At 39.4% G+C, this 115,343-nt stretch carries 103 protein-coding genes, 1 tRNA gene, 1 pseudogene and 1 riboswitch (2 of these 106 only partly in view); of the genes and pseudogenes, 64 read left to right on the top strand and 41 right to left on the bottom strand.

The window, feature by feature from the left end; all coding sequences use genetic code 11:
* The 3 genes in view from F928_RS18200 to F928_RS18190 are tightly spaced (at most 10 nt apart) and all read left to right on the top strand, a layout consistent with a single transcriptional unit that may run on beyond the window.
* Window positions 1–435 carry the 3' portion of a hypothetical protein gene (locus F928_RS18200; RefSeq protein ID WP_005078702.1) on the top strand. The gene continues 102 nt to the left of window position 1, outside the view, so the window shows 435 of its 537 coding nt (coding positions 103–537); its start codon lies beyond the left edge, outside the window; it ends in the stop codon at window positions 433–435.
* Window positions 432–2,822, top strand: a complete 2,391-nt coding sequence (locus tag F928_RS18195; protein WP_002121990.1) for a M23 family metallopeptidase — start codon at window positions 432–434, stop codon at window positions 2,820–2,822. Before F928_RS18200 ends, F928_RS18195 begins: the two co-directional genes overlap by 4 nt.
* Before the next feature lie 10 nt (window positions 2,823–2,832).
* Window positions 2,833–3,297: a hypothetical protein gene (locus F928_RS18190; protein ID WP_002122002.1), complete on the top strand. Its 465-nt coding sequence runs from the start codon at window positions 2,833–2,835 to the stop codon at window positions 3,295–3,297.
* 294 nt (window positions 3,298–3,591) lie between these two features.
* Here F928_RS18190 and F928_RS18185 read toward each other — a convergent pair whose 3' ends face one another.
* Complete coding sequence (locus F928_RS18185; protein ID WP_005078698.1) at window positions 3,592–4,230, bottom strand: haloacid dehalogenase-like hydrolase; 639 nt, start codon at window positions 4,228–4,230, stop codon at window positions 3,592–3,594.
* A gap of 138 nt (window positions 4,231–4,368) precedes the next feature.
* Here F928_RS18185 and F928_RS18180 point away from each other — a divergent pair, with 138 nt between their 5' ends.
* A complete protein-coding gene (locus F928_RS18180) occupies window positions 4,369–4,725 on the top strand; it encodes a DUF5991 domain-containing protein (RefSeq protein WP_002121962.1) in 357 nt (118 codons plus the stop codon).
* A 64-nt stretch (window positions 4,726–4,789) separates the two neighbouring features.
* Here F928_RS18180 and F928_RS18175 read toward each other — a convergent pair whose 3' ends face one another.
* The gene (locus F928_RS18175) at window positions 4,790–6,133 is read right to left on the bottom strand and encodes a PGAP1-like alpha/beta domain-containing protein (protein ID WP_002121854.1); all 1,344 of its coding nucleotides are present in this window, start codon (window positions 6,131–6,133) and stop codon (window positions 4,790–4,792) included.
* A 211-nt stretch (window positions 6,134–6,344) separates the two neighbouring features.
* Here F928_RS18175 and F928_RS18170 point away from each other — a divergent pair, with 211 nt between their 5' ends.
* Both F928_RS18170 and parE read left to right on the top strand, forming a co-directional pair.
* Window positions 6,345–6,926, top strand: a complete 582-nt coding sequence (locus F928_RS18170; RefSeq protein WP_002121960.1) for a YqiA/YcfP family alpha/beta fold hydrolase — start codon at window positions 6,345–6,347, stop codon at window positions 6,924–6,926.
* A 14-nt stretch (window positions 6,927–6,940) separates the two neighbouring features.
* Window positions 6,941–8,824, top strand: a complete 1,884-nt coding sequence (gene parE / locus F928_RS18165; protein ID WP_005078695.1) for a DNA topoisomerase IV subunit B — start codon at window positions 6,941–6,943, stop codon at window positions 8,822–8,824.
* Window positions 8,825–8,944: 120 nt separating this feature from the next.
* Here the strand turns inward: parE and allA are convergent, their stop codons facing one another.
* Window positions 8,945–9,448, bottom strand: coding sequence for an ureidoglycolate lyase (gene allA, locus F928_RS18160; RefSeq protein WP_005078693.1), 504 nt, complete (start codon window positions 9,446–9,448; stop codon window positions 8,945–8,947).
* Window positions 9,445–10,455 (bottom strand): allantoicase, encoded by a 1,011-nt coding sequence (gene alc / locus F928_RS18155; RefSeq protein WP_005078691.1) that lies wholly within the window; start codon window positions 10,453–10,455, stop codon window positions 9,445–9,447. Before alc ends, allA begins: the two co-directional genes overlap by 4 nt.
* Before the next feature lie 199 nt (window positions 10,456–10,654).
* On the opposite strand from alc, the gene hpxO reads away from it, so the two are divergent.
* Entirely contained in the window at window positions 10,655–11,812 is a 1,158-nt protein-coding gene (gene hpxO / locus F928_RS18150) for an FAD-dependent urate hydroxylase HpxO (protein WP_005078689.1), read from the top strand.
* A gap of 53 nt (window positions 11,813–11,865) precedes the next feature.
* On the opposite strand, the gene tsx is transcribed toward hpxO, so the two are convergent.
* From tsx to puuE, 5 genes are all read right to left on the bottom strand, one after another.
* Entirely contained in the window at window positions 11,866–12,591 is a 726-nt protein-coding gene (gene tsx / locus F928_RS18145) for an outer membrane protein OmpK (protein ID WP_005078688.1), read from the bottom strand.
* Window positions 12,592–12,712: 121 nt separating this feature from the next.
* On the bottom strand, window positions 12,713–14,080 hold the full coding sequence (locus F928_RS18140) for a nucleobase:cation symporter-2 family protein (protein WP_005078686.1): 1,368 nt from the start codon (window positions 14,078–14,080) through the stop codon (window positions 12,713–12,715).
* A gap of 24 nt (window positions 14,081–14,104) precedes the next feature.
* The gene (gene uraH / locus F928_RS18135; protein ID WP_005078684.1) at window positions 14,105–14,428 is read right to left on the bottom strand and encodes a hydroxyisourate hydrolase; all 324 of its coding nucleotides are present in this window, start codon (window positions 14,426–14,428) and stop codon (window positions 14,105–14,107) included.
* The gene (gene uraD, locus F928_RS18130) at window positions 14,425–14,928 is read right to left on the bottom strand and encodes a 2-oxo-4-hydroxy-4-carboxy-5-ureidoimidazoline decarboxylase (RefSeq protein ID WP_005078680.1); all 504 of its coding nucleotides are present in this window, start codon (window positions 14,926–14,928) and stop codon (window positions 14,425–14,427) included. The genes uraH and uraD overlap by 4 nt, the downstream gene beginning before the upstream one ends.
* A 99-nt stretch (window positions 14,929–15,027) precedes the next feature.
* Complete coding sequence (gene puuE, locus F928_RS18125; RefSeq protein WP_005078679.1) at window positions 15,028–15,993, bottom strand: allantoinase PuuE; 966 nt, start codon at window positions 15,991–15,993, stop codon at window positions 15,028–15,030.
* Between the two features lie 252 nt (window positions 15,994–16,245).
* On the opposite strand from puuE, the gene F928_RS18120 reads away from it, so the two are divergent.
* From F928_RS18120 to dsbD, 4 genes are all read left to right on the top strand, one after another.
* Window positions 16,246–16,596, top strand: coding sequence for an HPF/RaiA family ribosome-associated protein (locus F928_RS18120; protein ID WP_001019316.1), 351 nt, complete (start codon window positions 16,246–16,248; stop codon window positions 16,594–16,596).
* A gap of 154 nt (window positions 16,597–16,750) precedes the next feature.
* Window positions 16,751–17,296 carry an ankyrin repeat domain-containing protein gene (locus tag F928_RS18115; protein ID WP_005066773.1) on the top strand — a complete coding sequence of 182 codons (546 nt, stop codon included), beginning with the start codon at window positions 16,751–16,753 and terminating at the stop codon, window positions 17,294–17,296.
* 12 nt (window positions 17,297–17,308) lie between these two features.
* The gene (locus F928_RS18110) at window positions 17,309–18,076 is read left to right on the top strand and encodes a transporter (protein ID WP_002122018.1); all 768 of its coding nucleotides are present in this window, start codon (window positions 17,309–17,311) and stop codon (window positions 18,074–18,076) included.
* An 18-nt stretch (window positions 18,077–18,094) separates the two neighbouring features.
* Window positions 18,095–19,921 (top strand): protein-disulfide reductase DsbD, encoded by a 1,827-nt coding sequence (gene dsbD, locus F928_RS18105; RefSeq protein ID WP_002121902.1) that lies wholly within the window; start codon window positions 18,095–18,097, stop codon window positions 19,919–19,921.
* On the opposite strand, the gene F928_RS18100 is transcribed toward dsbD, so the two are convergent.
* Both F928_RS18100 and est read right to left on the bottom strand, forming a co-directional pair.
* Window positions 19,916–21,109, bottom strand: a complete 1,194-nt coding sequence (locus F928_RS18100; RefSeq protein WP_005078676.1) for a GGDEF domain-containing protein — start codon at window positions 21,107–21,109, stop codon at window positions 19,916–19,918. The genes dsbD and F928_RS18100 overlap by 6 nt on opposite strands.
* 174 nt (window positions 21,110–21,283) lie before the next feature.
* On the bottom strand, window positions 21,284–22,195 hold the full coding sequence (est, locus tag F928_RS18095; protein WP_002122035.1) for an alpha/beta hydrolase: 912 nt from the start codon (window positions 22,193–22,195) through the stop codon (window positions 21,284–21,286).
* 152 nt (window positions 22,196–22,347) lie between these two features.
* On the opposite strand from est, the gene F928_RS18090 reads away from it, so the two are divergent.
* Window positions 22,348–22,785, top strand: coding sequence for a DUF2147 domain-containing protein (locus F928_RS18090; RefSeq protein WP_002121971.1), 438 nt, complete (start codon window positions 22,348–22,350; stop codon window positions 22,783–22,785).
* A gap of 38 nt (window positions 22,786–22,823) precedes the next feature.
* Here the strand turns inward: F928_RS18090 and yffB are convergent, their stop codons facing one another.
* Together yffB and crc are read right to left on the bottom strand one after the other, a co-directional pair.
* The gene (yffB, locus tag F928_RS18085; protein WP_002121996.1) at window positions 22,824–23,174 is read right to left on the bottom strand and encodes an arsenate reductase; all 351 of its coding nucleotides are present in this window, start codon (window positions 23,172–23,174) and stop codon (window positions 22,824–22,826) included.
* A gap of 452 nt (window positions 23,175–23,626) precedes the next feature.
* Window positions 23,627–24,451: an exodeoxyribonuclease III gene (gene crc, locus F928_RS18080; RefSeq protein WP_002122009.1), complete on the bottom strand. Its 825-nt coding sequence runs from the start codon at window positions 24,449–24,451 to the stop codon at window positions 23,627–23,629.
* 38 nt (window positions 24,452–24,489) lie between these two features.
* Here crc and pyrE point away from each other — a divergent pair, with 38 nt between their 5' ends.
* Window positions 24,490–25,140: an orotate phosphoribosyltransferase gene (pyrE, locus tag F928_RS18075; protein WP_002121863.1), complete on the top strand. Its 651-nt coding sequence runs from the start codon at window positions 24,490–24,492 to the stop codon at window positions 25,138–25,140.
* Window positions 25,141–25,189: 49 nt separating this feature from the next.
* Here pyrE and F928_RS0103965 read toward each other — a convergent pair.
* Window positions 25,190–27,379: pseudogene (locus F928_RS0103965) on the bottom strand (TonB-dependent receptor).
* A 230-nt stretch (window positions 27,380–27,609) separates the two neighbouring features.
* The gene (locus F928_RS18070; protein WP_002122004.1) at window positions 27,610–27,822 is read right to left on the bottom strand and encodes a DUF1737 domain-containing protein; all 213 of its coding nucleotides are present in this window, start codon (window positions 27,820–27,822) and stop codon (window positions 27,610–27,612) included.
* A gap of 160 nt (window positions 27,823–27,982) precedes the next feature.
* On the opposite strand from F928_RS18070, the gene gshB reads away from it, so the two are divergent.
* The 8 genes from gshB to lpxC all read left to right on the top strand — a co-directional run bounded on the left by gshB (window position 27,983) and on the right by lpxC (window position 37,219).
* Window positions 27,983–28,927, top strand: a complete 945-nt coding sequence (gshB, locus tag F928_RS18065; RefSeq protein WP_002121985.1) for a glutathione synthase — start codon at window positions 27,983–27,985, stop codon at window positions 28,925–28,927.
* A gap of 237 nt (window positions 28,928–29,164) precedes the next feature.
* Window positions 29,165–30,262, top strand: coding sequence for an undecaprenyldiphospho-muramoylpentapeptide beta-N-acetylglucosaminyltransferase (gene murG / locus F928_RS18060; RefSeq protein ID WP_005078668.1), 1,098 nt, complete (start codon window positions 29,165–29,167; stop codon window positions 30,260–30,262).
* Window positions 30,263–30,273: 11 nt separating this feature from the next.
* Entirely contained in the window at window positions 30,274–31,722 is a 1,449-nt protein-coding gene (gene murC, locus F928_RS18055; RefSeq protein WP_002122011.1) for a UDP-N-acetylmuramate--L-alanine ligase, read from the top strand.
* 37 nt (window positions 31,723–31,759) lie between these two features.
* Window positions 31,760–32,686: a D-alanine--D-alanine ligase gene (gene ddlB / locus F928_RS18050; RefSeq protein ID WP_002121862.1), complete on the top strand. Its 927-nt coding sequence runs from the start codon at window positions 31,760–31,762 to the stop codon at window positions 32,684–32,686.
* Window positions 32,687–32,688: 2 nt separating this feature from the next.
* Window positions 32,689–33,543 (top strand): cell division protein FtsQ/DivIB, encoded by an 855-nt coding sequence (gene ftsQ, locus F928_RS18045; protein WP_002122049.1) that lies wholly within the window; start codon window positions 32,689–32,691, stop codon window positions 33,541–33,543.
* A gap of 60 nt (window positions 33,544–33,603) precedes the next feature.
* Window positions 33,604–34,866 carry a cell division protein FtsA gene (gene ftsA, locus F928_RS18040; RefSeq protein WP_002122057.1) on the top strand — a complete coding sequence of 421 codons (1,263 nt, stop codon included), beginning with the start codon at window positions 33,604–33,606 and terminating at the stop codon, window positions 34,864–34,866.
* A gap of 164 nt (window positions 34,867–35,030) precedes the next feature.
* A complete protein-coding gene (ftsZ, locus tag F928_RS18035; protein ID WP_002121912.1) occupies window positions 35,031–36,206 on the top strand; it encodes a cell division protein FtsZ in 1,176 nt (391 codons plus the stop codon).
* A 110-nt stretch (window positions 36,207–36,316) separates the two neighbouring features.
* Window positions 36,317–37,219 (top strand): UDP-3-O-acyl-N-acetylglucosamine deacetylase, encoded by a 903-nt coding sequence (gene lpxC / locus F928_RS18030; protein ID WP_002121967.1) that lies wholly within the window; start codon window positions 36,317–36,319, stop codon window positions 37,217–37,219.
* 97 nt (window positions 37,220–37,316) lie between these two features.
* Here lpxC and F928_RS18025 read toward each other — a convergent pair whose 3' ends face one another.
* Window positions 37,317–37,763, bottom strand: coding sequence for a DciA family protein (locus F928_RS18025; RefSeq protein WP_002121887.1), 447 nt, complete (start codon window positions 37,761–37,763; stop codon window positions 37,317–37,319).
* A 100-nt stretch (window positions 37,764–37,863) separates the two neighbouring features.
* Here F928_RS18025 and F928_RS18020 point away from each other — a divergent pair, with 100 nt between their 5' ends.
* The 5 genes from F928_RS18020 to F928_RS18000 all read left to right on the top strand — a co-directional run bounded on the left by F928_RS18020 (window position 37,864) and on the right by F928_RS18000 (window position 44,752).
* Window positions 37,864–38,556, top strand: a complete 693-nt coding sequence (locus tag F928_RS18020; protein ID WP_002121983.1) for a M23 family metallopeptidase — start codon at window positions 37,864–37,866, stop codon at window positions 38,554–38,556.
* 249 nt (window positions 38,557–38,805) lie between these two features.
* Entirely contained in the window at window positions 38,806–41,523 is a 2,718-nt protein-coding gene (gene aceE / locus F928_RS18015) for a pyruvate dehydrogenase (acetyl-transferring), homodimeric type (RefSeq protein ID WP_002121885.1), read from the top strand.
* Between the two features lie 2 nt (window positions 41,524–41,525).
* Window positions 41,526–43,514 carry a 2-oxo acid dehydrogenase subunit E2 gene (aceF, locus tag F928_RS18010; RefSeq protein ID WP_002121957.1) on the top strand — a complete coding sequence of 663 codons (1,989 nt, stop codon included), beginning with the start codon at window positions 41,526–41,528 and terminating at the stop codon, window positions 43,512–43,514.
* 146 nt (window positions 43,515–43,660) lie between these two features.
* Entirely contained in the window at window positions 43,661–43,939 is a 279-nt protein-coding gene (locus F928_RS18005; RefSeq protein WP_005078662.1) for a hypothetical protein, read from the top strand.
* 36 nt (window positions 43,940–43,975) lie between these two features.
* Window positions 43,976–44,161, top strand: a riboswitch (yybP-ykoY riboswitch).
* A 15-nt stretch (window positions 44,162–44,176) separates the two neighbouring features.
* A complete protein-coding gene (locus F928_RS18000) occupies window positions 44,177–44,752 on the top strand; it encodes a TMEM165/GDT1 family protein (protein WP_005804434.1) in 576 nt (191 codons plus the stop codon).
* A 59-nt stretch (window positions 44,753–44,811) separates the two neighbouring features.
* Here the strand turns inward: F928_RS18000 and foxA are convergent, their stop codons facing one another.
* Window positions 44,812–46,974, bottom strand: a complete 2,163-nt coding sequence (gene foxA, locus F928_RS17995) for a TonB-dependent siderophore receptor (RefSeq protein WP_002121880.1) — start codon at window positions 46,972–46,974, stop codon at window positions 44,812–44,814.
* Between the two features lie 227 nt (window positions 46,975–47,201).
* On the opposite strand from foxA, the gene F928_RS17990 reads away from it, so the two are divergent.
* From F928_RS17990 to recJ, 5 genes are all read left to right on the top strand, one after another.
* Window positions 47,202–47,999: an oxygen-binding di-iron domain-containing protein gene (locus F928_RS17990; protein ID WP_002121869.1), complete on the top strand. Its 798-nt coding sequence runs from the start codon at window positions 47,202–47,204 to the stop codon at window positions 47,997–47,999.
* 194 nt (window positions 48,000–48,193) lie between these two features.
* Window positions 48,194–49,660, top strand: a complete 1,467-nt coding sequence (gene guaB / locus F928_RS17985; protein WP_002121951.1) for an IMP dehydrogenase — start codon at window positions 48,194–48,196, stop codon at window positions 49,658–49,660.
* A 149-nt stretch (window positions 49,661–49,809) separates the two neighbouring features.
* The gene (gene glmM, locus F928_RS17980; RefSeq protein WP_002121981.1) at window positions 49,810–51,147 is read left to right on the top strand and encodes a phosphoglucosamine mutase; all 1,338 of its coding nucleotides are present in this window, start codon (window positions 49,810–49,812) and stop codon (window positions 51,145–51,147) included.
* A 10-nt stretch (window positions 51,148–51,157) separates the two neighbouring features.
* Entirely contained in the window at window positions 51,158–51,814 is a 657-nt protein-coding gene (gene pdxH, locus F928_RS17975; protein WP_005078657.1) for a pyridoxamine 5'-phosphate oxidase, read from the top strand.
* A complete protein-coding gene (recJ, locus tag F928_RS17970) occupies window positions 51,815–53,515 on the top strand; it encodes a single-stranded-DNA-specific exonuclease RecJ (protein WP_005078654.1) in 1,701 nt (566 codons plus the stop codon).
* Between the two features lie 45 nt (window positions 53,516–53,560).
* On the opposite strand, the gene F928_RS17965 is transcribed toward recJ, so the two are convergent.
* Window positions 53,561–54,328 carry a putative porin gene (locus tag F928_RS17965; RefSeq protein ID WP_005078653.1) on the bottom strand — a complete coding sequence of 256 codons (768 nt, stop codon included), beginning with the start codon at window positions 54,326–54,328 and terminating at the stop codon, window positions 53,561–53,563.
* A gap of 392 nt (window positions 54,329–54,720) precedes the next feature.
* Between F928_RS17965 and prfB the strand changes: the two genes are divergently transcribed.
* The 5 genes from prfB to F928_RS17940 all read left to right on the top strand — a co-directional run bounded on the left by prfB (window position 54,721) and on the right by F928_RS17940 (window position 59,580).
* Window positions 54,721–55,816, top strand: a protein-coding gene (gene prfB, locus F928_RS17960; RefSeq protein ID WP_099475557.1) for a peptide chain release factor 2 whose coding sequence is annotated in 2 segments (ribosomal slippage) — window positions 54,721–54,792 and window positions 54,794–55,816 — 1,095 coding nt in all. Because the reading frame shifts where the segments join, the coding sequence is not laid out codon by codon here.
* Between the two features lie 221 nt (window positions 55,817–56,037).
* A complete protein-coding gene (locus tag F928_RS17955; protein ID WP_002121891.1) occupies window positions 56,038–56,340 on the top strand; it encodes an ArsR/SmtB family transcription factor in 303 nt (100 codons plus the stop codon).
* A 28-nt stretch (window positions 56,341–56,368) separates the two neighbouring features.
* Window positions 56,369–57,427 carry an alkene reductase gene (gene nemA, locus F928_RS17950; RefSeq protein WP_005078650.1) on the top strand — a complete coding sequence of 353 codons (1,059 nt, stop codon included), beginning with the start codon at window positions 56,369–56,371 and terminating at the stop codon, window positions 57,425–57,427.
* 156 nt (window positions 57,428–57,583) lie between these two features.
* Entirely contained in the window at window positions 57,584–58,876 is a 1,293-nt protein-coding gene (gene kdtA / locus F928_RS17945) for a 3-deoxy-D-manno-octulosonic acid transferase (protein ID WP_005078648.1), read from the top strand.
* Window positions 58,873–59,580, top strand: a complete 708-nt coding sequence (locus tag F928_RS17940; protein ID WP_005078645.1) for a 16S rRNA (uracil(1498)-N(3))-methyltransferase — start codon at window positions 58,873–58,875, stop codon at window positions 59,578–59,580. The genes kdtA and F928_RS17940 overlap by 4 nt, the downstream gene beginning before the upstream one ends.
* Here F928_RS17940 and F928_RS17935 read toward each other — a convergent pair.
* Together F928_RS17935 and F928_RS17930 are read right to left on the bottom strand one after the other, a co-directional pair.
* Window positions 59,560–60,540, bottom strand: a complete 981-nt coding sequence (locus F928_RS17935) for a mechanosensitive ion channel family protein (RefSeq protein ID WP_005078641.1) — start codon at window positions 60,538–60,540, stop codon at window positions 59,560–59,562. The two genes, F928_RS17940 and F928_RS17935, sit on opposite strands and share 21 nt — an antisense overlap.
* 113 nt (window positions 60,541–60,653) lie before the next feature.
* On the bottom strand, window positions 60,654–61,229 hold the full coding sequence (locus F928_RS17930; protein WP_005078639.1) for a DUF805 domain-containing protein: 576 nt from the start codon (window positions 61,227–61,229) through the stop codon (window positions 60,654–60,656).
* Window positions 61,230–61,523: 294 nt separating this feature from the next.
* On the opposite strand from F928_RS17930, the gene acs reads away from it, so the two are divergent.
* Entirely contained in the window at window positions 61,524–63,473 is a 1,950-nt protein-coding gene (acs, locus tag F928_RS17925; RefSeq protein ID WP_005078636.1) for an acetate--CoA ligase, read from the top strand.
* Between the two features lie 41 nt (window positions 63,474–63,514).
* On the opposite strand, the gene ywoC is transcribed toward acs, so the two are convergent.
* On the bottom strand, window positions 63,515–64,057 hold the full coding sequence (gene ywoC, locus F928_RS17920) for a cysteine hydrolase family protein (RefSeq protein ID WP_005078635.1): 543 nt from the start codon (window positions 64,055–64,057) through the stop codon (window positions 63,515–63,517).
* Window positions 64,058–64,162: 105 nt separating this feature from the next.
* Here ywoC and lrpB point away from each other — a divergent pair, with 105 nt between their 5' ends.
* A complete protein-coding gene (gene lrpB / locus F928_RS17915; RefSeq protein WP_005066843.1) occupies window positions 64,163–64,576 on the top strand; it encodes an Lrp/AsnC family transcriptional regulator in 414 nt (137 codons plus the stop codon).
* Between the two features lie 94 nt (window positions 64,577–64,670).
* Here the strand turns inward: lrpB and sfnG are convergent, their stop codons facing one another.
* Window positions 64,671–65,783, bottom strand: a complete 1,113-nt coding sequence (gene sfnG / locus F928_RS17910) for a dimethylsulfone monooxygenase SfnG (RefSeq protein ID WP_005078632.1) — start codon at window positions 65,781–65,783, stop codon at window positions 64,671–64,673.
* Window positions 65,784–65,827: 44 nt separating this feature from the next.
* Window positions 65,828–66,565, bottom strand: a complete 738-nt coding sequence (gene msuE / locus F928_RS17905; RefSeq protein ID WP_005066848.1) for an FMN reductase — start codon at window positions 66,563–66,565, stop codon at window positions 65,828–65,830.
* Window positions 66,566–66,941: 376 nt separating this feature from the next.
* Here msuE and agmR point away from each other — a divergent pair, with 376 nt between their 5' ends.
* Window positions 66,942–67,592, top strand: a complete 651-nt coding sequence (gene agmR, locus F928_RS17900) for a response regulator (protein WP_002122041.1) — start codon at window positions 66,942–66,944, stop codon at window positions 67,590–67,592.
* Between the two features lie 43 nt (window positions 67,593–67,635).
* Here the strand turns inward: agmR and F928_RS17895 are convergent, their stop codons facing one another.
* Together F928_RS17895 and F928_RS17890 are read right to left on the bottom strand one after the other, a co-directional pair.
* Complete coding sequence (locus F928_RS17895; RefSeq protein ID WP_005066850.1) at window positions 67,636–68,403, bottom strand: hypothetical protein; 768 nt, start codon at window positions 68,401–68,403, stop codon at window positions 67,636–67,638.
* A gap of 387 nt (window positions 68,404–68,790) precedes the next feature.
* Window positions 68,791–72,288: a hybrid sensor histidine kinase/response regulator gene (locus tag F928_RS17890; protein ID WP_005078630.1), complete on the bottom strand. Its 3,498-nt coding sequence runs from the start codon at window positions 72,286–72,288 to the stop codon at window positions 68,791–68,793.
* A gap of 181 nt (window positions 72,289–72,469) precedes the next feature.
* Here F928_RS17890 and F928_RS17885 point away from each other — a divergent pair, with 181 nt between their 5' ends.
* From F928_RS17885 to F928_RS17870, 4 genes are all read left to right on the top strand, one after another.
* A complete protein-coding gene (locus tag F928_RS17885) occupies window positions 72,470–72,802 on the top strand; it encodes a DUF485 domain-containing protein (RefSeq protein WP_000372818.1) in 333 nt (110 codons plus the stop codon).
* 1 nt (window position 72,803) lies between these two features.
* Window positions 72,804–74,519 (top strand): cation acetate symporter, encoded by a 1,716-nt coding sequence (locus F928_RS17880; RefSeq protein ID WP_005078627.1) that lies wholly within the window; start codon window positions 72,804–72,806, stop codon window positions 74,517–74,519.
* Window positions 74,520–74,691: 172 nt separating this feature from the next.
* Complete coding sequence (locus tag F928_RS17875; protein WP_005078625.1) at window positions 74,692–75,384, top strand: ion channel; 693 nt, start codon at window positions 74,692–74,694, stop codon at window positions 75,382–75,384.
* Window positions 75,385–75,550: 166 nt separating this feature from the next.
* The gene (locus F928_RS17870; RefSeq protein ID WP_005078623.1) at window positions 75,551–77,518 is read left to right on the top strand and encodes a BCCT family transporter; all 1,968 of its coding nucleotides are present in this window, start codon (window positions 75,551–75,553) and stop codon (window positions 77,516–77,518) included.
* Between the two features lie 60 nt (window positions 77,519–77,578).
* On the opposite strand, the gene omp33-36 is transcribed toward F928_RS17870, so the two are convergent.
* The gene (gene omp33-36, locus F928_RS17865) at window positions 77,579–78,478 is read right to left on the bottom strand and encodes a porin Omp33-36 (RefSeq protein WP_005078620.1); all 900 of its coding nucleotides are present in this window, start codon (window positions 78,476–78,478) and stop codon (window positions 77,579–77,581) included.
* 1,009 nt (window positions 78,479–79,487) lie between these two features.
* On the opposite strand from omp33-36, the gene F928_RS17860 reads away from it, so the two are divergent.
* Window positions 79,488–81,197, top strand: a complete 1,710-nt coding sequence (locus F928_RS17860; RefSeq protein WP_005078618.1) for a GGDEF domain-containing protein — start codon at window positions 79,488–79,490, stop codon at window positions 81,195–81,197.
* Window positions 81,198–81,280: 83 nt separating this feature from the next.
* Window positions 81,281–82,954 (top strand): P-loop NTPase fold protein, encoded by a 1,674-nt coding sequence (locus F928_RS17855; protein ID WP_002121918.1) that lies wholly within the window; start codon window positions 81,281–81,283, stop codon window positions 82,952–82,954.
* A 71-nt stretch (window positions 82,955–83,025) separates the two neighbouring features.
* Here the strand turns inward: F928_RS17855 and uvrA are convergent, their stop codons facing one another.
* Complete coding sequence (gene uvrA / locus F928_RS17850) at window positions 83,026–85,857, bottom strand: excinuclease ABC subunit UvrA (RefSeq protein ID WP_005078614.1); 2,832 nt, start codon at window positions 85,855–85,857, stop codon at window positions 83,026–83,028.
* A 296-nt stretch (window positions 85,858–86,153) separates the two neighbouring features.
* On the opposite strand from uvrA, the gene ydhM reads away from it, so the two are divergent.
* From ydhM to glpM, 4 genes are all read left to right on the top strand, one after another.
* Window positions 86,154–86,756 (top strand): TetR/AcrR family transcriptional regulator, encoded by a 603-nt coding sequence (ydhM, locus tag F928_RS17845; protein ID WP_002121948.1) that lies wholly within the window; start codon window positions 86,154–86,156, stop codon window positions 86,754–86,756.
* Between the two features lie 3 nt (window positions 86,757–86,759).
* Window positions 86,760–87,737 (top strand): zinc-binding dehydrogenase, encoded by a 978-nt coding sequence (mecR, locus tag F928_RS17840; protein ID WP_002122034.1) that lies wholly within the window; start codon window positions 86,760–86,762, stop codon window positions 87,735–87,737.
* A 65-nt stretch (window positions 87,738–87,802) separates the two neighbouring features.
* Entirely contained in the window at window positions 87,803–88,156 is a 354-nt protein-coding gene (locus F928_RS17835; protein ID WP_002122000.1) for a DUF1304 domain-containing protein, read from the top strand.
* 52 nt (window positions 88,157–88,208) lie between these two features.
* Window positions 88,209–88,550, top strand: coding sequence for a GlpM family protein (gene glpM, locus F928_RS17830; RefSeq protein ID WP_002121974.1), 342 nt, complete (start codon window positions 88,209–88,211; stop codon window positions 88,548–88,550).
* 42 nt (window positions 88,551–88,592) lie between these two features.
* Here the strand turns inward: glpM and F928_RS17825 are convergent, their stop codons facing one another.
* The 3 genes from F928_RS17825 to tenA form a co-directional block, all read right to left on the bottom strand.
* Window positions 88,593–89,399, bottom strand: a complete 807-nt coding sequence (locus F928_RS17825) for an SDR family NAD(P)-dependent oxidoreductase (protein ID WP_005078609.1) — start codon at window positions 89,397–89,399, stop codon at window positions 88,593–88,595.
* Between the two features lie 103 nt (window positions 89,400–89,502).
* Entirely contained in the window at window positions 89,503–89,874 is a 372-nt protein-coding gene (locus F928_RS17820; RefSeq protein ID WP_005078608.1) for a MerR family transcriptional regulator, read from the bottom strand.
* A gap of 66 nt (window positions 89,875–89,940) precedes the next feature.
* Window positions 89,941–90,615, bottom strand: a complete 675-nt coding sequence (tenA, locus tag F928_RS17815; protein ID WP_005078605.1) for a thiaminase II — start codon at window positions 90,613–90,615, stop codon at window positions 89,941–89,943.
* Window positions 90,616–90,878: 263 nt separating this feature from the next.
* Between tenA and F928_RS17810 the strand changes: the two genes are divergently transcribed.
* The 3 genes from F928_RS17810 (at window position 90,879) to ssb (ending at window position 94,111) form a co-directional block, all read left to right on the top strand.
* Window positions 90,879–91,961 (top strand): DUF475 domain-containing protein, encoded by a 1,083-nt coding sequence (locus F928_RS17810; protein ID WP_005066886.1) that lies wholly within the window; start codon window positions 90,879–90,881, stop codon window positions 91,959–91,961.
* 146 nt (window positions 91,962–92,107) lie between these two features.
* Window positions 92,108–93,472 carry an MFS transporter gene (gene yajR / locus F928_RS17805; protein WP_005078603.1) on the top strand — a complete coding sequence of 455 codons (1,365 nt, stop codon included), beginning with the start codon at window positions 92,108–92,110 and terminating at the stop codon, window positions 93,470–93,472.
* A 51-nt stretch (window positions 93,473–93,523) separates the two neighbouring features.
* A complete protein-coding gene (ssb, locus tag F928_RS17800; protein WP_005066890.1) occupies window positions 93,524–94,111 on the top strand; it encodes a single-stranded DNA-binding protein in 588 nt (195 codons plus the stop codon).
* A 40-nt stretch (window positions 94,112–94,151) separates the two neighbouring features.
* Here the strand turns inward: ssb and F928_RS17795 are convergent, their stop codons facing one another.
* Window positions 94,152–94,475, bottom strand: a complete 324-nt coding sequence (locus F928_RS17795) for an AzlD domain-containing protein (RefSeq protein WP_002117414.1) — start codon at window positions 94,473–94,475, stop codon at window positions 94,152–94,154.
* Window positions 94,472–95,167 (bottom strand): AzlC family ABC transporter permease, encoded by a 696-nt coding sequence (locus F928_RS17790; RefSeq protein WP_005078600.1) that lies wholly within the window; start codon window positions 95,165–95,167, stop codon window positions 94,472–94,474. The genes F928_RS17795 and F928_RS17790 overlap by 4 nt, the downstream gene beginning before the upstream one ends.
* Before the next feature lie 68 nt (window positions 95,168–95,235).
* On the opposite strand from F928_RS17790, the gene ydcN reads away from it, so the two are divergent.
* Together ydcN and F928_RS17780 are read left to right on the top strand one after the other, a co-directional pair.
* Window positions 95,236–95,784 (top strand): helix-turn-helix domain-containing protein, encoded by a 549-nt coding sequence (gene ydcN / locus F928_RS17785; RefSeq protein WP_002117406.1) that lies wholly within the window; start codon window positions 95,236–95,238, stop codon window positions 95,782–95,784.
* Window positions 95,785–96,089: 305 nt separating this feature from the next.
* Window positions 96,090–97,532: an amino acid permease gene (locus F928_RS17780; protein WP_002117418.1), complete on the top strand. Its 1,443-nt coding sequence runs from the start codon at window positions 96,090–96,092 to the stop codon at window positions 97,530–97,532.
* A 64-nt stretch (window positions 97,533–97,596) separates the two neighbouring features.
* Here F928_RS17780 and F928_RS17775 read toward each other — a convergent pair whose 3' ends face one another.
* Window positions 97,597–99,096, bottom strand: a complete 1,500-nt coding sequence (locus F928_RS17775; RefSeq protein WP_016805962.1) for a MocR-like pyridoxine biosynthesis transcription factor PdxR — start codon at window positions 99,094–99,096, stop codon at window positions 97,597–97,599.
* Window positions 99,097–99,252: 156 nt separating this feature from the next.
* On the opposite strand from F928_RS17775, the gene gabT reads away from it, so the two are divergent.
* Complete coding sequence (gene gabT, locus F928_RS17770; protein ID WP_005078595.1) at window positions 99,253–100,545, top strand: 4-aminobutyrate--2-oxoglutarate transaminase; 1,293 nt, start codon at window positions 99,253–99,255, stop codon at window positions 100,543–100,545.
* The gene (locus F928_RS17765; RefSeq protein ID WP_000615686.1) at window positions 100,542–101,990 is read left to right on the top strand and encodes an NAD-dependent succinate-semialdehyde dehydrogenase; all 1,449 of its coding nucleotides are present in this window, start codon (window positions 100,542–100,544) and stop codon (window positions 101,988–101,990) included. Before gabT ends, F928_RS17765 begins: the two co-directional genes overlap by 4 nt.
* A 104-nt stretch (window positions 101,991–102,094) precedes the next feature.
* On the opposite strand, the gene F928_RS17760 is transcribed toward F928_RS17765, so the two are convergent.
* Together F928_RS17760 and ycaC are read right to left on the bottom strand one after the other, a co-directional pair.
* The gene (locus F928_RS17760) at window positions 102,095–103,069 is read right to left on the bottom strand and encodes a LysR substrate-binding domain-containing protein (RefSeq protein ID WP_005078594.1); all 975 of its coding nucleotides are present in this window, start codon (window positions 103,067–103,069) and stop codon (window positions 102,095–102,097) included.
* A gap of 20 nt (window positions 103,070–103,089) precedes the next feature.
* Entirely contained in the window at window positions 103,090–103,716 is a 627-nt protein-coding gene (gene ycaC / locus F928_RS17755) for an isochorismate family cysteine hydrolase YcaC (protein ID WP_005078592.1), read from the bottom strand.
* A gap of 277 nt (window positions 103,717–103,993) precedes the next feature.
* On the opposite strand from ycaC, the gene F928_RS17750 reads away from it, so the two are divergent.
* From F928_RS17750 to F928_RS17735, 4 genes are all read left to right on the top strand, one after another.
* On the top strand, window positions 103,994–104,866 hold the full coding sequence (locus F928_RS17750; RefSeq protein WP_005078590.1) for a pirin family protein: 873 nt from the start codon (window positions 103,994–103,996) through the stop codon (window positions 104,864–104,866).
* A gap of 440 nt (window positions 104,867–105,306) precedes the next feature.
* The gene (locus F928_RS17745) at window positions 105,307–106,605 is read left to right on the top strand and encodes an FAD-dependent oxidoreductase (protein WP_005078588.1); all 1,299 of its coding nucleotides are present in this window, start codon (window positions 105,307–105,309) and stop codon (window positions 106,603–106,605) included.
* Between the two features lie 4 nt (window positions 106,606–106,609).
* On the top strand, window positions 106,610–107,437 hold the full coding sequence (chiG, locus tag F928_RS17740; RefSeq protein WP_016805960.1) for an SAM-dependent methyltransferase: 828 nt from the start codon (window positions 106,610–106,612) through the stop codon (window positions 107,435–107,437).
* Window positions 107,438–107,445: 8 nt separating this feature from the next.
* Window positions 107,446–107,868 (top strand): GFA family protein, encoded by a 423-nt coding sequence (locus F928_RS17735; RefSeq protein ID WP_005066916.1) that lies wholly within the window; start codon window positions 107,446–107,448, stop codon window positions 107,866–107,868.
* A gap of 536 nt (window positions 107,869–108,404) precedes the next feature.
* Here the strand turns inward: F928_RS17735 and F928_RS17730 are convergent.
* Entirely contained in the window at window positions 108,405–108,788 is a 384-nt protein-coding gene (locus F928_RS17730; RefSeq protein ID WP_005078582.1) for a hypothetical protein, read from the bottom strand.
* Between the two features lie 178 nt (window positions 108,789–108,966).
* Between F928_RS17730 and F928_RS22420 the strand changes: the two genes are divergently transcribed.
* The gene (locus F928_RS22420; RefSeq protein ID WP_119029979.1) at window positions 108,967–109,095 is read left to right on the top strand and encodes a hypothetical protein; all 129 of its coding nucleotides are present in this window, start codon (window positions 108,967–108,969) and stop codon (window positions 109,093–109,095) included.
* Between the two features lie 3 nt (window positions 109,096–109,098).
* Here F928_RS22420 and F928_RS17725 read toward each other — a convergent pair.
* A tRNA-Thr gene (locus F928_RS17725) sits at window positions 109,099–109,174 on the bottom strand.
* 124 nt (window positions 109,175–109,298) lie between these two features.
* Window positions 109,299–110,543, bottom strand: a complete 1,245-nt coding sequence (gene sxtP, locus F928_RS17720) for a multidrug efflux MFS transporter SxtP (protein WP_005078580.1) — start codon at window positions 110,541–110,543, stop codon at window positions 109,299–109,301.
* Window positions 110,544–110,682: 139 nt separating this feature from the next.
* Between sxtP and sxtR the strand changes: the two genes are divergently transcribed.
* The gene (gene sxtR / locus F928_RS17715) at window positions 110,683–111,603 is read left to right on the top strand and encodes a multidrug efflux pump transcriptional activator SxtR (protein ID WP_005078578.1); all 921 of its coding nucleotides are present in this window, start codon (window positions 110,683–110,685) and stop codon (window positions 111,601–111,603) included.
* Here sxtR and F928_RS17710 read toward each other — a convergent pair.
* Window positions 111,600–112,487: a DMT family transporter gene (locus tag F928_RS17710; RefSeq protein ID WP_005078576.1), complete on the bottom strand. Its 888-nt coding sequence runs from the start codon at window positions 112,485–112,487 to the stop codon at window positions 111,600–111,602. The two genes, sxtR and F928_RS17710, sit on opposite strands and share 4 nt — an antisense overlap.
* 229 nt (window positions 112,488–112,716) lie before the next feature.
* On the opposite strand from F928_RS17710, the gene F928_RS17705 reads away from it, so the two are divergent.
* A complete protein-coding gene (locus F928_RS17705; RefSeq protein ID WP_005078574.1) occupies window positions 112,717–113,460 on the top strand; it encodes a hypothetical protein in 744 nt (247 codons plus the stop codon).
* A gap of 19 nt (window positions 113,461–113,479) precedes the next feature.
* On the top strand, window positions 113,480–113,872 hold the full coding sequence (locus F928_RS17700; RefSeq protein WP_005078572.1) for a hypothetical protein: 393 nt from the start codon (window positions 113,480–113,482) through the stop codon (window positions 113,870–113,872).
* A 46-nt stretch (window positions 113,873–113,918) separates the two neighbouring features.
* Here F928_RS17700 and F928_RS17695 read toward each other — a convergent pair whose 3' ends face one another.
* Window positions 113,919–114,920 (bottom strand): aldo/keto reductase, encoded by a 1,002-nt coding sequence (locus tag F928_RS17695; RefSeq protein ID WP_005078570.1) that lies wholly within the window; start codon window positions 114,918–114,920, stop codon window positions 113,919–113,921.
* Window positions 114,921–115,031: 111 nt separating this feature from the next.
* On the bottom strand, window positions 115,032–115,343 hold the final stretch of the coding sequence (locus tag F928_RS17690; RefSeq protein ID WP_000447715.1) for a helix-turn-helix domain-containing protein. Its footprint extends 591 nt past the window's final position; only the last 312 of its 903 coding nucleotides appear in the window; its start codon lies off the right edge, out of view; the stop codon is at window positions 115,032–115,034.

The raw sequence follows: 115,343 nt of genomic DNA, 5'->3' as shown, positions 1-115,343 counted from the left end.
AATGAAAGTATCAAAATTGATAAAGTTAATGTCCCATGTAAACAAATTTGGGAAGATAACAATAAAGCAAAGCTTGTAAAGACTATTGGCTTAAACCCAAAAGATCCTCAATGGATGTCAACAGGGGAATGTCAAGTTATTGAAGTGAATAAAAATAAATACCAAGTTTATTATGCTTATCTAAAAAATGATCATAGTGATATAAATATCATTAGTGATACTAATGGTAATTATTTCTCATATTTTAGAAATTTAGGTCGCTATGATATATTTGAAGATAAGTTTTTTCCAACAAAAAAAGCGAATAAAAATGGTGTTGAGTTAAGTTGCCCTGGATTGGGAAATTTTGAGAAAATGAAACCTATTTTAAGTTCATATATCAATAATAAAAAAATTGATATTAAACGATTTAGTTTTGAGGACTTAAATAAATGAAAAATGGTAAATCTATAAATCAAAAGTCATATCCATTAACGCGATATGGATTTATTTGTGCCGTTTCAAGAATGGAATCTTCATCAGATTTAAGTTTACCCTTAACGGCACCAGTAAACATTAGATCAAGCCAAAATAAAAATTCTCTGGGTTATATTGGTTTTTTCCAGTTTGGGGAAGCTGCACTTATCGATCTTGGTTATTATAAGCATTGGAAAGATAATTCTGATAAAACTGAAGAAAACGATTGGACAGGGAGTTGGACTGGACATAATGGTGTTAATTCTTTATCAGATTTTTTGAAATCTCCTGCGAAGCAGGTTCAAATCATTGGAGAATGGATAGATCTTCTTTGCAAACGATTAAGAAATAGAAGTTTTAATGAATACTATGGGAAAATAATAAATGGAATTGAAATTACTGAATCGGGTGCTATTGCAGGGGCCCATTTAGTTGGTGACGGAGGCTTAGGTTCTTTTTTAGGTATATCAGGTTTTAAAGGAAATTATAAAGAAGTAGATGGAAATAATGTTCATATTAGTAAATATATTGAGATGTTTAACCATTATGACTTAGAAAGCTGTTGTAGTAGAAAAATATATATAAAATTAAAGAACCAAATTGGACAAATAGCAAAAAATAAAAAAGTAACTATTGAGTCTGAATATAGTGGTAAGTTTAAACAATCAAAGTTTATTGTAAATGCAGAGTCAGATGAGCAAGGACTATTACCTGTTATTATTAGACATCCAGGCAGTAAAATTATAATTAAGGCAGATGGAAAACAATCAGCTGTTATTACACAAGCCTCTGATAAAAAACAATCTATTGAATTAAGTGTAAGTGAAGATATTAAAATTCAATCTGTTTTACAAAAACCTGCTGAACCAGAGCCAAAACAAGAAAAAGTTGTTGTTGAACAGAAAACTGTTGATTCGAAGAAAGGTGAGGTGAAAACAAATACTTCTAAAGATATAAAATTTGATATAGCCATAATAGAAAGTGACACAAATAGAAAAATAACGAATATGAGGTTTTTTGTAAGATATAAAGGTAAGATCAAAGAGCATACTTCTGATAGTTCAGGAATAAAAACTGGTATAATTGCAGAAGAAGGTGAAAATTTAGACATATTGGTAAATGGAAGTAAAGGTTACCAAAAAATAAAAACAATATCCGTAACTAAAGGAATGGAAAATAGCTGTATATCAGTCCCATTAGGGCTAGTCAGTGTGAAATTGAAGGTACATGATAGTAAAGGTAAAATTTTAAAAAGTACTAAGTTTTTTGTTTCATATAGAGGTAGAGAAATAGAGAAAACAACGGATAATAATGGCTTTATTCAATTAAAAATGTTGAATGCATTTGTTTATAAATTGCTACTTTCAAATAAGAAACCTGTTTTGACATTAAGAAATGATCCAAGTATTTCCGTAATTAATGTCAACTTAAATTCTGCGGCTACAACAATACAGATGCCTCGAGTAGCTCCAAATCCTCCTAGTAAGACAGTACCAGCAAAAGCAACCCCAGCGAAAGAAACGTCATCTAAGAAAGAAGAGAGCTTTGTTAATTACTTAATTGATTTTATTCCTTCATTAGGAAAAACAGAGAATGTTCATACAGAGAAAAATGGTAATCCTTTAACTAAACAATATGGTAGTGATGTCGCTTTTACTATTAAAACAATAAATAAAGAGACAGGTAAGGAAGAAAATCTAGCTTATTCAATTAAATATAATGGTGCAAAAAGAACACATTATACTGGACAGGATGGGATTGGATTAAAAAAACATCGGGGCGAAGAAGGGAAGAAAATTGAAATTGTTGTAGATGTTGAGAGTAAAGAACAAGTACTTTATACCGCTGTATTGAAGAATCCTATGCCAGTTATTGAGTTAAGAATAGATAAGCCAAAAGATGATGGCTCATATTTATTCCCTTTAAAGGCACGGACAAATTCATATAAAAATGGATTTGCTCGATTTGGTTCTAATCGTAGTGGTGGAAAACGTAAACATGCAGGTTGTGATCTGTATGCACCAGCAGGAACTGAAATTAGAGCGATGGCTGATGGTGTAGTAAGAAATGTTTATTATTTTTATGATAATACAGATGCTATTGAAATTGTTCATCCAAAACATATCATTCGTTATGGGGAAGTTAGAAAGGGTAAAGCTTTAGTAAAAGCTGGAGATAAAGTTGTAAAGGGTCAAGTAATAGCTTATGTAGGTAGCTTAACAACTAAAGGTATTCCAAGTATGATGTTGCATTTGGAAATGTACTCAAATCCAAATAATAAAGGCACTTTAAACGGTACAAGTGTTTATAAGCGGCGGTCGGATTTAATTGATCCTACACCATTTTTAGATAGCGCATCATTATGAGCATTAAATCATGAAGAATATTTATATCTTAATTTTTATAGGTGCTTTATTTGCATGTAGTAATAAAGACCAAGAGAAAACACCAACTAGCTTAAATAACGAATCGAAAGTAATACATACAGAAGTGTATGAGCAACAATCTCCAGCTATAAGTGAGGCTTTACCAGTAAGTGAACCAAAAGTAATTGCAGATAAGGTGGTCGATACAAAAAATGATGTTCAAGAAAATCAAATTTCATGTTTAAATAAAAATATTACAGATTGGTATGGTTTTGATGAAGCTAATGCTGAACCTAAATGTGAAAATTTAAGCAATTTTAGATTGACTTCTTATAAGTGTGATATCTCTAAAAATGCTTTTGGTGCAAATAAAGATGCTCTTTTATTAGAAAATCAAGACAAACGAATTTTCGCTTATTCTAATGCTAAAGATTGCAATGAGATTCTAGAAATACGAAATTCTAATGCACCATAAAGTTATCTTTTTTAATTTTATTATTTGCAAATAATTTAGTTTCAAATAAAAATGTATTATTAATATATTTTAAACTTAGTATCCGTACTAAGTTTTTATTTATATTTATAAGACAAATTAATAGATACCCTTGTTATAGATGAGATGGTAATTAAGAGTAAGACTGTACTAAGTTAACAAAGATTTTAAATATATTATCATGGATACAATTAAAAATTCGATAATATAGAATTTTTCAAAAATCATTAAAGCTAATAAGGATTTAAAAAAGTTGATTTTTAAAGAATCTTTTTATTAAATTAAAACCGATTTAATATTTTTAATTTTGTTGTTATCCCCGTTAATTAAATAGGGCAGTTTAGCACTAATCAAAATAGGTAAGTCATCTTCAATATCATCACTGTATGTTGCAAACCAAGGTTGTTTGATATCAAGCTTATTCAATCTTCTTACTTTTTCTTCAGACCTGCAATGTATCCCACTTATCCATCCTCCCAGCTTGTTTTGTAGAGGAGTACCAATAATTCGTACATCTAGATTGATAGAATCGAGTAAAACATTCGCTAACTTTTCTGGTGCAGCCGTAGCAATAAACACAATTCTTCTATTGGCTAAATGATCTTTAACTTCGTTTATACCTTGCTCAAACCAATATAATGAATTGAAAGAATTGTTTTTGATATTCTTAGAGAAATTCTTAAAGCTGTATTCTAATTTTTCTTCGTTCAAGCCATACGTTGCAATCCATAAATACAATGAAGCACCTTTAGATTTATATTTCTTAAATTTCATAATAGGCAAAGCGATGGGCATAACAATAAGTGCAGCGATAAATCTAAAAATATTGGATTTTAATTTATCTGTTAGCCATGCCTTTGTAGAGTCACCCGATAGTAATGTCCCATCCAAGTCAAAAACAACAATTTCTTTCATATATTTCTCTATATTTGGTAATAGTGATAAGAATTAATTTTCAAAAAATTATTTTTAAGGGTTGATTTATAAAATAATAAAATATTTTATTATCATATGGTTATAATAGTTTAACTTAATTGTTTATAAATTGATTAAATGAAAAAATTTTGTTTATTATTGCTGGCTTTTTCGGTTAACACATTTGCAAATATAGATAAGTGGAATGGTACTTATCATTATTATAGTTCAGAAGAACTACCAGGTGGAAATGTTGCGACGATAGAATTTATTTTAACACTAACACCCAAAAAGTGTGAGTATTCTATTGCTGGCTTTCAGGTTGATAAATCTTATATATGCAAAGTGAAAGAGAAAAATAACGAGCTATATTTCTTTAAAGTTCAAAGTGGTGAAAAGTTAGGAAAAGTGATCTTTAAGAAAGGAAAATACTATCTTTATTCTGATGAAGTTCTAGATAGTAAAGACAACTTATTTTTTAAAGATAAACAATAGTTATAGAGCTCTTTTTAAAATATTTTAGATTCTATAAAAAACCCAACATAAGTTGGGCTTTTTTTTACGTCTCTACAATTCCTTCTAAATCTTCGAGCTTATAGTTCGGCATATCAATAATATGAGTTTGAATACCCTCTTGAACATAATCATTCACATGAGGATATAACCAGCGAGTGATCTGTTCGGCAACACTCGAGTGATACTGAATTTCAAAATGATTTAAACCATAAAACACGGCTTTATGTGAGTCTGGAACCTTAAGCTGAAAACGTGGGTTAGGGTGTTCGCCTAGCGCGCTTTTTACACTCACTAAGTAGTCGCCAATTACGGTCAACGCTTTATTGCGCACCTTTTCAAATTCTAAGGTCCCTGCCACTAAAAAGGTGTTGATATGGGAAGGTAGCGGAGCAGGGGCGCGGTTATCATCCATCATACCAATACGGGCATCCATATGTTCCCAATCATCATCACGAACGCTACCGTGGCGTAAGTCTAAAATACCATTACTCCGAATATTAACCAGTTGACCGAGTAAGCCGACAAAAGGGAAAGCCCCAAGTTTATCTTGTATGGTAAAGCCAAAGCGCTCTAAAACTGCCCCATGATGTGGAGAGCCAATACAGACTAGATTCTCGACCATATGGATCCATTGATACATATTTTGTTTGCCATAAAACAAGGCACTACGGGAAACCAGTCCGCCCATACTATGGCCAATGATATCGATGCTGGTAATTCTTGGATTACGTTGGACCAAGTCTTCTAATAAGTTTGAAAAACTGCGTCCATTAGCTGAAATGCGTCGACCTGTATTGTAATTTAAATACAACATGGTGTTATGGTCACGCTGTGCTAACAGACGCTCACCAATGCCACCATAGTGTGCATTTGACCAAGTCAGATGGTTCATACACAAACCATGAGCCAAAATCACAATACGGCCTGCGAGTTCCCCTTGTTGTATTGCACCGTAGTGATCGTATAGCACCATGGGTAAGGCGAGGGGGCTATGCTGTTTCAGTAGATAATCCCCAAAAATCCCATTCAAAATGCCAACTAAAAAATGTAGGCTTGGGGTGAGTGGTTTTTCGTGAAGTGTAGGATATTTTTCAATAATATGACGTAAGCTTGGCGCTAAAAAACAACTACCATATTTTTGTAAAGCACCATAAGAAAATTGATATGCCTTTTGCACAAATGGTCGTTTTTGAAAGTTTTTAGCATTTTGTGTACTCACACCAAAAGCATTTTTTAATACTTCAATATTAATAACTTGAATTAATTCATGTACACCATTTAAGCTGGTACTGAACAGTTGAGCTAAACCTTCTAATACGTCTGCCTGACTAGGTGGCGTACGATCCCATTTACAATAAGTTTCATGTAGTGGTGTTAAGCTCGGCATATCTTTTCCCCATATACGTTATAACCGACGTTTTAAGCTGTACTTTTTATCAACGGCAGTAAACGTTTCCATCTTAGTAGTTTAAATAACACATGTTTTTAAAATACTGATGAATGGTTAGTTGAGTGGTTTTTCTTGTCTGACAATAGTGTTTTTATATACAAACTGAGAACAAAAATGTGAGTTTATTCTCAATTTAGAGGGAAAATATATGAATATTATCTACCTCCATGGCTTTAATAGTAGCTCTCTTTCAATTAAAGGGCTGAGCCTTAAGCAGTATTGTAGCGAATTGGGCATAAATGTGCATTTGCCAGACTTAAATAGATCTCCTGATCTAGTGGTTGAGCAAGTTTCAGAGCTGATAGAGTCTTTACAAGATGTAGCCTTAGTCGGTAGTAGCCTTGGCGGTTTTTTTGCGACATATTTTGTCGCGAAATATAATGTTCCAGCTGTACTGATTAACCCTGCTATGCAACCATGGAAGCTGTTTGATGAGTTATTTCAAGTTCAAAGCATGCCCTATGTGGTGAATGATCAATGGTCAATTGACCATATTCAGTTACGTCAGTTACAACAACTGGAACTGAATCAACCTGAAAATGCCGACAAAATACTCGTCTTATTGCAACAAGGCGACGAAATTTTGGATTATCGTCAAGCACAACGCTATTATAGTGCTGCAACGCCATCCTCATTGATTTTGACGGATGCTCATGGCAATCATGCTATGGAAGATTTTGAAGAAAAATTACCGTTAGTGATCGAATTCTTTGCGCACACCATCAAATAAGGAAAACGTACAACGTGACACAATATACGGCTCAATCGCTTGAAGTTCTTTCTGGTTTAGACCCTGTTCGTCGTCGTCCAGGGATGTATACCGATACGACTCGACCTAACCATTTAGCCCAAGAAGTTATTGATAATGCTGTTGATGAAGCATTAGCTGGTCATGCCGACAAAATCTGTGTCACGGTTTATAAAGATGGTTCGTTGTCGGTTGAAGATAATGGCCGTGGTATGCCGGTCGATATTCATCCTGAATATGGCCAAAGTGGTATCGAAATTATTCTGACCAAGCTCCATGCCGGTGGTAAATTCAGTACCGATAATTATCAGTTTTCAGGTGGTTTGCATGGTGTGGGGATTTCCGTTGTAAACGCTTTATCAACACGTGTTGAGGTCGAAGTTCAACGTCAGGGTAACCTATACCAAATGGCCTTTGAGCAAGGGGAACCAGTAGCACCTTTAGCTGTTCTTGAGGGTAAAGCACCGAAACGTGCGACAGGTACAACGGTACATTTTTGGCCAGAAGCTAAATATTTCGATAGTCCAAAATTTGCGTTAAAAGCACTCAAACACAATTTAAAAGCCAAAGCTGTTTTAGCGGCTGGTTTAAAAATTATCTATATCGATCAAATTAATGATGAAAAAATCGAATGGCAATTTGAAAATGGCCTCGTCGATTATTTGATGGATGAATTGCAAGACCGCGAAATTTTGCCAAACCCTGCATTTGTAAGCAGCGGTCAGGCAGACCGTGCGGCATGTGAATTTGCGATTTGTTGGAATGTGGAAGGCGGTGAACAGGTTCAAGAAAGTTACGTCAACTTAATTCCAACTGCACAAGGCGGTACTCATGTGAACGGTTTACGTTCAGGTGTTACCGAGGCATTGCGCGAGTTCTGTGAGTTACGTAATTTGCTACCACGAAACCTCAAACTTTCGGCAGAAGATGTTTGGGATGGCGTGAACTATATCTTGTCACTCAAGTTCCAAGAGCCACAATTTTCAGGTCAAACCAAAGAGCGTCTTTCGAGTCGAGAAGCATCAAATATTGTTTTAAATATTGCTAAAGATGCTTTCGCACTCTGGCTCAACCAACATGCTGAAATTGCCATGCAACTTGCTGAAATAGCAATTTCTAAAGCAGGGCGCCGTTTAAAAGCTGCGAAAAAAGTTGAGCGTAAAAAGATTGTTTCTGGCCCGGCTTTACCGGGTAAGCTGGCGGACTGCGTGGGCCAAACTCGTGAAGACAGTGAGTTATTCATTGTCGAGGGTGACTCAGCAGGTGGTAGTGCTAAGCAAGCGCGTGATAAAAACTTTCAAGCTATCATGCCAATTCGTGGAAAAATCTTAAACACATGGGAAGTTTCTTCTGATGAGGTTTTGGCTTCTCAAGAGGTTCACGATATTGCGATTGCGATTGGTGTAGACCCTGGCAGTGATGATTTATCTGAACTGCGTTATGGCAAAATCTGTATTTTGGCCGATGCCGACTCGGACGGTTTACACATTGCGACTTTGCTTTGTGCTTTATTCGTTAAACATTTTCCAGCATTGGTTGAAGAAGGACATTTGTATGTGGCAATGCCACCATTGTTCCGTATCGACATTGGTAAAGATGTTCATTACGCGCTTGATGATGATGAACTTGAAACTATTTTGAAAAATATTAAAGGTAATCGTAATCCGCAAATTACCCGATTCAAGGGATTGGGTGAGATGAACGCGATTCAATTACGTGAAACCACGATGGATCCTAATACACGCCGCTTGGTTCAATTAGATCTTGATGATGTCCATCTAACGGCAGGTTTACTCGACAAGTTACTTGCGAAAAAACGTTCGGCAGATCGTAAGCAGTGGCTTGAGCAGAAGGGTAACTTAGCTGATATCACTGTCTAAAAAGGCGTAAAAAATCCCCGCTCAATTGGCGGGGATTTTTTTATGTAAATCTAAATTGTTGGAAATCACCACAACGATTTCTACCATTAAATTAAAATAGACAGACCTGTATATTTTAATTTAGGTCGTAATTTTTATAACCTGTGGAAATTGAAAAACATCACAATTTGCTCCACCTCCAATTCGGTCCACCACTGCAAAATCACTTGGTGCCTCGAAGGTAAGCAAAGGATGATGCCATGTGCCTGCCCGATAATTAATACTTTGCTTTCCATTCGAGACGAAAGCACATAACTTTGAAATATCAGGAGTATTTTCGTCCAAAGCGGGTGCCACGATAATTAAAAACTTTTGTTGCTGTAGTGGAATAAATGCTTGAGAGCCTTTTGGATGGCGCTCTAACATTGAAATCTCTAAAGGCAGCACACTGGCTTTAATATTACGGAAAATACTAATTCCTGCCTTTGCTTCCCCTTCAATTTCAGTTTCAACGAGCGCATGATAGCGCTCAGTGTGGGCATCGTTAATATGAAAAAAGTCATGCCCGTCGCAACAAATGACTTCTCCAAAGGACTGAAAGTTCTCAATAGTTAAGGGCTGAATTTGAACATTCTTTATGATCATGACTTGGCAATTTTTCCCCATAAACGGACACGGCTAATACCACCATCTGGAATCATGTTAATACGAATATGAGAGATTTTTTCATGTTGTAAAATTTCATTCACATATTCATGAATATGGTCCATTTGCATCGGTTGAGCCTCAAGTAAATAAGACCAGAACATACTTTGTGGAATCAGTTGTGCATCGGTTGCATTTTCAAGGTAAACCGCTTGTATGGATACTTGGGCAGGGAAGTTTCCTTTAAAGTGAGCCGTATCAATTTCAAGCTTCTCAATTTTCCCGCTGTTACCCAACGCAAGAATACACCAGTCATAACCTGGAGCTCGGCGGCGTTTAGTTTCCCATCCATCGCCCATGTTGATGCCACGACCAGGGTTAATCAAATTACGCGGATGTCCAAAATGCGCATCGCTATAGGCAACTACGCGGCCACCATTTTCAAGGGCCAATAAATCAAGAGTTTGCTCGCTATCAGTCACCTGAATATGAACATCACCATAGACACGTAAACGGGCAATACCGCCATCTGGGAAAATATTAAGGCGTATATGAGTGAAAAGTGCATCATTATTGATCATAAAAATATGATGCTGGCTCGGGCCTAGTTCAGTATTTCCTAAAACATTCTCCCATTTTGCCCCTGTCAGGTCCCCATTTGGTGCATAACATGCTTCTAATGATGCAGATGCAGGATAATTTCCTGTAAAAAAGCTGGTATCAATATCAAGAGCAGTGATTTTTCCGCTTACACCAAGCTTCACGATACACCAATCATAACCTGCGTGACGCTTACGGCGTGTCTCCCATCCATCCATCCATTTGCCGTTGTCATCAAATTTATCTTCAACAAAAATAGGTGCATCAAATTGCAGCATACGTTTTGCTTCAGCAAAGAAATCATCTGAACACTCAATGACTTGTGCACCAATTCGAGCATCTGCCAAATTGGTTTTAGTATTCAAAATCTCAGGAAGTTCAAAAGCTGGAGCGTGCAATGTTGCCATAATGGAGTATCCGTATTTCTTGTTAAAAACATGATTTTTCATTTAAAACTGCGCCAACACAGAGTGTGCTGAGACGAGTTTTATACATAAATATATAAGCATGGTGCATGCCAGTTTTGTGGAAAAGCTAAATAAATTTTGAACGATGGCATGTTTTTAGCATAAGCACCCTATAGGTGAATATCTATAGGAGCGTGTTATGAATGTGGTGATTATTGGTGCAGGAATGGGAGGTCTAACCACAGGCATTGCATTAAAGAAATTTGGTCACCAAGTTCGCATTTTTGAGCAAACTGAAAAAATTCTTCCTGTCGGCGCGGCAATTTCGCTCTGGTCGAATGGTGTGAAATGTCTGAACTATCTAGGATTAACTGACAAAATCGCCAAACTTGGTGGACAAATGGATGATTTGGCCTATGTGGATGGTTTAACTGGAGATGTGATGACACAATTCAGTTTATTGCCATTAATTGAAGAAGTGGGCCAACGACCTTATCCGGTTGCACGTGCTGATCTACAAAATATGTTGATGGATGAATTTGGTCGTGATCAGATTTATTTAGGCAAAAAAATGGTCAGTCTTGAAGACAAAGCTGATTATGTAGAAGTTCATTTTGCAGATGGTAGCTCAACGCAGGCCGATCTATTAATTGGGGCGGACGGCACTCATTCACTTACACGGACCTATGTGTTGGGGCAGCAAGTACAGCGTCGTTACGCGGGATATGTAAATTGGAATGGTTTGGTTGAGATCTCTGAAGATTTGGCTCCAGCCCAGCAATGGACGACTTATGTGGGCGAAGGCAAGCGAGCTTCTTTAATGCCAGTTGCAGATGGAAAGTTCTATTTCTTTTTAGATGTGCCTTTACCAGCAGGGTTAGATAATAATCGAGATGAATATAAAAAACTTTTAAAACAATATTTTGTTGATTGGTGTCAACCCGTACAGCAGCTTATTGAACGCTTAGACCCGCAAAAGACTAACCGGGTAGAAATACATGATATTGAACCGTTCACTCAATTTTATAAAGGTCGCGTGGTGATTTTGGGTGATGCTGCACACAGCACGACACCTGATATTGGGCAAGGCGGTTGCCAGGCCATGGAAGACGCGATTTATTTAGCGCGTTCTCTGCAAATTAACACTTTAGGGCTAGAAGATGCTTTGCGACGTTATCAAAACAAGCGCAATGAACGTGCTAATGAATTGGTACTTCGTGCACGCAAACGTTGTGATGTGACGCATATGAAAGATGAAGCCGTTACACAAGCATGGTATGAAGAATTACGCCGTGAACAAGGTGGACATATTATGCAGGGAATTATTAGCAATATTGTGGGTAATCCACTTGATTAAAAACAAAAACAGCAAGGAATTTTCCTTGCTGTTTTATCTTCTAAATTCGGATTTTAGAAGTGGTATTTAACCAGTGCACTAACGTTATTTTCATCTCGACCTTGAAGGCCAAATTTATTATTCCACACTGAGTGCTCGATACCGAGGTATAGGCGTGTATCAGGAGAAATGTGTTTACCTACATTCCATTTCCACTGAGTTGTCCAGTTCAACTCGCTCGCATGGTCGCCTTCAGCAGTTGACCAGTCAAGGAAACCATCTACCAAGAAATCTTCAGATCCTAATTTTAATGGAATACCATAAACGAATGTCATTTGATAATCGTCGTCGATGTTCTCATTATTTGCACGGTAGAAGTTTAAATTTGCATATTGGAAATATGGGATATCTAAATCAACTGCAAAACCATAAAGGAAGTTGTCGAAGTTGTTGCCGTCTTCACTGTTACCTTCCCAAGTAGTACTAATGAGTACATCTTTGATTGGGCCATACGACAGTTTTTTACCAGAAACTTCGCCTAAACTTAGACGTGGTGATAACTCAAAGTAAGTACTCTTGTGGTCATTTTCACCACGCATGCGGTCCATAAAGAAAAACACATCAGCGTATTTAACTTTCGCAGCATATTCCAAAGTAATCGTAGTTTCTTTGTCATCTACAACTTCATAGTTTTCACCATAAAGTCCAGTCACACTAAAATCTTGCCAGATTGGTTTCGCCTGAACCATGGCAGTTGCAGATAACAAGGCACAAGTCGCCGCAAGTTGCTTTAATTGCATTTAAATGATCTCCCCCCAAATAAAGCACGCTAAGGATACAGGGTCTTAAGCAAAAATGAAGCCAAATTTGATCAACGGTTAAAAAAAAGCCCACCGAGGTGGGGCGCTAAAAAGTAAATCTTTAATGAGTATTTCTTGTGTTTATTGTTTGGCTCAAATGCGGGGTACGCGAGCTACGAAATGAAGGTAAATGATTAAATAATAAATTCAATAAGATAGCAAAGATACAAGTTGAACTAATGCCCGAATGGAACAAAGTTTGTACCCAAACTGGGAAATGAGCATAAAACTCATGGTTAATAATTGGGATCATCCCAGCTGATAAAGCGGTCGCGACAATAATTAAATTTTTCTGATTGTTATAATCTATTTTTGCCAAAGTGCGAATTCCACTCGCTGCAACCGACCCAAACAAGACCAAACCTGCACCACCAAGTACGGGCATTGGAATCGCTGCAATCAAACGACCCATAATAGGTAGTAGACCTAAAATAATCAGAATGACACCACCTGCTGCGACTACAAATCGGCTTTTGATGCCCGTAATTGCAACTAACCCAACATTTTGGGCAAAAGCGCTTTGCATGAACGAACCAAAGATAGGCGCAAAAGCACTTGAGAACATATCTGCACGAACACCATTGGCGATACGTTTTGAATCGACTTCAGTTCCTACAATGTCTCCTACAGCAATAATATCGGCTGTGGTTTCCGTCATAATCACTAAGGTAACGATTAGCATCGATAAAATTGCACTTAGCTCGAAAGTCGGTAAACCGAATGCAAATAGGTGGGGAAATTGCAGCCATGCGCCTGAACTCACCTGTCTAAAATCACCAAAACCCATGAAGTAGGCGAGGATAGTACCAGCCACAATAGCCAACAAAATTGATAAACGTCGAATGCTTGCTTGCGGCAGCATATTTAGAACAATCACAATGCCTAAGGTCAGCAGTGCCAAAGAGATATTTTCTACGCTACCCCAGTCAGGCGCTTTGTTGTTGCCGCCCATCATCCAGCGAATCGCAACGGGTAACAAAGATAGACCAATAATCGTGATAACGCATCCAGTCACAACAGGTGGGAAAAAACGAATAATTTTTGAAAAGTAAGGCGCAAGGCATAGTCCAATTAGAGAGGCAGCAATGACCGCGCCGTAGACAGCAGGTAAACCACCGCCTGTAGTGATAATGGCGACCATGGTGGCCACACCCGCAAAAGATACACCCTGTACGAGAGGTAATTTTGCGCCTAAATATTTGGTTCCGATTGTTTGGATCAGGGTTGCCAATCCACCTACAAATAGGGCCGCTGCAATTAACATTCCGATTTGTGCTGAGCTTAAGCCAGCTGCCGTTCCAATAATCAAAGGCGGGGCTACAATGCCACCATACATGGTCAGCACATGCTGTAAGCCGTAAGCAAAACTTTTGGAAATTCCTAAATATTCATGCTCTGGAGAAATTGCATTTTTTTGCTGATGATTCATATTTTTCTCCTATTTATAATTGAGTTAGCTACCGCGATAAGTGGAGTAAGCAAACGGGCTGATCAGTAAAGGAATGTGATAATGCTGATTGACGTCTTCTACAAAAAATTGGATACAAACACGTGGAAAAAAAGTTTTGACTTGCTGCGATGAAAAATAAGGAGCAATTTCAAATTCAAGCTGATAAGCACCTTCTGCAAAGTCTGTTATTCCAAAATCACTCACTCGACCATCTTGATTAGTGGTTGCTGTCGCTATCAGCTCATGGGTTGCTGCATGAAACAACTTCACTTCTACATCTGCAGCCGGTTTGCCTAAATTCGTATCTAAAATATGAGTGCTGATCATGCTTGTATTTCCTGAGATAGACGTAATAGAGCAATCGCTGCGAGTTGCTCATGTACAATTGTTTTTTCGATAGCCAAGTCGTTTTGTAGTCGTTCATGTAGCTTTTTTAAAATTTCATCGCTACTGAGGCCTGCTGCTTTAATTAAAAAAATAAAGCCAAACTTTTGTTCATAATCAAGATTACCTTGAAGCAGAGCTTGTTGTGTTTGTTCATCTAAAGAAATGCCAGCTTGTTCTTTAGATGAAAAATTCTGCTCTTTTGCATTGAGTTGTTTTTTAGCTTGGCGTTCACCAATTTTTGGATGGGTGGCTAATGCTGCCAGAATCTCTTGCCATGACCACATTTGACTTAATTGTTCTGCATATTCCAAAAGAGATGCTTTTGTTGAATAGGAGCGATTTGAGATGATTTTTTCAGCCCATGCTTGAATGTGGACACAGTTTTTTAACAAAGTCTTGAGTTGTTCTGGTGGGGCTTGATTAAACTCGGCTAAAAACACTGTTATTCCTAAACTCGTTGTCTTGATATAGAGTTTTAGCAATAACAGTGCCAATAGCGAGTTTTGGTTCGCTTAAGAATTTTGAAAATTAAAAATCAATTATTTAGTTATGTGATTTTTATACCAATGTTCAGCAATATCTTGACGACGACATATCCAGACCCGATCGTGCATTTGGATATAGTCGAGAAATTTCTGTAGTGCTTTAAAACGGCCCGGACGCCCTAAAATGCGGCAATGCATTCCAATCGACATCATTTTTGGTGCAGTTTCTCCCTCTGCATACAACACATCGAAACTATCTTTCAAATATTGAAAAAACTGTTCTGAACTATTAAAGCCGCCTGGTGAACAGAACTTCATGTCGTTACATTCCAAAGTATAAGGAATAATCAGATGAGCGCGTGATGTGCCATCAGCATTGGTAAGCGTTGTCCAAAAAGGCAGGTCATCACCATAATAATCTGAGTCATATTGTAATTGTGGAAACTCTGCGAGTAACTGACGTGTATTGGGGCTGTCACGTCCGGTGTACCAACCTATCACTTTATTTTCAAACAGGTTCTCTAAGACAGTTAAAGCCTGTTCTATATGCTGTTTTTCGACTTCAATATCGGTATCTTGATAGTGAAGCCAGCGGTAACCATGAGAAACTACATCGTAATCAGCTTGCTTAATCGCTTCTACAATATAAGGGTTGCGGGCAAGTGCCATTGCAACCCCAAAAATGGTCATTGGAAGTTTGCGCTTTTGGAACTCATTATGAATGCGCCAAAAACCAGCACGTGAACCATATTCGTACATAGAGTCCATCGACATATGTTTAGCTGGGTAACTTGCGGCACCAATAATCTCTGATAAAAACTGTTCTGAGCCATCATCGCCATGCTCTATATGTTTTTCGCCACCTTCTTCATAATTAAGAACAAATTGCACAGCAACCTTGGCATTATTAGGCCATTTAACTTGTGGCGGTTGTCCGTGATATCCGATTAAATCACGTGAATAAGGAGACTTCTGGATTTGCTCAATAAGCTCTGCTCCAGATAGATAAGATTTGGACACGATTGCTCTCCTTTTGTTCAATTTTTCATAAAAATTTAAAAAATCAGCTTGCATATTTTTATAGATGGACTGATATTGAAGGTATGAAGATCTTCAAAATAAATTAAAAGCAGTACGTTTAAGTCAGGAGATAACAAACCATTACACCATCAAAATGTACAATTGAAGTCAGTTCATGCATGCTTAAAACATGCCAACATAAAAAAGTTTTGCATAGAAAAGATCCACAGTAAGAAAGAGAGGATGGTATTTATGAATATTGAAATCCGCACAGATAAAAACATCCATAACAGCGAACGTTTAATTACTTATGTACGTGCAGAACTTACTCAAGAATTCCAACGTCATAGCGAACGTATTACGCATTTTTCGGTTCATTTTAGTGATGAAAATGGGGACAAAGGTGGTGACAAAGATATCCACTGTATGATTGAAGCGCGTCCTTCAGGTTTGAAACCAGTTGCAGTACATCATAAAGCAGGAAATATTGACGCCTCGATTCATGGCGCGATTGAAAAATTAAAACGTAGCCTTGAACATACTTTTGAGAAAAAAGAACACCCGAGAGGTGGTCAACCAGAATTCATTGATGATGAAGTTTAATTTAAAATGCTAAAAAGCCCTTCGGGGCTTTTTTTTATATTTGATGAAAATAAAACTATTCACAACATTAGGTTTGCAATGCGATGCAATCAACCTCTAAAATCTTCAGAAGAGATTAGGCATAATAGTCCTAATATATTTTTGAGAGATGGTCATGTTAACCACCCAGCAGCAAGCTTTAATTAAAGCCATAGAAGAATTAGAACTCGCGCAAGTGCAAAAATTACTTGCTGAAGGACTTGATCCGAACTTTATTGATCCGGAACAAGGGCCACCTGTATCAATCATTTGTGATGGAATTTTTAAATGGTGGGAAGATGTATCAGAAGCTTATGAAGCGGGTACACCACTATCAAAAGAAGAAAAGCAACAATCATTACAAGTTTATCTCGATATTCTCGAAGCTTTGATTCAAGCCAAAGCGAATGTACACCTTTGGGATGCAGAAGAGTTTTATGGTCCTTTATGGGATGCGGCAAGCTCGGCATGTGCGCCAGCTGTTCAACGTTTATTAAATGAAAAAGTTGATCCAAACACACGCGATGAAGAGGGACTCACTATTTTATCTTCAATCAGTCAGTTGTTCTTTGATTGTGACTTTGATGAAATAGACTGGTCAGAAGCGCTTCAAGAAGAGCGTGAAACATTAGAATTATTGCGCCAACATGGGGCAAAAATGTCAAAAGAACTAACTACTTGATTGGATAATAGAATGAGAACGTTTCAAATTTTAACTTTTGCTTTGACCACTGTTGCCGCAGGAAGTACTTTTGCTGCAGAGTTCTCTTTTGACCGCCCCGGTGCTGGTATTGGAACAGGGATTACTCCGGTTGGTAAATTGGCTTGGGAACAAGGTTTGCCAAGTGCAACTTATACAGAGTCAACGGTTGATGGCGTCAAAGAAAAAACCGTAACTGTAAATGAAGATATGTTATTCCGTACCGGTTTAGCTGATGGTTTGGAATTACAATTAGGTTGGCAAGGTCCAGCATGGACTCAAACTAAACGTGCTGGTAAAAAACATGACACTTCAGGCTTTGGTGATGTCAGCATTGGTTTGAAAAAAGCAATTGATCTAAAAGATGAAAACTTATCAATGGCTGTGCTAGCTGAAGCGATCATTGCCACTGGAAATGATGAATTTACTGCACATGACGATATTTATAGCTTAAGTTCAGCAGTCGCTTATAAATATAATGACTTAGTCGGCACATCAATTACCATGCGCTACGAAGTACAAAATAGTAACTGGGCAGTAACTGCAATTCCAACGATTGATTATAAAATCGCAGGTAAGCTGTCAGGTTATTCTGAGTTTATTTACCGTAAAGCTGAAAGCCAAGACTACGAATATGGTTTAGGGACAGGTTTAGTCTACGCCGTAAATGATCGTACTCAGCTCGATGCAAGTATCGGGGTTGATTTAGAGGGCCAAGACAAAAGCTACAATGGTGGCTTAGGCGTGGCATTCTTGTTCTAATCGAAGCAATTTAAATTTATGTTAATGAAAAAGCTTATTCATCAGGGAATTCTTTATTTTCTAGCAGTTGCTGTTTGTGTGTTTAGCCAGTTGGTTTCTGCGCAAGATAAGCTACTCTCACCCGAACAAGCTTTTTCATTTTCGGTTGAATCTTCTGAGCCGCATACTGCGAGTTTGTCTTGGCAGATTCAGCCAAATTACTATCTTTATCAGCATAAATTTTCCGTACAACAAGGTACTCAACCTTTAACTTTAAAGTTACCTAAAGCGGTTGCCCAATATGATGAAAATTATGGGCAAAGTCAGGTTTACTACCATCAAGTTAATTTCCAAATTAAGACTAAGCCGTCAGAGCACTATAGTGTGACTTGGCAGGGCTGTGCCAAAGACCGTATTTGTTATCCACCTCAAACCATTGAGTTTCAAACCGATGCAGATGGCTTGGTGGGTGTGCAAAACCAAGCAGGAACAGCGCCAAAAAGATTACTAGATTTAGCGAATACACAATCCGACACTTCCTCGGGTTCAGAATCTTTAGAAAAAGAGCAGAGTACAGAGACAGCAGCTGATACGACTACACCTCAAATTGCACAAGATCAGATCTGGTCAGCCAAGTTAATTGAACACTCGCTTTGGTATGGAGTTTTATTATTTTTAGGTTTAGGTATGTTGCTCGCATTTACGCCATGTTCTTTACCGATGCTTCCTATTTTAACTTCGCTGATTATTCGAGAACATAAAGGTTTAAAGGCTTGGACCATTGCGCTTACTTTTGTGTGTAGCATGGCATTGGTTTATGCAGGCTTAGGTTTAATTGCTTCTTCGGCAGGCTTAAATTTCCAACGCTGGTTACAACAGCCAGCAACTTTAATTGCTTTTAGTTTGCTGTTTATTGTTTTTGCTCTGAACTTATTTGGTTTGTTTGAGCTTCGTTTACCTCAGACATGGTTAAACCGACTTGACCGTATTCAGTCAATGCAACAAGGCGGTACTTTGGTCGGTGCTGGGGTTATGGGTGTCGTTTCTGCGCTTTTGGTGGGGCCTTGTATGACCGCACCTCTCGCTGGAACTTTATTATTTATTTCTCAAACGCAAAATCAGTGGCAAGGTGCTTTGCTTTTATTCTGCCTAGGCTTTGGAATGGGAATTCCGCTATTGCTGGCAAGTATTTTAGGGGCAAAATTCTTGCCTAAAGCGGGCGACTGGATGCATCAGATTAAAGTAATTTTTGCTTTTCTGATGTTGGGATTAAGTCTTTATTTTATTCGTCCTTTGCTGCCAGATTTGGGCATGCAAGTGCTTAGCCTCGTATTAGGCCTTGCTTTTATAACCTATGCTGTTTATCAGTTTTTCTGGAAAAAAGGGCAACTACAATGGCTCTACGCGATTTTATTGTTAATCGTTACCCCTTTTGTAGCCTATAACCAATATCAACATATTCAAAATCGAACCTTGCAAAGTTCTAATCATATGGCCGAGTGGCATATTGCGACTAGTGCAGCAGACTTTGAGAAAATTTTAGCGGCAGCACCTACTGACCGAGCTATTGTGGTTGATATCTACGCAGATTGGTGTGTTGCCTGCCAACCGATTGAGCACCGTATTTTAAAAGCACCAGAGGTTCAATCTGCTCTTGCACCTTATTATTTAATTAAGCTTGATTTGAGCCATTATGACCAGTCGCATGAAGCGCTACTCAAGCAGTGGAATATTTTAGGACCACCGACCTATTTATTTTTAAGCCCAGAGCAAAAAGAGATTCGTGCTTTACGTTTAACGGGCGCTTTTAGTCAACAAGAGCTTTTGCAGCAACTCGCGAGTTTGGCAAAATTCAAAGAATCATAAAGTATCAATAGTTTCGGTCTGATGAAATGTACGTACCTGATTACGTCCCGAAGCTTTTACCGCATAAAGTGCTTGGTCAGCCTGCCGAATAACCAGATAAGGATCTTGTGCAAAAGCTGAACTGCTTATTCCAAAACTCGCACTAATGTGAATAGGATTATTTTGAGCGGTAAAAACAGGTAATTCTTGCAAGGCTTGGCGACAACGCTCAGCAATTTTCTCTGCTTGAATAATATCTGTATGGGGGAGTAGTAAAATAAATTCTTCTCCACCAAATCGACCAATAATGTCCTCGCTACGTAAATTCTCAGAAAGACATTGAGCAATTTCAATTAAGACTTGATCACCTTGATGGTGGCCGTATATATCATTAATTTTTTTAAAATGATCGATATCAAGAAGTACCACAGCATAATCAAATTGTTGTTGGTGTAGGGACTCCAAATGCATGTTTAAACTACGTCTATTTAATACATTAGTTAATGGGTCGATTTGGCTTAAACGTTGAATATAAGTTTCTCGCTGACGCCATTGGGTGAGTAATATTTCAAATAAAACAAAACAGGCCAATAAAATAGGCATAATAAAAAAAGCCATACTTCCTAACCAGAAAGAATTGGTTTGGACATGATCCATGGCTCTAAAATTAAATAAAGGTGCATACGCTAAAGCACCTGTCATACTTAAATATGTACATACAGTTAAAATAATTGTGGCAGGTACAAGAGCGCTATAAACAATTTTACGGTCAAATAACACCAGACCCACCCCAATCGTACCCACATAACCGACCATAGTGGCAGGGCTGATACTGCCAATTAAATATCCATCATGACATAGCATAAGTGCAAAGAACTGCACGCTAATGAAAGGAATAATTCGTTGAGCCCATTCATCATTTTTGTAGCGGTAACATGGAATAATCAAAAGGACTAATAAAAATAAGGTAAATAAATTGAGCCAGATTTGTGATTCAACTAAAGGTAAATTTGCCCATTGCCAGACACTTGGTGTAATTAAAATATAGCCTTTCCATAAAATCCAACTGAAATTCATTGCGCAAGCAAGTGTGAGCATCAGTGCGCTTTTTTGTAATGGCGTCCAGTTGATGATGTGATTATTGTGGATGAAATCGATTATCACCTGTTTTATTCTATTTACGGGATAAGTGATTAAACGATTTTTCATAATAAATAAGGGCTCCTAAATATAGATGCCTCTTTGTTAGACCATCCTAAAATTGGATTGTTTCAATAATTTATATTTTAAACATAACATGATTTTCAATTTATATATGATGACTTTTTATAAAGAAAATGATGTGAAAAGTTTTGAGGCCTATTCACATCATTTATAAATAAATTAAGTTTTATCGAGTTCGTGGGCAAATTCAGCAATATCTGCCAATGCTTGTTTAGCTTCATCAAACCATGCATTAAACATCTGGAAGTTATGCCACATGCCCGTATAAAGTTTGAATTGAACTTTAACGCCAGCATCTTCAGCTTTTTCTCTAAAACGCTTGGCATCGTCTAATAAGATTTCTTTAGAACCCACTTGAACCAAAGTTGGTGGTAGGCCATGCAAGTCATCGAAGATAGGTGAAACACGTGGGTCATCAGCTGCGATATGATTGCCTATATAGTACTGAGTACCTGTTTGTAGGGCTTCAATAGATAATAAGGCGTCGTGCTTTTTGTTAAACCGAAGAGACTCACTCGTGAGTGTTAAATCCAAAAATGGAGACAACAAGATCAGGCCACTCGGCATGAGTTCAGGTTGTTCTTTCAAACGCAAGCAAAGTGCTAACGCTAAATTTGCCCCGCATGAATCACCCGATAAAATAATATCTTTCGGCTGAATACCTTGTACCACCAAAGACTGATAGATGTCATATAAAGCTTCGGTTGCCTCAGGATAGGGATGTTCAGGTGCAAGTGGATAGTCCACATGAATAATCTGCATTTGAGTACGGGCAGCTAAATCAGTCATAAAAGCATGATGTGTTTTGACACTACCAAGGAAAAAAGCGCCGCCGTGAATGTGAAAAATCAGTTGAGTCGCAGAATCTTGCGGTTTGATTTCTTCACCTTTAATACCTGCTAGTCGAATCGGGCGCACGGATACATTTTTTTGTCGTGGGAAAACGCGACACATCTGATCTAGCACAGGGCGCAAGGTAGTAGCCGGCAAATTTAGCTGGCTTGGCTTACGAATTGTTGTCTTAAGAAAAGTTTCTGTAAAATAATATTTCCAAACATTTGATATATTCATATAGCATCCATTTTTATGCTAGTTTCTTGTTTTCTTGTAAATTTTATTTTGCAAGATTACAAGGTTACACGAAACAGTCACATTCAAAAATTGCAATATCTTTGCGACTTCTGAATACTGAAAATCTTGAAAGACCCAAGGATATTACAAAAATGAAAAAGATTGCTTTAGCTTTAGGACTCATTGGTATGGCTGCATTTGCCAATGCGGCTGATTCACTCAATGGAACGGTATGGAAAACGATTGATGATCAGACCAACAAGCCAAAAGCCGTAGTGAAATTTACGGAACAGAAGGACGGAACCTTAACTGCAACCATTCAGAACATTTTGACACCGGGTGAAGAAAACGCTTGTACAAAATGTGAAGGTCCGTACAAAAACAAACCGCTTAAAGGTGTCACCATTGTACATAATTTAAAAAATGTAGGTGGTAACAGTTATGAAAACGGTACGATTTTAGACCCAAAATCAGGTAAAACTTACAAACTGAAAGGTGAGTTAACCGATGGCGGCAAAAAGCTTAAATTACGTGGTTATATTGGCGTTTCTGCACTTGGTCGTAACCAAACGTGGATTCGCGCGAACTAAAAGTTTTAATAAAAAAACGAGCCAAATGGCTCGTTTTTTTAGGCTTGAATATTTTGATAGGCGGTTTCATCAAAACCCACAATAAAACCCTGTGAAGTTTTTAAAACAGGTCTTTTAATCAAACTTGGTTGAGCAATGAGTGCTTCAATCAGGTGATCTTCACTGCTTAGAGCACGATTTTGTTCTTCTTCTGAAAGCTTGCGCCAAGTCGTTCCTTTTTTGTTGAGAACGGTATCTTTTCCAATTTCTTTTAACCAGATTTTTAAAGTATCTGCATCAATGCCTTGTTTTTTATAATCATGAAAATCATAGTTAAGCCCTTTAGCCTGTAAGGCATCAAATGCTTTTTTCATTGAGTTACAGTTTTTAATTCCATAAATTTTTAACATTTTATCGGACCATGTCAAAAAGAGAGAGCACACAGCCTAACCCAAAATGCTTTTAAGCACTACTTTATACCGATACTTTTAAAACAAATGAAAATTAATGATTAATCGAAAGAGAAATGTCATGTTATTGTCATAAGACAAGGTAATAATGAGCTTAATAAGAAGAAGTTAAAACTAAAAGAACTTAGCGCAAAATAAGAGACAGAAAAGAGAAAACCCGCATTTAATCATCCTGATCATGCGGGTCTCATTTCAACGTCCAATGTCACATCCTTGCAAATAAACTTATCATAAGTTTATTTTATCTTCCTACGGCGTCCTATCCTTTTGCGTCATCCTGACTGCTTCCCTGTGCCGTGGGGCTATAATGCCGTTAAAGCTGTGTAAGAAAAATACTCAAAAACGACATATGCTGTAAGCGAAAACGACAATGTAAGTGAACGAGTGTTCACTTATTCTTGAATTTTATAGTCGATAATAACAGGTGCATGGTCGCTAAACCATTGATCCTTATAGACCCAGGCATTAATTGTACGTGCTTTCCAGTCTGGCGAGCATGCATGGTAGTCAATACGCCACCCTACATTTTTTGCACGCGCTTGACCGCGATTTGACCACCATGAATAAAGTTCTGCTTCTGTACGAACTACACGGAAAGTATCGACATAGCCCAGTTCATCATAAATATGGTCAAGCCATGCACGTTCATGTGGTAAGCAACCCGATGATTTTTGGTTACCTGACCAGTTTTTGATATCAATACGTTTATGAACAATGTTGTAGTCACCACAAATGATGACTGACTTGTTTTCATCACGCCATTGTTTCAGAATTTTTGCGTATTCACCTAAAAATAAATCTTTACGTGCTTGCGCTTCTTCACCACTTGAGCCCGAAGGTAAGTATAATGATGCAATATGTACCGGATGTGACAAACCTAAATCGAATTCCGCGGAAATAAAGCGGCCTTGACTGTCAGCCAGCTCAAACCCTAAACCATCTTTAACTGAGACGAAGGGTAGGCGGCTATATATTGCAGTCCCCGCATAACCTGCACGCTCTGCTGGAAAGAGATGGGTATGCCATCCTTCGGGTCTAAATTTTTCAGTCCATTGTTCATGGGTAATGCGGCTTTCTTGCATGCATACGACATCGGCATCTGATTGTTCTAACCATTCAAGTAAGCCTTTCGTTACTGAAGAACGTAAGCCATTTACGTTAATGGAAACGACTCGAAGAATTTTTACATCACTTGGATACTGATCCTTTGGTATCATGCGAAAATTTAACCTCAATTGTGAATTTGGAGCACCTCATGACAACGCCTGTGTCATTTCACCCGCAAGCATTTATCGAACTCGCATTATCACGCGGTGTGCTTAAATTTGGTGAGTTTACTTTAAAATCTGGACGCGTGAGTCCTTATTTTTTTAATGCAGGCCTACTCAACGATGGTGAAGCTTTATCTCTTTTAGCACAAGGCTATGCTGATAAATTAACACAATGTGAAAATGTTGATGTGATTTTTGGACCAGCTTACAAAGGTATTCCATTTGTAGCAGCGACTGCTGTGGCTTTATCGCAAGTCCATAATAAAAGTGTGCCATGGGGCTTTAACCGTAAAGAAGCGAAAGATCATGGTGAGGGTGGTGTTTTAGTTGGTGCTGCGGTTGAAGGTAAAAAAGTCTGGATTATTGATGACGTAATTACCGCAGGTACAGCGATTCGTGAAGTGGTAACGATTTTGAAAAATGCTGGTGCAACTATTGCGGGTGTTTTGGTGGCATTAGATCGTCAAGAACGTGGTCAAGGTGAACTTTCTGCAATTCAAGAAGTTCAAAAAGAATTAGAAATTCCTGTACATGCACTGATTACCATGAAAGATTTAATGGATTATTTAGAAGCGAAAGGTGAAACAGAAGCCCTAGCAAATATGCAAGCGTATCGCGAGAAATATGGTATCTAAAAAGAAAAAGGCATACTTCTAAAGAGGGTATGCCTTTTTAATATTTTACTTAGAACTGATAATTTAAACGCAATAACACATTACGTGGTGTGCCTGGCATGCTGTCTGAGCGCCAGTATTCTTTATTAGTTAAATTGTTCACTGCAAGTGTGACATTCCATGGGGCTGCACTATAGCCAATCGCTGCATCGACACGGTTAAAGCCTTCCATTTTTACTTGATTATTAATATTTGGATAATAAGAGCCCACATAGGTCACACCCACTTCGGTATACCACTGTTCAGTTGGTAAATAGCGAATAAATAAATTACCCGTGTTTTTAGATGTGTTGGCTAAATAGTTGCCTTCTTGTTCTGGTTTTTGTTTATCTTCTTTTACTTTTGCATCTGTGTAGCCATAACCACCGCGGACAAAGACATTATCAAGTACACGGCCAATAAAACTAAATTCAAGACCACGGGATTGATGCTGACCAGCAGTTGCCCATACTTCTGGTTGCTCATTAGGATTTGGTTTATAGCGGATATTATTCTTACGAATATCAAAGACAGAAAATTGTGTATTTAAACGATTATCTAACCATTCGCTTTTTACCCCAACTTCGTATTGCTCGTTATATTGAGGCTCTTTATCCATTTTTGTAACATCGGTGCTTCCAGTGACTTGGTTAACACCCATTTGTCCCCCAAATGGTGCAAAGCTCTTAGAGTAAGACGTATAAAAGCTATGTTCAGGAAGCGGTTGCCATACCAAACCAACATTCGGGCTAAAGCTGCTATCTTTTACATTACGGTGTTCTTTAGTCAGCTTGTTGGTGGTTGAAAAGTCAAAGTAATCGTAGCGGACGCCCAGCATGAGTTTAAGTTGGTCATTTAGACCAATTAAATCCTGCATAAATACGCCATAAGTTGTGCCTTAATTATAGTTGTGCTGTTTCATCACTAATGGGCCACTGCCACGACTGTACTCGCGTTCTCCTGTGATCGGATTAACGTAGCCGTAAATAGATCCATCTTTGGTAGCGTTCGCTAGACGTGGCTCTCGTTGTTCATAAGTCCAGTCTGTACCCACCATAATTTGGTGTTCAAGTTGGCCTGTTTTAAACTTGCCTTTAATATCAAATGTATTTGTCGTTGTTTTATTGTTGGTTTGTTGCCAGTAGTAAATTTGATTGATGTAGCCTTTTTTAGTGTTGCATTCTTTACCTTTTAGGTCGTTTCCATCTAACCCACAATAAGTTCCAAAGTAAAAGTGATCAAAGTTTTGTTCTGCTTGTCGGTAACTTGCTGCCCAGTGAAAGTTCCAATCAGGCGCATATTGATAATTCACATCAGTGCGAACCACTTGCAAAATATCATCAACATAATCGCCGTCTTGGGCAAATCCCATTTTAATTGAGGTTCCCGCAGGCAAGTTTTCATATGCTGGACCACGATCAGGCACACGACCTAATTTGTCATAGGTATATTGTGTGGTCCAAGTCAGAGTACCATCATCATTTTTATAAGTGAAACTTGGTGAAAACATTTCAATTTTATTTTCAATGCCAGAGCGGAAGCTGCCTGACTCACCATATTCTCCAGTCAAACGTACTGCTAAATTGTCATTAAGTACTTGATTGATGTCGGCAGTTGTTCCGTAGTTATCATAAGAACCTGCGTAAGCACCAACTGAACTTTTAGAGTCAAAATTGGCGAACTTGCTCACCATATTCACAACCCCACCGCCAGCGCTACGACCATATAAAACAGAAGCGGGGCCTTTTAAAATTTCAATACGTTCAATATTGGCTGTACTACGACGTACTTGTCCGCTTTCACGTATGCCATCACGGTAAATATCACCTGTATCGGCACCAAAGCCACGAATCGTGATGCCATCACCACGCATATCGTAACTGGTTGATACGCCTGGAGTGCCTTGTAGCATAACGCTTAAATCATTTGATCCATAAATTTTATATTTCTGAACATCAATCGTATCAACGGTTTGAGGAATATCTTTTTTGTCTAAACCGTTACGTGTGACATTGGCCTTGTCATAGTCGATATAACTTTTAATTGGGTCGAGCTCACTCATTGCCTCAATTTTTATGGTGGGCATGGTGGCTGCCACTTTTGCGGCTGAATCAGTCGGTTCCTCTGCGTAGGCACCTTGAATATTCAAGATCATTAAACTGAGTAAGCTCAGCGGGAAAAGACGCTTCATTTGGGGAGATGGTATAGAAATTCTTAACATAAAAATAAAATCAATTAACAAAAATAAAAGCATAAATGATAATTATAATCATTTAATTGTTTAGGATAAAAGAACTATTACCTTAAAAAATGACATATTTATTTTTTAATAACTGATTTTTAGTAAGTTAATTAGCAAATTAAACGAATTGTGCGAGTTGACTCATTAGTTTTTCTTGTTAATTGGGTTTTAAAGGGGGCTTTTCATCGATTAAAAGCACCCTTCTGGAATTACGCGTTATTTTTGAGAACATCTAAAATATCCATTTCTGGATCATAATTTTCATCAATTGTTTTGCAAATTGCTTGTCCCACAATGACATGCGTGCCGTTAAAGGTCATAGTGGGTGCTTCATATAACTCCCAACCATGATTCAGAGCTTTAGTCACTCGTGCACAAAAAGCAGAGTCATCGGGGCCAGTTAAATAGCGATAAAGTTTCATGTTTAGCCTTTAAAAATAATATTTTATGATCATAGTTTAACTGAATTTACCTTAATTCAAGATAAAGAAATAACCGATAAGGTTTTACTGAAATTAAGAAAAACCAGTGAAAAATCTCAGTTATACTCATGCTAATTTAAATTTTAAGAAGAGCTTGAGCATGCGTGTACTTGTCGTCATGGATCCGATTGAAACCGTAAACCTTAAAAAGGATTCAACCATGGCAATGTTGTGGGCGGCGAGCCGTCGTGGACATGAATTAGGTTATGCATTACAACAAGATTTATATATCGATCAAGGCAAAGCTTACGGCCTCATTTCACCGTTAAAGGTGTTCGAAGATTACAACCATTACTATGAGCTAGGCGAAAAGAAAAAAGAATCTATTGCGGCTTACGATGTTGTGCTCATGCGTAAAGATCCGCCGTTTGACATGAATTTTGTCTACACGACTTATGTGCTTGAGCAAGCTGAGCGCGAAGGTTCATGGATTATTAACAAGCCTCAGTCACTGCGTGATTGTAATGAAAAACTCTTTGCAACGCAGTTTCCAGAACTACAAGTGCCTACACTTGTGACATCGCAACAAAGTTTAATTCGTGAATTTATTAAAGAACATGGCGATGTAATCGTTAAGCCACTTGATGGTATGGGTGGTATGGGAATTTTTCGTTTATACCAAGATGGTGTAAATATTGGTTCTACCTTAGAAATGCTTACAGAGTTAGGTACTCGTCCAATTATGGCTCAGCGCTACATTCCTGAAATTGTAGAAGGGGATAAGCGTATTTTAATGGTAAATGGCGAACCTATTCCTTACTGCCTAGCTCGTATTCCACAAAATGGTGAAGTGCGTGGTAACTTGGCGGCAGGCGGTTTAGGCCAAGCGCGTCCGCTTACTGAAAATGATAAGCAGATTGCAGCGAAAATCGGGCCTTTCTTACGTGAAAAAGGATTGGTTTTTGTAGGCTTAGATGTGATTGGTAATTATGTCACTGAAATTAATGTCACTAGTCCAACCTGTATCCGTGAAATTGATGCTCAATTTGGTACATCAATTGCCGATGATCTATTTGATGTATTAGAAGGTGGTCGCACAGCTTAATTATTTATTTCGGGTGATTTTCAGCGGTATTTATTGGAAATCACCTGAAAATATATGAATTAATAAAATAACAATACTAAATACACCACAGCTTTGTAGGCATATTTTCAAAAAAGCACATCTTTCTGTTATAAACGAGTGAAATTAGCTTTTCGTTAATGAAGCTTTAGGATTAAAATAAACGGCTACAAAAATAGATGACAATTTCCATTGTTTTTTGAGTTGAAGAATTAGACCGTGACCGATTCACAGCAAAGCAAACCTAAACATGTCATGATGATGGCTGCCGGTACAGGTGGACATGTTTTTCCAGCCCTCGCCGTAGCCAAACAACTTCAACAACAAGGTTGTCAGGTTTCATGGTTAGCCACGCCAACAGGTATGGAAAATCGGTTATTAAAAGATCAAAATATTCCAATATATCAAATTGATATCCAAGGTGTTCGTGGCAATGGATTAGTCCGTAAAGTTGCTGCACCTTTTAAAATTTTAAAAGCCACTTTTAGTGCAATGCGCTATATGAAACAACTTAAAGTTGATGCGGTTGCAGGCTTTGGTGGTTATGTAGCTGGTCCAGGTGGTTTAGCCGCACGTTTGTTAGGCATTCCTGTACTGATTCACGAGCAAAATGCAGTTGCAGGTTTTACCAATGCACAGTTATCTCGTGTTGCTAAAGTGGTGTGTGAAGCATTTCCAAATACCTTTCCTGCTGGTGGAAAAGTTGTAACCACAGGAAACCCTGTGCGTCGTGAAATCACGGATATTTTAAGCCCAAAGTGGCGCTATGATGAGCGTGAACAAGCGGGCAAGCCTTTAAATATTTTAATTGTGGGCGGGTCTTTAGGTGCTAAAGCACTCAATGAACGCTTACCTCCAGCATTAAAACAATTACAAGTTCCACTCAATATTTTTCACCAGTGTGGTCAGCAACAAGTTGAGGCAACTCAAGCACTTTATGCAGATGCACCAGCTAATTTAACTGTACACGTTTTGCCGTTTATTGAAGATATGGCAAAAGCTTATAGTGAGGCAGATTTAATTATTTGCCGAGCTGGAGCACTCACGGTAACAGAAGTTGCAACAGCAGGTGTGGCCGCAGTTTTTGTACCACTCCCTATAGCAGTTGATGACCATCAAACTGCAAATGCCAAATTTCTGGCGGATGTCGGTGCTGCGAAAATTTGCCAGCAATCGACCATGACACCAGATGTTTTAAATGAATTGTTCACTTCGCTGATGAACCGCCAATTACTTACTGAAATGGCAGTGAAAGCGCGTCAACATGCCCAACCAAATGCGACTCAGCATGTGGTTGATCTTATCCAAAAAATGTAATCGGATTTACTATGTCTCCATCAACAGCTGCGAACCAAGCAAAAAAACTGATTAAAGTGCCTGAAATGCGCCGTATCAAACACATTCATTTTGTGGGGATCGGTGGTGCTGGGATGTGTGGCATTGCAGAGGTTTTGGGCAACCAAGGCTATAAAATTTCCGGTTCAGATATTAAAGCGTCTAAAACTACAGAACAATTAGAGAAAAATGGCATCAAAGTTTATATTGGCCATCAACCGGAAAATATTAAAAATGCCAATGTGCTTGTAGTTTCTACAGCAATTGATCCGGAAAATCCGGAAATTAAAGCTGCGATTGAGCAGCGTGTTCCAATTGTACGTCGTGCAGAAATGCTAGGCGAGCTTATGCGTTACCGTCACGGTATTGCTGTGGCTGGTACACATGGTAAAACCACAACTACAAGTCTTTTAACGACGATGTTGGCTGAAGAAAACCTTGATCCAACTTATGTTATTGGTGGCTTACTTAACAGTACAGGCGTAAATGCGGCGTTAGGTGAAAGCCGTTTCATCGTGGCTGAAGCTGATGAATCAGATGCATCTTTCCTTTATTTGCAACCAATGGCAGCGATTGTAACCAATATCGATGCTGACCATATGGATACCTATGAAGGTAGCTTTGATAAATTAAAAGATACTTTTGTACAGTTCCTTCATAACTTACCATTTTATGGCTTGGCTGTAGTTTGTGGTGATGATGCGAACATTCGTGAAATTTTGCCGCGTGTAGGCCGTCCGGTCATTACTTATGGTTTTAATGAAGATAATGATATTCGTGCAGTTGATATTGAACAAGATGGTATGCAATCGCACTTCACTGTATTGCGTAAAGGCCGTGAACCATTGCGTTTAACAATTAATCAACCAGGCTTACATAATGTTTTAAATGCCTTGGCAGCAATTGGTGTTGCAACAGATGAAGGTGTTTCTGATGATGCAATTAGCCGTGCATTAGAAGGATTTAGTGGTGTTGGCCGCCGCTTCCAAGTGCAAGGTGAATTTGAACTTGCTGATGGCAACGTTAAGTTAGTTGATGACTATGGACACCATCCGAAAGAAGTAGAAGCAACTATTAAAGCTGCACGTCAAAGCCATCCGGATCGTCGTTTGGTTATGTTGTTCCAGCCACATCGTTATTCTCGTACTCGCGATTGTTTTGATGACTTCATTGAAGTGCTCTCTCAAGTCGATCAATTATTATTGTTGGAAGTTTACCCTGCCGGTGAAAAACCTATTGTGGGTGCAGACAGCCGCACTTTAGCGCGTAGTATTCGTTTACGCGGACAAGTAGAACCAATTTTGGTCGATCCAGTTGAAGGTAATTTGCAAAACATCATGCAAAATGTGTTACAACCAAATGACTTGTTATTAACACAAGGTGCGGGTAACGTGGGAGCAATTTCAGTAGAACTTGCACAACACCATTTGTATGTGAAATAAACAAAAAGTATTGAATAATCGGGTTAAGGATTTAAACGTGTCAAATGCTACAAAATTCGGCAAAGTTGCCGTGTTGTTTGGTGGGAAATCGGCTGAGCGTGCTGTGTCTTTGGATAGTGGTCAGGCAGTTTTGGACGCTTTGTTACGTTCAGGTGTTCAGGCTGAAGCATTTGATCCACAAGACCGCAGTGTGACTGAACTTGTAAATTATGATCGTGCATTTATTGTATTGCATGGTCGCGGCGGTGAAGATGGCCAAATTCAAGGTGTGCTTGAATGGTTAAATCTGCCTTATACAGGAACAGGCGTGCAAGGTTCTGCTATTGGCATGGATAAAGTTAAAACCAAGCAAATCTGGCAAGGTAGCGATTTACCTACAGCGCCATATCGCATTATTACTAAAGAAACAGATTTAGATGCGGTGATTGCTGAGTTAGGCTTACCTGTCATTATCAAACCTGTACATGAAGGCTCGAGTGTCGGCATGAGTAAGGTTGAGAAAGCAGAAGACTTTGCTGCTGCAATTGAAAAGGCGACTCAGCACGATGCTGTGGTGATGGCAGAAAAATGGATCACTGGTCGTGAATTCACAATTTCATTCCTCAATGGACAGCCTTTGCCGGTTATTCGTTTGCAACCACCAGCAGATGTTGCTTTCTACGACTATGAAGCGAAATATCAACGTAATGATGTAGAGTATGGTATTCCTTGCGGTCTGAGTGAGACTGAAGAGAAAAACCTACAGGCATTGTGTTTACGTGCTTTTCAGGCGGTGGGTGCAGAAGGCTGGGGCCGTATTGATGCGATGCAGGATGAGCAAGGCAATTTTTGGCTTTTAGAAGTAAACACTGTTCCAGGTATGACCAGTCACTCTTTAGTTCCAAAAGCTGCTAAAGCTGTTGGCTATAGCTTTGATGAATTGTGTGTTGCGATTCTTGAGCAAACATTGGAAGGTACGGCTTAAATATGGCACAACTTCCGGCTTCCATGCGCCGTAAACGTGCGGCCATCACCTCTATTCATGATAAACCGCCTACGCGTAAGCAGAAGCTTGCGAATGCTGGTGGATGGGTGCTGTTGGTTATTGCTTTTGTAGTGCTGGCAGTCGGAATTTATGGGCTATATAAAGTTATTACAGATGCAACAGTTGCAAAACTAGAAGTTGTAGGTTCAGCATCTTCTGTTGAAACACAACAAGTGATGCAACATGTTGCTCCAATTATAAAAGCAAATTATTTCACATCTGATTTAGAACAGATTCGTGACAAAACATTAGAAATTTCATGGGTAGACCGAGTTGTCGTATCTCGTGCTTGGCCCAATGGTATTCGTGTTCGTGTCATGCCTCGACATGCTATCGCCCGTTGGGGAACAGGTCGCTTGTTAAGCGATGGAGGCGATGTATTTAGTGAGGCGGAGCCGACGAATCATCCTGAGCTTCCGTTGCTTCATGGGCCGGTAAGTCAGTCAAAAATGATGATGCGACGCTATAATGAAATTAATCAATTATTCCATCCTGTTAATTTACGCTTAAAAGAGTTATATCTGACTGAGCGAATGACTTGGTTTATGCAATTTGATTCTGGTTTACGTATTATTGTTGACCAAGATCAAACAATGAATAAGTTGCAACGTTTAAGTCATCTGGCACAATCTGACTTAAAACCGGTGTGGTCGAAAATCTCAGCCATTGATTTGCGATATCGTAATGGATTATCTATTCAATGGAAGAACGCAACACCACCTAAAATTGTGAATGGTCAGTTTGTTGTAACGAGTGATGACACAAGCATTGCAGGTGGAACAAAAGCAAAGCCATAATACGTGGCTTTAAAATAGGCAATTTGCCTGGTATTAAACAACAAAGAAATGGTATGAGTGATGAGTGAAGCTGTTCCCTCAGTTGTTGCGATTGACATTGGGACGCATAAAGTTTCAGTTTTGATTGGAAAAATTCATGCGCCGGATAACATTCAAGTTATCGGTATGGCAACTGCTCGCAATCGAGGCATGAATAAAGGAAAAATTGTAAGCCTCGATAAAGTCATTGCTGCGATTAAAAATGCTGTTGCTGAAGCGGAAAATATGGCCGAATGTCGCATTCATAGCGCATGGGTATCTATTCCGAGTACCGAGTTGCAAAGTTTTTATGCCTCTGGTCGCACACCAGTATCTAATCCAGCACATGTGATTACAACAAATGAAGTCGTGCGCGCGTTAGAATTGGCAAAAGCAAGTCATGTGACTTCTGATTACTATTTAGCAAGTGCAGTGCCGTTAGGCTTTGAGTTGGGTGATTCTGCTGAATGGGTGCAGAATCCAATTAATATGACTGCCCATAGTATGACTGGACATTATCAGTTAATGATGATGCCTATAGCGACTATGCAAAACCTTGATCGTGCCATGAAAGGTGCAAATATCGGGGTTGAAAAAATGGTGGTGTCTTGTCTGGCAACCGCTGAGGCAAGCTTACTGAAAGATGAAAAAGAGTATGGTGTTTGTTTAGTTGATATTGGTGCAGGCATTACCAATCTTGCTGTTTATCTAGATGGCCGTTTGGCTCTAGCGCGTACGTTGCAGCGTGGTGGTGAACACGTTACACGTGATATTGCTGCTGTATTGCAAACGACGACAGAAGAAGCCGAAAGAATTAAAATTCTGCATGGTTGTGTCGATTTAAGTGCTGTTAAGCCAGATCACATGATTCAGGTAGAAGGAATTGATGGCCCTCAAACAATTAGCCGAATTGAGTTGTCAGAAATTATTATTGCCCGTTATGAAGAGATCTTTAGCCAGATCCGCGATGAACTCGAACAAAGCGGTGCAATTCATGGTTTATACCATGGTGTAGTATTGACAGGGGATGCTTGTCAAATAGAGGGTATGGTGAGTTTAGCTCGTCGTATGTTGGGTGTATCTGCACATTTGGGTAATCCGCCGTTACAGGTTTATGCTGATGATCAACATCAAGCAGCCTTACGTCGTTCTATGTATGCAACAGCAGCTGGTTTGCTCATGTTTAGCCAAAGTGAGTTGCAAGATGCTGTTGAAGAGCCTGAAGAGGCAAATGACCGTTCGGTATGGGAACGAATGGTAAATGGCTGGAATGCGTTTAATAGCAAATTAAAAGCCATTTTTTAGGATGTATGTATTTATTGGTAGAATTGTTAGGAAGTTGTAAGAGAAAACCGCTGTACTTGACAAGGTTGGTATTGCACAGCATTCTTAAAATTAGTTATTTTTGAAAATCAAGGCAGTATACGGGCTGAAGTGACTGCCATAATGTATTAGGAACCCTAAAGGTCATGGCCTCATTTGAATTTATAGAAGATGAACTAAACGATGGCAACGGTCAAGCCCGTTTCACTGTATTTGGTGTAGGTGGTGGTGGCGGTAATGCCGTTCAACATATGGTGCAGTCTGATATTCAAGGCGTTAAATTCGTTTGTGCCAATACAGACAAACAAGCACTGGACTGTATGAATGCACCTTTCAAAATTCAGTTAGGCGAGCAAAGTACACGTGGTCTAGGTGCAGGTGCTAACCCAGAAGTAGGGCAAGTTGCAGCAGAAGAAAGCCGTGAAATCATTCGTCACCACCTTGAAGGTACGGATATGGTTTTCGTTACCGCTGGTATGGGTGGTGGTACGGGTACTGGTGCAGCGCCTGTTGTGGCTGAAGTTGCCAAAGAAATGGGCATTTTGACTGTTGGTGTAGTTACAACGCCATTTAACTTTGAAGGCCGCCGCCGTTTAAAGTCTGCTGAACGTGGTATTGAAGCACTTGAAGCACATGTCGACTCATTGATTATTATCCCTAACCAACGCTTATTGAGCGTATATGGCGATATTTCAATGAAAGATGCTTATAAAAAAGCTGATGATGTATTGTTAAATGCCGTACGTAGTATCTTTGACTTGGTTGTTAACCGTGGTCACATTAACCTTGACTTCGCCGATTTGAAAACTGCAATGAGTACTCGCGGTTACGCAATGATGGGTGCTGGTTTAGGTCGTGGTGAAGATCGTGCGCGTCAAGCTGCTGAACAAGCGATCCGTAGTCCATTACTTGATAACGTAAATATTATTAATGCCAAAGGCGTATTAATTAACATTACGGGTGGTGATGATATTACGCTACGTGAGACTGAAATCATTACTGACGTTGTGAACCAGATTGTTGACCTTGATGAAGGTGAAATCTTCTACGGTACAGTATTTGATCCAGATGCACGTGATGAATTACGCGTAACAGTGATTGCAACTGGTTTAACTCGTAATGCAGCAGATGCTGAACCAAGAAAACGTAATACGGTAAGCCATGCTTCGTCTCAATCAGCTCAATCTGTTGATGAAGATGACGTTCCTGCAATTAATAAGCGTCAAAACGCCGATAATGAAGTCAGTAGCACAGCAAGTTCTACTCCGCGTTCTTCTCCAATGAGTATTCAAGATTACTTGAAAAATCAGCAACGTAAGTAAAGTATCGTTAGATTTAATGAAGGGCAGTGTTTAAACACTGCCTTTTTTTATTTTTGATCAATGACTAAATATGCTAACGTATAGCGGTTTTAAAAAAGAAGTTACAAAGCATGGTGAAACAGCGTACTCTCAATCGTGTGGTAAAAGCGAGTGGAATAGGTCTTCATAGCGGTCAAAAAGTGATGATCAATTTCATTCCACATACCGTGGATGGGGGTATTGTATTTCGCCGTATCGATTTGGATCCGCCAGTCGATATCCCTGCTAATGCATTGCTCATCCAAGAAGCTTTTATGTGCTCCAACTTGGTAACCGGAGATATAAAAGTAGGCACAATTGAGCATGTAATGAGTGCGATTGCAGGTTTAGGAATTGATAACCTGATTGTTGAGGTATCTGCTTCTGAAGTTCCAATTATGGATGGTAGTGCTGGTCCATTTATTTACCTTTTAATGCAAGGTGGATTACGAGAACTGGATGCACCGAAAAAATTCATAAGAATATTAAAACCAGTTGAAGCACTCATCGATGATAAGAAAGCAATTTTTAGCCCTCACAATGGTTTTCAATTAAATTTCACGATTGATTTTGACCATCCGGCATTTGCTAAAGAATATCAATCTGCGACTATCGATTTTTCGACTGAAACGTTTGTTTATGAAGTCAGTGAAGCACGTACTTTTGGTTTCATGAAAGATTTGGACTACCTGAAGGCAAACAATTTAGCACTAGGTGCAAGTTTAGATAATGCAATTGGTGTAGATGATACAGGGGTCGTCAACGAAGAAGGTTTACGTTTCGCTGATGAATTTGTTAGACATAAGATTTTGGATGCAGTTGGTGATTTGTATTTGCTTGGTCATCAAATTATTGCCAAGTTTGATGGCTATAAATCAGGACATGCTTTAAATAATCAGTTGTTACGCAATGTTCAAAGTGATCCGAGTAATTATGAAATTGTAACATTTGATGACGAGAGTCAATGTCCAATTCCATATGTGAGCGTGACATAAGTCCTTGTCTTTACTTGGCTACGTTATAATGTAACATTAAAAAGTGTGATTATAATCACATAATAATAATGATTCTAATTAAGAAATAGAAAGCTCGTCATTTTTTATTGCTTGCCAAACGTAGTAAAGCTTGGCTAAGCTTAGGGTCGCTCACGAAGTCGGCTGCACTACGTAACATTTCTTGTGTTTCCGGGGGAATGGGTTTAGATGGCTCAGATGAGGGTGTATTTGGAATGTTTTTATTTCTCAATCGGACCTGAATTCTTTGTAAGTCTTTTAACCCTTCAAGCTGAGATAATTTAGATACATATTGGTTCTGTAAATAACTGAGTTGACTAATCATCGCTTGATTTTCACCAGTAATGATTAAAGAGCCATTTTGATAACACACGACCTGCCATTGTTCCGGTTGGGGCAATAAGGGTTGGATAATTTTCGTAAGTCTTTGCCATTGCGCGACTTGCGTTGTTAGAAACGTAAGGTTTCCTGTTTTTATGTGTTTTCCGGTTTGTTGAAAAACGTTATCGGGTTTAGACATGGTCATTCTCGGATGGATTCTTGTCTTAATCTTAAGCGTTCATTTCAATCGATATCAAGGAAGAGATCATAAGGAACTTGAGTAAGAACAGTTTCAAGAGGTTTTTATGCACACGCGTCGTATTTTATTAGCGTTTTCACTTGCCGCTTCGGCAGCATCAGTTGCTTTTGCAGATTATCAAACAATTAACCAATCTACTGACTCAGATCGATTGGAACAGCTATCAAAAACATTATCTCAAGGTTCATATACTCATCCTGACGATTTAGATCTTCCGGCGAGTGCGAAAGTTTCAGTGACCTTACGCCAAAAAACAGTTGAACTCAACAATGAGTCGCTCGCAAAGAAGTACGGTAACACAACCGCAAAAAATTCTTTTAATGCCTCTTCTTCAAATTCTTACTCTTGGTTAGTTTCTCACCCTCTTCCTGATACTGTACGAGTTTCTTCAAACTTTGGTGGCCGCACTATGGGCGGTCGTGCAGAACATCATGGCGGATTAGATATGGCTGCTCCGAGTGGCACACCAATCTATGCTACAGGCCCAGGTATTGTAACTAAATCTGGCTGGGGCACTGGCTATGGTCAATATGTTGAAATTAACCACGGCAATGGTTATTTAACGCGTTATGCTCATGCTTCACGTTTAATGGTGCGTGTAGGCGACCAAGTCTCTGCCGGTGAACATATTGCTAATGTAGGGTGTACAGGTCGCTGTACAGGTCCACATTTGCACTATGAAGTAGTAAAAGATGGTCAACGTAAGAACCCAACTACTTACTTGGCGATGCTTCCATAAAAGCATAGTTAAAAAGGTAAGGTTATTAAATTTATGAATCTAAAACTAAGCTAAACCTTTTTTAACGCAAAGATTGTATAAAAAAACGCCATTATTGGCGTTTTTTTGTTATTTTGTTTACTGCTCGGTCAATGACTATTCATTCAGAAAATAATAGGGCCCCCTCACATTCACCCGAGGCAATAACTTGAAAGGGGTAAAACGTGGTAAAAATACAAAGTAGATTAGAGAACAAGGAACAGGTGAATTATGGCGTTTTACGGTGACTCCGACGCACAAGAAACCCAAGAATGGCAAGATGCATTCGATTCAGTTTTACAACATATGGGAACTGAACGAGCGGCATTCTTGTTGGAAAAACTTTACCAACAAGCAATTGCTAAGCATGTTCCAATTCAACGTCTCAATACACCTTACTTAAATACAATTTCTGTTGAAGAACAACCTGCAATGCCAGGCGACCAAGATATGGAACGCCGTATTCGTGCATTGATTCGTTGGAATGCCTTAGCAATGGTACTTCGCGCGAATAAAACAGGTGATGATTTAGGTGGACACTTAGCGAGCTTCGCATCAAGTGCAACATTATATGACGTAGGTTTTAACCATTTCTTCCGCGCAAACAGCAATAGCTTTGGCGGAGATATGATTTATTACCAAGGGCACTGTGCTCCTGGTATTTATGCACGTTCATTCCTTGAAGGACGTTTAACTGAAGAACAGTTAAGTAATTTCCGTCGTGAAGTTGGCGGTAACGGTTTACCAAGCTATCCACATCCATATTTAATGCCTGACTATTGGCAATTCCCAACCGTATCAATGGGTCTTGGTCCAATCATGTCGATTTATCAAGCACATATTCAAAAATATTTGATGAACCGTGGCTTGATCAAAGAAGAAGATCGTAAAGTTTGGGCTTATCTTGGCGATGGCGAGATGGATGAGCCAGAAAGTACTGGTGCTATTTCACTTGCTGGTCGCGAAAAGCTTGATAACCTTATCTGGGTTGTTAACTGTAACTTACAGCGTTTAGATGGTCCTGTACGTGGTAACGGTAAAATCATTCAAGAACTAGAATCTTTATTCCGTGGTGCGGGCTGGCGTGTCATTAAAGTGGTATGGGGCCGTCATTGGGACCCACTACTTGCAAAAGACAGCACAGGCGCTTTAAAAGCGGTAATGGAAGAGACAGTTGATGGTGAATACCAACGCTATCAAGTGAAAGGTGGTGCATACACACGTGAGAAATTCTTTGGCAAGTACCCAGAAGCTGCGGAACTTGTAAAAGATTTAAGCGATGAAGATATCGATAATCTTAACCGTGGTGGTCACGACCCTTACAAAGTGTTTGCTGCCTATGCAGAAGCAATGAAAGCTAAAGGTCAACCAACAGTTATTCTTGCGAAAACTGTTAAAGGTTACGGTTTGTCTGAAGAAATTGAAGCGGTGAACAAAACTCACCAAATCAAAAAAATGCAGATCGACTCTTTGAAATATGTACGTGACCGTTTCAATCTTCCATTTACAGACGATAAGTTAGAAGAGCTTCCATTCTATCGCCCAAGTGAAAACTCTCCAGAAATGAAGTACATGAAGGCGCGTCGTGAAGCGTTAGGTGGTTACCTACCTGCACGTCGTAAAGAGAGTGAAATTTTAGCGATTCCTGAATTATCTGTATTTGATGCTGTATTAAATGGTTCAGGTGGTAAAGAACAATCTACCACTATGGTGATGGTTCGTTTAATTGCTTCTTTACTCAAAGAAAAAGCGATTAAAGACCGCGTAGTACCAATCGTTCCAGATGAAGCACGTACTTTTGGTCTGGAAGGTATGTTCCGTCAGCTCGGTATCTATGCCGCTCACGGCCAAAAATATACCCCAGAAGACCAAGAACAATTAATGCATTACCGTGAAGCAAGTGACGGTCACATGCTTCAAGAAGGGATTAACGAAGCTGGTGCAATGAGTGCATGGGCTGCGTTGGCAACAAGTTATTCAACGAATAACTTGCCAATGATTCCAATGTATATGTACTACTCAATGTTTGGTTTCCAACGTATTGGTGACATTGCGTGGGCAGCTGGTGATGCGCAAGCTCAAGGTTTCTTATTAGGTGCAACTGCTGGTCGTACAACGTTGAACGGTGAAGGTCTACAGCACCAAGATGGTCATTCACATATCTTGGCGAACACAATTCCAAACTGTGTATCTTATGATCCATGTTTTGGTTATGAATTAGCTGTAATCGTACATGACGGTTTACAACGTATGTATGTGAACCAAGAGCGTGTGTTCTACTACTTAACTGTAATGAACGAAAACTACGAGCATCCTGCAATGCCAGAAGGCGCTGAGGAAGGCATTAAACGTGGTATGTACTTGTTCGAAAAAGATGAAAAAGCAACTGTTCAATTGCTTGGTTCAGGTGTAATTCTTCGTGAAGTAATCAAAGCTGCGAAAATCTTACGTGATGAATATCAAATCCACTCAAACGTTTGGAGCGTAACAAGCTTCAATGAGTTGTCACGTGATGGTATGGCATGTGAAGAATACAACCGTTTACACCCACTTTCTGAAGAAGTGAAAGAATCTTGGGTATCTAAACAGTTACGTGGTACAGAAGGTATCGTTGTTTCAGCAACAGACCATATGCGTGCTTACAGCGAACAAATCCGTGCTTATCTTCCAGATGGTCGCCCATTTGTTGCATTAGGTACAGATGGATACGGTCGTTCAGATACACGTGCTAACTTACGTAGTTTCTTTGGTGTTGATGCTGCACATATCGTTGTTGCTACTTTGAAAAAATTAGCTGACGAAGGTGAAGTGGACGCACGTTTAGTTAAAGACGCAATTTCTAACTTTGAGTTAGATACTGACCGTCCAGTGGCATGGGCTCCTCAAGCGCATCCAGAAGTTCAGGCAGTTGCTGAATATAATGAAACGCAAACAGGTGAGGGGAACTAAGCATGCAAATTAAGACCCCTGATATTGGTGTAGATAAAGCAGTTGTTGCTGAAATTTTAGTAAAAGTTGGCGACAGCATTGCAGAAAATGACAGCCTTGTTTTGCTTGAGTCAGATAAAGCCTCTGTTGAAGTGCCTAGCACTTCAGCAGGTGTGGTAAAAAGCATCTTAATCAAAGAAGGTGATAGCGTAACTGAAGGTACGGTATTGCTTGAACTTGAAGCTGAGGGTGCTGCACCAGTAGCTCAAGCAGAAGAAGCTCCAAAAGCTGCACCAGCAGCTGAACAAACAGCAGCACCGGCAGCGGCTCAACAGCCTTCAACTGCTGCTCAACCAGCAACGGCAACCACTAGCCAAGTGGTTGAAGTTCAAGTTCCCGATATTGGTGTTGAAAAAGCACTAGTTGGTGAAATTTTAGTAAAAGTTGGCGAACAGATTGATGTTGAACAAAGCATCGTTGTGGTTGAGTCTGACAAAGCAACTGTAGAAGTACCAAGCAGTGTTGCAGGTACTGTAGAAAGCATTCAAGTTAAAGAAGGCGATACAGTTAAAGAAGGTGTTGTGCTCATTAAAGTAAAAACAACATCTGCATCTAGTGCGCCAGCTGAGGCGCCTGCTTCTACAACAGCAGCTCCGGCGGCAGCACCTGCACCAACTCAGCAAGAAACTGTAGCATCGACTGCTACTCAATCTGGACCGGTTGACATTAACGTTCCTGATTTGGGTGTAGATAAAGCAGTTGTTGCTGAAATCTTGGTTCAGGTTGGTGACAAAGTTGATGTAGACCAAAGCCTTGTTGTTGTTGAGTCAGATAAAGCAACTGTGGAAGTTCCAAGTACTGTTGCTGGTGTTGTGAAAGCAATTCACTTGCAAGCAGGCCAACAAGTTTCACAAGGTGTATTGCTGGCAACAATTGAAGCTGAAGGCCAAGCACCTGCTGCTGCACCAGCGGCGAAAGCAGAATCAGCTCCAGCTCCGCAGGCAGCAGCGCCTAAAGCAGCAGCTCCTGCTGCGACTCAGTCTGCGCCTGTAGCGTCAACATCTGGTGCTGATAAGTTAACGAAAGAGCAAGAAGCTGAAAATGCTAAAGTATATGCAGGCCCTGCTGTTCGTAAGCTTGCTCGTGAACTTGGTGTAGTTTTATCTCAAGTTAAAACTTCTGGTGAACATGGCCGTGTTGTTAAAGAAGATATCTTTGCTTATGTGAAGAGTCGTTTAACTGCACCGCAAGCGGCGCCAGTTGCTGCGGCTGCACCAGCGGTTTCGGGTTTGCCAAAGCTTCCTGACTTTACTGCGTTTGGTGGTGTGGAAGAAAAAGTATTGACACGTTTGCAGCAAGTTTCAATTCCGCAATTGTCGTTGAACAACTTTATTCCGCAAGTCACTCAATTTGATTTGGCTGACATTACTGAGTTGGAAGATTGGCGTAATGAGTTAAAAGGCAACTTCAAAAAAGAAGGTATCAGCCTGACGATTATGGCATTCATTATCAAAGCGGTTGCATATTTGTTGAAAGAAGAGCGTGAATTCGCAGGTCATCTATCTGATGACGGTAAATCAGTGCTCTTGCGCAATGAAATTCATATGGGTATTGCGGTAGCAACACCTGATGGTTTGACAGTACCAGTACTACGTAATCCTGACCAAAAATCAATTAAGCAAATTGCAGTTGAATTGGGTATGTTAGGTCAAAAAGCACGTGATAAGAAATTAACACCGAAAGATTTGCAAGGTGCGAATTTCACCATTTCAAGTTTAGGCGCAATTGGTGGTACAGCATTTACACCTCTTGTGAACTGGCCACAAGTTGCAATTTTAGGTATTTCACCCGCAACAATGCAGCCAGTATGGAATGGTAAAGACTTTGATCCACGCTTAATGTTGCCGTTGTCGTTGTCTTATGACCACCGTGTAATTAATGGTGCAGATGCTGCTCGCTTTACTAATAAGCTTACGAAACTTCTTAAAGATATTCGTACTTTATTAATCTAATATTTTTAAATGAATCATTAAAACCTCGCTTCGGCGGGGTTTTATTTTGATATTTAATTTAATTGGTTTTAAGTTAATCTAAGGACGAAAAATGAAGTGTCGAGAGAGGAGAAATTTCTCGTTAGTCGGTAAAGGAGAAAGAATAAATGGTAGGATTTTTAAAAATCATGGTGCCGATTCTATTAATTGTATTTTTATTAATGGGGGTATGGGTGAGTGTTTTACACTTTCCCTGGGAATGGATGACTTACGTTGCAATGGGCTTGGAAGTATTTCTAGCAATGCTTATTTTGCCATTTGAATTTCAATCTCAGCACGTAACTGGCATTAATCATTTTGGATTTATTAACTTAAGTATTGGTTTAGCTTTATTATTGGGTCTAGGGCGATTGTTAGTTTGGGCGTGGATAAAATTTTTTGCCTGAATGTTTGAAAAATAGAACTACTCGAATATAATAAACGCATACTTCATTGGGGAGTAGCCGCTATTCATTTCTAAATGAATAGGTGATGATCAACATAATTGTTCAACAGAACATGGTCATCATAGCTTAAACGTCTCATCGTTTCTGAGTTGGCAAGACCTTTGATTTACCACTCTGCAGATATTTGGCTAGCAGGAGGGGTAGGTCATGGGCATTTATGCTAGCCAGAGAAACGACATGCAAGAATTTCTGATTTCTACTTCGATTGTTGCCCTTGCTGAAATGGGCGATAAAACCCAATTATTGGCCCTTTTACTGTCTGCACGTTTCCGTAAGCCAATCCCTATTCTTATTGCGATTCTTTTAGCTACTCTAATTAATCATGGTATTTCTGCTGTACTTGGACAGTGGATTACGACCGTGTTGAGCCCCGAAATTTTAGTCTGGGTTCTTGCAGCTGGCTTCATTGGTATGGCGTTCTGGATGCTTATTCCAGATAAGCTCGATGATGAAACGGATAGTATTAACAGATGGCAAAAATTTGGTGTTTTTGGTGCTACCTTCATCTTATTTTTCTTAGCTGAAATTGGTGACAAAACCCAAATTGCAACAGTCGCTTTAGCTGCACGTTATGACAGCATTTTTTGGGTGATGTTAGGTACAACCTTAGGGATGATGATTGCCAATGCGCCAGCTGTATTTATTGGTAATAAATTGGCTGAACGTTTATCTATCTCGCTCATTCATAAAATTGGTGCTGCTATTTTCTTAATTGTAGGTATCTCTACTTTAGTACAGCATTATTTTTTCTAACGCATTTTAAGCTGCGAAAAAAACGCACTCGAATCGAGTGCGTTTTTTTATAGGTAATTTTAATAGTTAAATTTCACAGTAAAGTTAATTTGACGTGGATTACCTAAAGTCACCAAATTTTCATTTAAGGCACCTGCATAGTAATCTTTATCGAATAGATTACGGATTGCTAGTTGAGCACCCCAATATCCTGCATCATAGCCAGCTTCTGTATCAAATACGGTATAGCCTGGAATATGGACATCTAGCTTATCCATAGTTTTATAAGTTTCACCACGGAATCCACCGCCGATATACCAACCAAGTTTTGAGGCAGGGTCAAATTTATAACGAGCCGACAGACTGTAAGCATGTTCAGGAATATTATCGAGTGCTTTTCCTACATTGCTCACATTTGCATCTTTACTAATTTCAGCATCAATTGTGTAGGTATAGGCAGCCGTTAATTTTAAACCTTCTAAAATTTCTGCGCTTAGCTCAGTCTCGATACCACGAGTTAATTGTTCGCCACGCTGAACTTTCTCACTCGTATTAATTGGATCATTAACTACAACATTCTGACGTTTTAGGTCATACCAAGCGATAGCACCTTGAACTCGTTGATCTGGGCTTTGTAATTTCATTCCGACTTCAACCTGTTTTCCTTCTTCAGGTTTGAACGGATTGTTATTTACATCAGTACCGCTATTTGGGGTAAACGAGGTGGCATAGCTGACATAAGGAGCCACAATGTCATTAAGGGTATACATGACAGAGGCGCTGCCCGTAAATGCTTCATCAGACTGTTTACTCGTGTTGCTGTTAACCAGACTTGTAGTTTGAGTTTGCGCCCAGTCTTGACGACCAGATAAGCTTAAAAGTAATTGGTCATTAAGCTGAATACGGTCACGAATATATAATCCTGTGTATTTTAAGCGGTTAATATCGTGGTTGCTGATAGGATTGGAACAGGTAACAGTTTGCCCATATACAGGAGCATATATGTTTAAATCCCCGACATTACAACGGTTGTTGGTGTAATCACTTTTTTCCTGAAAAGCATCTACCCCAATATTAAGGTCGTGCTGCATGCCATATAAATCAAACTGTTTATTGAAACGGTTATCGATGGCAAAGCTTAAATTATCAATAATTTGGTGGCGGCTATTATTTTTACGGCTAATGGTTGTGTAGTCGATTTCACCTTGTTTGTTTTTTGCCCAAAAGTTGTTGCCCGTGCGAGCAAAGACAGCGGTACCATCCATTTCAGTTTTTTGTACGGCAAAGTTCTGATTAAAGTTCCAACCGTTATCAAAAGCGTATTTAAAGGTATAACCTGTACGGTAAACATCGGCCTCATATTTACCAAAATTAGGATCGCCAATATATAAACTTCGGTCTATAGCGCCGTTAGGGTTATCTTTTAATGTACCAATGACAGGTAACCCTTGTTGACGGATGTATTCGCGATGCTGATAGCTTGCGATGACAGATAGATCAGTGTTATCCCCTAATTCAAAGTTATAAGAGGGAGAGATGTAGTAATTTTTAAAATACACATAATCTGTTGGGTCATCTTGGTCAGAGATACGACCATTTAAACGGAAAGCACCTTTTTCACTATTATTAGGACTATAGTTTAAATCGAACGTTCCTTCTTTAAGGTTGTAGCTGCCATAAGTCATAGTGGCCCGAGCAAAGCTTTCAGCTTGAGGGCGTTTAGTCACTAAGTTGACCATACCTCCTGGAGCAACCAAACCAAAATTAATAGAGGCAGGCCCTTTTAAAACTTGTACCTGATCCATGCCTGATAACTCAGTAGCAACATACGTATTTTGGCCTACTCTTAAACCATCTACATAAACTGAATCAGAAGAAGTTTGTCCTCGAATAACAAAATCATCCCAACCACGACGACCAAGTTTCCCAGCTTCTACGCCTGCGACACCTTCAAGGGCATCTGCTAAAGTTCTTGCTTGTTTCTGGTCGAGCTGTTCGCGGGTTACTACCGAAACCGACTGAGCAGTTTTAAATAAGGGTGCATCTGATTTTAAGGCAGAGTTTGCTTTCGTTGCGACATAAGGTGAAGTGCTTTCTTTTTGCGCTTTAACAGAAATCGTGGGGAGAACACTGGTCGAATTTTGTTGTTCTGTTATTTCTTCAGCATGACTTGCTGTCATCGAAGTAAAAATAGCAACTGCTAACAATGTTTTTGATGTTGAAAAACGGAAGGGTTGATTCATGGGAGGCCTAAGCAGCACAAAAAATAAATTTGATAATGAGAATTATTTTAATTTATTGTGGTTTAATTTTAAATAACATTATGATTCATTTATAAAATAAGAAAAGCAAAATCAATTTTAAAATATTATTAGAAAAATAAAGTAGTTTATTGCAAGAGTTACTGAATCCCTTTATTTTAGTATGGATATAAAAATATCTAATATTTAAAGTTTTTTTGGGGAATTGTATGGGGTTTGAAAAAACAACATCGCAGATATTATTTGATAATGGCGTACATAAATGTATTAGTTTTACCAGCTTGGTTAAAGGGGAAGGCATCCAAGCCAATCAATTTTTAATTATTGACCATGAACGTGCTGCTGTAATTGATCCGGGTGGCGATTTGACCTACGTTCCATTAACGATGGAATTAAATAAATATACACGTTTGAAAAATCTAGACTATGTGATGGCCTCGCATCAAGATCCGGACATTATTACTTCAATGCCACGCTGGCTGGTTTATACCGATGCTAAAGTCGTTGCATCAAAATTATGGGCACGTTTTTTACCACACCTAAATTCCTCATTTATGAGTGAGCGAATGAAAGGGAATTGGGAAGACCGTCTTATTGAGCTGCCAGATCGTGGTCAAGTGATTCAATTAGGTGAATCAAAGCTTGTGGTAGTTCCCGCTCACTTCTTACATTCGGTGGGTAATTTTCAGTTTTATGATCCAGTTGCTAAGATTCTGTTTTCTGGCGATATGGGTGCCTCGATTGTTGAAGATGCTAATCAGCCTTTAAAAGATTTCGATACGCACGTCATGAAAATGAAGGCTTTTCACCAACGCTATATGTGTTCCAATAAAGTTATCCGTTTGTGGGTAAACATGGTGCGCCAGATGGATATTGAAATGATTGTGCCTCAGCATGGTAGTCCATTTATGGGTAAAGAAATGGTCAATCAGTTTTTAGACTGGATTGAGACCTTGCCATGCGGCGTAGATTTAATGAATGAGCAAATTTTTAGTTGTCCTACCTAAATATTATGTCTAATGATCAACCCAGATAAAATTCTGGGTTGCAAAAACCTCGATTAAAAAATAACGTTAAAACTATAATAAGTGGGAATTATTTGGAGAAGCTCTATATCTATTGCTGAAAAAGGCAAAGATAATATGAAAATTGCATTGAAATTTGTTTATAATAGCTCACGGAATTTACCAGTGAGATTGTTATGCTGACCATCGTTCAAGAAGCGCTAACCTTCGATGATGTCTTATTACTTCCTGCCTACTCTACTGTTCTCCCAAAAGATGTCTCTTTAAAGACACGTTTAACTCGCGGCATTCATTTAAATATTCCATTAGTTTCAGCTGCAATGGATACAGTGACTGAGTCACGTATGGCGATTGCTATGTCACAAAATGGTGGTATCGGGATTTTGCACAAAAACATGGATATTGCTGCTCAAGCTGCAGAAGTACGCCGTGTGAAAAAATTCGAAGCGGGTATGGTGAAAGATCCAATCACTGTAACGCCTGAAACTACAGTACGTGAACTGATTGCAATTACCAGCGCTAATAACATTAGCGGTGTACCTGTTGTTAAAGACGGCAAGGTTGTTGGTATTGTGACAGGCCGTGATACGCGTTTTGAAACCAATTTAGAACAACCTGTTAGCAACATCATGACAGGCCAAGATCGTTTAGTAACTGTACGTGAAGGCGAGTCTAAAGAAAATATTCAAGCATTATTGCAAAAACACCGTATTGAAAAAGTCTTGGTCGTTGGTGAGAGCAACGAACTTAAAGGCTTAATTACAGTAACGGACTTCCGCAAAGCTGAGAGCTATCCAAACAGTTGTAAAGATGATCTTGGTCGTTTACGTGTGGGTGCTGCGGTAGGTACAGGTGCTGATACACCAAGTCGTGTGGAAGCATTGGTTGAAGCCGGTGTTGACGTAATTGTTGTTGATACAGCACATGGTCACTCTGCTGGTGTAATTGAACGTGTACGTTGGGTGAAACAAAACTTCCCTCAAGTACAAGTGATTGGTGGCAACATTGCAACTGGTGATGCTGCATTAGCATTATTAGATGCAGGTGCAGATGCTGTAAAAGTAGGTATTGGCCCTGGTTCTATCTGTACAACACGTATTGTGGCAGGTATTGGTATGCCACAAATTTCTGCGATTGACAGCGTTGCTAGCGCACTAAAAGATCAAATTCCTTTAATTGCAGATGGTGGTATCCGCTTCTCTGGTGATATGGCAAAAGCGATCGGTGCGGGTGCAAGTACGATCATGGTTGGTTCATTACTTGCAGGTACTGAAGAAGCACCGGGCGAAGTTGAGTTTTTCCAAGGTCGTTACTACAAAGCATATCGTGGTATGGGTTCATTAGGTGCAATGGCGGGAGCAACTGGTTCTGCTGATCGTTATTTCCAAGATTCAAAAGCGGGTGCTGAGAAGTTAGTACCAGAAGGAATCGAAGGCCGTGTTCCTTATAAAGGCCCAATGGGTAACATCGTTCATCAAATGATGGGTGGTTTACGTTCTTCGATGGGTTATACAGGTTCAGCTGTGATTGAAGATCTTCGCCAAAATGCGAAATTTGTGAAAATTACTTCAGCAGGCATGTCTGAGTCACATGTTCATGATGTAACGATTACTAAAGAAGCTCCGAACTATCGTGTTGGTTAGATTTTAGTAACCAAAACAATGAAGAAAGCCGTCATTACACTGACGGCTTTTTGTTTTTGGTGTAAAGTGAATCTGACGAAAAGAGATATGGCGGAATTGCCATATATGCAGTAAGCCACGGCTGAAGTGGCGTAAAAATGAGATAAGCTATGAGTTATTTTGGAACGGATGGTATTCGTGGAAAATTTGGGCAAATGCCTATTACTCCAGAGTTTGCTTTAAAACTCGGTTTTGCTGCAGGGAAGGTATTAAAACGAACGAGTCCAAAAAATAAGCCACTTGTTGTATTAGGAAAAGACACTCGTTTATCTGGTTATATTTTAGAGTCTGCTTTGCAGGCGGGGTTAAACGCTGCTGGCGTATATGTTCATTTGCTTGGCCCATTACCAACCCCAGCAATTGCGCACCTTACTCGTGCTTTACATGCGCATGCAGGTATCGTGATTTCTGCATCACATAACCCATATTTTGATAATGGTATTAAATTTTTCTCAAGCGAAGGTAAAAAACTACCAGATGCGCTACAAGAAGAAATTAACCTCGAATTAGAAAAAGATTTATATATTGATGACACAGCAAACTTAGGTAAAAGTGTTCGTGTAAAAGATGCAAATGGTCGTTACATTGAATTCTGTAAATCTACTTTTCCTTACCATTTTGATTTAAGTAATTTAACAATTGTGGTGGATTGTGCTCATGGTGCAGCGTATAGCGTTGGTCCTTCGGTTTTCCGTGAGTTAGGTGCAAAAGTTGTTGCTTTATATAATGAGCCGGATGGTTTAAATATTAATGAAGGTTGTGGTTCAACACATCCTGAGAACCTACAAAAAGCTGTAGTTGAGCACGAAGCAGATTTAGGGATTGCCTTTGATGGTGATGCTGACCGTGTCGTGATGGTCGATAAGTTTGGTAACTTGATTGATGGCGATCATATTTTATATATCTTGGCGACTCAGGCTCAGAAAAAACCAGCAGGCGTTGTTGGTACTGTCATGAGTAACATGGCACTCGAAATTGCACTTGAAAAAGCGAATGTTGGTTTTGTTCGTGCTAAGGTTGGCGACCGATATGTATTACAAGCTTTAGAAGAAAATGGTTGGGTTACTGGTGGGGAACCATCTGGTCATATTCTAACTTTAGACAAGAGTACGACAGGTGATGCGATTATTGCAGCACTTCAAGTTTTAACCGTGATGGTCGAGCAAAATAAAGCTCTTCATGAGTTGGTTCAAGACTTTAAATTATTCCCGCAAATTCTTGTGAATGTACGTTTAGAACAAATGCTTGATCCGTATTCTATTCCTACATTGGTTGCCGAGTTTGATAAAGCAGAAGCACAGCTCAAAGGACATGGACGAATCTTAATTCGTAAGTCAGGAACAGAGCCTGTAATTCGTGTTATGGTCGAAGGTGATGATGAGCAAGAAGTGAATGCTTTAGCTCAGCATTTAGCAGATTCAGTTCGTTCACAAGCACAAGTCGCATAAGGTGCATGACATGAGTGATGTCATTAAAGATTTAAGTGAATTACGCTTAAGCTACGAGCAAGGAGAATTGCATGAGGGGCAAGTTGAATCTAATCCTCATCAGCAGTTTCTTGGTTGGTTTAACCATGCTCTAGCAGCCAATTTGCATGAACCCTATGCAATGTCATTAGCGACAGCAAGCGCGAATGGCAGACCTCATGTTCGAACAGTTTTGTTACGTGGGGCTACAGAAGCTGGGTATGATTTTTATACTAATTACGACAGTCAAAAAGGTATCGATTTGGCAGAAAATCCATATGCCGAATTATTATTTTACTGGCCAAGTCTAGAGCGTCAGGTGCGAGTTGGTGGTCGTGTAGTCAAAATTGCTGAGCAAGAGTCTACAGATTACTATCGTAAACGACCACGTGATAGCCAGATTGCAGCGCATATCAGTACTCCGCAAAGTGGTAAGATTGAAAGCCGAGAGCTGTTACAGCAACGTTTTCAAGACTTACAACAGCAAGTTACAAGTCGTGAAGTGCTTGATAAGCCAGAGTTCTGGGGAGGTTATCGTCTGCAGCCAGATTACTATGAATTCTGGCAAGGGCGACCAAATCGTTTACATGACCGCTTGAGTTATGAAAAAATCGACGGTCAATGGACGATGCACCGACTGATGCCTTAAATGACAAAAATACAAATCAAACAAAGACCTTTATTGACACGCCCTGAACAGTTTCAGGGCGTGCCTCCGTTTATTGCCGAAATTTTGGCAAGGCGTGGAGTACAATCTGAACAGGAATTAGAGTTAAAGCTTAAGAATTTATTAGCTCCGCAGCTCAAGGGATTAGAAACTGCTGTGGCATTAATAGACCAAGCTATTGATGAGCAGAAAAAAATTGTTATTGTCGGTGATTATGATGCCGATGGTGCAACTAGCACAGCTTTAATGGTATTGGTGCTTCGCGATATGGGGGCACAAGTCGACTATTTGGTTCCAGACCGATTTAAATACGGTTATGGGCTTACCCCCGCAATTGCAGAGCTTGCACATCAAACTTATCAACCCGATTTATTAATTACAGTCGATAATGGAATTTCCAGCCATGCTGGAGTTGATGCAGCACACGCGCTGGGCATGCAAGTGGTTATTACAGATCACCATTTAACCACTAAAGAAACACCGCTTGCAGAAGCAGTTGTAAACCCAAATCAGTTAGGTTGTGAGTTCCCAAGTAAGGCGCTTGCAGGTGTTGGAGTTGCATTTTATGTGCTGGCCAATTTAGCAAGTTTACGTAACAAGCAAAACAAAAGTACAAGTAAAGTCACTCAATATCTAGACTTGGTTGCTTTGGGAACGTATGCGGATGTTGCTGTTCTAGATTATAACAACCGTATTTTGGTTGATGCAGGTGTAAAACGTATTCAACATCATCAATGCCGAGTCGGAATATTGGCGTTGCTAGATATTGCTGGCCGTGAGGCTTCATCTTTGCGTGCACAAGATTTAGGTTTTGTTTTAGGTCCGCGTATTAACGCTGCTGGACGCATGGAGAGCATGCGTATAGGCATTGAATGTTTATTAGCTGACACTATGGAATCTGCCTATCCAATCGCGAGACAGTTAAATCAATTAAATATAGAGCGCCGTCAAATCGAAGGGGAGATGAAGCAACAAGCCTTGTCTGCTTTAGATAGCTTGCAGCTCTCAAAGGAAGACATTCCTCCAGCTCTTGTACTCTTTGAAGAAAACTGGCATCAAGGTGTGATTGGAATTGTAGCGGGGCGTTTAAAAGAGCAGTTTCATCGTCCCACTATTGTATTTGCACCTGATGAAGATGATATTCATATAAAAGGATCTGCACGTTCAATTGATGGCGTGCATATTCGAGATACAATTGAACAGGTTGCTGAACAACATCCAGAATTGGTGAGCCATTTTGGTGGGCATGCAGCAGCAGCAGGTTTAACCATACGTAAAGAAAACTTCGAAGCTTTTAAAACTGCATTTACCAATTGCATTGCAGCAATGGAAGAATCTTTGTTTCAAGCAACGCTATGGACGGATGGAGAACTCCCTGCTTCGGCTTTGCAACTAAATACATTAGATTGGATAGAACAGTTGGGGCCTTGGGGACAAAAATTCCCTTTTCCTCAGTTTGAGGGGCATTTTAAAGTTATTGATTATCGCTGGCTTAAAGAAACGCATTTGAAGCTTAAATTAGCACTCGACCAATACAGTTTTGATGCAATTGCTTTTAATGCAGCAGGCCGTTTTGAATTTGACCCAATGCGGGATTATGTACATTTAGTCTATGAAATAGATCGTAATGCATTTAATGGCAATGTGAATTTACAATTACGCATCGTACATTTAAACCAATAAAAAAATCCGCTCAATTGAGCGGATTTTTTATGACTTTAGGCTTGATTAGAAGCGGTATGCTGCACGAACACCATAAGTGTTGTCGTTATCACCAAATCCAACACGGCCTTCAACACTTACTTGCTGATTTAAGAATTTTTTAGCATTGATACCAAATTCATCTTTATCAGTTAAGTCGTTGTTGTAGTAATCAGCACCAACACTTAAAGTTTTGTCGATGTAGTAGTCACCACGAACTTTATATTCGTCTAGGTCACCAAACGCACCGAACGCTTCAAGGTTTACGTCATGTTGGCCTACTTGAGTTACGTATTTAGCACGAACTGTTGGATCAGCGCCGTCTTTACCGTCTTTTTCGTCGTAGCCTTTAACACCTAAAGCAAGTAATAAACCTGGAGCTGGTAAATAACCTACTTCAGCTGCATAAGTCGTTACTTTGCTATCAATATTGGTGTTGTCGACTTCACGCTCATTTCGACCTACATCACCGCTAAGGTAGAAATCTGAGTTAGGAACGTAATATTCAACACCTACGCCATATTGAGTATCTTTTGTACCGCTGTTATCGCCATAGTTGATAAGGGCGTTAACGTTACTTGCACGGCTTAAGAAAGCTGCTTCAGCAAGTGGAGCGTTACGAGTTTGAACAGGATTAAAGTAATAAGTCCCGTCAACACCGAATTTACTTACGCTGCTACCGTTGTCTGGATCAAGATAATTGTAAGAACCACCAACTTCAGCTTGGTAAGCGTTTGCTGCGCCACTCACTGCGAGTGCAGATAAAAGAGCTGATGCAATTGCTAGTTTTTTCATGGAATCTCTCCCCTCTAAAAAGCGATTTTATAAATGTTTTGTTACAACTTTTAGTCTAGACGAAAAAGCTTTGTCGTCAATCTTGCGCAAGTAACCGTACTGTAACCGTGTGATATTTATGTAAAGTAATTTAATTTAAGATATTGATTTTAAAATATAAAAACATAATGTTTTATTTTATTAAAATTGAGGAGATTTTGTGTAGATCATAAAAAATGCTGTAAAAGTACCCAATTTTGTATGAGGATGTTACCAATTAATCTTAAATTGAACTGAAGAAAATTTATAAATCAAATTGATGAAATATGATGAGAAATACAAAGCGGGTTCGTAGATAACCGCAGCTATGCTAAAATAATTGACTGTTTATCTGCTCTTATGGGAACACTCGCGTGGAAATTAATCCTTATCTAAACCAATTGAAAGACTTAACTGATCGTAGCCAAACACTACGGGGGTATCTTTGACTACGATCTGAAAAAAGAACGTTTAGAAGAAGTTTTACGTGAGTTAGAAGACCCTGCGATTTGGAATGATCAAAGCCGTGCTCAGGCGATGGCGAAAGAAAAGGGCGAACTAGAAAACGTTATTAATGTATTGGATGGCTTATCTACACAGCTTGAAGATGCAAAAGCGATGTTAGATTTGGCTGTAGAAGCCGACGATGAAAGCCTGCTTGAAGATGTTCAATCTGAGCTTGGTGCTGCCGAAGATGAACTGGCTAAACTTGAATTCCGTCGTATGTTTAGCAACCCGATGGACCCGAATCCTTGCTATGTCGAGATTCAATCAGGTTCAGGTGGTACAGAAGCACAAGATTGGGCGTCTATGCTTTTACGTATGTATATGCGCTGGATTGAACGTCATGGTTTTAAAGCAGAACTTATGGAAGTGTCTGACGGTGACGTAGCTGGTATTAAATCAGCTACGATACGTGTTGAAGGTGAATATGCCTACGGTTGGTTACGCACAGAGTCAGGTGTACACCGTTTAGTTCGTAAATCACCATTTGACAGTGGCAACCGTCGTCACACTTCATTCTCTGCGGTATTTATTTCACCAGAGGTTGATGACAATATTGAAATTGATATTAACCCTTCTGATGTTCGTACTGATACTTATCGTGCGTCTGGTGCAGGTGGTCAGCATATTAACAAAACCGACTCGGCTGTACGTTTGACTCACATCCCAACAGGTATTGTGGTGGCATGTCAGAACCAGCGTTCGCAACATGCTAACCGTGACCATGCATGGAAACAGTTACGTGCGCGTTTATATGAATTAGAAATGCAAAAACGTAATGAAGCAGCGCAAGCTCTAGAAGACTCGAAGTCTGATATTGGTTGGGGAAGCCAAATTCGTTCATATGTATTAGATGATTCTCGTATTAAAGATTTACGTACGGGTGTTGAAAACTCTAATACAGGTGCTGTTCTTGATGGTGACCTTGATCGTTTTATCGAAGCGAGTTTAAAACAAGGTTTATAAGAGTCTGCTGAACTTTTAGTTTAAATACAGTTCATCTATGAATATTTAGAACTCTTGGATTTTTAGCGATTAAAACGGCAAAGCAGTTCAGACTTCGAATGTTAATCGAAAAAATGCGATATGAGTATCGAAAAAAATAGATATTAATATCGAAAAAATGCGATATTATGTTTTCGAAATGCTGAACAAAGCTTTGTTCGTTTAAAAGACGTGTTGAGCCTATGGATATTGATGCAATTAGCAAAGCCCTTTCCAACCCTCTACGTCGGCAAATTTTGCAATGGTTAAAAGAACCTGCACATTATTTACCGGTGGAAGAATGTGGTGGTAGTTTTGAGAAGGGTGTTTGTGCAGGTCATATTGAACGTTTGGGTAAAGTAGCTCAGTCTACAATGTCCAATCATTTGTCTGTGTTACAACAGGCGGGGCTTATTCAGGTCCAAAAATATGGTCAATGGTCTTATTTTTCACGTAACGAAGCTTTGATTCAGCAATATATCGAACATTTAAAACAAACACTTTAAATTATTAAAAGTGTAAGTCGAGGCGATTATGGCTGAACTCAATACTCCTTTAACGGTTGGTGATTTTGAAATCAAAAATCGATTGGTAATGGCTCCATTAACGCGTGCGCGTAGTGGTGAAAGCCGAGTGCCTAATGATTTAATGGTTGAATACTATCAACAACGTGCAAATGCTGGTCTAATTTTGACCGAAGCAACAGTAATTGGTTCAAAAACTGTGGGTTACGCAGATACCCCAGGATTATGGTCACAAGAGCAGGCACAAGCTTGGAATAAAATTATTGAGGCAGTTCATGCTCAAGGTTCAAAAATTGTAGCTCAACTTTGGCATGTAGGCCGTATTTCGCATCCTGAACTTTTAGATGGTGAGATTCCTGTTGCACCAAGTGCAATTCAACCTGCGGGTGAAGTGAGTTTATTACGTCCTAAACGTCCGTATGTAACACCGCGTGCACTTTCAATTGAAGAGATTCAAGAAGTTATTGCTCAGTACAAACATTCAGCAGAACTGGCTAAAGCAGCAGGTTTTGATGGTGTTGAATTACACGCAGCAAATGGTTATTTAATTGACCAGTTCCTTCAAAGTAATACCAACCAACGTGATGATGAATACGGTGGTCCTGTTGAGAACCGTGCACGTTTATTATTAGAAGTCGTTGATGCATTTATTGAAGTGTGGGGCGCTGGGCGAGTAGGTGTTCATATTGCACCGCGTGGTGATTCACACGATATGGGTGATGAAAACCCATTAGCAACTTTTGGTTATGTAGTGGAACAACTTAACCAACGTAATGTTGCTTTCATTTTCTCTCGTGAATATGAAGCTGCTGATAGTATTAGTCCTAAACTTCGCGAAAAATTTAATGGTGTATGGATTGCCAATGAGAATCTAACACCAGAATCAGCAAAACGTATCTTGCGTGAAGGTCAGGCAGATGCTGTATCTTTTGGTAAAGCATATATTGCTAACCCAGATCTTTTACAGCGTTTAGAAAAAGACTTGCCATTAAATGAACTTCAACCAACAACTTTATATGCTAAAGGTGCTGAAGGTTATACAGACTATCCAGCACTAGAAGCTTCGTAATTTTTTGAACAGATGATTTACTGACCTCTTTAATTTATGGGCTCAGTAAATCGCTTTTCTTGTAATGGTAGAGTTTAGGTATCGAAACTCTGCCATTTTTTCTATCTATGTTATATTTTCCCCAGTTTTAAACTTTGACTATTTGAGGCAAACCGCTTGGCGACCCCTTTTTGGTACAACACCGCACTCCATTTATTAAAACCTTTTTACCAATGGCGGATAAAAAGACGTGCAGAAAGCCAGGAATTATATAATCAGGAATGTCTTGAAAGATTTGGGCCGTTTGAGTCTCCGAAAAATGTAAGAGCAATTTGGTTCCACGCTGTTTCGGTTGGAGAAACCAATGCTGCGCAGCCTTTAATCGAGCATTATCTTAAACTCGGTCAACCTGTATTAGTTACTAATACAACAAAGACGGGGCAGGCGCGTGCCAAATCATTATTTTTAAAAGCACCTTATTTAGATCTATTTCAAGCAGTTTATTTGCCTGTTGATCAAAAGCATCTTTTAAAACAATTTTTTGAGTTATATCAGCCAAAGCTTTTAGCATTGGTTGAGACTGAGCTTTGGCCAAATTTAATTGATCAAGCCAAGCTAGAACAGGTTCCTTGTTTATTATTAAATGCGCGATTATCAGAAAAATCAGCAAAAGGTTATAGCCGCGTTTCAGGGCTAACTGCTGGAATGCTGAAACAAATTGACTGGGTGCTGGCACAAGATAATGCGACTCGACAACGTTATGTAGAACTTGGTTTAGATCAACAAAAAAGTCAGGTAGTTGGAAATATTAAGTTTGATATCCATGCGCCAGAGACTTTTATAAATCAGGCTGAGCAATTACAACAACAATGGTATTTGGGACAGCGTAAAGTCCTATCAATTGCCAGTACGCATGCGCCAGAAGAACAACAAATTTTGCAGGCACTTGCACCTTATCTAAAATCAGATCCAGATTTAGTTTGTATTGTCGTGCCTCGACATCCTGAACGTTTTGATGAAGTATTTGAAATTTGCCAAAACCTAGATTTAATTACTCATCGTAGAAGCTTGAACCAAAGTATTCATACGAGTACACAGGTTTATCTAGCCGATAGTATGGGGGAGCTTTGGTTATGGTACGCCCTAAGTCAGGTGTGTTTTGTGGGTGGATCACTTAATGAACCGGGCGGTGGGCATAATATTTTGGAGCCTATGGTTTTAAATGTACCGACCGTAATTGGACCTCGTTACTTTAATTTCCAAACCATTGTTGATGAATTTATTGATGAAAATGGGGTGCTCATTGCTCAAGACGCTGAGCAAGTTGTAGCAATCTGGATGGCATGTTTAGCCGAGCCTGAAGAAGCAAAGCAGGTGGTAGAGCAGGCGCATAAAGTCTTACAACGTAACCAAGGTTCATTACAAAAGCATATTGGTGTAATTAACCGGTATTTGGCCGAAAAACCATGAATATCGTTTTACTAGAACCTGACGATGTTCAGTCAGATTTATGGTTAATCCGTTCAAAACGCCAATTGCAGCATTTACGTGAACATCTTGATATTACGGTGGGCCAAAATCTAAAAGTTGGTGTTCGTAATGGTGCACGCTATACCACTGAAATTGTTTCGATGAATGAGCAAGAAGTTTGTATACGGCCTATCACTGAAGAAGTTGTACCTGCAAAACTTCCAGTACATTTAATCGTAGCGTTACCAAGGCCCAAAGTTTTACGCCGTTTAATTATGGATAGTGTGACTCTAGGTGTTGAAAGAATTAGTTTGATTCATAGTTCTCGTGTAGATAAAAGCTATTGGCAAACTCCATTTTTGCAACAACTTGATAACTATGTGACTTTAGGGCTTGAGCAAGCAGGCGACACCATTGTTCCTGAAATTCAATTATATAAACGCTTTAAACCTTTTGTTGAAGATGTTTTACCAAACTTAATTTCAAAGGAAAGTCCCGCCTATGTGGCTCATCCGTATGCCGAGCAGAGCATGCCAGTTAATATTCCGCATGCGTGCAGTGTAGTCGTTGGACCCGAAGGCGGCTTTATTCCCTATGAAGTTGATTTGCTCACAAAAAACGGCTGCCAAGCTGTGAGCTTAGGCAACCGTATTTTAAGAACTGAAACGTCTATTTCTTATATTTTAGGTCGTCTCTTTAGTTGATGTTTCTGGGTTTAAAAGTGGCTGATTTGAAGCCATTTTTAATTCCTGAATTGGGTAAGGAATATTAATACCGTTCTCATTGAAAGCTTGTTTTACTTGAGCTTGAATTGTACTTGTAGATGAGGACATATCAGTTTCAGTAGTATCAACCCACCAACGTACAGTCAGGTTAACCGAGAAATCTGCTAAAGCTGTAACGTTAACCGAGAAAGCTGGTTGACTGAGTACATTTCGGTCATTATTAAGAATATCTAAAATAATCTGTTTAGCTTTTTGTTCATCGTCGTCATATCCAATGCCGACTACAAACTCACAACGTCGCTGCTGATAAGCCGTATTTACAGTTAAAGCGCTCGTATAAACTGTGGCATTTGGAATAACAATACGACGGCCATCTGGTGAACGTAAGAATGTTGCACGAATTTGGATATCTTCAACAGTTCCTTCAAGCGAATTCACCACAATTGAGTCGCCAATACGGAACGGTTCGCTCAATAAAATCAAAATACCTGAAAGCAAGTTTTGGAAAATATCTTTAAATGCGAAACCAATTGCGACCGAACCGATTCCTAACGCGCTCATAAGTTGTCCTGGGGTAAAACCTGGGATCATGATGACAAGTGCAATTAAGAATCCAAAAAATAAAATTGTCGTACTTCCTACACGGTTTAGAACCAACACTAGGTTTTGGCGCGTATAAGAACGATTTTCTAAGGTTTTACGAACAAAGAACTTAAATAATTTGGTGAGTAGCCAAAAAATAATAAAAACGATAATCGCAATACAAATATAAGGCACACGTTCCCAGAAGCTATCCACGATTTTATCAATAGTGGTATAGGCATCATGATACTTTTCGGTATGGGCTAAAACCGTTTGAGTGGTTTTAGTACCTGCTTCTTGCAAAAGTTCGCCTGTATTTTTTGCAACATCCGTTAAGGATTTTTGTTCATCAGCCACAACAAGTCTCTATTTAAAAAAATTATGAAAGCGATGATCGGCCTTCATTATAGTAGGAGATAAAATGTGCGCCTACTATAATGAGTTCATCTAAATAATAAAGTGTTTTTTAATTAAAAGTATTCCGTTCCTTTTTGTAAGATTTGTGACGGAGTTTCTATAGTATCGGTACCAGAGAAGTAGTAAAAAAAGCCTGCGGTAGAAATAAGGCTAATTAAAATAGCCAATAAAATAAACCAAGCCATGAGTTTTTCTATGAACGTTGATGGTCGAGCTGGACCATATTGATTTGGACCTGCTGTACCTGAGGCAAGCAGTAAATAAATCATAAAAAAGAATTGAACAACTGGAATGAATAACAGCAATCCCATCCAACCACTTTTATTTAGATCATGCAAACGTCGCACGACGAGAACAATATTTAAGTAAATCAGGAATAGCCAAAAAGCCCATACCACCAAAGCACTGAGGCCAGAAAGAGAGCTATAAAACTCAAAATTAAATAAATTACTTGAAAGCTGAAAACTTCCAAGAAAGGAGGCCAGAATAAAATAACCCACGATTGTGACTAAATAAATCAGTCCATATCCACCTAAATAACTCATACGGTTAAAGCGCCCATGAATTGAAAAAGGGCTATCTTTTAAAGGCAGCTGTGGTGGGCGTGAGGAAGTTGTTTGGGCAAACATATTATTTTATTCCTAGGTTGCATATGAGAGACAAAATAATCTTTGTTGATGATCAAAACCATCAAATATTGAAAAAATTATAAAAGTAAAAGCTATAGACAAATGTTTTAAATCAACTTAATTTTATAAAAATGTTCATAATTTCGTATGCTTGAGTAGGTGGTTGATATATGACCAAAGTCGCATTGTCTAGGCTTTGAAAGAGTCATCATACTGCAAAGGCATACAAATAAGATCCAGTAAAATAATAGCCACAGTCTCGAGATGGGATGCACAAGATCAAGGAAGTTGCGTATGAATGAGATCTATCCAGTACCAGAGGAATTTAAAAAAACAGCTCGTACTGTTGAAGCAGACTACTTTAAACGTTATCAACACTCTATCGAGAACCCAGATGAATTCTGGGCAGAGCAAGCTAAAATTGTCGATTGGATAAAGCCATTTACCCAAGTTAAAAATACCAGTTTTGACAAAGACAATTTCAAAATTGAATGGTTTGCTGATGGTGAGTTGAACGTGTCAGCAAACTGCCTAGACAGGCATCTTAAAGAACATCCACATAAACCTGCAATTATTTGGGAAGGGGACCATCCTTCTCGTCATAAAATCGTTTCTTATAAAGAATTACACGATGAAGTCTGCCGTTTTGCCAACGTTTTAAAGAAATATGGCATTGGTAAAGGTGACCGCGTTGTACTGTATATGCCAATGGTGACAGAAGCTGCAATTGCCATGTTAGCTTGTGCCCGTATTGGTGCTGTTCACTGTGTGGTATTTGGTGGGTTCTCGCCAGATTCTTTAGCAAGTCGTATTGAAGACAGCCAAGCTAAACTGGTGATTACCGCAGACTCAAGTCTACGTGCCGGAAAACTATTACCGCTCAAAGAAAATGTTGATTTGGCTTTAGCATTGCCGGGTACCGAGTGTGTTGAAAATGTGATTGTGGTTTACCGTAATGCAAACCCGATTGAAATGAAGCCTGGTCGTGATTTGTGGTATCACCTCATTATTATGGAGGTTGATGCAAACTGTCCTCCAGAGCCGATGAAGGCAGAAGACCCTTTATTTATTCTTTATACATCGGGCTCGACAGGTAAACCGAAAGGTGTGTTGCATACGACAGGCGGTTACTTAGTTTATGTAACCAGTACCTTTAAAGAGGTATTTGATTTAAAACAAGATGATGTGTACTGGTGTACAGCCGATATCGGTTGGATTACAGGGCATAGTTATTTGATTTATGGGCCGCTGGCAAATGGTACGACGACTTTAATGTTTGAAGGTGTGCCTCAATACCCAACATGGGCTCGTCTTGGTCATGTGGTCGATAAACATAAAGTTTCTATTTTATATACAGCACCAACTGCGATTCGCGCCATGATGCGAGAGGGTGATTCGTTTGTACGCGAAAGTAACCGTAGCAGCTTGCGTTTACTCGGTTCGGTCGGTGAACCTATTAACCCTGAGGCTTGGAATTGGTACTACAATGTTGTTGGTGAAGGTCGCTGCCCGATTGTTGATACATGGTGGCAAACTGAAACAGGCGGTATTTTGATTGCTCCATTGCCGGGTGCAACAGCTTTAAAACCAGGTTCGGCAACACGTCCGTTATTTGGGGTCCAACCTGCCATTGTAGACGGTGAAGGTAATGAACTTGAAGGTGCGGTTGAGGGTAACCTTGTGATTAAAGATTCATGGCCGGGCCAGATGCGTACTATTTGGGGTGATCCGGACCGTTTTATTGAAGCTTATTTCTCGACTTTCAAAAATACTTATTTCACGGGTGACGGTGCTCGTCGTGATGAAGATGGCTATTACTGGATCACAGGTCGTGTTGACGATGTCTTAAACGTTTCAGGTCATCGTCTGGGCACAGCTGAAATTGAAAGTGCTCTTGTTTCGCATGAGTCAGTAGCAGAAGCTGCTGTAGTGGGCATGCCGCATGATATTAAAGGGCAGGGTATTTGTACTTTCGTGACCTTGCAAGCGGGCGTTCCAGAGTCGGAAGAACTGCGTAAAGAGTTAATCAACTGGGTACGTAAAGTACTAGGGCCAGTAGCTTCGCCAGATGCGCTGCATTGGGCTCCATCATTACCGAAAACCCGTTCCGGTAAAATCATGCGCCGTATTTTAAGAAAAATTGCAGCGAATGAGTTAGATAGTTTAGGTGATACTTCAACCTTGGCTGAACCTGCAGTGGTAGATCAGTTAATTACAACGGTTTATCCTGATAAGCAGAACTAATTTTAAAAAAGCCCCATCTGGGGCTTTTTTATTGCTTTCTACTAAGAGCTTGCTAAAAAGTCAGCAGTATTTTGTACATTTGCAAACGTACTTAGCGCAGTTAAAAAAGCAGTTTGTACGTCTTCAGCTTTTACAGTTTTTCCGTCATGGCTTAAATCGCGAGTTGCGGTTGCATCTGCAATTAAGGTGGGTTGATAGCCAAGTTCTTTGGCTGCACGTGTACCTGAATCAATACACATATGCGTCATCATGCCTGTAATCACGAGTTGCTCAATTTGATGTGCTTTTAAGAGTTCTTCTAAATTGGTCTCTAAAAAACTGTTTGGATAATGCTTTGTCACGATTAATGAATCACTATCAGCACTAAGTTCAGGATGAAGTAAAACCCCATCTGTATTTTCTTGAAAGAAACTCGCTTGTGGTGGGTTAATATGTTGTACATAAATAATCGGTAAGTTTTTCTCGTTAAAATATTTTTCAAGCTGCTTTATTTTATCGAGCGCTTGATCTGGCCCAACCAATTCCATTTTGCCATTTTTAAAATAATCATTTTGTACATCGATAACTAATAGAGCTTGTTTCATGAGGTCACTCTTGTTGATATGAGATAAAACAAGATTATTCTCTGCTTGAAAAATCGGCTATAGTCCTATGAAAGCATTAACGCTAGTTTTCTTTCGCCATGAAAAATGAATATTGAATTAGACCCGATCGATCTAAAAATTATTGCATTGCTTAAACAAGATTCTCGTCTGACAAATAAAGAAATTGGGCAGCGTGTCCATCGAACAGGGCAGGCGGTGGGCGCTCGAATTGCTCAGTTAATGGATGCAGGTGTTATCAAAAACTACACCATTGCCGTTCAATATTCGCATAAACAATTTATTCATTTGCATTTAAATGAACAACGCGCATTTGAAGAAATTGAAAATTTGGTTAAGCAATACGAACAAATCGATGAATGCTTTAAAGTCATGGGCAATGCTTGCTATATGATTGTCAGCCATTTTGAACCCGCTGCCTTAAATGAATTTATCGAGAAACTTTCAAAATGGTGCCGTTACTCAGTTGAAACTGTGATTCGAGAAGTCGAGAAATCCTAAAAAATAAAGGCTCCAAGCCGAGTCTTGGAGCCAATAAATTCTTTATTTTTAATTTATTGTTTTTATTATCTTGCGCTGTTTTAACTGGGGTTTTTTAGGCTGATTTAGCTTGGATTTCTACCTCCTTCTCCTGTTGAAGTTCTAGCTGGCGAACGAGTGGTAGAACCTTTTCTCCGAAATATTCCACCTCTTCAATAAAATGTAAAAATCCGGAAAGAATCAAATCAACCCCTACATTTTTAAGTGCCACAATACGCTCAGCAATTTGTTGTGGTGTACCAATTAAATTGGTTTTAAAGCCATCGTTGTATTGCACTAAGTCTTCAAAACTTGATTTTGCCCAGTTACCTTGTTGCTCTGGTGAAGCAGCACCTGCTTCACGTGTAGCATCTCCAAATGCATTTACCGCTTCAGTATTGGCTTTATGAATAATTTCTTGAAGTACTGCTTTTGCTTCTTCTTCGGTATCTCTGGCAATAATGAACGCATTTACCCCAATTTTGACATGGTGATTATTGGCTTTTGCTTTAGTACGAATATCTTCGACTTGTTTTTGAATTTCTTCTACCGTATTACCGTTAGTGAAATACCAGTCAGATACACGAGACGCCATGTCACGCGCAGCACGTGAACTGCCACCTTGGAAAACTTCGATATAAGGCTTTTGCAAAGGTTTTGGTTTAAGCGTGTAGTTTTGGAACCGGTAGTATTTACCATTGAAACTATAGTTGTCGGTGGTCCAGATTCCTTTTAGCGTGCGAATAAATTCTTCGGAGCGAACATAACGTTCATCATGCTCAGGCCACTCTTCACCAATGGCATCAAACTCGCCTCTGAACCAACCACTCACTACGTTTATCGCAATACGGCCTTGAGTTAAATAATCAATCGTTGCAAGTTGTTTAGCGGCAAGTGCCGGTTTCCAAGGGCCAGGCAGAATAGCCGCAATGACTTTAAGTTTCTCAGTTTTTGCTAGTAATGCATGACTGAAACTTACCGATTCATGTTGGTTTTCTGCCCCGTACCCAGCCGTAAAACGAATTTGGGTGAGCGCATATTCAAAACCATTGTTTTCGGCAGCTTGTGCAAGTCGGACATTGTAGTCGTAACTCCAGTCTGTACGCTGTTCAATGTTACTCACAACAAGGCCACCGCTTACGTTTGGTACCCAATAAGCAAATTTAATAGGTTGTTGTAATTGCGTCATGGTGCGTTCTCCCCATCCGTTATTTTTATTTAGGCATATTGCACTTAGGCAACATGCGTTAATGATTTGCCAGACTTGTGATGCAAACGAGATTCTGCCGCATCAAGGTCTGGTACAGCCGCTGAAGGTAATACTTCTTCTTGTTCAATTTGCTTGTTAATACCAAGCTCTTGATTTGCTTGCTGTGATTTAGATTTAACCACTTCAGCGCGTTTACCTTTCGCTGGCGCCCATTCTAAAATTGGTAATGCACGTGCTACTGCTAACGTAATACGATCTGATAATTGCTCGCTTTTTACCGTATATTCAGGAGTAAAGTCACGATCGGTCGCATATACGCCAATTGGTAAAGTTTGTGCTTGGAAGAAACTGAATAATGGACGTAGTTGATGTTCAAGTACGAGTGCATGACGATCACTACCGCCCGATGCTGCTAAAAGTACAGGCACATCGACTAAAGCAGTCTGTTCAACAAAATCGAAGAAATGTTTAAAAAGACCTGTAAAAGAAGCACGGTAAACGGGTGTACCTACAATTAAAGCATCTGCTGCTTCAACTGCTGCAAGATCATCTTGCACGCGCTGTGGAAGTTGGTTGCGATAAAATGCGCCGCCTAATAGAGGCCCGATTTCGCTTAATTTAATAAAGTGAACTTTAATATCGATTGCTTCTGATAATTCATCAAGAATGGCTTGAACCAGACTTTCCGTTTTAGATGGGGTATTTAAGCCACCAGAAACAGCAACGATATTTAAAGGTTTTGGTGATGTGATACCAGTCATAATTTGGTTCCTAAGCCTAAAACAAGAGATTGGACTTATTAATCAACAACGACGGTAAACTGTAAAATAACGAAATTGGTCAACCTTATCAGTTTTAAATATAAAAGATAAATAGTGGATTTTTATACTTTGTTTTTTTATTAAGTTGCTGTTTTTATTTTATATAATTATAGGTGATATATTTTTTATAATAAAAAGGAAGCTTATATAAAAAACAGATTAATTTTGATTAAAAGTTAAAAAACATCTGAAAATCTTGGCTAAGTTCTGCATTTATCAACATTTTGCATAAAAATGGATAAGATGAGCGTATCTTTCATCTAAATAGTAGGGTTACAATAGGCCATACTTATGCTCAAGATTACTTTAATCGCTTATGAATATTTTAATCGTTGATGATCATCCTTTGTTTCGTCATGCTTTAATTCAAGCAGTACGTTATAGCCTGCCACAGGCACAAATTCATGAAACAGCCTCGGTTGATGAGTTTTATGAGCGTTTGGAAAATGGGGCAGAACCTGATCTAGTATTACTCGATTTAAATTTACCGGGTGCTTCAGGCTTTTCGGCTCTGGTTTATGTAAGAGCACAGTATCCATCTATTCCGATTATTGTGGTTTCTGCACATGAAGAAACTTCAATCATTCAGCGTGCAATCGCTCATGGTGCGATGGGTTATATTCCTAAGTCGGCTCATCCAAGCCATATTGGCGAAGCGATTCGTCAAGTCTTAGAAGGTGATATCTGGTTGCCACCGAACTTGCCATCTAATCTAAACCTTGACCCAAGAGCAGCAGATGAAACTGCTTTAGCTGAACGTATTCAATCATTAACACCTCAGCAATTCCGTGTGTTGATGATGGTTGCGGAAGGTTTGTTAAATAAACAAATCGCATATGAGCTCGATGTTTCAGAAGCAACGATTAAAGCTCACGTAACGGCTATCTTTAGAAAATTAGGTGTGCAAAACCGTACACAAGCCGTATTGGCCATTAGCGCATTAAATATTGAAGATAAGAAAATCTAAAAAGAAAAAAGACCTCGATTGAGGTCTTTTTTATGTGTGCCACTTAAGCAAGGCAATCTTGCTTTGGTGTTAGGCTGTCGCAGTACAATGGATTAAGCGCGCATTGCAAATCATCAATTTGTTCTTGAGTCACATAGCCTTTCATTTTTAAATATTCAGCCACGCGGTCATCGCGTAGGCTTAAGAAGGCTGCATCATAAACGCCTAAATCAACAAACAAAGCAGCTGTTTCTAGACTGTTGAAGCGATCAAGAAAAATATCATTGCCATACATCAAGAAGATATGGTCGAGTTTTGCTTTTTCATCAACATGGAGTCGTTCAGCAAGTTGATCTGGATGTGTTTTAATAAAGAGTAAATCCGATAATTCATCAAACTGAGTCATATCTAACTGATTCTCGCCGAGTTTGACATGACCAAGCCAAGCTTTGAAAACGAGTACAGCACCGCCACGGAGTAGCATGCTCCAGATTTGATGACGTGTGTCATGGTCAAGATTTTCACTTTCAGCGCTAAGAACTTTTAAGAAATTTTCTTCTTGTTGTGCCAATTTATCGAATAAACCTAAACCTTGCGGATGATAAGCCGCAGGTGCAAATACATCAAAATTTAGATCATGAAATACATTAAGTGCCAGCGGGACGGCACATTGATAAATTGTATTTAACGCTTTGATATGTGCTTCATTGAGTTTGCTGTGGGGGAAAATACTTTGCCAATCTAGTTCAGGAAGTAAAGCATTGGCACTGTATTGACGATAAAACTGTTGAGACGAAAGTTGGCCTTGTGGGCTGTTATCAGAAATATTCATGGCAATTGTCCTTTGCATTAATTCGTGAGCAGGGGTGCTTAATATGGAAATGGGTTATAAAAATAGCTGTACATAGAATAAATTGGTTTTGAATATTTATGTGTCATGAAGAATGCAAGTAGAATACGACTAAAGTCGTATATGGTTGTTTTTATCTAATTATAATTTTAAAAAACAGAAGCTTATGAAATTGTAACTAAGTATACAAGTGTTCACTTACAAAAAAGGTGAGCTTTGCCATAGAAAAAGGGCTATTGGAAAGTTTGGCCAATTATTTAATCAACAAAAGTAGACTTTTTGAGCAGTTCTGCCTATTGGCTTAAATTAGACCAATAATTTTTGCCAAAAATCTCTCCCAAACTTATTAAAAGGTTTGGGAGAAAAAAATTAATCTGTCTCACTGGCAATTTTAAGACCCGATAGCCATGCTCTTAGAGAAGCTGGTTTAAGCGGTTTTTTGAGTAAAACAATATTCAGTTCTTTCAATTGTTGAGGTAACTCAGGATGAGAGTCGGCTGTAATCAGAGCAACCGGAACATCATATTGACGATTTTGCAAAATAAAATCGACACCGAGTTGGTTGTTGTTTAAATGCTGATCGATAAGCCAGACTTGAATATTTTCTTTTTGAATAATTTCAAGTGCTTGTTCCGGTTCAGTGGCTTTAAAAACCTCATACCCCCATCGACCTAATAAGCTACTCATACCCTCAAGAATGGTTTCATCATTGTCTAAACATAAAATCCGATAGGCTTTGGTTTTTAAAGGTACTGCCTGTACGGTTGGGGTTATCATTTTTGGAGCCTCTACCACCGGAACCTCAATCATAAAGCAGGAGCCTTTATCGAGTTGTGAATAGACATGGACTGGATAATTCAACAAACCAGTCATGCGTTGCACAATAGCAAGACCCAAACCTAAACCTTGCTCACCCCACGGTGATAAATGCCCACAGCGTTCGAATTCTTGAAATAGTTTAATACGTTGCTCTTCGGCAATTCCGGGACCTGTATCCCAGACACCAATTCGAATGTGTCCAGGTTTTTGTGCTGAACGTAATACACCAACAATCACTCGGCCTTTGGCTGTATATCGTAAAGCATTACTTACAAAGTTTTGAATAATGCGTCGTATCCACTGTGGATCTGTGTCAATCCAGAATGATACATCGTGAACTTTTAATGAAATATTTCGCTGTGCAGCAATCGACTTAAACTGTAGTTCAAGGTCGCTTAATAAATCGTGCAGAGGATAAGGCTGTCTTTTTGGCTGTATGGTACCGCCTTCCAAACGTGCAATATCGAGCAGGGCAGAGAGCATACTTTCTGCACCATATAGAGCACGGTCAAGTTGTTGCAAAGTTTGACGATCTTCTTCGGTCGCAATGCTTTGTTCAAGAACCGTACTAAACAGACGAGCAGCGTGCATAGGTTGTAATAAGTCATGACTTGCCGCAGCAATAAAGCGGCTTTTTGACATATTGGCCATATCGGCTTGTTCGCGCGCGAGCTGTTGCTCGGTTAAGGCATCGGCAAGTTGTTGGGTTCGGTCTTTTACACGGGCTTCCAGTATTGCCTCATTCGCACGGAAAGCCGTAATGTCGGCGAAGGTAGTCACAAAGCCACCACCTGAAATAGGATTACCGCGCATTTGAATAACGCGTCCGTCTTTACGGATTCGTTCAAATTCATGCGCACTTCCGACTTTCATCCAGTGTAAGCGTTTACGAACATGTTCTTCGACTGAACCGGGGCCACATTCGCCGCGTTCAGCGTTATAACGAATCAGATCGGCAATTGGACAACCCACATAAACTAAATCTTTAGGGTAGCCAAATAGTTTTAAATATTGGTTATTCCAAGCCACCAAACACATGTTTTTATCAACCACACTTACCCCTTGGGTCATGTGGTCAATCATGGTCATCAGCAAATTTTGATTGAAACGTTGCCATTGCGAGGCTTGGTCTAAAATATTGGCGACTTGGCCTAATGCCAGACCATTATTGATCATTGCTGTAGTGAGTAAAGTACGGGCAGAGGCTGCGCCGATAATGCCAGCTAGATATTGTTCGGTGAATCGCCACCACATGCCATTGGCGATACTATTCGGGTTGAGCGTGAGATGATTTTGTTCACAAAAGTTCTCGAACGCTTGTGTTGTGGGTTGCTCACCCGTAATTCTTTTAGCAAGCGCAAATAAATCGCCTACTTTTAAACGTGCAGCATCGTGCGGTAAATAAGTTAAATCGGTAGAGGTATGCGGTGATGGCAGGGGCTTAGTTTCATAATAAAAAAAGCTTTCTGCCTGAATTTGTTCTGCCACACTTGGGCGGTAAAGTTTAGAAATCCAAATATATAAAACAATATTTAAACCAAGCGACCAAATAACGCCGTGGGTTAAAGGTGCAAATGACTCAAAGCCAAAAAGTGATTCTGGACGTAATGCATTAATTCCCAAAGGACCAAAAAGCAAAATACTTTGGGCTGTTTCTTGATAGGCTTCCGGCAAACTACGTAAGATGGTTGGAAATAGTAATGTGTAACTCCACATTAAGAATCCAACAATAAGACCTGCATAAACGCCTTGGCGACTTCCACCTCGCCAATACAATCCACCAATTAGTGCAGGAGCGAATTGAGCAACCGCACTAAATGCCAATAAACCAAATACTGAAAGCTGGTTAATATCATTAAAGAAATGGAAGAATAAAAAGCCAAGTAACATCACCGCGACAATACTAATACGACGGCTGAATTTAAGAACTTTAGGTAAATGTTTATCGTGACGTGATAGCAGCTTAAAACGCCATAGTGCGGGCATAATCAAGTCGTTACTGAGCATGATAGATAATGCAACTGATGACACCAGTAACATGCCTGTTGAGGCAGAGAACCCACCTAAAAAGGCCAGTAGGGCTAACCATTCTTGGTTATAACTCAATGGTAATGAGAGTACTGCCACATCAGGCACAGTTAGGAATTTTGGCGCTGCATGCAAAGCCCAGCTTGCAATCGGGATAATAGCTAAAATCGTTAAAATGAGATAAGCCGCAAACCATTTACGTGCACCGCGAATGTGCTTTTCATCGCGTAATTCGACAACAGCCACATGAAATTGACGGGGTAAACAGATAATTGCGAGACCTGCCAATAATGTCTGAATCCAGAACGTTTCAGGTACCCCAAATAACTGAACTTCTTGGAAGGTTTGGTTTACGTCGGCCGAAACTTGTACTAAGTTCGCGGGTGCTTCAAAAATAAAAAATAAAGCGACACAGATTAGGGCGAATAATTTTACAAAAGATTCAAATGCAACGGCTAACATGAGGCCGCCATGCTGTTCGGTGTTTGCAATTTGCCTTGTACCGAAGATCATGGCTAAGATCGCAAGGACACTGGTTAAAAGCAAAACGCTATTGGTAGTCGTATGAATATGAGCATTTTGCTCTAATATGACTGATGTACTTAAGGCAATTGCACGTAACTGTAGGGCCAGGTAGGGAATAATCGCAATGACTGCCAAGATCGTAACCAGCGATGCCAATACACCGCTTTTGCCATAACGTGCAGCAACAAAATCGGCAATTGAAGAAATTGCATGATGCTGACGTACTCGGCCTAAACGTCGCCAGATATCGTAACCAAACCAAACAAATAACAGCGGACCTAAATAAATAGGTAAGAAAATGACGCCTTCTCGGACGGCAGCTCCGGTTGCGCCGTAAAATGTCCAAGATGAACAGTAAACACCTAAGGTCAAACTAAACAAGAACATCCGGCCACGTGTACTCAGGCGACTAGCATGCTTCTCGCCAAAAAAAGCACAAATGAATAAGAGTGCTATATAAAGAGTGAGTACCCCAATAATCAGCCAGCTGTTCATATGACCTACATGATTAAAACCTTACGCCTATCATACCGCAAGCAGAAACAAAGCTATAAATTGATTAAATTTTAACGACCAAAGTCTAAGTTACGAATTACACGTTATTTTGCTAATTTTAATAATGAGAAACTACTATTAAAAAAGTGACCAAGGTTGGGCACAGGCAAGGAGTTTGGTTATGGATCAGAGCCAAGTAGAACAGATTCTACGCAATCCAAAGTTTCAAAAGATGGTCAAGAAAAAAAGTGCATTAAGCTGGACGCTCACAATCATTATGTTAGTGCTTTATGTGGGCTTTATGCTACTTGTTGGCTACAACAAAGAATTTTTAATGAGTTCATTTAGTGGTGGTGTAACGACATGGGGTATTCCACTAGGCTTAGGAATTATTGTTTTATCTTTCCTACTGTGTGGCGTGTATTCCTATATCGCAAACAATACCCTTGACCAGTTGAGTGAAGAAGCGTTGAAGGAAGTTGAAGCCATCACGCATGAGAAAGGATTACACTAATATGAAATGGAATTCATTAAAAGCGAAAGCCTTATTGGCAGCAGCATCGCTATATTCAACTGTTGCTATGGCAAGCCCAGACTTAGGTGAAGCAGAGCAACAAGCCACTAACTGGCACGCTATCATCATGTTTGTCATCTTTGTTGGTTTCACTTTGTTTATTACTAAGTGGGCTGCAAAACAAACTCAATCAGCACAAGATTTCTATACCGCAGGGGGCGGAATCAGCGGTTTCCAAAACGGATTGGCAATTGCCGGTGACTATATGTCAGCAGCATCTTTCCTTGGTATTTCCGCGATGGTGTTTAGTTCGGGTTTTGATGGCTTACTTTATTCTCTTGGGTTTATGGTAGGTTGGCCAATCGTTTTATTCTTGGTTGCAGAGCGTTTACGTAACCTTGGTAAATATAACCTTTCAGATGTAGTGTCATTCCGTCTTGAAGAAAAACCAGTCCGTACCTTAGCTGCCTTGAGCTCGCTTGTGGTTGTCGCATTCTACTTGATCGCTCAAATGGTAGGAGCGGGCCAGCTCATCAAATTACTATTTGGTTTGAACTATAACATCGCTGTTGTCATCGTTGGTCTATTAATGATGGCATACGTAATTTTTGGTGGCATGTTGGCAACTACATGGGTACAGATCATTAAAGCGGTCATGTTACTCAGTGGTGCGACTTTCATGGCATTCATGGTGATGAAAGCGGTTGGTTTCAGCTTCAGCAACATGTTCACTCAATCAATTGAAGTATTCAGTAAAGTTCACAGCGTAAGCTTTGAAGAAGCTGCAAAAATTATGGGTCCGGGTAAACTTGCCGCAAACCCGATTGATGCATTGTCTCTTGGCTTGGCACTCATGTTTGGTACAGCGGGTCTTCCACATATTCTTATGCGTTTCTTCACTGTAAAAGATGCAAAAGAAGCGCGTAAATCGGTTGTGGTTGCGACAGGTTTCATTGGTTACTTCTATCTTTTAACTTTCATTATTGGTTTCGGTGCGATCCTTTTCGTATCAAACAACCCACAGTTCCTTGATGTTGCGAAAATGGCAGTATCAGGCAAGCTTGAACTTGTTGGTGGTAACAACATGGCAGCCGTGCATTTAAGTGATGCTTTAGGCGGTGACTTATTCATGGGCTTCATTTCAGCAGTAGCGTTCGCAACGATTCTTGCTGTTGTTGCTGGTTTAACACTTTCAGGTGCATCTGCAATCTCACATGACTTATACGCTAACGTATTCAAGAAAGGTCAAACGACTCCAGCTTCAGAACTTCGTATGTCAAAAATTGCGACACTTGGTTTAGCAATCTTTGCCATGATTTTGGGTATCTTGTTTGAAAAGCAAAACGTAGCATTCATGGTGGGCTTAGCGTTCTCTGTGGCATGTTGTGCAAACTTCCCAATTCTTGTTCTTTCAATGTTTTGGAAAGGTTTAACTACTCGTGGAGCAGTTATCGGTGGTGTGGTTGGTCTTGTAACAGCGGTAGTACTTATTGTTCTGTCTAAAGCGGTTTGGGTAGATACTTTAAAAATCTCTGATACACCAGTTAACCCATTCAATGGTCCTGCATTATTTGCGATGCCATTGTCATTCCTTTGCTGTTGGTTCTTCTCGGTGACTGACAACTCTGCACGTGCTAAAAAAGAGCGTGCTGCATTCGATGCCCAATATGTTCGTTCAATGACAGGTATTGGTGCTTCTGGTGCATCAGATCACTAAAATCAAAATGGATTAAATATCTATCTCATTAAAAGCCTTGCGGGGCTTTTTTTGTTGATCTCATACATTAAAGTGAAAGAAGCTCTTTAATAAAGAACAACTTGTTTGTCCTATTTTTTGTACAGTATGATTTCCTATAATTCAAAACATAATGAAAAAGGAAAATAATTAAATGCGATCTATTATGGACTTCTGGGCGAGCTTTCGACTGCTACCTTCTGCATGGTTGCTGCTTGTGCAATTTATCCTACTCATTTTGGCCATGCTCACTTTTCATGATGTATTTTACCGGACCCTAACGTGGGCTTTAGGAGTGCTTGCCCTACTTATTATTGCTAAGGTCATTCGTCAAACCCCAATGTTTACTTTTCTGGGATTAACTTTTGTCAGTGGAGCGATTATATCCTCCGTCTTTATTTTATTAGGCTATAACAATTTAACGATTCAGATTTTTGCCCATAGTTGTGAAGCGCTGGCTTACTTTTCGGCTGCTTACGGTTTATTTCGTTATATGTTTGCTGATCGATATTTAACAAGAGATGAATTATTTGCTGCTGCCGCGGTTTTTACTTTGCTAGCTTGGGGCTTTGCATTCCTCTACAACATTTGTCAGCTATTGATTCCTGCTAGCTTCCAAAATCCAAACAATGCTCATCATTTCCAGACGTGGTTAGATCTACTGTTCCTGAGCTTTAGCTTACAGTCAGCAACAGGCTTATCTGATTTAATGCCGCTTAGTCCACCAGCACGCGTTTTAGCCATGCTACAAATGTTTTGTGGCGTGATGTATCTCGCTTTGATTGTCACACGTTTAATTGCTCTACAGTACATTGCCCATCCAACAAAGAAGGATTCTGACAAATAAAGGAGAAGGTGTTTTAATTTTTTACACCTTTGTAACTGCAATATTATTTAAGTTTATTTAAAGTATTATCGGCTTTCTCTATTGAAAGATTTAACTTTGTTCATTCTGTGAATGTCTTTATTGGCTTTATGCCTATCACTTTTCATTAAAATAACATGGAGGAGTTATGCCTTCCAAACAACCAGGTTGGTTCGCAAACGTTAATCCTAACGTATTTTTTGGTACGGTCATTATTATTGCTTTGTTCTTGGCAGTTGTTGTGATCGCCCCGAGTTCTTTTGAACTTCTAACGCAGCAATTAAAACAATGGATCACCGATTCATTTAGCTGGTTTTATGTTTTATCTGTAGCCTTCTTTCTTATTTTATTGATTTATATCGCCTGTTCATCAATAGGTCGAATTAAATTAGGACCTGACCATAGTCAGCCTGAATATAATAATGGGTCTTGGTTTGCCATGCTGTTTACAGCAGGGATGGGTATCGGTCTCATGTTCTTCGGAGTTGCCGAACCTGTCATGCATTATGTTAATCCACCGAGTGGGGATGCTCAGACTATTGAGGCAGCACAGCAAGCATTAAGGGTGACCTTCTTCCACTGGGGCTTACATGCTTGGGCAATTTATGCATTAGTGGGACTATCTTTAGCTTATTTTGCTTATCGACATAATTTACCCTTAAAGACCCGTTCAGCCCTTTATCCTCTCATTGGTAAAAAGATTTATGGGCCTTGGGGCGACAGCATCGATATATTTGCGACTATTGGTACGGTATTTGGTGTAGCAACTTCTCTCGGATTCGGTGTTACCCAGATTAACTCTGGCTTGCATTATCTTTTAGGTATAGAGCAAAGCACTTATATACAGATTATTTTAATTGTCGTGGTGAGTATTTTGGCTTCTTTATCGGTCTTTTTAGGCCTTGATAAAGGGGTAAAACGCCTATCCGAATTGAATCTAGTTTTAGCCGTTATTTTATTAACCTTTGTTTTCATTTGTGGACCAAGCATTTATTTGCTTCAAACGACAATTCAAAATACAGGTCAGTATTTTTCTAATTTATTTACAATGACCTTCAACCTTTATGCTTACCAACCGAATGGCTGGATAGGTGGTTGGACAATTTTGTATTGGGCTTGGTGGATTTCTTGGTCACCATTTGTGGGTATGTTTATCGCAAGGGTTTCACGTGGACGCAGTATTCGAGAATTTATTGTAGGGGTTCTCCTCATCCCGACAGGCTTTACCATTATCTGGATGGGTTTTTTAGGAAACGCTGCGTTATTTAGCATTATTCATGAGCATCAAAACACTCTTATTCAGGCTGTTCAGCAAGACTCATCTGTAGCTCTATTTGAGTTTTTAGGTCACTTGCCGTGGTCAGGTGTTATGAATGTTTTAGCCACTGTGCTGGTTATTCTTTTCTTTGTGACCTCTGCTGACTCTGGAGCATTGGTAACAGACTACTTAACGTCAAAAACTGACAACTCACCGACTTGGCAACGTTTGTTCTGGACAGTACTGATGGCTGTACTCGCCATTATTTTATTGTTAGTCGGTGGTTTGGCTGCGCTTCAATCTTCAATCATTATGAGCGCATTGCCGTTTACTTTGGTTATGCTGTTCATGAGTTGGGGATTAATAAAAGCATTGCATCTTGATGTCACGAAAATGCAAGCCATTCAGGAAGCGCGCATTACGCCACGTGCTATTCATAATCCAAGAAGCTGGCAACAGCGGCTAGGTTTAATCATGCACTATCCTCATAGTGAAGAAGAGGTAAGAGAATATATCGAAAAACAAGTGGCTCGTGCGTTTGAAAATATCAAACATGAATTTAGACGCCGTCATTTAGAAGTTTCAATTACTCAACTTGAGGATGGGATGCAGCTTCGAGTCGATCATCACAATGAAATTAATTTTATTTATAAAGTTGTTTCACGTGAAACAGTGCCACCAAGTTTTTTAATTGGACGTACTGAAGCCGAAGATGGACAATATTTCCAAGCCGAAGTGTTTTTAAGAGAAGGTGGACAGAACTATGATGTAATGGATTGGACCCAAGAAGATTTAATTCAGGACATTATCGATCAGTATGAACGCCATTTATATTTCTTAAATATTGTACGAAGCTAAATTTAGCTGTAAAAAAAAGGACTCATTTGAGTCCTTTTTTAATTCGATTTCTAAATTAAATTAGAAACGGAATTTAGTATTTAAGCCGATAGTTTGTGTATCGTAGCTAGACTTTTTAACGTCAGCTTTCATGTACGATGCACCAACTGCTACAGCTGGAGTAATGAAGTAGTTTACGTTACCACCCCAAGCTTGACGGAATTCACCAAGGTCATTGCCTTTGATGTCAGCTGAACCATCGTTACCAACGAAAGAAGCGCCAACGCTTAACTTAGGAGTTAAGTAAAGGTCAGTTTTCAAACCGTATTGGTTTTCTTGACCGAAAGCACCAGCAGCTTCAAAACCAATTGCCATGTTAGTTCCATCGATTGGACCTACATATTTAGCACGAGCTGTAACAGCATCTTGGTCGTCTTGAATCGCAGCAGTTTGGTTCGCAGCAGTGTAGATACCGTTGCTGATGATACCGAAGTTATCTAAAGCGAATTGGTTAGCAACGCTTGTATAACCAACAGTCATCAAGAAGTTAGGTAACAACATAGCACCAACTTCTAATGCATAACGGTCGCCGTTGTCATCTTTAGAGAAGTTGTTTTTACCATCAACATCAGTGTGGTTATAAGTTGCGCTAGCATATACAGGAAGGTAAGGAGTAGGAACGTAAGCCTCACCTTTAACACCGTATGTACCTACGTGGTAGTTTACGTTGTTTTGGTCATACTGTTGGTAGCTATAACCTAAAGATACGCTAGAAGCTTGGTTCAAGAAAGCTGCTTCAGCTAAAGGACCCTTAGCGGTATCAACATTTTTTAAATAGAATGTACCAGCAACGTCACCAGTGAAGTTTTTATCGTTTGCAGTTGTGTCAACATATTCAGATTGACCTTGAACTTCAAATTGATAAGCATGAGCACCGGTCATGGCTAATAATACAGCAGTGGCTAAACCAAGTTTTTTCATAATCATTTCCAGCATTAACAAGAGATAAAGCTGGGGTCATTGTATTGTAACAATTTATGAAGTCAATAATCTAGAAAAGGTAATGTTAAAGATATTTGACACTTATGTTAAAATTGGTGAAAAACTAATCAAATGAAAAGTGGTTTGTCAACCTGATAAAAAAATGAACATTTACAATAAGCTAATAATTATATTTCATTAAGAATTAAGAAGTAAATGTTAAAAAGATATTACAATTGTGATTGGAAAAATAGATTGCATTAATCGGTTTTAACATTCACAAAAATATAGCTGTGTTTACAATATGAATAAAAAATCGCCATTTTATTGTCAAATTCGTTTTATTTTGAGGAATAGTTAACAATATTTGGATTAGTTTAACTAAAAAATTTAACTATTCTTAATTATTATATAAGTGAATAAAATAAAAGAAATCTCTATTTTAAGTTGAAAAAACGATTAAAATTTTAATCCTGATTAATTTAATCAACTTTACAAAGGTAGAAGTAAATCACATAATTCGATTGCAAAGTTCACTGCCTAACGTTTTTTAGGATTTAAAGTGTTTGCCCAGATACGATGTGTAGAACACATCAGATTTTACGAGCTCAGCTTTCCCCAAGGTTGAGCTTTTTTTTATCTGTAAGAAAATCTAAAAATTAAAATAAGAGTTATGTGAATTTTATTGAAAAAATAAGAGGCCAAAAAGAGCCCAGCTTAAAGCTGGGCAGTGGATGCTGGGAGAGGCATCCAAGAGGACAAGTAAATACTGTTTTTACTATCATGATTAAAAATCTTTAATCTGTAAAATAGAGTTTTTTTATAAAAAGCATTCAATTTTTCGATTCATTTGTTATTTAAGCTGACAAAATTTAGGGATCGTATAATTATTAAAAAAGAAATGAAGGGGTTAATGATGAAATTTTAGTTATTAAAATGCTAGGATGGATTTAAGCCTAATTTATATCGTATTAAAAATGGCAGGACATTTACGGAGTACCAGCTAGAAATGTCAGGATTACGTTCAGAGCATATTAGTAATCGACTGTTCTTTTTTATGCTGGTTATTATTTTATCTTTATTATTCATGGCAGTACCTCTTATTGTGGGAAGCTATCAGGATTATATAAAAACTAGACAAGCCCTAGCTGAAATAAAAAGTTTAAGAGCAGTAGCCGATATTGCCTATAAAGTTTCTAAGGAACGTGCTCCTGCTAATAAAATGATGTCGAGTGGTCCTCATGATTTGGTAAAAAATCAGCAAGAATTAAAAAAATTTCGTTTAATCGTTGATGCGCAAATTGATACAAGCATTTTAATTTTAAAACAAGCTGGTTATGTTTCCTTAGCAAATGAGCTCCAAACCAATTTCAAAGAAAATCTTAGACAAGCCCGACGTGTCGTTGATTATTACGGTGAAACTCCATATACAGCAAGAACTTCTGTTCAACTGGATAATGCCATTTTAGGAATGTTTGGCGCATGGGATAATTGTAGGGAAATACTGCAAAAACTAATGTTGCAGTTAAAAAGTAAAGACAGCCGCATTTCTAATTATTTTACGCTTATTATTGTGCTGACTGATATGCGTGATCAGGCTGGGCGTATGGCATCTAACATTATTGCTCCCGTCAGTTTTAATGAAGAGATTCCAAGTAATAATCGTGCTCGTTCTCTACAAACTCAACATCAAGCTAGATATTTATGGATTTTGGTCGATACCTTGCAGCCTGAACAGGCAAAAACACCAGAATATCGTCGGTTATATTCTAGAGTGAAAACAGAGTTTATAGATCAGGGTATTCCGATTGTAGAAAGGCTATTAGAAGAAAGCCAAAAGGGCGAACCATATTTTTTAAGTGGTACACAGTTAACCGAAGCAATTGTAGGTAAATTTACCACTGTGGTTGATTTGCAGAGTTATATTCTTAATGAGAGTGTAGTCATTGCCACTCAAGAAAATGCAATTGCTCGAAATGGTTTCTTTTTAACTTTATTTATTTCTCTAATTTCTTTGGCTACAGCATTACTTACTCTGATATATGCTCAAAGACGAGTATTTTCGCCTTTAATTAAAGCGAGAACTTTAATTTTAGATTTATCGCATAGTTCTGATCATTGTAAAGATGAGATGAATGTCACCACCAAAGGTGAATTTTTTTCTCTATTTGAAGCAATTGACCGATTACAACGTATGTTGCAACAACGCGACGCTTTTGAATTTCAGTTAAAGAACATTGCCAATACTGATCCACTCACTGGAGTGTCCAATCGTTTAGCTTTATCTGAATATTTAAAAATAGTTGAAAGTTATCCTCAAAAATTCACGCAGACCTGTTTAATGATTATCGATATTGATCGTTTTAAACAGGTGAACGACGAATATGGGCATATCGTAGGTGATCGCGTCATTGTCAGTATTGCCGAGCAATTAAAGCAAAATATTCGAAGTTCGGATTTAATTGTTCGTTATGGAGGTGATGAATTTTTAATATTGCTAGAGCAAGTACAATTTGTAGATGCTCGTCTTTTAGCAGAGAAAATTCGGATTGCGATTTCTTTAGAAGAGATTTGTTTATCTGGTTCAGATGAAAAATTGCATGTCTCTGTCAGTATTGGTTTTGCTATCGGAGCGGCGAGTTGGATTGAGCTTTTAGAGAAAGCTGATCGTTCACTATTAAGAGCTAAGGCCCGAGGTCGGAATGCAGTTGAGGGGTAGATCAAACCCTTATGGACCTTATTTTGAAAAATCAAATTATCTGTGGTTTATTAGATATCTATTGGTTTGAAATATACTGAATTATGAATATATTAGATAAAGAACAAAGATTAAAAGAATTATTAGAAACTAATATCAAAAATGAAAAAATTGGTACAGCAATTGCTATTACAGGACCTTGGGGAGTTGGTAAGACTTTTTTTTGGAAAAAGTTTATAGAAAGGGATAACTTTAAAAAGAAATATGTATACGTATCATTATTTGGTCTTCAGTCATTGAGTGATTTGAAAACGCATATTTATTGCAATATCGAAAATAATCATTCCACTTTAGAAATTCCTAGATGGGTTCGAGGATTACCTTCTATTTTTAAAGATACAAGAGTTTCACACTTTGGTTTGAGTATTCCTACCAAAATTTTTGATAGTTTGATGTTTAATCAGGTCAAAGATGCCATCATTTGCTTTGATGACTTCGAGCGAATGTCTGATAAATTAGATATTAAAGATGTTATGGGTTTGGCAAACTATCTAAAATTAGAAAAAAATTGTCAAATTATTTTGATCTTAGATGAAGATAAAACAGAGGCTGAAAATAAGAATAAATATGGTGATTACAAAGAGAAGTTAGTTGATGAAACAATAATCTTAAACTCTGTTGAACCTTTGATTCGGGAAAATACTAAAGGTATCGATGAGAAATTAATTAACCTAATGATTGATTTTGCTGAAAAATTAGAAATTCATAATTTTCGCTTCTTTCAAAAAGTGATTAAATTATTTCGACACTTTCTTACTGAGCTAACAAAAGATATTGCCTATTCAACAAAAGAAATTATCTTAATTCGGATTTTACAAGGTTACTTAATTCAAGATTTTCCAAACTTTGAATATAGTTGGGATGATTGTAAATATGTTACCGAAAAGGAGAGAGAAGCTTGGAGCCCTATAAAGAAACAAATTTATGAAAAATTACAAAATATATCTTACTCATTCAATCGTGAGGACGAGTGGTTAATCGAATTTAAAAAATGGTTCGAGCAGCGAGATATTATTAATTTTAATGAATTAAATAGGTTAGCTAATTCTGAGTTAATTTCTGATGAAAATCAAAATATTAGGAATAAGATTTGGAGGATTTTTGAAAAACGACATGATTTGGAGTTAGATGAGAAGGATCTTGAATACATTGCTTCATTAGAGGTTAAATATTTAGCAATAGAGGGATTTCACAATTCTGCATTTATGTATGAAATTCTGCATAAATATTTACCGACTTACGATAAAGCTGAACAGTTTAAAGCAGGAATCATAAGCTATATTCACTCAGACTTATCAAGATCGATTACACATGCAAATAAAGAGCGACAATTATGGGGTTATGAAAGTAATATTTTTTATAGGTATATTGATGATCTAGCTAAAAATCATGTTGAAGAAAAAACTTTAAGTGAGATCGCGTCTTATTTTTTAAAGTGGGGTAATTTTAAAAGTGAAAATGATAAGGATCAGTTACGAAAATTTTCATTTGATGAATGGTTTAAATATTTGACTGAAGAAATTTATCAGGAAACTTTTTTCATTGAAGGAAATGATAGCCTAATACAGTATTTAAAAAGATTATATTTAATAACAAGGGAAGATGATTCTATAGATTCAATAATTGTAAGGGTTCTACAGAAAATTGGTCAGGAATCAGAATTTAAAAAAAGATATATGCAGGATATTATTGAAAATCATTTAATGACAAAGACTTAAAGAATTTATTATCCATTTTCTTCTAACCTCACACATTAAAGAACGAAGTTAGAAGAAAAGGAGTCAGAAAATTACTTCAACATCGGTTTTAAGAAACGACCTGTGTGGGAAATCTCAACCTCAGCCACTTGTTCAGGTGTACCTTCGGCAATGATCATACCACCGCCTGAGCCACCTTCAGGGCCTAAGTCCACAACCCAGTCGGCTGTTTTAATGACGTCAAGGTTATGTTCAATCACCACAATGGTATTACCTTTGTTACGTAGCTCATGCAAAATGTCGAGTAACTTGGCAATATCATGGAAATGTAGACCTGTTGTTGGTTCATCCAAGATATAAAGTGTTTTACCCGTATCACGTTTAGCTAACTCACGTGCGAGTTTTACACGCTGTGCTTCACCACCAGAGAGGGTGGTTGCAGCTTGACCTAAACGAATATAGCCTAAGCCCACCTGAGTTAAGGTTTCTAAGCGGCGGTGGATGACTGGAATGGCACTAAAGAATTCAGCGGCATCTTCAACAGTCATTTCTAGAACATCAGAAATGTTTTTGCCTTTATAGCCCACTTCAAGCGTTTCACGGTTATAACGTTTACCATGACACGCATCGCATGGAACATACATATCTGGTAGGAAGTGCATTGCGACTTTAATCATGCCGTCGCCTTCACAGGCTTCACAGCGTCCGCCTTTTACGTTAAACGAGAAACGACCCGCACTATAACCACGCGCTTTCGCTTCTGGGGTTTGAGCAAATAACTCACGGATTGGCGTAAATAACCCTGTATAAGTCGCTGGGTTAGAACGCGGTGTACGGCCAATCGGGCTTTGGTCAATATCAACAACTTTATCTAGATGTTGAAGTCCATCAATTGAGTCAAACTTTTCAGCGGTTAAAGTTGTTGCGCCATTGAGTTGGGTTGCTGCTAATGGAAGCAAAGTACGGTTAATCAGCGTTGACTTACCTGAACCTGAAACGCCAGTCACACAAGTCATAATGCCGAGTGGAATCGTTAAATCGACATTTTTTAAGTTATGACCTGCTGCACCTGAAAGTTTGATGACTTCATCTGGACGTGGTGATTCAGTACGTTTTTTTGGCACTTCAATTTTGAGTTTGCCAGAAAGATACTGTCCTGTAAGTGAGTCGGCATGTTTAGCCAATTCATCATACGTACCTTCAGCAATAATTACACCACCGTGTACACCAGCACCAGGACCGATATCAATAATATGGTCAGCAGCACGAATCGCATCTTCATCGTGTTCAACGACTAATACTGTGTTACCTAAATCACGTAAGCGAATGAGGGTTTGTAATAAACGATCGTTATCGCGTTGATGTAGACCAATTGATGGTTCATCAAGAACATACATGACGCCCATCAAACCTGCACCAATCTGCGAAGCTAAACGGATACGCTGTGCTTCACCACCAGATAGGGTTTCGGCAGAGCGAGCTAGACTTAAATAGTTAAGTCCCACACTCACCAAGAAGTGTAGACGTTCACGAATCTCTTTAAAGATTTTATCTGCGATTTCGCCTTTAGCACCTTCAAGATTTAGGCCTTGATAGTAGCTTTCAGCATCACCAATTGACATGCGGGTAATGTCAGCAATGGTTTTATCTTTCACACGAACGTTGCGTGAAATTTCATTAAGACGTGAACCATCACATGCATCACACGCTGCATTAGAAAGGTACTGAGCTAAATCATCTCGTACATAGTTACTTTCAGTTTCACGATAACGGCGCTCAAGATGAGGCAAGATTCCCTCAAACGGTTGTACGCGAGTGTGTTTACGGCCACGTTCGTCGATATAGCTTAAATCGACTTTTTCTTTACCTGTACCTTGTAAGAATTTCTTTTGAGTATCTTTATCTAGCTGATTCCAAGGCGTATCAAGTTGAAAACCAAAATGATCGGCAACTTTTTGCAGCATCGAATAATAATATGGACGCTGACGATCCCATCCACGGATCGCGCCTTCACTAATCGCAAGATCAGGATTTGGAATCAGTTTTTCAGAGCTAAAATGACTACGGGTACCTAAACCATCACAAACAGGGCAGGCACCGAAAGGGTTGTTAAATGAAAACAAACGTGGCTCAAGCTCTGCGACAGCGCGATCACATTCTGGACATGAGTGTTTTGCAGAAAAAACACGATCAGGATGTTCACCATTCATCCATGATAAAACAGCAATATCGCCACCTAAACGTAGTGCGGTTTCAAATGATTCAGCAATACGGTTACCTAAGTCTTCACGTACTTTGAAGCGGTCAACAACGACTTCAATGGTATGTTTTTTCTTTTTGTCGAGCTCTGGTGGTGTATCAATATCAATGATTTCACCATCCACACGAGCACGAACAAAACCTTGGCCTTGTAGTTGTTCGAACAGGTTACTGTACTCACCTTTACGCTCACGAACGACAGGGGCAAGCAACATGAGTGCTGTGCCTTCTTCAAGCGTTTTTACCGCATCGACCATTTCAGAAACAGTTTGCGCGACCATCGGCAAATCATGTTCTGGGCAGTAAGGCGTGCCGACACGTGCATAAAGCAAACGCAAATAGTCATAAATTTCGGTAATCGTACCAACTGTTGAACGTGGGTTATGACTGGTAGATTTTTGCTCAATGGCAATCGCTGGTGATAAACCTTCAATCGAGTCAACTTCAGGTTTTTCCATTTGCGATAAAAACTGACGGGCATATGCCGAAAGTGATTCGACATAACGGCGCTGTCCTTCGGCATACAAGGTATCAAAGGCAAGAGAAGATTTTCCTGAACCTGATAGCCCCGTAATTACCACAAATTTGTCGCGTGGAATATCGAGTGACACATTTTTTAAGTTATGGGTGCGTGCGCCTCGAATACGGATATGACTTTGGCTCATAAAACATCTCAATTGTGTATTGATGAAAATTTAGGTGTTGAGTGATCAGCCGCAGGGAGGTGTGACTGGTTATAAACAACAGACCCTATATATGATAACGATTTAAAATTGTTCAAGTGGTATAAAATGATTTAAAGCGACAAATTGTGACGGTTAAACGACAAACGACAAAATTTGTTTAATTAAGCAGGTTGTATTTTTAACATTCCTCATTCTACATTTCTACTCTAAGCAAATTTTAACCAGCAACATAATTTTACTAGACGACTGGTCTAATAGTTGTTTATGATGAATGCATGAAACGATTAAATAAAAGCGAAACCACACGACAACACATTTTAGATACCAGTTTTGAACTGGTGCTACATAAAGGTTTTGTCGGTGTTGGTTTGCAAGAAATTTTAAAGGCTTGTGACGTACCTAAAGGTTCGTTCTATCACTACTTTGCTTCAAAAGAGGCGTTTGGCTGTGCGTTGCTCGAGCAATACATGGCCAATTATAAAGTCCGTATGGAACAGCTTTGGCAGCACAGTGAGCAAAGTGCCCATGCCCGTTTAATGGCTTTATGGCAGGCGTGGATTGATGATCCGGTAAACGGTAGTTGGGCTGAAAACTGCTTGATTGTGAAATTGGCAGCCGAAGTTTCGGACTTGTCAGAAGATATGCGCCAAATTCTCAATGACGGTGTGCACAAACTAATCCAACGTTTGGCTTTACTACTCAAAGAAGGGCAACAAGAAGGATCAATTCCAAAACATATTGAACCTTTGAAAACTGCGCAAGTCATGTATCAGCTATGGTTAGGTGCTGCTTTACTTACAAAATTGTCGCAAGACAAAGCACATCTACATCTAGCTTTAGAAACGACTCAACAACTCTTAAAACCGATAGAGGAATAAAGCATGCGAAGTATTATCCATCGTAATTTTGGCGAACCTGTAGACGTTTTAGAGCAGGCGGATATGCCAAAGCCTGAACCAAAAGCAGGCGAAGTGCGTATTAAAACCATCATGTCTCCGATCCATAATCATGATGTATGGACAGTACGCGGAAGCTATGGCTATAAACCAACCTTACCTGCGATTGGTGGCAGTGAGGCAGTTGGTATTGTAGATGCGTTGGGTGAAGGTGTTGAACATGTACAGGTAGGGCAACGTATTGCTGTTGCGGCTGTGCATGGCAGTTGGGCTGAATACTTTATTGCGCCTGCTCAAGGGATTATTCCACTCAATAATGAAATTGATGATGAAACAGCAGCACAACTGATTGGTATGCCAATTAGTGCACTCATGCTACTCGACTTTGTAAATGTTCAACCGGGACAATGGCTCATTCAAAACACGGCGAATGGTGCAGTCGGTAAAACAGTTGCCATGATTGCACAGGCACGTGGCTTACCTGTGATTAATCTGGTTCGTCGTACTGATGCAATTGCCGAGATGCAAGCATTAGGTATTCAACATGTTGTGGCAACTGATCAGCCGAACTGGAAAGAGCAAGTTAAACAGATTCATGGTGACCAACCTCTTATTGCCGGTGTGGACTCGATTGGTGGAACCGCAAGTGGCGAAATGCTGAATTTACTCAGTGAAAATAGCCTGCTCGTTTCGTTCGGTAGTATGACTGGCGAAACCATGCAGATTTCATCGGGTGATCTAATTTTCAAACAAGCGACAGTAAAAGGTTTCTGGGCGAGTGTGGTTAATAAAGAAATGCCAGCTACTCGTAAAAAAGAACTGATCGTTGAGCTGCTAACATTAGCGACTCAGAAAAAATTAATCTTGCCTGTAGAAGGTTTATTTAGTTTTGATGAGATTAAAATTGCGGCTCAAAGAGCAACGCAAGGCGCTCGTCAAGGCAAAGTATTATTAAAGCCGTAAAACACTAAAAGATCAGTCGAGAGACTGATCTTTTTTCATATCTTTAAAATAAAAAGGAAAATCGTATGATTGGACAAATTTTAATTGCGCTTATCGCAATATTACATGTCTATATTTTAGTGTTAGAGATGTTTTTGTGGGACAAACCTTATGGCATGAAAGCCTTTGGAAATAATGCAGAAAAAGCAAAACTCACCAAAGTCATGGCACAGAACCAAGGTCTTTATAATGGCTTTTTAGCGGCGGGTTTGTTTTGGGCTTTATTGGCTGATGCACCATTTGCGACATCAATTGCCAACTTCTTTTTAGGCTGTGTACTCATTGCCGGTATCTATGGTGGTCTGACTGCCAGTAAAAAGATTATTTATATTCAGGCAGTTCCAGCATTAATTGCTTTAGTCGCTGTTAATTTCCTTTAAAAAGCGCAAAATACAGCGTTTTGAAATGGAAATGACCAGATAGGATCAGCGCATGTGGGCGTTATTTTTAAAGTGTATGTTAGGGGCTGGGGTTGTCCTCATTATTTCGATTTTATCGAAAAGTAAGGCCTTTTACATTGCAGGTTTAGTCCCACTTTTTCCTACCTTTGCTTTAATTGCTCATGTGATTGTTTTTCAGCAAAAAGGAGCCGAAGCATTACAAAAAACGGCTCTGTTTGGTCTATGGTCACTTATTCCCTATACCATTTATTTAGTTGTTGTTTATGTGCTGGCAACACGAATGTCGATGTGGTCTTGTCTAGGATTAGCAACTCTATGTTGGGTCGTAGCTGCGGCAGGTTTAATTTATGGCTGGCAGCTATTTCAACATTAAAAGATTAAGAGAAATCCCTTAATCTTTTAAATTGAACTATTTTTATGAATGCTCAACAACACGAGTTCTGAGCATGCCTTCAACTAAATTGATCATTTTTTTGCGGGAAAGAATGCGGGGTAATTGAGACGTTAAATAATTTCTACATCCCACCACAACCGTTGATTTATTCTTATCTAATGCTTTAACTGTTGCAGACACACCGTCATCTACCGTAGAGCTTTTCATACCACTCGTATCGGCATTTGCGACCTGAGTAAAATTGGTTTCGGTATTGCCCGGACAAACTGCCAGAAATTTAACTCCTGAAGAGCCGTATTCTCCTGCAAGAGCCTCAGTAAATTGCAATACATAAGATTTAGTTGCCCCATACACAGCAATATAAGGCAGAGGTTGAAACGCACCTGTAGATGAAATATTAATCATGATGCCTTTTTTGTTCGCAAGCATGTGGGGCAAAAATAAATAACATAAAGACGTTACACTGCTGATATTTAGCGTAATCATTTCTTGATAAATAGATACAGATTGATCTAGAAATTTAGTCCATTTACCAAATCCTGCGTTATTAATTAAAATCTCTACCGATAATTTTCTAGCTTGCACTTCATCAAATAAGTTTTGAGCTGAATTGGGTTGAGCTAAATCTAAGACGATCACCTCAACATTCACGTTATATTTTTTTTTAAGTCCATCGGCTAAATCATTCAGCTTCTGTTCGGAGCGTGCCGTTAAAATGAGATGAATTCCTAAAGACGCAAGTTCTTGAGCATAGGCTTTGCCTATTCCTGAAGATGCGCCTGTAATTAATGCTGTTGAATTTTTAAATGTAGAAAGGTGAGTGCTCATTTTATTTATCCGTAATAAAAGAAGCTATTACCATAAACCTTGTCCCTAAGGGCAGAGTCAAGCACTCATTTTGAAAGCTATTTTTAGATTTTAATAAACTGTTTTAAGCAGAAATCTTATTGGTAATATAAGTTTGAATAATCTCATCTTCTAGTTGTTTTAAATCTTTTTGCAAACGGCTTAAAGCTTCTTTTTGCTCAATAATTTGTTGGTTCTTTTTTTGAATAAGCTGTTGTGCAATTTCTACAGGAAAACGATTATTTTTATATTTTAAAGCTGACAGGTCATAAAGCTCGGAAAGGCTAAATCCAACAGCTTGTGCAAGGCGAATCATCTTAACCGATTGAACATCAATCTCTTCATAAATACGATAATTGCCTTTTCTTTTTGCGACTGGCAGTAAGCCTAATTTCTCATAATGCCGAATGGCTTTAGGAGTGGCACCAGTCAAAGCCGCTAATTCGCCGATATACATATCTGTCTCGCATTTTATTGAAAATCGATCAGGCTATTAAGTGCACTGACCGATTCTTTTGAAGTTTTAAATCTGATCTAAACCTAACCATTGTCTTTGATGGTAGGCACTATCCCAAAATAACCATTCAAGTTTTGCACCCATGGTGTAAGCGGCATGCATTTTTTCTAAAGTGTCGGCATCACAACGCGCAGCAACTTTATCTACTGTCGCAATCACATTACGAACGGCGGTATGGAACTCTTCACCAGCGTAAGTATCAATCCATGCTTGGTAAGGGTTATTTGGAATTGATTTATTTACAATATCTTTGCCAACTTCGGCATAAATCCAGAAGCAAGGTAAAAGCGCAGCAAGTACAACAGGGTAGCTCTCAGACCAGGCAGTTGCTGTTAAAAATGAAGTGTAGTGGTGGCCTGCCAAAGTTAATGGTGTATTTTGAAATTTTTCTTTGGTGACACCAAAGTTTTTCATGAAGTCATCATGCAAGCTACGTTCAACCACAATTGCAATTTTCGCTGCATCTGAAAATTGCATAATATCGTCAGCATCAAAAGCTTTAGCTGCTGCAACAGCCAGCACACGGCCATAGGCCACTAAATATTGAGCATCTTGAATAACATAATGACAAAAAGCTTCTTTATCTAAAGTACCGTTAGCAAGTTCCTGATTAAAAGGCAGGTCTAGAATTTTTTGATATAAATTTAAATTGCGTTGCCAAAGTTCTTGAGAAAAAAGCATAAAAACATTCCATTTAAATTAAGACAGCTGAACCAGATTTTAAATCAATTTTAAAATACAAAAATAATAATGATAGATATATCGAAAGAAAATATTTAATACGATTAATGAGTTAATTAAATATCATAAATTTCTTTATTAAACAGAGAGATAAAGTAAAGGGAATAACGGCACAAAACAACATCGTTTTGTGGTTAATTATCGATATAATAGCGGCGGTTTTTTAAGAAAGATTAAATTTATTCTTGGTATAGGTCTGATCCATGAAGCATTTCCGATTTTCGATATTTTTTACGGTGGTGTGTTTAGCACTATCCGCGTATTGGGGTTTTACCCATGGACCTGAAGCGGGCGTGTCTACCATGCTTAAAGCTTTAACAATTACAGCCATTTTAGCTGTAATGGAGGTCTCTTTATCTTTTGACAATGCTGTCGTAAATGCATCGGTTCTACGTAATTGGGATCCGTTCTGGAAAATGCTCTTTTTAACGGTAGGTATTTTAATCGCCGTTTTTGGTATGCGTTTAATTTTCCCGGTGGCGATTGTTGCGGTGACTGCGGATATGGGAATGATTGAAGTAGCTAAATTGGCACTCAATGATCCGAAAACCTATTCTGAACGTTTAATGGCACATCACGCTGAAATTTCGGCTTTTGGTGGAACATTCCTATTACTGGTGTTCTTAAACTTCTTCTTTGATGAAGAAAAAGAAACCCATTGGTTTAGATGGCTTGAAGCTAAACTTTCTAGTTTAGCAAGCGTACCGGCAATGTCTGTCTTTATTGCTCTAATTGCGATGTTAATTATGGCAGCAAATGTTGATGAGTCGCAGCGCCTTGTGGTGACTATGGCTGGTATTTGGGGCATTGTGGTTTATATTGGCGTTGAAGTATTAAGTCATATGTTAGGTGGTGAGCCTGAAATTGACGAAGATGGCAATGCTATTATGAAAGATGGATCGGGCGCGGCTTCTGGCGTAGTTAAAGCGGGTATAGGTGGTTTCTTATATCTTGAAGTATTAGATGCATCATTCAGTTTTGACGGTGTGATCGGTGCTTTTGCAATTACTAGCGACGTTGTTGTGATTATGCTGGGTCTTGCAATCGGTGCTATTTTTGTCCGTTCAATGACAGTTTACCTTGTAGAAAAAGGCACACTAGATGCCTATGTGTTCTTAGAACATGGCGCGCATTATGCAATTGGTGCTTTAGCATTCATTATGATTGCAAGTGGTACAGGCGTACATGTACCGGAAGTTGTTACTGGTTTAATTGGTGTAGCGTTTATTGTTTGGGCGGTTATTGCTTCAATTCAATATTCAAAGCGCGAGCAACAATCGCCTTAAGCTAATTTTCAGCAAACTTCGATAGAATAAAGAGGCTAAATGCCTCTTTATTTTTTTAAGCCCAAATCGTTATTTTAAATAAGGTGTTCCGTATTTTTAGAAACGAATCGGCTTATAATTTACCTAGTTTGATAACGTGTATTGATATGATGAATGCTTTGGAACGTCGCTCAACTTTTGCCTTAAGTAGTATTTTTGCACTACGCATGTTGGGCTTGTTCATGATTATTCCTGTCTTTTCTGTAGTTGGGCAGTCATATCAATATGCGACTCCAGCACTCATTGGTTTGGCTGTAGGTGTCTACGGCTTAAGTCAGGCGATTTTACAAATTCCATTTAGCTTACTGGCAGACCGTTTTAGCCGTAAACCGCTTGTAGTATTTGGTCTATTACTGTTTGCGATTGGTGGTGCAATTGCGGGTTTATCTGACACGATTTATGGCGTAATTATTGGTCGTGCCATCGCTGGTGCTGGTGCAGTTTCAGCAGTCGTGATGGCGCTTTTAGCCGATGTGACACGTGAAGAGCAGCGTACTAAAGCCATGGCCGCGATGGGCATGAGTATTGGTCTGTCTTTCGTGGTCGCTTTTAGCCTTGGGCCTTGGCTCACAAGCCTTGTGGGCATTTCTGGTTTGTTCTTTGTGACAACCATTATGGGCTTGATTGCGATTGCGATGTTATTGCTTGTACCTAAAGTCACTCGTCATCATCGTAATTATCAACAAGGCTATATGGCGCAGCTTAAGCAAGTCATTCAAATGGGTGATTTAAACCGTTTACATGTTTCGGTTTTTGCATTGCATTTATTGCTTACAGCCATGTTTATTTATGTGCCTTCACAACTCATCGAGTTTGCGCATATTCCTTTGGCGAGCCATGGTTTGGTGTATTTGCCGCTATTAGTCATTAGCCTGTTCTTTGCATTTCCAAGCATTATCATTGCTGAAAAATATCGTAAAATGCGAGGCATTTTCTTAACAGCAATTACAGGCATTATTGCAGGTTTGCTGCTGCTCATATTTGGTTATCAATCAAAATATGTTTTGCTTGCTGGCTTAGGAATTTTCTTTATTGCATTTAATGTGATGGAGGCTTTATTGCCTTCTTGGTTGTCGAAGTCTGCTCCAATTCAGTCAAAAGCAACGGCTATGGGTGTAAATGCCAGTAGTCAGTTTTTAGGCGCTTTTTTTGGTGGCACACTAGGTGGTCAATTATTGATGTTACATAATACTGCGATTGGATGGAGTGTCTTAGCAGGGATTGCTATAATATGGTTGCTAATTAGTTTTGGTTTAGCTCAGCCGCGGTATTTGTCGTCGATTGTGTTGCCATTGCCGCAAGTGCAACAGGTGAATGAGTGGACCACACAGCTATTGGCAATTCGTGGTATCGAAGAAGTTGTGGTGATGCCTGACCAGCAAGTTGCTTATATTAAAGTCGATAAACAGTCTCTAGATGATGCTGCGCGACGTGATTTAACGCAGTTGTTCGGTAAAGAGGTAGCCATTTAAGCATAACTCTTATAAAGTAAAACATAGAAATGTATAGGATGAAGACAGCTAATGCGTGGTGTAAATAAGGTTATTTTGGTTGGTACTTTGGGTCGTGATCCTGAAACAAAAACTTTTCCAAATGGGGGCTCGTTGACCCAATTTTCAATCGCGACAAGTGAAGCTTGGACTGATAAAAATACTGGTGAACGTAAAGAACAAACAGAATGGCACCGTATTGTTTTGCATAACCGTTTAGGGGAAATTGCTCAGCAGTTCTTGCGTAAAGGTTCTAAGGTTTATATTGAAGGTTCACTACGTACACGTCAGTGGACAGACCAAAATGGCCAAGAGCGTTACACTACAGAAATCCGTGGCGACCAGATGCAAATGTTAGATGCTCGTCAACAAGGTGAACAAGGTTTCGCTGGCGGTAATGATTTTAACCAACCACGTTTTAACGCACCTCAACAAGGTGGTAATGGTTATCAAAATAATAACAACCAAGGTGGCGGCTATGGCCAAAACAGCGGTGGTTATGGTAACCAAGGTGGTTTCGGTAATGGTGGAAGCAACCCTCAAGCGGGTGGTTTTGCGCCTAAAGCGCCACAACAACCAGCTTCTGCACCAGCTGATTTAGACGACGATTTACCGTTCTAATCAAAGTTTCAAAAAAGGCGAGTTTATCTCGCCTTTTTTATTACTCAATTCCAAGCAAACGTATAAGTGCCGTGCCAGCAGCTGCCAAGCAAATCACTAATAACAGCGGTACTTTTTTCCAAACCAAGAACAGTGCTAAGCCAACACCAAATATTCGTGCAAAACCTGCGAAATGTTGACCTTCAAAAAATGTTGTCGTCACTGCAATCGCACAGAGCAAAACAGTCGCACCGTTTGAGAGTAAAACTTGGTACTTTTCAGAAAAAGAGAACTTGGCACCCAAATGAAAACCAGCGAAACGAATCCCATACGTTCCAAGTGCTAGTAAGCCTATACCTAAAATAATTAGTAATTGTTGACTCATTTCTTTCTACCAAATATCAAGCCAAAAAGTGAAATCAGAATTGGAAGTCCTGAGGCCAAAAAAGGTGTGGTGATCAGCGCTAAAGTTGATCCAGCAAATGCAGCTTTTCGAGTGGTTTTATTCTTTAAAGCATTAAATGTAAGTGCAATTAAAATCGCGGGGAAAATGGCATCTAAGCCGAATGTTTTTGGATCTGGAATAGCACTTCCAATGAAATAACCCGTCGTTACACCCAGTGGCCAACTGAGCATAATGCATATACCACATAACCAGTAAGCAGCCTTTTTTGTTTCAAAATCGGGCTGTGCCATACCAAACAAAACGCTTTCATCGTTCATGATATGAGCCCCGAAATATCGAGAATATTTGCCACGGATTAGTTCATTGACCGCAATACCAAAAGGTAGATGTCTTAAATTGACGAGTAGTCCTGCAATCGCAGCTGCAATTGGGCTACCACCTACAGCCAAGAAACCAATAAAAATAAATTCAGCAGTTCCTGCGAGCACAAACACGGATAGGCAAAGCGGGATCCAGAGCGCTAAGCCATAACTTGCAGCGAGTGAACCTAAAGACATACCAACGACACTCGTCGCTAGACATACAAAGAAAATCGAGCGGGTAGTGTCTTTACTAAGTTTTTTAATCAGAGAGTATGTGGACATAGCATGATATAACGAACGATTTTCCATTATAATGAATAAGTCTGATTGTTTTGTCAAAACGAACGATCGTTTTTTTTATAGAACGGATGTGGTGAATGTCTCAGCCAATTGAAATTATTGCCAAAGGTTTAACGCGTGAACGTCAAAGAGCAGGGCTTTCATTGGCAGAGGTTGCTCGTCGTGCAGGTGTTGCTAAATCTACTTTGTCACAATTAGAGGCAGGGCAAGGTAACCCTAGCATTGAAACCTTATGGGCACTTTGTGTTGCGCTCAATATTCCATTTGCACGGTTGATGGAAGAACCAAGCAATCAGGTACAAGTCATTCGCTGTGGTGATGGTCCAACAGTGAGCTCAGAGATTGCCAATTACAAAGCAATTTTGCTGGCGACTTGTCCACCCCATGCCCGTCGAGATGTGTATTTACTGATTGTTGAACCAGGCGAAGACCGTCTTTCAGAGCCGCATCCAGTTGGTTCTGTGGAGCATATTATTGTGGTTGAAGGTAAAGCTTTGGTGGGCTTAATTGATGAAGCTGTTGAGCTTGGTGTGGGCGACTATATTTGTTATCCAGCTGACCAGAAACATATATTTAGAGCATTGGAAACAGGCACAAAGGCATTATTAATTTCTGAACAAAACTAAAGAAAGTCAATCTGATTAAAATAAAAACTAAAAGCCATTTACCAGCATCCCCTACAAAAAGGGCCAATTTTGCTTATAAATTTTGCAATTGGCTCTCTCTTTTATTACAAAAATGGCTCTCGTTTCTTGAGTGCCGAAACGACAAATTAAAGCTATTGGAAGTATGCATACGGAAGCGCCGGATAAGCTCAGTGAATTTTCTGTTTTAGGAATTGGGCAGAACGGCTAAATTTTTAGGGGATATTTTTTGGCTTCGGAGGATTTCCGAGACTAGCCGATATCCTCCATATATTAAGGAAAATGATATGGCAGCTCATCAAAATGGTTCTGAAGCCAATCACTCCCAAAGTTTAAAACATGGACTCAAATCACGCCACCTGACCATGATCTCGATTGCAGGGGTTATTGGTGGTTCTCTATTCGTCGGCTCAGGCAGTATTATTTACAATACTGGACCTGTAGTTTTCTTAACTTACGCTTTAGGTGGTCTACTTGTTTGGTTCATCATGCGTATGTTAGGCGAGATGGCCGTTTTAAACCCTGATAGTGGCTCTTTTTCAACTTATGCTGACCGTGCGATTGGCCGTTGGGCAGGTTTCTCAATTGGTTGGTTGTACTGGTGTACTCTGGCCATGCTGATGGGGTGGGAAGCCTATGTGGCAGGAAAAATTCTAAACAATTGGTTCCCGTTTATACCGATCTGGGTCTATATGGTCGTGGTGATAGGTGCATTGGTTGTTGTTAATTTACAAAACGTGAAAAACTATGGTGAATTTGAGTTTTGGTTCGCCCTCATCAAAGTCATCGCGATTGTTATTTTCCTTGTGATTGGTAGTTTAGCCATCATGCATTTGTGGCCTTGGGGTAATCCGGCTGCTTCTGGTATTAGTAATTTAACCTCTCAAGGCTTTATGCCAAATGGCGGCTCATCCGTTATCACAGCCTTGCTTGGAGTCATGTTTGCCTACATTGGCGCCGAAATTGTTACGGTAGCGGCAGCAGAGTCGGCAAATCCATCGAAAGAAATTCGTAAAGCATCAAACTCGGTGGTTTGGCGAATTATTTTGTTCTATGTAGGCTCAATGTTCGTTGCGGTATGTCTTATTCCTCACAACAATGAACTTTTGAAAGATTCAACTTGGGGAACCTATAGCGTAACTCTGTCTGCACTTGGTATTCCAGGGGCGCGCCATATCGTAAACTTTGTGGTTCTAACCTCAGTATGTAGTTGCTTTAACTCAGCACTTTATACGTGTTCACGTATGTTGTTCTCTTTAGCTAAACGTGGTGATGCACCGAAAAGTTTTGGCTCTGTAAACAGTAAAAGCAGTCCTTGGGTGGGCGTGATTGTGTCATGCTTCTTCTCTGTGATTGCCGTAGTTTTAACTGCAACCGAGAGTATGAATGTTTATGACTTTTTCATGCTAACAACAGGCGCGGCAACACTGTATGTTTACCTGACCATTGCTTATTCTCAGCTTCGTATGCGTAAAAAGTTAGAAGCTGAAGGCGTGAAAATTGACTTTAAAATGTGGATGTTCCCTTATCTAACTTACGTGGTGATCTTTGCAATTATTGGTGCAATTCTTACCATGTTGATTGAAGGCACCTATTTTAAAGAAGTGATTTACACTACAGCGCTGTTCGGCATTATTGTGTTCTTCGGATTGTTGTCTGAAAAATTGGGTTGGGGTAAAGATCGTCGCGCAACCCATTTAACTCATAGTCATGAAGAAAAGTTAGTTTAAATTTTTAAATAAAAAAGAGCCTCACTGTGAGGCTCTTTTTGTTTGTTTTGATACGAGAGAATAGTTAATTTAGCGTAGGTACGCCTGCTTCACGTAAGCATTGAAGCAAGACGCCAAAAGCCATCACCATGTCTTTTTCGTTTACACAGGCAAAGCCCATGAGTAAACCGCGCTCTGCGTGAGCATGCGACTGCATGTAGTACTGAGACAGTGGTCGAACTTTAACGCCACGTTCAAGCGCAGTCGCTGCAATTGCGACATCATCACAAGCGTTTGGTAGTTTTAAAACCAGATGTAACCCTGCGGCTTCGTCATATTCATGAATAAATTCGGGGCCAAGATAGCGTTGAATTAAGCTCACCAAGTAGTCGCGGCGCTTGCCATAGAGTAGGCGCATACGGCGAATATGCGCTTCGTAATGACCTTCACGAATAAATTCAGCTAGAGCTTTTTGCTCAAGCAAGTGCCCACCACGATACAGCTCGGCTGCCACAATGCGTAATGGTGAAAATAATGGCTTAGGTACGACTAGATATCCAATTCTTAAGGACGGATAAATGGTTTTACTGAATGTGCCCATGTACAGCACAGGCGCATCATTTTCTAAGCCTTGTAAAGATGGATAAGGCTGGCCTGAGAAACGGAACTCACTGTCATAGTCATCTTCGACAATCCAGCTATTGTGCTGACGTGCAATCTCAATCAGTTTACGTCGGCGGTTTAGGCTTAAATGAGAGCCAAGCGGATATTGGTGTGAAGGCGTGACAAAAATGAGTTTAGGAGGCTTGGCCGGATTTTCCTCAGGAATAATGCCTTCAGCATCGACAGGCATTGGCTGAATATCGAGACCATTAATACGTAACGTATTACGCATTCCCCAATAAGCAGGATCTTCAATCCAGATTTTATCTCCCATATCACTGAGCGCACGCGAGACTAAGTCGATCGCTTGGTGAATGCCTTCGGTAATAATAATCTGGTCTGCATCGCACTGGACTGAACGTGCAACACGTAAGTAATCTGCCAATGCACTTCGAAGCTCAATACATCCACCAGCATTGCTATAAATCAGGCGGTTAATGTCAGGCTCTCGGCTTAAACGTGCTTGAATACGACTAAAAATATGATGTGGGAACTCAGTCACATCTGGTGCTCCCGGCACGAAAGCTCCCCATTGGTGTGGCGACGCTGCGGCATAGCCCAATAAGTTGGAACCACGCTGTGATAGCGCATAAGAATTTTGAACTTTCGGGCTTGAAACCACTTTTTTCTTGTTTTGTGTATTTAAAAAACTCTCTGGTAATTTTTCGGCAACCCATGTGCCATGTCCTGTCCGTGCTTCTAAATAGCCTTCAGCTTGTAGTTGTTCATAGGCACTAAGCACCGTATTTCTTGAAACATGAATTTCACTGGCTAAGTCGCGTGACGCAGGTAGACGAGTCTTGGGCTGGATGACTCCATCAATAATGGCACCACGCAGGCAACGGAAAAGGCGTTGATGTAGTTTCCCTTCAGTGTCCTGTTGGAGTCGTTGCAGCAAATGATCTCCAAGTAAACTACGCAATTGGCTCTCTCCTACAGTTAAAAAGTGGCTCTCGTCAGTTGGCATCAGACGAGCGAAATTACATGCATAGGCAGTCGTTGTAAAGCACCCTGAAAATTAAGCACAGGATGCAAGAAACCAAAGCTGCAACTGATGATGAAAATATGAGGGAATCAAATGGATAATCAACATTCTGCACTTAACGCACGTAAACAGCAAGCAACTCCACGTGGTGTAGGCGTGATGTGCCAGTGGTATGCGGAAAAAGCTGAAAATGCTACGCTTTGGGACAAGGAAGGCAACCAATTTATCGACTTTGCTGGTGGTATCGCGGTTTTAAACACAGGCCATCGCCACCCTAAAGTGATTGCAGCGGTGACTGAGCAACTCACTAAATTTACGCATACTGCCTATCAAGTAACACCATATGAAAGCTATGTCGCTTTAGCTGAGCGTATTAATGAACGCGCGCCAATTGCTGGTCCTGCAAAGTCTGCTTTTTTCACAACTGGTGCAGAAGCAGTTGAAAATGCGGTGAAGATTGCTCGTTCTTATACAGGTCGTCACGGCATTATCACTTTTGGTAACGGTTTCCACGGTCGTTCATTCATGACGATGGCAATGACAGGTAAAACAGCGCCTTACAAACGTGATTTCGGTGTAATGCCAGCGGGTGTGTTCCACGCGCGTTACCCAGTGCCTGCTAAAGGTATTTCAGTAGACGCGGCAATTGAAAGCGTTGAAGATATTTTCAGTGAAGATATTGCACCACATGATGTTGCGGCAATCGTACTTGAGCCAATACAAGGTGAAGGCGGTTTCAATGTTGTGCCAGCTGAGTTCCTAAAACGTTTACGTTCAATTTGCGACAAGCACGGTATTTTATTGGTTGCCGACGAAGTGCAATCTGGTTTTGCCCGTACTGGTAAATTATTTGCAATGAACTATTACGAGACTAAAGCAGATCTCATCACGATGGCGAAAAGCTTGGGTGGTGGTTTCCCTATTTCAGGTGTTGTTGGCCGTGCAGAAGTGATGGATGCACCAAACCCTGGTGGTTTAGGCGGTACTTACGCAGGTAGCCCAATTGCGGTTGCTGCTGCGCACGCGGTGATTGATGCGATTGAAGAAGAAAACCTATGCGACCGTGCAAATGAATTAGGTGCAGAGTTAGTTGTCGCACTTAAAGATATTCAGCAAGCAACAGGTGACGTCGTAACTGATATTCGTGCATTGGGTTCAATGGTTGCAGTAGAGCTTGAAACAGCTGAACAAGCAAAAGTTGTACAAAACTATGCAATGGAAAACGGGTTGTTACTTCTTACTTGTGGTAAATACGGTAATGTAATTCGTTTCTTATATCCATTAACCATTCCTGCTGAACAATTCCGTCAAGGCCTTGATATCTTGAAACAAGGTTTTGCAACTCTAAAAGCAGGTAGTGCAAAAGCAATGGAGCAATCTGCATGATTCAAAATAATTTGCAGTATTTATTAAAACATCCTGATATTTCATTAGAAGCACCTGCATCAAATGACTATATCGAAGTTAATGATGCTGCTACAGGTGAAACTTTGGCATGGGTAAAAACCTATGACCGTGCAGGAGTTGAAGCCGCAATTAACCGCTCAGCAAAAGCGCAAGCTGCTTGGAAAAAGCAAACTGCTTTGGCGCGTGCTGATGTGTTATTGGCATGGTACAACCTCATGCTTGAGCACAAAGAAAATCTGGCTCAAATCTTAACGGCTGAGCAAGGTAAGCCATTGGCAGAAGCACGTGGTGAAATTGGTTATGCAGCATCATTTATTCGCTGGTTTGCCGAGCAAGCGCGCCGTATTGATGGTGAAGTCTTAACACCTACGTTGCCAAACCAACGTCTGCTCGTGATTAAACAAGCGATTGGTGTTACTGCTGCCATTACGCCGTGGAACTTCCCAGCTGCCATGATTACGCGTAAAGCAGGTCCAGCGATTGCTGCGGGTTGTTCAATGTTGGTTAAACCAGCAGAGCAAACACCATTAACTGCCTATGCACTTGAAGTATTGGCGTTACAGGCAGGCTTACCAGCTGATGTTTTAATTAACATTAGTGGTGATGCGGTTGAAGTTGGTAAAACCCTATGTGAAAGCGATATTGTTCGTAAGTTAAGCTTCACAGGTTCAACTCAAGTTGGCCGTATCTTGATGCAACAATGTGCGCCAACCATTAAAAAGCTATCGCTTGAACTCGGTGGTAATGCACCAGTTGTGGTATTTGATGATGCCAACCTTGAACAAGCAGTTCAGGGCATCATGGCAAGTAAATATCGTAACAGCGGTCAAACTTGTGTATGTGCTAACCGTATTTATGTTCAAGACGGTATTTACGATGCATTGGCAGAGCGTTTGGTTGAAGCTGTGTCTAAGCTTAAAGTTGGCGATGGCCGTCAAGAAGGTTCAACTCAAGGGCCTTTAATTGATGAAGATGCGATTGCAAAAGTGCAGTCCCACATTGCAGATGCAACTGAGAAAGGCGCAACAGTTCGTATTGGTGGTCAGCGTTCGGCACTTGGCGGTACATTCTTTGAACCGACTGTGTTAACTGGCGTAACGCAAGACATGAAAGTATCTAAAGAAGAAACTTTTGGTCCACTTGCACCACTATTCCGCTTTAAAACTGAAGATGAAGCAGTGGCGATGGCGAACGATACCGAGTTTGGTTTAGCGGCTTATTTATTTACTCAAAGCACAGCTCGTCAATGGCGAGTGGGTGAAGCACTTGAGTACGGTATGGTCGGCATTAACACGGGCGCGATTTCAAATGAAGTTGCTCCGTTTGGTGGCGTAAAACAGTCAGGTCTAGGTCGTGAAGGTTCAAAATTCGGCATCGAAGAATATGTCGAAATGAAATACCTCTGCGTAGACTTATCTGAGTAAGGAATAAAGCGAGTTCGTTTTGTTCTGAACGAAAACATACAGTTATGCTGTATGTGATGTTTCACAAAAAACCGGTCATGCCCATTCGTGACCGGTTTTTTATTTTAAGTCGATAGATAGCCATCACGACTTTCAGGCAAACGCCTGAGTTCATCAATCAGCGTTTCAATGAGCTTTTCAACCACAAGACGCTGGCCTTTTCTCGAAACATAAACCAATTGCAGCGTACCAATATTCGACTTCCAGTCAGGAAGAATATGGATAAGCGTACCCTTACGAATTTCAGATTCGACGGTTAAAAAAGGAAGGTCGGCAATGCCTAAACCATCCATGACGGCATAATACACACCAGCCAAATCATTACTTTTGATTCGTGGTTGATAAGGCACATCAACAGTTTCACCATTACGAATATTGCATAAATACCAAATAGGATTTTGCTTTTGAGTACCTAAGCTAATACTTGGAAAGTCCTGTAATTCTGAATAATGTTCAATGATGCGACCTTGCAACAATTCAGGCGAAGCTACCAGACAATGATCGGTTTTAATCACATCACGAACAATTAAATTCGAATCTTCATTGGGTTCAAAATTGGTACGAATCGCGAGGTCGATATCATCATGCAAAATATCTACTCGACGGCTTGTTAGCTCGAGTGCGATCTCAACTTTGGGGTAGGTTTTTAAAAACTGATTTAAAATTTTTCTAATTTGAAAATGCATCATCAGAGGTGGGCAGCTTACTTTTACTAACCCTTGAGGCTCACTTTTTTGCTTTAACAAAACGTTTTCTGCACATTCAACTTGAGTAATAACCTTGCAGCATTCCTCATAAAACTCTTGGCCTAAATCGGTCACCTTAAAATGACGTGTTGTTCTTTGAATCAGGCTGACATTAAATTTATTTTCAAGGTCAATAATGCGTCGGCTGAGCTTAGATTTACTAATATTTTCAGCATCACTGGCTGCACTAAAGCCGCCGTGTTTTACGACTAAATAGAAATAATAAAAATCATCAAAAGAACTTATCAATGTCCGATCAATCCATTTAAATTTAAGATTAGAGCGCTTAAGCACTCTAATCTTGGCAATTGAACTTATTTTTGGCTAGTGTTGTGATTGTAGCTTGAAATCAGGTTACGGTAGTCAGGAATGTGATTTGAGAACAATGTACCCAAACCTTCGATGTCGTTACGCCAGTCACGGTGTAATTCACATGCCATACCAAACCACGTCATAAGCTGAGCACCTGCTTTTGACATACGGTCCCAAGCAGCATCACGTGTTAATTCGTTGAAAGTACCAGAAGCATCAGTAATCACAAATACTTCAAAGCCTTCTGCGAGTGCAGATAAAGCTGGGAATGCCACACAAACCTCAGTTACCACACCTGCAATAATTAGTTGTTTTTTACCTGTCGCTTTAACCGCTTTTACGAAGTCTTCATTGTCCCATGCATTGATTTGGCCTGGACGAGGGATGAACGGCGCATCTGGATGAATCTCTTTTAACTCAGGAACTAAAGGACCATTTGGACCGTTTTCAAAACTCGTAGTAAGAATAGTGGGTAAATTAAAATATTTAGCAGCATCAGCAAGTGCTAATACATTGTTTTTAAATTTATCTGGGTCGATATCTCGAACTAAAGAAAGTAAACCTGCTTGATGGTCAACTAAAAGAACCGCAGCATTATCCTTGTCTAAACGCACGTAATCTTGAGCCATTTTTTATGTCCTCGTGTTATCAAAATAAATAATCAAAAATTATTGAGTAGGTCGTTATTGCCTAAAATTATGCTAGTTGAGTTTTATGTCGTGATTAAGTCTAAAAAATAGGATTAAGAATTTTAAAAATAGGACGATCTTAAAAAGAGCACATTAAATTCTATGATTGTCTCATAGATGAAATAATGTGTTGCTAATCCTGATCTATAAACTGCAATTATTGAGGCGTAAAATCAATACCAGTTCAAGAAAATCCTACATATATAGGAGAGATCAGATGAAGAAATTTCTTGGTGCATATCAAAATAACCACATGCATTGGGTGGGTGATGGTTTCCCTGTATATAACCTATTCTCTTATGACCGTTTAGGCCAAACCCTAAGTCCATTTTTGCTACTCGATTATGCAGCGCCTTATACATTCTCGCCAACGACTGAACAGCAAGGTGTCGGTTCGCATCCTCACCGTGGCTTTGAAACAGTGACCATCGCCTACCAAGGTGAGGTGACTCATAAAGATTCAAGCGGCGGCGGCGGAACCATTAAAACTGGTGATGTGCAATGGATGACTGCGGGTGCAGGTGTGTTGCATGAAGAGTTCCATTCTCCTGAATTTGCAGAGCACGGTGGTCTTTTTGAAATGGTGCAATTGTGGGTAAATTTACCTGCTCATTCAAAAATGACGCCTGGAAAATACCAAGCGATTGAAGCTAAAGATATTCCAGACATTGCACTAGACGAACAAGGTAGTCATTTGCGCGTGATTGCAGGTGAATATGCAGATGCAAAAGGTGCTGCAACTACATTTAGTCCATTAAATGTATGGGACGGTAAATTGGTTAAAGGCCAAAAACATACCCTCTATGTACCTGAAGGCCACACCACGCTTGTTGTGATATTAGATGGCGCGGTTGTGGTTAATGATGCAAATCGTCTGGAAGGTAAAACCGTTGCGATTTTATCTCGTGAGGGTGTTGAGTTTAGTTTAAATGCAGAAGAAGACACTAAATTTTTAGTGTTGACTGGACAACCACTCAATGAACCAATCGAAGGTTATGGTCCATTCGTCATGAATACCAAAGCTGAGATTATGGAAGCGATTAATGATTTTAATCGTGGAAAATTCGGTTCAATCATGCAAGAAGCATAAATTGCCGAATTGCATTTGAAGAACCTCTAAAAACAAAGTAATAAAAAGCCCGCTATCAAGTGTGAATAGCGGGCTTTTTCGCTGTAAAGATTCTGTTTTTATGATGGTTTTCATTGTTGTTGCGGCATTGTTTTATGTGATTTGCTTCTCATTATTATGACTTAATAATATATTAAAAAAAGATTCTTGTAAAACAAATGATATAAAAATAGTTAAATTATCTTATTTTATTTAAAAGATTTTTTTTAAATTTTCAAAAAATATAAGGTTTTATCGGCTTATCTGATTTTGTAAAAAAATATAAAAACTTGATCTGATTAGCAGCTAAATATTTTCTATATAAATTGATGCAAAAAATAAAAATCTGGTAGTTTTTAATACGGTGTTTTTTTGGGGTATGAGTGATAATCAAAAAAATTCTCGAAAAATGGGACATCATTTTGAATATCGCAATTATTGGCAGTGGAATGGCAGGTCTTGCGGCAGCAAGAATTCTGAAAGATGCAGGGCATACGATCACGATATTTGAAGCACTTCCTGGCCGGGGAATGGATAGCCATAGCATTGAGTTCGATGGTGGAATTATTGATGCACCGCTACGTGTGATGAATCCTCACTTATGGAAAAATACACTTAGCCTTGCTGCTCATTTAGGCATTAAAACTTTCCCAGTTCGTACTTATATGTCTTGTAGCTGGTTATTCGAAGATCGTACGGAAACATGGTTAACGACTTCTCGTAGCCGTATTGGTAATTTCCCGATTATCAATAACCGTAAAGGCATCCAGCAATATGGCTGGCGTCTTGTGAAAGGGATGTTGCAACTAAAAACTGCGATTCACCAGTTTTTCAAATCTAAAAATCAAGATATTACCCTCGCTGAATTTATTAATCAGAACGATATTGAAGAAGTATTCTGGCATGGTGTGGTTATGCCAGTGCTCTATACAATTTGTACGTGTAATCCAAAAACAATTGGCGATTGGCCTGCAAAAAACTTACTTGAGTTTTTACGTCACTTAACTGATGGCGACATGTTATTGCGCATGAAAGGTGGCACACCTGCATTTGTAGATAGCTTGATTAAAGGCATCGATATCCATAGCGGATCGGCAATTAAGAAAGTTGAATTACAAGGCGAAAAAGTACTGGTTGAAAACAGCCAAGGCGAACAGAACTTATTTGATCGAGTAATTGTTGCAACGCCAACGTCTAAAATCGATGAGTTTTTAAATCCTGAACAGTTTGCAGAAGATATGAACTTGCTTAAGCAATTCCGCTTTGAGCAAGGTGATCTTGTTATTCATACCGATGCGACCGTTATGCCACCACGCCGTAAGGACTGGTCAGTGCTGAGCTACATGATGGACCGTAAGTTTACGCGTCAGCAATTTACAGTTTGGATGAATGCGGTTGAGCCAACACTCGTGGGTAAAAATCCTGTATTCCAAACTTGGCGCCCAGTGGTTGATATTGACCCTAAAAAAGTTATTTCAAAAGTGACTTTAACGCGTGCGGTTGTAGACTCACAAACAGTTGCTTTAAACAAAGAATTGCAACAACGTCATTTAGACCCAAACCGTAAAGTATTTTACTGTGGTTCATGGTCGTGCGATGGCTTGCCAATTTTAGAGTCAGCAGTGACTTCTGCCATGCATATTGCTGAAATTTTAGGTGCACCTTTGCCATTTGTAGGCTTAAAACCTAAGGTGGAAGTTGCCCCAGAACTCGGCTACTAAAATTGTGAAAACAAAAGTTCGAGCAGCTCTCTCTCGATTCATTCCTCATAAATATGCAATTGATGCATCAAGCTTAGGGGATGATGGGGAGCTTGCTTGGACAAATTTGGGTTTTTGGAAAAATACCCAAAACTACCGTGAAGCTTGTCGCCAATTGGCTGACCATTTGGCACAAGCTGTCAATTTAAATTCAAAAGATCATCTCTTAGATTTAGGCTGCGGACAGGGTGCAAGTTTGTTGCACTGGTTACAGCATTATCAGCCTAAAAGCCTTAGTGCAGTAGACTTACAAGCCCAATGTGTCCATAAAATTCAAAAACTTATTCCTGAAATAAGCCAGATTTTCTGTGGTTCATTTTTAAATTTAAAACAATTTGAATTTAAACATTGCTTCGATGTGGTGTTGTGTATCGATGCCGCTTATCACAGCAATTTAAATTCATTTCTAGATTCCATCGCTCCAGTTTTAAATTCAAAAGGACGATTAGGTTTTCACTACCTAATGCGTGCCGATTCATGTCAAAACATGACCGCTCTACAAGAACAAAAGCATCGTTATTTACTCAAAGCAGCAAATGTCGCTTGGGATACTGTGCCAAATGAAAAAATGCTCAGAGCAACCTTGGAACAACAAGGTTTTGTCGATATTCAAATTGAAGATTTATCTAAGCAAGTGTTACTCGGTTTTTCGCAATATATTCAAAATCAACAAGGACAAAAGCAAAGCCGAGGATTGGCAAATTTTAAAATTCAAATGACTGCAAAGTTATGCCAACAACTCTACCAAAATGGATATGTACGTTATATTCAAATCACAGCAATAAAAAAATAGGATGAGCTATGTCAGCCAAATATCAAGGATCGTGTTTATGTGGAGCTGTGAGCTACCAAAGTGAAGCAGAGCCACGTTATAGCTTTAATTGCCATTGCCGAGATTGCCAAAAGGCCACAGGTTCAGCATATGCACCAATCGCTTTTTTTCACCAATCTGAATTGAAAGTAAGTGGTGAGCTGAAATATTTTGAGACTTTGGGATCTTCTGGCCGAGCTATTAAAAGAGCGTTTTGCCCGACGTGTGGTTCTCAGCTTTTTGGCTTACCTGAAATTGCACCTGAAATGATTTCAATACGTGCAGGTACGCTTGATGACCCGAGTCTCTATCAGCCTAGAGCAGAGGTGTTTGTGAGCCAAGCCTATGCATGGGATACGTTGAACCCAAACCTTAAACACTTTGAAAAAATGATAGAGAAGAGCAAGAAATAAAGCTTAATTAAAAAAACCAAATATTCCTAAAATAATCACTAAAGTAAGGCTACCAATAGCTAGAAATAATATAGTTTTTCTATATTTTAGCTGCGGCATTTTACTTACAATGAAAATAAGGCATGCGAGTATGAGCGCTAAGGGCTGAAAAATATTTGATGGTAAAGTAAACATCTCGTTCCTTGTTATTTTTAAATTTATTTTAGAAATAAAGTAATAAACTCATTATATCGTTTTCTTATTTAATTGACGAACAGAACTTGTTTATAAATTCATATTTTTATTTCCATGATAGATAAATCAAGTTTTAAATTTAAAAGAACCATGTACGCTTTTTCGTACATACATTCGGGAAATTGGCGTCTTTTTATGACGTGATGAATTGCCTATGATGAACTCATCAGGAACAGGAAGTTCCGAAACGTAAAACAACAATAATAAGTTTAAGCATCAGGACGTGAGGTATTACAGGAAGTGTACCTAGTAACGAAATACGAAAAAAGCCCAACAGGATGTTGGGCTTTTTTCATTTCTTATTAACGAATTTCTTTACCGCCTAGGGCTGCACAGTTAAAAGGTGTATTCCATTTCACAGCAGTACCTGTGAGTACTGGGCGAACAATACGCCAAGGCCAGAAGCCAAATCTTTGGCTTTGGTGATAATTAATTACCACATCTGCACCATATTTACGGGCAACGTTAGCTAATTTAGGTTTTACTTCTTCAAAACCACCATAGGTTCCTTTCGCGGCTTTAATACGTTTAATAGATTTATAGTGCTCTGCTGAAGGAGTACCTTCAATTAAGCAAATGGGTGGGTTTGTAGTAGTTTGAATTTGAGGTTGAGATGCAGTTTCTTGAGCATATGTTGTTAAAGGGAATGCTAGAAATAAAGCAGGTAAAATAAAGCGAAGTTTCATACTTTTCCGTATTGGTATCTTAATGAATTAAAGTTTATAAAATAGGTCTTATTTATATGACCTTATTTGGTGGCGCATTATAATCTTATCTTTTTCATATTTCTTATTTTAAAAATATATTTTTTTATAAATTAAGAACGTATATTTTTCTGTTAAAAGAATAAATTGGTTTTAGAAAATATATTTTGAAGCTCGAGTTTATAATAAAATTTTAGGTAAATACCTTCATTCAAAACAGTATGAATATACTATGACTAAAATCACAGACAACAAAAAACCCCATAAATCAAATATTCATGAGGTTTGATGATGGTGCCGGCACACGGATTCGAACTGTGGACCTACTGATTACAAGTCAGTTGCTCTACCAACTGAGCTATGCCGGCAACGTGGAGTGAATTTTACAGTTTCTTAAAAAAATTACAAGCCAAAAAATGAGCATTTAAATTTTTTCATATCATTTTTAAATTCTCATTGGGTTTAGCCTGAAAAATTTAGGGTTTCAACACATTAATGCGCTTTCGCATGTTTTGTATAAATGACTAAAAATATCCCAAGTAATGACAGTACAACAGTTAAGCCTACAATCGCACTCCAGCCACCGTGTAACCAGAACCAACCACCCGCCGAGCCGACAATACTTGAACCCATATAGTAAAACAGTAAGTAGAGCGAACTAGCATGTGCTTTAGCTTGTTTGCTTTCGGCTCCCACAGAACTACTGGTGAGTGAGTGGGTAATAAAAAAACCCGTGGTGATGAATGCAATACCAATAATAATGCCGAAAAGGGAGCTGAGTAGGGTCATGAGACTTCCCACAATCATTAAAGCAAAGCCACTCATCATCATGGTTTTTTTGCCAAAGCGATCGGCTAAGCTACCTGCCAGAGATGAAGATACCATGCCAAAGCTATACGACAAGAAAATAAGGCTAATTTGTGTTTGGCTCAGTGAATAAGGCGCGCCACTTAAGCGGAAAGTCGCGTAATTAAACAGAGTCACAAACACACTGGTGAGTAAGAACCCAATAGCAAACAGGCGTAATAATTTAGTATTGCTTAAATGAGCACGCCACATTTGCATGTGAAAGCCTAAATTAAGCCCTTTTTTCTGGACGAAATTACGCGAAGCAGGGAGTAGGTTTAAAAAGGCAATCGAACAAATAAAACAGATTGCTCCAAGTAAACCTAAGGCTGTGCGCCATGAAAAATATTCAACCAAAATACCCATACCGACACGGCCCATCATGCCACCAAAAGCCGTACCTGCAATATATAAACCCATAGTTTTACCTAGGTGCTCAGGCGAAATTTCTTCGGCAATCCAAGCCATTGTCACTGCGGGAACACCACCGAGCAGCAAACCCTCTAATGCACGTGCTATAAGCAAACTGTGCCAGTTAGGGGTAAACATCGAGACAATGTTTAAAATTGCTGCACACAGCATTGATGTAAAAATTACACCACGACGGCCAATCGCTTGTGAAAACGCGCTTGATAGCACAATCGAAATCGCTAAAAAAGCAGTCGTTAATGACAGTGCCAAAGAGCTACTCGCAGGGCTAATCTGGAAGCTTTGGCTAAATGCAGGTAAGAGTGGCTGTACACAATAAATCAGAGAGAAACTGGCAAAACCTACGAGGAATAAAGCAAATCCTGCGTGTTTATAGGCTTTAGTCCCTTTGTGAATCCACTCACGGGAAAGAACAGAAGTTGCCTCAGTACTTAAAGTACTGGGTGTAGATGAAGAACTCATATCATGACCATGACAGAAAGAAAGTGCAGTGCTTGAAGGCGTGCTGCATCGAGAAAATTCGATAAATTAAAATTAGCAATTTGAATGGTATTTTTCTAATATATTTAACAATGGGTCATGATATGTTTTATATATAGCGATGGAACTAAGACATATACGCTACTTTTTAGCGGTAGCAGAAGAAAAAAACTTTACCAAAGCTGCGCAACGCTTAAACATGAGCCAGCCGCCTTTAAGCATGCAAATACGAGACTTAGAAGAAGAGCTGGGTGCAGATTTATTTATTCGATCACCTCATGGGGTAGAACTGACCGAAGCAGGGCTTGCCTTTTTAAATGCCATTCAGCCCGTACAGCAGCGTGTAGAAGATGCAGCAAGCTTAGTTAAACAAGTGGCAAATGGCGAAGTGGGCCAATTGCGATTAGGCTTTACAGGCACTTCAATGTTGAACCCTCTCATTCCTAAATGCGTTCGCTATTTTCAGCAGCAATATCCTAAAGTGGATTTAAAGCTTGAAGAAGCCAACACCTTACTTCTCATCGATTTATTGCTTGAAGACCGTTTAGATGTCGCGATTATTCGTTCGCCACGTAATATGCCGGACAGCCTCATTCTTCAAGAATTATTAGCAGAACCACTCATTGCGGCTTTACCTTCAGAGTCTTTTCAACTCGACGATGCATCACCAGAAATTGATTTAACGGCACTGCGAGAGCTTGATTTTATTGTCTCGCCACCTTCCATTAGTGCAGGGCTTTTTGATGCGATTAAACAAGCCTGCCATGAGCGTGGCTTTGAACCGAAAATTGGACAAAATGCCCCGCAAATTGTGTCGATTTTATCGTTGGTGTCTGCAAACTTAGGTGTGTCTTTGGTGCCAGAGTCGACCAAACAATTGCAAATACAAGGCGTGGCTTATCGCTCTTTGAAAGCGCCTGTCCCTACGGTGGGTTTAGGGCTTGCTTATAAGAAACATGCCCCTTCGCAAATGGCAATTAATTTTGCCAGTGTGGTGCAAGTGGCTTGTCACCACGCCAACGAAATAGATGAAATCGACTAGTTTGATTTCGGCGCTCTGTTCATTAAAAAAATGCCTAAAATAATAAAAATCGCGCCATATAAAAACGATAAAGTCGGCTGTTCGTGAATGAAAACCCAAGCCATAAGTGCTGCAAAAATCGGTTCTGAAAGCTCAGTCACTTGTACTTTGGCTGCACTCATATAAGACAATGCTTTAGTGGTACAGAAAAAGCCGAGTATGGTTGGCAGAACAGCTAAACCAATCAAACCTAAAACAATGTCATTATTAAAATTAATGCTGTGAAAATTAATTAAAAACGGAACCGCAAGATAAACGCTACCAAACAGCAATAAATATTTAGTCAGAAACAGCCCGCCGTTTAATTTGAACTTTTTCACTAAAACCGAAAATAGGCCATAACCCGTGCCGGCAATAGAAGCATTGATCAGCATTAAAAGGCTATTTTCACCTTTCCATGAAATGATACTAATCCCCGCAACAGCCAATAATGTTCCAATAAGCGAATGAATGTAGATGCTTTCTTTTAAAATGAATCGACCAAAAAATAGGGCAGAGATGGCGGCCGAAGCCATGAGTACCACCACAACATTAGCCGCAGCACCATGGTTATAGGCAATGGTTTCGAAAAAGAATAAAGAGAAAATCCCTAAAAAAGCACATATGGCAATTTGAGTAAAAACGCTGAGTTTACTTGGTGTGCTGCTAATAAAGGCAAGCTTTTGGCTAACAGGCACTTTAAATAAAAAAACACTTAAAAAGAAAAAGGCGATAATGGTTTTTAAAAAGGCAATGTCTTGTGGGTTTAAACCACTGTGCATGAGTAATTTACTAATTACACCAATAGAGGCATTGAGTGCAGCTGCACAAAGCGCAAATAGGCTTCCAATAATTAGATTATTCACTCTTATAATTCTTCCTAAGTTTTACGCATGCAGTCTACAATATTTTTTGGATGAATATTCAACAAAAATAACCAATTAACGCTTAATATTTTCAATGATTTATTTTGAGTTGATTTAATAAATTCTTATTCAAGACTAAAGGCATTCTATAGACTTTTGTTTCAAATAATTGTGATTTAGAGCGCCAGCTCATATTATATAATTAGTTAATTATTAAAGAATTTTAAAAATGATTAAATCAATTATTACAGGCTGTGCGGTTCTTACACTTTCAGCTTTGGCGGTCACGCATGCAGAGTTTTCTTATGAACAAGAGCTACAACAAAGCTGTAATAAAGTGAAGCAATACGCGAGCTTAGGCAAGAAATTCTACGACCAAAAACAATATAAAAAAGCGCTCGAAAACTTCCAAAACCAAGCCTCTTGGACTGCTTTTTGTAAAGCCAATGAAGATGAAACCACAGTTAAATTTACTGACCGAGATATTGAAGTTGCCAACAATAACGTGGGCTTAGCCTATGCCAAATTAGGTCAACCACTTTGGGCAAGATCATGGTTTATGCTTGATGAAAAATCAAAATCTAGCCAATTTAATCTTAAGCAATTACCTACACCTAAACCCTCAAATGATTTATCAGGTGAATATGTCCGTTACTCTGGTTTTGGTGAGTGGGATCACATCACGGTAAGTCGTAAACAGGGCCAATATGCAATCAGCTATGCCGGTTTATATATGGGACTTAGAAGCTTAATTTATGGCCCAAACATGGGTGAGTTCGACACCAAAATGCCGACTAATAAAAAGCAAACGGTTTATAAAAATGAAGACTGCCGCATTCAGCTCGATTTTAAATCTAACGCGAAATTAGGAAATTATATTCAAGTTAAACAAAGCGAAGGCGAGTCGGGCTGTGGCTTTGGACATAACGTTTATGCCGATGGAACGTATTTAAAAGTTGAGTCTGGAAAATAAAAACGATAGGAACACAATAATGAAAAATATATTTGCGCCTTTACTACTTCTTTCGACGGTTATTTTTTCTGCTCACATTTATGCAGAGCCAACTAGCACATGCAAAGAAGTGAAATTCCAAAAAGCTGACGAGGCTTGGAGTGGGCACTATTATTTAAATGGCGTGATGGAAGTTGGTTCGGAACTTTTACTTCAACCAAACGGCAAGTTTCAATGGATGCTCGCTGTTGGTGCTTTAGATCAATATGCTGAAGGCACATGGTGGAAAAACGGGGACTGTATTGGTTTAAAACCAGACTCTAAATTTAAAAAGGATTTAAGCATTTTCCCTGAAAGTCTAACGATTTCTGACAAGTCCTTAGACGCGATTTGGGAAGGTGGGCGCCAGCAAGGCACATATAGCAAAGACTAAATTAAAAAAGTCCGACACTGAGTCGGACTTTTTTATGGCTTATATTTTAGTGATTCACCGCAGCAAGTTGCTGAGCGTTATAGCGCGCGCCCATGTTTGGATATCTCGCGATAATCGCTTCAATTTCTGCCAAATCTGCTGCTGTTAAATGAAGGTCAACAGCACCTGCATTTTCAACAAGTCGCTCGATTTTACGTGTACCCGGAATTGGAATAATGTCGTCACCTTGCGCCAAAATCCAAGCCAAAGCGAGTTGAGCCGCTGTCGCGTTTTTGCTTTGGGCAAAGTCGCTAAATGCTTGCGCCAAGCTTTGGTTATTTTTCCAATTGTCGCCCTGATAGCGTGGCAACTGACGACGGAAATCACTTTCGTCTAGGCTGCTCACATCAAGCGTATTGGTGATTAAACCACGCGATAGCGGAGAATACGGCACAAGGCTAATACCTAACTCGCGAATGGTTTGCAAATGGGTTTGCTCAAACTCACGAGTAAGCAATGAATATTCGTGTTGAACTGCTGCAATTGGGTGAATTGCATGCGCTTTACGAATAGTTTCAGCCGACGCTTCACTGAGTCCTAAATAACGCACTTTACCTTGTTTGACCAAGTCAGCCATTGCGCCAATAGTATCTTCAACCGGAATATTTGGGTCAATGCGGTGCGCATAATACAAATCAATCACGTCTGTATTTAAGCGTCTTAAACTGTTTTCGACCGCAACTTTAATCCACTCAGGTGAGCCGTCGATATAAGACTCTAAAGAGTTTTGTGGGTTAAGGTTGTCTTCTTTATAGCGGAAGCCAAATTTGGTCGCCAAGAATACTTTGTCGCGATGTTTTTCTAAAACTTTTGAGAGTAAAACTTCGTTTGCGCCGTTGCCGTACATGTCGGCAGTGTCCCAAAAGTTAATGCCAAGGTCTAATGCCTTTTCTAGAGTGGCAATGCTTTGTGTGTCGTCTGAGGCACCATAGGCAAAGCTCATTCCCATGCAACCTAAACCAAGTGCTGATACTTTTTCGCCTGTTTGTCCTAAAGTTCTATATTTCATTTTTCACACTCTTTTTGCAAAATCACTTGAGTAGAAAAACTATAAAATGCTTTGGTTCAAACTGACGTATAACATTCAAACCAATAATTATAAAATTCAAACAATCTGTTTTTAGGCCACACAGTCTTCGCGGAATTTTTTAGGTGAAAAGCCCGTATTTTTCTTAAAAAAGTTGGTGAAATATGCTGAATATTCAAAGCCTAAGCTATAGGCAATTTCGGAAATATTCCAACTGGTGTGTTGCAATAGTGCTTTAGCTTCTTGCGTAATACGCGAGCTAATATGCTCAGACGTGGTTTTACCTGTGGCTTCTTTTACAGCTCGGTTTAAATGGTTCACATGCACCGACAAGCCATAGGCATAGTCATTTGCTGTTTTGAGTTTCAGCTGAAAATGGGGCGAGTCGATCGGGAACTGACGCTC

The organism is Acinetobacter pittii ATCC 19004 = CIP 70.29, assembly GCF_000369045.1.
Lineage (GTDB): Bacteria > Pseudomonadota > Gammaproteobacteria > Pseudomonadales > Moraxellaceae > Acinetobacter > Acinetobacter pittii.
Note: the sequence above shows the minus strand (reverse complement) of the source record. Positions and strands in the feature narration are given on the sequence as shown.

Excerpts from the sequence above, each read along its gene's own strand:
- F928_RS17780 (WP_002117418.1), top strand. The coding sequence starts at position 96,090 with ATGGCAGCTCATCAAAATGGTTCTGAAGCCAATCACTCCCAAAGTTTA.
- F928_RS18115 (WP_005066773.1), top strand. The coding sequence starts at position 16,751 with ATGTTAACCACCCAGCAGCAAGCTTTAATTAAAGCCATAGAAGAATTA.
- F928_RS18005 (WP_005078662.1), top strand. The coding sequence starts at position 43,661 with ATGGTAGGATTTTTAAAAATCATGGTGCCGATTCTATTAATTGTATTT.
- F928_RS18110 (WP_002122018.1), top strand. The coding sequence starts at position 17,309 with ATGAGAACGTTTCAAATTTTAACTTTTGCTTTGACCACTGTTGCCGCA.
- aceE (WP_002121885.1), top strand. The coding sequence starts at position 38,806 with ATGGCGTTTTACGGTGACTCCGACGCACAAGAAACCCAAGAATGGCAA.
- yajR (WP_005078603.1), top strand. The coding sequence starts at position 92,108 with ATGATGAATGCTTTGGAACGTCGCTCAACTTTTGCCTTAAGTAGTATT.
- F928_RS18140 (WP_005078686.1), bottom strand. The coding sequence starts at position 14,080 with ATGAATCATCAGCAAAAAAATGCAATTTCTCCAGAGCATGAATATTTA.
- F928_RS18170 (WP_002121960.1), top strand. The coding sequence starts at position 6,345 with ATGAATATTATCTACCTCCATGGCTTTAATAGTAGCTCTCTTTCAATT.
- uraH (WP_005078684.1), bottom strand. The coding sequence starts at position 14,428 with ATGATCAGCACTCATATTTTAGATACGAATTTAGGCAAACCGGCTGCA.
- ydhM (WP_002121948.1), top strand. The coding sequence starts at position 86,154 with ATGAAACGATTAAATAAAAGCGAAACCACACGACAACACATTTTAGAT.
- tsx (WP_005078688.1), bottom strand. The coding sequence starts at position 12,591 with ATGCAATTAAAGCAACTTGCGGCGACTTGTGCCTTGTTATCTGCAACT.
- recJ (WP_005078654.1), top strand. The coding sequence starts at position 51,815 with ATGACAAAAATACAAATCAAACAAAGACCTTTATTGACACGCCCTGAA.
- F928_RS18025 (WP_002121887.1), bottom strand. The coding sequence starts at position 37,763 with ATGACCATGTCTAAACCCGATAACGTTTTTCAACAAACCGGAAAACAC.
- F928_RS18000 (WP_005804434.1), top strand. The coding sequence starts at position 44,177 with ATGCAAGAATTTCTGATTTCTACTTCGATTGTTGCCCTTGCTGAAATG.
- F928_RS17880 (WP_005078627.1), top strand. The coding sequence starts at position 72,804 with ATGAAATGGAATTCATTAAAAGCGAAAGCCTTATTGGCAGCAGCATCG.
- F928_RS17990 (WP_002121869.1), top strand. The coding sequence starts at position 47,202 with ATGGGGTTTGAAAAAACAACATCGCAGATATTATTTGATAATGGCGTA.
- F928_RS17790 (WP_005078600.1), bottom strand. The coding sequence starts at position 95,167 with ATGGAAAATCGTTCGTTATATCATGCTATGTCCACATACTCTCTGATT.
- yffB (WP_002121996.1), bottom strand. The coding sequence starts at position 23,174 with ATGTTAAAAATTTATGGAATTAAAAACTGTAACTCAATGAAAAAAGCA.
- F928_RS17930 (WP_005078639.1), bottom strand. The coding sequence starts at position 61,229 with ATGTTTGCCCAAACAACTTCCTCACGCCCACCACAGCTGCCTTTAAAA.
- F928_RS17940 (WP_005078645.1), top strand. The coding sequence starts at position 58,873 with ATGAATATCGTTTTACTAGAACCTGACGATGTTCAGTCAGATTTATGG.
- gshB (WP_002121985.1), top strand. The coding sequence starts at position 27,983 with ATGCGTGTACTTGTCGTCATGGATCCGATTGAAACCGTAAACCTTAAA.
- F928_RS18180 (WP_002121962.1), top strand. The coding sequence starts at position 4,369 with ATGAAAAAATTTTGTTTATTATTGCTGGCTTTTTCGGTTAACACATTT.
- F928_RS17810 (WP_005066886.1), top strand. The coding sequence starts at position 90,879 with ATGAAGCATTTCCGATTTTCGATATTTTTTACGGTGGTGTGTTTAGCA.
- F928_RS17860 (WP_005078618.1), top strand. The coding sequence starts at position 79,488 with ATGTCAGGATTACGTTCAGAGCATATTAGTAATCGACTGTTCTTTTTT.
- nemA (WP_005078650.1), top strand. The coding sequence starts at position 56,369 with ATGGCTGAACTCAATACTCCTTTAACGGTTGGTGATTTTGAAATCAAA.
- omp33-36 (WP_005078620.1), bottom strand. The coding sequence starts at position 78,478 with ATGAAAAAACTTGGTTTAGCCACTGCTGTATTATTAGCCATGACCGGT.
- ydcN (WP_002117406.1), top strand. The coding sequence starts at position 95,236 with ATGTCTCAGCCAATTGAAATTATTGCCAAAGGTTTAACGCGTGAACGT.
- ssb (WP_005066890.1), top strand. The coding sequence starts at position 93,524 with ATGCGTGGTGTAAATAAGGTTATTTTGGTTGGTACTTTGGGTCGTGAT.
- F928_RS18090 (WP_002121971.1), top strand. The coding sequence starts at position 22,348 with ATGAAAAAGATTGCTTTAGCTTTAGGACTCATTGGTATGGCTGCATTT.
- acs (WP_005078636.1), top strand. The coding sequence starts at position 61,524 with ATGAATGAGATCTATCCAGTACCAGAGGAATTTAAAAAAACAGCTCGT.
- glpM (WP_002121974.1), top strand. The coding sequence starts at position 88,209 with ATGTGGGCGTTATTTTTAAAGTGTATGTTAGGGGCTGGGGTTGTCCTC.
- F928_RS17885 (WP_000372818.1), top strand. The coding sequence starts at position 72,470 with ATGGATCAGAGCCAAGTAGAACAGATTCTACGCAATCCAAAGTTTCAA.
- msuE (WP_005066848.1), bottom strand. The coding sequence starts at position 66,565 with ATGACTGGTATCACATCACCAAAACCTTTAAATATCGTTGCTGTTTCT.
- murC (WP_002122011.1), top strand. The coding sequence starts at position 30,274 with ATGTCTCCATCAACAGCTGCGAACCAAGCAAAAAAACTGATTAAAGTG.
- lpxC (WP_002121967.1), top strand. The coding sequence starts at position 36,317 with ATGGTGAAACAGCGTACTCTCAATCGTGTGGTAAAAGCGAGTGGAATA.
- F928_RS17895 (WP_005066850.1), bottom strand. The coding sequence starts at position 68,403 with ATGAATATTTCTGATAACAGCCCACAAGGCCAACTTTCGTCTCAACAG.
- F928_RS18185 (WP_005078698.1), bottom strand. The coding sequence starts at position 4,230 with ATGAAAGAAATTGTTGTTTTTGACTTGGATGGGACATTACTATCGGGT.
- F928_RS17750 (WP_005078590.1), top strand. The coding sequence starts at position 103,994 with ATGAAGAAATTTCTTGGTGCATATCAAAATAACCACATGCATTGGGTG.
- ywoC (WP_005078635.1), bottom strand. The coding sequence starts at position 64,057 with ATGAAACAAGCTCTATTAGTTATCGATGTACAAAATGATTATTTTAAA.
- pdxH (WP_005078657.1), top strand. The coding sequence starts at position 51,158 with ATGAGTGATGTCATTAAAGATTTAAGTGAATTACGCTTAAGCTACGAG.
- F928_RS17765 (WP_000615686.1), top strand. The coding sequence starts at position 100,542 with ATGATTCAAAATAATTTGCAGTATTTATTAAAACATCCTGATATTTCA.
- crc (WP_002122009.1), bottom strand. The coding sequence starts at position 24,451 with ATGATACCAAAGGATCAGTATCCAAGTGATGTAAAAATTCTTCGAGTC.
- uvrA (WP_005078614.1), bottom strand. The coding sequence starts at position 85,857 with ATGAGCCAAAGTCATATCCGTATTCGAGGCGCACGCACCCATAACTTA.
- foxA (WP_002121880.1), bottom strand. The coding sequence starts at position 46,974 with ATGAATCAACCCTTCCGTTTTTCAACATCAAAAACATTGTTAGCAGTT.
- F928_RS17955 (WP_002121891.1), top strand. The coding sequence starts at position 56,038 with ATGGATATTGATGCAATTAGCAAAGCCCTTTCCAACCCTCTACGTCGG.
- F928_RS17695 (WP_005078570.1), bottom strand. The coding sequence starts at position 114,920 with ATGAAATATAGAACTTTAGGACAAACAGGCGAAAAAGTATCAGCACTT.
- sfnG (WP_005078632.1), bottom strand. The coding sequence starts at position 65,783 with ATGACGCAATTACAACAACCTATTAAATTTGCTTATTGGGTACCAAAC.
- lrpB (WP_005066843.1), top strand. The coding sequence starts at position 64,163 with ATGAATATTGAATTAGACCCGATCGATCTAAAAATTATTGCATTGCTT.
- F928_RS17870 (WP_005078623.1), top strand. The coding sequence starts at position 75,551 with ATGCCTTCCAAACAACCAGGTTGGTTCGCAAACGTTAATCCTAACGTA.
- F928_RS17825 (WP_005078609.1), bottom strand. The coding sequence starts at position 89,399 with ATGAGCACTCACCTTTCTACATTTAAAAATTCAACAGCATTAATTACA.
- ftsZ (WP_002121912.1), top strand. The coding sequence starts at position 35,031 with ATGGCCTCATTTGAATTTATAGAAGATGAACTAAACGATGGCAACGGT.
- F928_RS18100 (WP_005078676.1), bottom strand. The coding sequence starts at position 21,109 with ATGAAAAATCGTTTAATCACTTATCCCGTAAATAGAATAAAACAGGTG.
- F928_RS18070 (WP_002122004.1), bottom strand. The coding sequence starts at position 27,822 with ATGAAACTTTATCGCTATTTAACTGGCCCCGATGACTCTGCTTTTTGT.
- F928_RS18120 (WP_001019316.1), top strand. The coding sequence starts at position 16,246 with ATGAATATTGAAATCCGCACAGATAAAAACATCCATAACAGCGAACGT.
- sxtR (WP_005078578.1), top strand. The coding sequence starts at position 110,683 with ATGGAACTAAGACATATACGCTACTTTTTAGCGGTAGCAGAAGAAAAA.
- F928_RS17890 (WP_005078630.1), bottom strand. The coding sequence starts at position 72,288 with ATGAACAGCTGGCTGATTATTGGGGTACTCACTCTTTATATAGCACTC.
- F928_RS17965 (WP_005078653.1), bottom strand. The coding sequence starts at position 54,328 with ATGAAAAAACTAGCAATTGCATCAGCTCTTTTATCTGCACTCGCAGTG.
- F928_RS17795 (WP_002117414.1), bottom strand. The coding sequence starts at position 94,475 with ATGAGTCAACAATTACTAATTATTTTAGGTATAGGCTTACTAGCACTT.
- allA (WP_005078693.1), bottom strand. The coding sequence starts at position 9,448 with ATGATCATAAAGAATGTTCAAATTCAGCCCTTAACTATTGAGAACTTT.
- F928_RS17855 (WP_002121918.1), top strand. The coding sequence starts at position 81,281 with ATGAATATATTAGATAAAGAACAAAGATTAAAAGAATTATTAGAAACT.
- F928_RS17705 (WP_005078574.1), top strand. The coding sequence starts at position 112,717 with ATGATTAAATCAATTATTACAGGCTGTGCGGTTCTTACACTTTCAGCT.
- dsbD (WP_002121902.1), top strand. The coding sequence starts at position 18,095 with ATGTTAATGAAAAAGCTTATTCATCAGGGAATTCTTTATTTTCTAGCA.
- ftsQ (WP_002122049.1), top strand. The coding sequence starts at position 32,689 with ATGGCACAACTTCCGGCTTCCATGCGCCGTAAACGTGCGGCCATCACC.
- ycaC (WP_005078592.1), bottom strand. The coding sequence starts at position 103,716 with ATGGCTCAAGATTACGTGCGTTTAGACAAGGATAATGCTGCGGTTCTT.
- hpxO (WP_005078689.1), top strand. The coding sequence starts at position 10,655 with ATGAATGTGGTGATTATTGGTGCAGGAATGGGAGGTCTAACCACAGGC.
- tenA (WP_005078605.1), bottom strand. The coding sequence starts at position 90,615 with ATGCTTTTTTCTCAAGAACTTTGGCAACGCAATTTAAATTTATATCAA.
- sxtP (WP_005078580.1), bottom strand. The coding sequence starts at position 110,543 with ATGAGTTCTTCATCTACACCCAGTACTTTAAGTACTGAGGCAACTTCT.
- F928_RS17735 (WP_005066916.1), top strand. The coding sequence starts at position 107,446 with ATGTCAGCCAAATATCAAGGATCGTGTTTATGTGGAGCTGTGAGCTAC.
- aceF (WP_002121957.1), top strand. The coding sequence starts at position 41,526 with ATGCAAATTAAGACCCCTGATATTGGTGTAGATAAAGCAGTTGTTGCT.
- mecR (WP_002122034.1), top strand. The coding sequence starts at position 86,760 with ATGCGAAGTATTATCCATCGTAATTTTGGCGAACCTGTAGACGTTTTA.
- F928_RS18175 (WP_002121854.1), bottom strand. The coding sequence starts at position 6,133 with ATGCCGAGCTTAACACCACTACATGAAACTTATTGTAAATGGGATCGT.
- F928_RS18190 (WP_002122002.1), top strand. The coding sequence starts at position 2,833 with ATGAAGAATATTTATATCTTAATTTTTATAGGTGCTTTATTTGCATGT.
- F928_RS17835 (WP_002122000.1), top strand. The coding sequence starts at position 87,803 with ATGATTGGACAAATTTTAATTGCGCTTATCGCAATATTACATGTCTAT.
- alc (WP_005078691.1), bottom strand. The coding sequence starts at position 10,455 with ATGGCAACATTGCACGCTCCAGCTTTTGAACTTCCTGAGATTTTGAAT.
- est (WP_002122035.1), bottom strand. The coding sequence starts at position 22,195 with ATGAATATATCAAATGTTTGGAAATATTATTTTACAGAAACTTTTCTT.
- F928_RS17730 (WP_005078582.1), bottom strand. The coding sequence starts at position 108,788 with ATGAAACTTCGCTTTATTTTACCTGCTTTATTTCTAGCATTCCCTTTA.
- gabT (WP_005078595.1), top strand. The coding sequence starts at position 99,253 with ATGGATAATCAACATTCTGCACTTAACGCACGTAAACAGCAAGCAACT.
- guaB (WP_002121951.1), top strand. The coding sequence starts at position 48,194 with ATGCTGACCATCGTTCAAGAAGCGCTAACCTTCGATGATGTCTTATTA.
- F928_RS17820 (WP_005078608.1), bottom strand. The coding sequence starts at position 89,874 with ATGTATATCGGCGAATTAGCGGCTTTGACTGGTGCCACTCCTAAAGCC.
- ftsA (WP_002122057.1), top strand. The coding sequence starts at position 33,604 with ATGAGTGAAGCTGTTCCCTCAGTTGTTGCGATTGACATTGGGACGCAT.
- F928_RS18195 (WP_002121990.1), top strand. The coding sequence starts at position 432 with ATGAAAAATGGTAAATCTATAAATCAAAAGTCATATCCATTAACGCGA.
- agmR (WP_002122041.1), top strand. The coding sequence starts at position 66,942 with ATGAATATTTTAATCGTTGATGATCATCCTTTGTTTCGTCATGCTTTA.
- F928_RS17875 (WP_005078625.1), top strand. The coding sequence starts at position 74,692 with ATGCGATCTATTATGGACTTCTGGGCGAGCTTTCGACTGCTACCTTCT.
- F928_RS18020 (WP_002121983.1), top strand. The coding sequence starts at position 37,864 with ATGCACACGCGTCGTATTTTATTAGCGTTTTCACTTGCCGCTTCGGCA.
- glmM (WP_002121981.1), top strand. The coding sequence starts at position 49,810 with ATGAGTTATTTTGGAACGGATGGTATTCGTGGAAAATTTGGGCAAATG.
- pyrE (WP_002121863.1), top strand. The coding sequence starts at position 24,490 with ATGACAACGCCTGTGTCATTTCACCCGCAAGCATTTATCGAACTCGCA.
- F928_RS17700 (WP_005078572.1), top strand. The coding sequence starts at position 113,480 with ATGAAAAATATATTTGCGCCTTTACTACTTCTTTCGACGGTTATTTTT.